At 71.4% G+C, this 111,944-nt stretch carries 102 protein-coding genes, 2 tRNA genes and 3 pseudogenes (1 of these 107 running past the window's edge); 63 read left to right on the top strand and 44 right to left on the bottom strand.

Translation table 11 applies throughout. From position 1 onward, the window contains the following. The 3 genes in view from KBX46_RS19305 to KBX46_RS19295 are tightly spaced (at most 54 nt apart) and all read right to left on the bottom strand, a layout consistent with a single transcriptional unit that may run on beyond the window. A protein-coding gene (locus tag KBX46_RS19305; protein WP_141910752.1) for a metal ABC transporter ATP-binding protein crosses the window boundary here: on the bottom strand, window positions 1-621 show its 5' portion. Its footprint begins 141 nt before the window's first position; only the first 621 of its 762 coding nucleotides appear in the window; the start codon lies at window positions 619-621; its stop codon lies beyond the left edge, outside the window. Beyond that, the gene (locus KBX46_RS19300; RefSeq protein WP_210793529.1) at window positions 618-1,562 is read right to left on the bottom strand and encodes a metal ABC transporter substrate-binding protein; all 945 of its coding nucleotides are present in this window, start codon (window positions 1,560-1,562) and stop codon (window positions 618-620) included. Before KBX46_RS19300 ends, KBX46_RS19305 begins: the two co-directional genes overlap by 4 nt. 54 nt (window positions 1,563-1,616) lie before the next feature. Continuing rightward, window positions 1,617-1,874, bottom strand: a complete 258-nt coding sequence (locus KBX46_RS19295; protein WP_088949666.1) for a hypothetical protein — start codon at window positions 1,872-1,874, stop codon at window positions 1,617-1,619. A gap of 29 nt (window positions 1,875-1,903) precedes the next feature. Here KBX46_RS19295 and KBX46_RS19290 point away from each other — a divergent pair, with 29 nt between their 5' ends. The 4 genes from KBX46_RS19290 (at window position 1,904) to dusB (ending at window position 5,480) form a co-directional block, all read left to right on the top strand. Continuing rightward, entirely contained in the window at window positions 1,904-2,245 is a 342-nt protein-coding gene (locus KBX46_RS19290) for an antibiotic biosynthesis monooxygenase (protein WP_088949665.1), read from the top strand. A 24-nt stretch (window positions 2,246-2,269) separates the two neighbouring features. Continuing rightward, window positions 2,270-2,749: a hypothetical protein gene (locus KBX46_RS19285; RefSeq protein ID WP_088949664.1), complete on the top strand. Its 480-nt coding sequence runs from the start codon at window positions 2,270-2,272 to the stop codon at window positions 2,747-2,749. Between the two features lie 114 nt (window positions 2,750-2,863). Continuing rightward, on the top strand, window positions 2,864-4,243 hold the full coding sequence (locus KBX46_RS19280) for a glycine--tRNA ligase (RefSeq protein ID WP_088949663.1): 1,380 nt from the start codon (window positions 2,864-2,866) through the stop codon (window positions 4,241-4,243). 79 nt (window positions 4,244-4,322) lie between these two features. After that, window positions 4,323-5,480 carry a tRNA dihydrouridine synthase DusB gene (gene dusB / locus KBX46_RS19275; protein WP_210793585.1) on the top strand — a complete coding sequence of 386 codons (1,158 nt, stop codon included), beginning with the start codon at window positions 4,323-4,325 and terminating at the stop codon, window positions 5,478-5,480. Between the two features lie 202 nt (window positions 5,481-5,682). Here dusB and KBX46_RS19270 read toward each other — a convergent pair whose 3' ends face one another. Both KBX46_RS19270 and KBX46_RS19265 read right to left on the bottom strand, forming a co-directional pair. Continuing rightward, window positions 5,683-6,342, bottom strand: coding sequence for a C39 family peptidase (locus tag KBX46_RS19270; protein ID WP_210793528.1), 660 nt, complete (start codon window positions 6,340-6,342; stop codon window positions 5,683-5,685). An 820-nt stretch (window positions 6,343-7,162) separates the two neighbouring features. After that, a pseudogene (locus tag KBX46_RS19265) lies at window positions 7,163-8,930 on the bottom strand (family 20 glycosylhydrolase); the annotation flags it as partial. A gap of 248 nt (window positions 8,931-9,178) precedes the next feature. On the opposite strand from KBX46_RS19265, the gene ppdK reads away from it, so the two are divergent. After that, window positions 9,179-11,887, top strand: coding sequence for a pyruvate, phosphate dikinase (ppdK, locus tag KBX46_RS19260; protein WP_210793527.1), 2,709 nt, complete (start codon window positions 9,179-9,181; stop codon window positions 11,885-11,887). Window positions 11,888-11,937: 50 nt separating this feature from the next. Here the strand turns inward: ppdK and KBX46_RS19255 are convergent, their stop codons facing one another. Next, on the bottom strand, window positions 11,938-13,365 hold the full coding sequence (locus tag KBX46_RS19255; RefSeq protein WP_210793526.1) for an MFS transporter: 1,428 nt from the start codon (window positions 13,363-13,365) through the stop codon (window positions 11,938-11,940). A 26-nt stretch (window positions 13,366-13,391) separates the two neighbouring features. Next, on the bottom strand, window positions 13,392-14,072 hold the full coding sequence (gene wrbA, locus KBX46_RS19250; protein WP_210793525.1) for an NAD(P)H:quinone oxidoreductase: 681 nt from the start codon (window positions 14,070-14,072) through the stop codon (window positions 13,392-13,394). A gap of 76 nt (window positions 14,073-14,148) precedes the next feature. Here wrbA and KBX46_RS19245 point away from each other — a divergent pair, with 76 nt between their 5' ends. Then, the gene (locus tag KBX46_RS19245) at window positions 14,149-14,607 is read left to right on the top strand and encodes a MarR family winged helix-turn-helix transcriptional regulator (protein WP_210793524.1); all 459 of its coding nucleotides are present in this window, start codon (window positions 14,149-14,151) and stop codon (window positions 14,605-14,607) included. Window positions 14,608-14,650: 43 nt separating this feature from the next. Here the strand turns inward: KBX46_RS19245 and KBX46_RS19240 are convergent, their stop codons facing one another. Then, window positions 14,651-15,151 (bottom strand): roadblock/LC7 domain-containing protein, encoded by a 501-nt coding sequence (locus KBX46_RS19240; RefSeq protein WP_088949657.1) that lies wholly within the window; start codon window positions 15,149-15,151, stop codon window positions 14,651-14,653. Window positions 15,152-15,403: 252 nt separating this feature from the next. On the opposite strand from KBX46_RS19240, the gene KBX46_RS19235 reads away from it, so the two are divergent. From KBX46_RS19235 to KBX46_RS19225, 3 genes are read left to right on the top strand one after another with little or no spacing between them, the layout of a single operon-like run. Then, window positions 15,404-15,757, top strand: coding sequence for a VOC family protein (locus KBX46_RS19235; RefSeq protein ID WP_210793523.1), 354 nt, complete (start codon window positions 15,404-15,406; stop codon window positions 15,755-15,757). A 42-nt stretch (window positions 15,758-15,799) separates the two neighbouring features. Further along, entirely contained in the window at window positions 15,800-17,065 is a 1,266-nt protein-coding gene (locus KBX46_RS19230; RefSeq protein ID WP_210793522.1) for a deoxyguanosinetriphosphate triphosphohydrolase, read from the top strand. Between the two features lie 15 nt (window positions 17,066-17,080). Beyond that, window positions 17,081-17,938, top strand: coding sequence for a siderophore-interacting protein (locus KBX46_RS19225; protein WP_210793521.1), 858 nt, complete (start codon window positions 17,081-17,083; stop codon window positions 17,936-17,938). 7 nt (window positions 17,939-17,945) lie between these two features. Here the strand turns inward: KBX46_RS19225 and KBX46_RS19220 are convergent, their stop codons facing one another. Further along, the gene (locus KBX46_RS19220; RefSeq protein ID WP_210793520.1) at window positions 17,946-19,151 is read right to left on the bottom strand and encodes a low temperature requirement protein A; all 1,206 of its coding nucleotides are present in this window, start codon (window positions 19,149-19,151) and stop codon (window positions 17,946-17,948) included. Window positions 19,152-19,264: 113 nt separating this feature from the next. On the opposite strand from KBX46_RS19220, the pseudogene dnaG reads away from it, so the two are divergent. Next, window positions 19,265-21,167: pseudogene (gene dnaG / locus KBX46_RS19215) on the top strand (DNA primase). Then, complete coding sequence (locus tag KBX46_RS19210) at window positions 21,168-21,704, top strand: hypothetical protein (protein ID WP_141910737.1); 537 nt, start codon at window positions 21,168-21,170, stop codon at window positions 21,702-21,704. Between the two features lie 9 nt (window positions 21,705-21,713). Here KBX46_RS19210 and KBX46_RS19205 read toward each other — a convergent pair whose 3' ends face one another. Together KBX46_RS19205 and KBX46_RS19200 are read right to left on the bottom strand one after the other, a co-directional pair. Continuing rightward, entirely contained in the window at window positions 21,714-22,733 is a 1,020-nt protein-coding gene (locus tag KBX46_RS19205; RefSeq protein ID WP_210793518.1) for a TAXI family TRAP transporter solute-binding subunit, read from the bottom strand. Next, a complete protein-coding gene (locus tag KBX46_RS19200) occupies window positions 22,730-25,108 on the bottom strand; it encodes a TRAP transporter fused permease subunit (RefSeq protein ID WP_210793517.1) in 2,379 nt (792 codons plus the stop codon). The genes KBX46_RS19205 and KBX46_RS19200 overlap by 4 nt, the downstream gene beginning before the upstream one ends. Before the next feature lie 132 nt (window positions 25,109-25,240). Here KBX46_RS19200 and KBX46_RS19195 point away from each other — a divergent pair, with 132 nt between their 5' ends. The 22 genes from KBX46_RS19195 (at window position 25,241) to KBX46_RS19090 (ending at window position 52,627) form a co-directional block, all read left to right on the top strand. Continuing rightward, window positions 25,241-26,173 carry an ABC transporter ATP-binding protein gene (locus KBX46_RS19195; protein WP_088949649.1) on the top strand — a complete coding sequence of 311 codons (933 nt, stop codon included), beginning with the start codon at window positions 25,241-25,243 and terminating at the stop codon, window positions 26,171-26,173. Window positions 26,174-26,377: 204 nt separating this feature from the next. Beyond that, on the top strand, window positions 26,378-26,920 hold the full coding sequence (locus KBX46_RS19190; RefSeq protein WP_088949648.1) for a hypothetical protein: 543 nt from the start codon (window positions 26,378-26,380) through the stop codon (window positions 26,918-26,920). A gap of 241 nt (window positions 26,921-27,161) precedes the next feature. Beyond that, window positions 27,162-27,959 (top strand): ABC transporter permease, encoded by a 798-nt coding sequence (locus KBX46_RS19185; protein ID WP_179783523.1) that lies wholly within the window; start codon window positions 27,162-27,164, stop codon window positions 27,957-27,959. Window positions 27,960-27,969: 10 nt separating this feature from the next. After that, window positions 27,970-28,779 carry an ABC transporter permease gene (locus tag KBX46_RS19180; protein WP_088949647.1) on the top strand — a complete coding sequence of 270 codons (810 nt, stop codon included), beginning with the start codon at window positions 27,970-27,972 and terminating at the stop codon, window positions 28,777-28,779. Window positions 28,780-28,843: 64 nt separating this feature from the next. Next, window positions 28,844-29,869, top strand: coding sequence for a YihY/virulence factor BrkB family protein (locus tag KBX46_RS19175; protein ID WP_210793516.1), 1,026 nt, complete (start codon window positions 28,844-28,846; stop codon window positions 29,867-29,869). 243 nt (window positions 29,870-30,112) lie between these two features. Then, a complete protein-coding gene (locus KBX46_RS19170; RefSeq protein ID WP_231927121.1) occupies window positions 30,113-31,309 on the top strand; it encodes an ROK family protein in 1,197 nt (398 codons plus the stop codon). Between the two features lie 193 nt (window positions 31,310-31,502). Next, window positions 31,503-33,011, top strand: a complete 1,509-nt coding sequence (locus KBX46_RS19165) for a sugar ABC transporter ATP-binding protein (protein WP_210793583.1) — start codon at window positions 31,503-31,505, stop codon at window positions 33,009-33,011. Continuing rightward, entirely contained in the window at window positions 33,008-34,135 is a 1,128-nt protein-coding gene (locus tag KBX46_RS19160; RefSeq protein ID WP_099856484.1) for an ABC transporter permease, read from the top strand. The genes KBX46_RS19165 and KBX46_RS19160 overlap by 4 nt, the downstream gene beginning before the upstream one ends. Before the next feature lie 98 nt (window positions 34,136-34,233). Beyond that, entirely contained in the window at window positions 34,234-35,286 is a 1,053-nt protein-coding gene (locus KBX46_RS19155) for a substrate-binding domain-containing protein (protein ID WP_210793515.1), read from the top strand. 54 nt (window positions 35,287-35,340) lie between these two features. Further along, window positions 35,341-36,516, top strand: a complete 1,176-nt coding sequence (locus KBX46_RS19150; protein WP_370453101.1) for a Gfo/Idh/MocA family protein — start codon at window positions 35,341-35,343, stop codon at window positions 36,514-36,516. Between the two features lie 625 nt (window positions 36,517-37,141). Beyond that, window positions 37,142-38,308, top strand: coding sequence for an inositol-3-phosphate synthase (locus KBX46_RS19145; RefSeq protein ID WP_210793514.1), 1,167 nt, complete (start codon window positions 37,142-37,144; stop codon window positions 38,306-38,308). After that, window positions 38,292-39,251, top strand: coding sequence for an SCO3242 family prenyltransferase (locus KBX46_RS19140; RefSeq protein ID WP_210793513.1), 960 nt, complete (start codon window positions 38,292-38,294; stop codon window positions 39,249-39,251). The genes KBX46_RS19145 and KBX46_RS19140 overlap by 17 nt, the downstream gene beginning before the upstream one ends. Then, window positions 39,248-40,201, top strand: coding sequence for a sugar phosphate isomerase/epimerase (locus KBX46_RS19135; protein WP_210793512.1), 954 nt, complete (start codon window positions 39,248-39,250; stop codon window positions 40,199-40,201). The genes KBX46_RS19140 and KBX46_RS19135 overlap by 4 nt, the downstream gene beginning before the upstream one ends. Window positions 40,202-40,252: 51 nt before the next feature. Continuing rightward, the gene (locus KBX46_RS19130) at window positions 40,253-40,861 is read left to right on the top strand and encodes an EboA domain-containing protein (protein ID WP_141910727.1); all 609 of its coding nucleotides are present in this window, start codon (window positions 40,253-40,255) and stop codon (window positions 40,859-40,861) included. Beyond that, complete coding sequence (locus KBX46_RS19125) at window positions 40,862-41,716, top strand: TatD family hydrolase (protein ID WP_099856474.1); 855 nt, start codon at window positions 40,862-40,864, stop codon at window positions 41,714-41,716. It abuts the gene before it with no gap. After that, window positions 41,716-42,915: a metabolite traffic protein EboE gene (gene eboE / locus KBX46_RS19120; protein WP_210793511.1), complete on the top strand. Its 1,200-nt coding sequence runs from the start codon at window positions 41,716-41,718 to the stop codon at window positions 42,913-42,915. The genes KBX46_RS19125 and eboE overlap by 1 nt, the downstream gene beginning before the upstream one ends. Then, complete coding sequence (locus KBX46_RS19115) at window positions 42,912-44,327, top strand: alkaline phosphatase family protein (RefSeq protein WP_210793510.1); 1,416 nt, start codon at window positions 42,912-42,914, stop codon at window positions 44,325-44,327. The genes eboE and KBX46_RS19115 overlap by 4 nt, the downstream gene beginning before the upstream one ends. After that, complete coding sequence (locus tag KBX46_RS19110) at window positions 44,324-45,391, top strand: polyprenyl synthetase family protein (protein WP_088949634.1); 1,068 nt, start codon at window positions 44,324-44,326, stop codon at window positions 45,389-45,391. Before KBX46_RS19115 ends, KBX46_RS19110 begins: the two co-directional genes overlap by 4 nt. A gap of 219 nt (window positions 45,392-45,610) precedes the next feature. Then, window positions 45,611-48,469 (top strand): PQQ-dependent sugar dehydrogenase, encoded by a 2,859-nt coding sequence (locus KBX46_RS19105; RefSeq protein ID WP_210793509.1) that lies wholly within the window; start codon window positions 45,611-45,613, stop codon window positions 48,467-48,469. A gap of 74 nt (window positions 48,470-48,543) precedes the next feature. Beyond that, complete coding sequence (locus KBX46_RS19100; RefSeq protein WP_210793508.1) at window positions 48,544-50,652, top strand: ThuA domain-containing protein; 2,109 nt, start codon at window positions 48,544-48,546, stop codon at window positions 50,650-50,652. Between the two features lie 252 nt (window positions 50,653-50,904). Further along, window positions 50,905-51,408, top strand: coding sequence for a sensor histidine kinase (locus tag KBX46_RS19095; RefSeq protein WP_210793507.1), 504 nt, complete (start codon window positions 50,905-50,907; stop codon window positions 51,406-51,408). A gap of 211 nt (window positions 51,409-51,619) precedes the next feature. Then, window positions 51,620-52,627 (top strand): sugar phosphate isomerase/epimerase, encoded by a 1,008-nt coding sequence (locus tag KBX46_RS19090; protein WP_210793506.1) that lies wholly within the window; start codon window positions 51,620-51,622, stop codon window positions 52,625-52,627. Between the two features lie 64 nt (window positions 52,628-52,691). On the opposite strand, the gene KBX46_RS19085 is transcribed toward KBX46_RS19090, so the two are convergent. Next, complete coding sequence (locus KBX46_RS19085; protein ID WP_088949629.1) at window positions 52,692-53,105, bottom strand: hypothetical protein; 414 nt, start codon at window positions 53,103-53,105, stop codon at window positions 52,692-52,694. 295 nt (window positions 53,106-53,400) lie between these two features. Between KBX46_RS19085 and KBX46_RS19080 the strand changes: the two genes are divergently transcribed. The 4 genes from KBX46_RS19080 (at window position 53,401) to KBX46_RS19065 (ending at window position 57,178) form a co-directional block, all read left to right on the top strand. After that, window positions 53,401-53,473, top strand: a tRNA-Asn gene (locus tag KBX46_RS19080). A gap of 161 nt (window positions 53,474-53,634) precedes the next feature. After that, a complete protein-coding gene (locus KBX46_RS19075) occupies window positions 53,635-55,752 on the top strand; it encodes an MMPL family transporter (RefSeq protein ID WP_210793505.1) in 2,118 nt (705 codons plus the stop codon). Further along, window positions 55,742-56,980: an NAD(P)/FAD-dependent oxidoreductase gene (locus KBX46_RS19070; protein ID WP_210793504.1), complete on the top strand. Its 1,239-nt coding sequence runs from the start codon at window positions 55,742-55,744 to the stop codon at window positions 56,978-56,980. Before KBX46_RS19075 ends, KBX46_RS19070 begins: the two co-directional genes overlap by 11 nt. Window positions 56,981-57,101: 121 nt before the next feature. Then, window positions 57,102-57,178 (top strand) — tRNA-Ile (locus KBX46_RS19065). A 14-nt stretch (window positions 57,179-57,192) separates the two neighbouring features. Here the strand turns inward: KBX46_RS19065 and KBX46_RS19060 are convergent. Beyond that, window positions 57,193-57,558, bottom strand: a complete 366-nt coding sequence (locus KBX46_RS19060; RefSeq protein WP_308159605.1) for a tyrosine-type recombinase/integrase — start codon at window positions 57,556-57,558, stop codon at window positions 57,193-57,195. 165 nt (window positions 57,559-57,723) lie between these two features. Here KBX46_RS19060 and KBX46_RS19055 point away from each other — a divergent pair, with 165 nt between their 5' ends. Beyond that, the gene (locus tag KBX46_RS19055; protein WP_210793503.1) at window positions 57,724-58,002 is read left to right on the top strand and encodes a hypothetical protein; all 279 of its coding nucleotides are present in this window, start codon (window positions 57,724-57,726) and stop codon (window positions 58,000-58,002) included. A gap of 325 nt (window positions 58,003-58,327) precedes the next feature. Here the strand turns inward: KBX46_RS19055 and KBX46_RS19050 are convergent, their stop codons facing one another. Further along, a complete protein-coding gene (locus tag KBX46_RS19050) occupies window positions 58,328-58,702 on the bottom strand; it encodes a type II toxin-antitoxin system VapC family toxin (RefSeq protein WP_210793502.1) in 375 nt (124 codons plus the stop codon). Further along, window positions 58,699-58,953, bottom strand: coding sequence for a type II toxin-antitoxin system Phd/YefM family antitoxin (locus tag KBX46_RS19045; RefSeq protein WP_141910716.1), 255 nt, complete (start codon window positions 58,951-58,953; stop codon window positions 58,699-58,701). The genes KBX46_RS19050 and KBX46_RS19045 overlap by 4 nt, the downstream gene beginning before the upstream one ends. 177 nt (window positions 58,954-59,130) lie before the next feature. Here KBX46_RS19045 and KBX46_RS19040 point away from each other — a divergent pair. Further along, a pseudogene (locus KBX46_RS19040) lies at window positions 59,131-60,065 on the top strand (helix-turn-helix transcriptional regulator). Next, entirely contained in the window at window positions 60,055-60,243 is a 189-nt protein-coding gene (locus KBX46_RS19035) for a DUF397 domain-containing protein (RefSeq protein ID WP_210793500.1), read from the top strand. The pseudogene KBX46_RS19040 and the gene KBX46_RS19035 overlap by 11 nt, the downstream one beginning before the upstream one ends. Window positions 60,244-60,277: 34 nt before the next feature. Here KBX46_RS19035 and KBX46_RS19030 read toward each other — a convergent pair whose 3' ends face one another. From KBX46_RS19030 to KBX46_RS19015, 4 genes are all read right to left on the bottom strand, one after another. Continuing rightward, on the bottom strand, window positions 60,278-61,105 hold the full coding sequence (locus KBX46_RS19030) for a M55 family metallopeptidase (protein WP_210793499.1): 828 nt from the start codon (window positions 61,103-61,105) through the stop codon (window positions 60,278-60,280). Window positions 61,106-61,213: 108 nt separating this feature from the next. Continuing rightward, complete coding sequence (locus KBX46_RS19025) at window positions 61,214-61,630, bottom strand: hypothetical protein (RefSeq protein WP_210793498.1); 417 nt, start codon at window positions 61,628-61,630, stop codon at window positions 61,214-61,216. A 185-nt stretch (window positions 61,631-61,815) separates the two neighbouring features. Next, window positions 61,816-62,436, bottom strand: coding sequence for a dihydrofolate reductase family protein (locus KBX46_RS19020; RefSeq protein WP_210793497.1), 621 nt, complete (start codon window positions 62,434-62,436; stop codon window positions 61,816-61,818). A 9-nt stretch (window positions 62,437-62,445) separates the two neighbouring features. Further along, window positions 62,446-63,366, bottom strand: coding sequence for a hypothetical protein (locus KBX46_RS19015; protein ID WP_210793496.1), 921 nt, complete (start codon window positions 63,364-63,366; stop codon window positions 62,446-62,448). Between the two features lie 155 nt (window positions 63,367-63,521). Here KBX46_RS19015 and KBX46_RS19010 point away from each other — a divergent pair, with 155 nt between their 5' ends. The 3 genes from KBX46_RS19010 (at window position 63,522) to KBX46_RS19000 (ending at window position 68,035) form a co-directional block, all read left to right on the top strand. Then, window positions 63,522-66,293, top strand: coding sequence for a BTAD domain-containing putative transcriptional regulator (locus KBX46_RS19010; protein WP_210793495.1), 2,772 nt, complete (start codon window positions 63,522-63,524; stop codon window positions 66,291-66,293). 91 nt (window positions 66,294-66,384) lie between these two features. Further along, window positions 66,385-67,104, top strand: coding sequence for a hypothetical protein (locus KBX46_RS19005; RefSeq protein ID WP_210793494.1), 720 nt, complete (start codon window positions 66,385-66,387; stop codon window positions 67,102-67,104). Between the two features lie 43 nt (window positions 67,105-67,147). After that, entirely contained in the window at window positions 67,148-68,035 is an 888-nt protein-coding gene (locus KBX46_RS19000; RefSeq protein ID WP_210793493.1) for a hypothetical protein, read from the top strand. 190 nt (window positions 68,036-68,225) lie between these two features. On the opposite strand, the gene KBX46_RS18995 is transcribed toward KBX46_RS19000, so the two are convergent. Beyond that, window positions 68,226-69,107 (bottom strand): AraC family transcriptional regulator, encoded by an 882-nt coding sequence (locus tag KBX46_RS18995; RefSeq protein ID WP_197699558.1) that lies wholly within the window; start codon window positions 69,105-69,107, stop codon window positions 68,226-68,228. Window positions 69,108-69,198: 91 nt separating this feature from the next. Between KBX46_RS18995 and KBX46_RS18990 the strand changes: the two genes are divergently transcribed. Continuing rightward, window positions 69,199-70,275 carry an aldo/keto reductase gene (locus KBX46_RS18990; RefSeq protein WP_210793492.1) on the top strand — a complete coding sequence of 359 codons (1,077 nt, stop codon included), beginning with the start codon at window positions 69,199-69,201 and terminating at the stop codon, window positions 70,273-70,275. 120 nt (window positions 70,276-70,395) lie between these two features. After that, window positions 70,396-71,592 carry a serine hydrolase gene (locus KBX46_RS18985; RefSeq protein WP_210793491.1) on the top strand — a complete coding sequence of 399 codons (1,197 nt, stop codon included), beginning with the start codon at window positions 70,396-70,398 and terminating at the stop codon, window positions 71,590-71,592. A 73-nt stretch (window positions 71,593-71,665) separates the two neighbouring features. Here the strand turns inward: KBX46_RS18985 and KBX46_RS18980 are convergent, their stop codons facing one another. Beyond that, window positions 71,666-72,205 (bottom strand): TetR/AcrR family transcriptional regulator, encoded by a 540-nt coding sequence (locus KBX46_RS18980; RefSeq protein ID WP_197699557.1) that lies wholly within the window; start codon window positions 72,203-72,205, stop codon window positions 71,666-71,668. 86 nt (window positions 72,206-72,291) lie between these two features. Here KBX46_RS18980 and KBX46_RS18975 point away from each other — a divergent pair, with 86 nt between their 5' ends. Then, window positions 72,292-73,182: an NmrA/HSCARG family protein gene (locus KBX46_RS18975; RefSeq protein ID WP_210793489.1), complete on the top strand. Its 891-nt coding sequence runs from the start codon at window positions 72,292-72,294 to the stop codon at window positions 73,180-73,182. 4 nt (window positions 73,183-73,186) lie between these two features. On the opposite strand, the gene KBX46_RS18970 is transcribed toward KBX46_RS18975, so the two are convergent. From KBX46_RS18970 to KBX46_RS18960, 3 genes are all read right to left on the bottom strand, one after another. Next, window positions 73,187-74,374, bottom strand: coding sequence for an NAD(P)/FAD-dependent oxidoreductase (locus KBX46_RS18970; RefSeq protein ID WP_210793488.1), 1,188 nt, complete (start codon window positions 74,372-74,374; stop codon window positions 73,187-73,189). Between the two features lie 82 nt (window positions 74,375-74,456). Beyond that, window positions 74,457-75,401: an RNA polymerase sigma-70 factor gene (locus tag KBX46_RS18965; RefSeq protein WP_210793487.1), complete on the bottom strand. Its 945-nt coding sequence runs from the start codon at window positions 75,399-75,401 to the stop codon at window positions 74,457-74,459. Between the two features lie 111 nt (window positions 75,402-75,512). Continuing rightward, window positions 75,513-76,346, bottom strand: coding sequence for an SDR family NAD(P)-dependent oxidoreductase (locus KBX46_RS18960; RefSeq protein WP_210793486.1), 834 nt, complete (start codon window positions 76,344-76,346; stop codon window positions 75,513-75,515). 63 nt (window positions 76,347-76,409) lie between these two features. Between KBX46_RS18960 and KBX46_RS18955 the strand changes: the two genes are divergently transcribed. Further along, entirely contained in the window at window positions 76,410-77,195 is a 786-nt protein-coding gene (locus KBX46_RS18955) for a helix-turn-helix domain-containing protein (RefSeq protein WP_210793485.1), read from the top strand. 42 nt (window positions 77,196-77,237) lie between these two features. Here KBX46_RS18955 and KBX46_RS18950 read toward each other — a convergent pair whose 3' ends face one another. After that, window positions 77,238-77,564 (bottom strand): hypothetical protein, encoded by a 327-nt coding sequence (locus KBX46_RS18950; RefSeq protein ID WP_210793484.1) that lies wholly within the window; start codon window positions 77,562-77,564, stop codon window positions 77,238-77,240. Between the two features lie 135 nt (window positions 77,565-77,699). On the opposite strand from KBX46_RS18950, the gene KBX46_RS18945 reads away from it, so the two are divergent. Continuing rightward, entirely contained in the window at window positions 77,700-78,851 is a 1,152-nt protein-coding gene (locus tag KBX46_RS18945) for an epoxide hydrolase family protein (protein WP_210793483.1), read from the top strand. Window positions 78,852-78,891: 40 nt separating this feature from the next. After that, the gene (locus KBX46_RS18940; RefSeq protein WP_179780439.1) at window positions 78,892-79,488 is read left to right on the top strand and encodes an HD domain-containing protein; all 597 of its coding nucleotides are present in this window, start codon (window positions 78,892-78,894) and stop codon (window positions 79,486-79,488) included. Between the two features lie 11 nt (window positions 79,489-79,499). Here the strand turns inward: KBX46_RS18940 and KBX46_RS33160 are convergent, their stop codons facing one another. From KBX46_RS33160 to KBX46_RS18925, 4 genes are all read right to left on the bottom strand, one after another. Continuing rightward, the gene (locus tag KBX46_RS33160; protein WP_308159601.1) at window positions 79,500-80,066 is read right to left on the bottom strand and encodes an MFS transporter; all 567 of its coding nucleotides are present in this window, start codon (window positions 80,064-80,066) and stop codon (window positions 79,500-79,502) included. A 5-nt stretch (window positions 80,067-80,071) separates the two neighbouring features. After that, entirely contained in the window at window positions 80,072-80,695 is a 624-nt protein-coding gene (locus KBX46_RS33155; protein WP_308159600.1) for an MFS transporter, read from the bottom strand. Between the two features lie 76 nt (window positions 80,696-80,771). Next, the gene (locus KBX46_RS18930; protein WP_210793482.1) at window positions 80,772-81,251 is read right to left on the bottom strand and encodes a hypothetical protein; all 480 of its coding nucleotides are present in this window, start codon (window positions 81,249-81,251) and stop codon (window positions 80,772-80,774) included. 9 nt (window positions 81,252-81,260) lie between these two features. After that, window positions 81,261-81,713 carry a GNAT family N-acetyltransferase gene (locus tag KBX46_RS18925; protein ID WP_210793481.1) on the bottom strand — a complete coding sequence of 151 codons (453 nt, stop codon included), beginning with the start codon at window positions 81,711-81,713 and terminating at the stop codon, window positions 81,261-81,263. Window positions 81,714-82,192: 479 nt separating this feature from the next. Between KBX46_RS18925 and KBX46_RS18920 the strand changes: the two genes are divergently transcribed. Together KBX46_RS18920 and KBX46_RS18915 are read left to right on the top strand one after the other, a co-directional pair. Further along, window positions 82,193-82,462: a hypothetical protein gene (locus KBX46_RS18920; protein WP_088949608.1), complete on the top strand. Its 270-nt coding sequence runs from the start codon at window positions 82,193-82,195 to the stop codon at window positions 82,460-82,462. Continuing rightward, window positions 82,462-83,499 carry a hypothetical protein gene (locus KBX46_RS18915; protein ID WP_088949607.1) on the top strand — a complete coding sequence of 346 codons (1,038 nt, stop codon included), beginning with the start codon at window positions 82,462-82,464 and terminating at the stop codon, window positions 83,497-83,499. The genes KBX46_RS18920 and KBX46_RS18915 overlap by 1 nt, the downstream gene beginning before the upstream one ends. A 46-nt stretch (window positions 83,500-83,545) precedes the next feature. Here KBX46_RS18915 and KBX46_RS18910 read toward each other — a convergent pair whose 3' ends face one another. After that, a complete protein-coding gene (locus KBX46_RS18910; protein ID WP_210793480.1) occupies window positions 83,546-84,076 on the bottom strand; it encodes an SRPBCC family protein in 531 nt (176 codons plus the stop codon). Continuing rightward, on the bottom strand, window positions 84,077-84,388 hold the full coding sequence (locus KBX46_RS18905) for a helix-turn-helix transcriptional regulator (protein WP_088949605.1): 312 nt from the start codon (window positions 84,386-84,388) through the stop codon (window positions 84,077-84,079). A gap of 98 nt (window positions 84,389-84,486) precedes the next feature. Between KBX46_RS18905 and KBX46_RS18900 the strand changes: the two genes are divergently transcribed. After that, window positions 84,487-85,416 (top strand): LLM class F420-dependent oxidoreductase, encoded by a 930-nt coding sequence (locus tag KBX46_RS18900; RefSeq protein ID WP_099856367.1) that lies wholly within the window; start codon window positions 84,487-84,489, stop codon window positions 85,414-85,416. Window positions 85,417-85,475: 59 nt separating this feature from the next. On the opposite strand, the gene KBX46_RS18895 is transcribed toward KBX46_RS18900, so the two are convergent. Continuing rightward, on the bottom strand, window positions 85,476-85,904 hold the full coding sequence (locus KBX46_RS18895; protein WP_210793479.1) for a hypothetical protein: 429 nt from the start codon (window positions 85,902-85,904) through the stop codon (window positions 85,476-85,478). A gap of 101 nt (window positions 85,905-86,005) precedes the next feature. On the opposite strand from KBX46_RS18895, the gene KBX46_RS18890 reads away from it, so the two are divergent. Both KBX46_RS18890 and KBX46_RS18885 read left to right on the top strand, forming a co-directional pair. Then, window positions 86,006-86,776 (top strand): hypothetical protein, encoded by a 771-nt coding sequence (locus KBX46_RS18890; protein ID WP_210793478.1) that lies wholly within the window; start codon window positions 86,006-86,008, stop codon window positions 86,774-86,776. Further along, window positions 86,773-88,050, top strand: a complete 1,278-nt coding sequence (locus tag KBX46_RS18885; RefSeq protein ID WP_210793477.1) for an FAD-binding protein — start codon at window positions 86,773-86,775, stop codon at window positions 88,048-88,050. The genes KBX46_RS18890 and KBX46_RS18885 overlap by 4 nt, the downstream gene beginning before the upstream one ends. A 99-nt stretch (window positions 88,051-88,149) precedes the next feature. Here KBX46_RS18885 and KBX46_RS18880 read toward each other — a convergent pair whose 3' ends face one another. Further along, complete coding sequence (locus tag KBX46_RS18880) at window positions 88,150-89,289, bottom strand: site-2 protease family protein (protein WP_088949600.1); 1,140 nt, start codon at window positions 89,287-89,289, stop codon at window positions 88,150-88,152. Between the two features lie 149 nt (window positions 89,290-89,438). After that, window positions 89,439-90,293 (bottom strand): alpha/beta hydrolase, encoded by an 855-nt coding sequence (locus tag KBX46_RS18875; protein WP_210793476.1) that lies wholly within the window; start codon window positions 90,291-90,293, stop codon window positions 89,439-89,441. A gap of 158 nt (window positions 90,294-90,451) precedes the next feature. Between KBX46_RS18875 and KBX46_RS18870 the strand changes: the two genes are divergently transcribed. The 4 genes from KBX46_RS18870 to KBX46_RS18855 are packed head-to-tail and all read left to right on the top strand — an operon-like array spanning window position 90,452 to window position 93,937. Further along, window positions 90,452-91,357, top strand: a complete 906-nt coding sequence (locus KBX46_RS18870) for an ABC transporter ATP-binding protein (protein WP_088949598.1) — start codon at window positions 90,452-90,454, stop codon at window positions 91,355-91,357. Next, on the top strand, window positions 91,354-92,154 hold the full coding sequence (locus tag KBX46_RS18865) for an ABC transporter permease (protein WP_088949597.1): 801 nt from the start codon (window positions 91,354-91,356) through the stop codon (window positions 92,152-92,154). Before KBX46_RS18870 ends, KBX46_RS18865 begins: the two co-directional genes overlap by 4 nt. A 26-nt stretch (window positions 92,155-92,180) precedes the next feature. Continuing rightward, on the top strand, window positions 92,181-93,311 hold the full coding sequence (locus tag KBX46_RS18860; RefSeq protein ID WP_210793475.1) for a sensor histidine kinase: 1,131 nt from the start codon (window positions 92,181-92,183) through the stop codon (window positions 93,309-93,311). After that, window positions 93,308-93,937, top strand: coding sequence for a response regulator transcription factor (locus KBX46_RS18855; RefSeq protein WP_307871528.1), 630 nt, complete (start codon window positions 93,308-93,310; stop codon window positions 93,935-93,937). Before KBX46_RS18860 ends, KBX46_RS18855 begins: the two co-directional genes overlap by 4 nt. A gap of 25 nt (window positions 93,938-93,962) precedes the next feature. On the opposite strand, the gene KBX46_RS18850 is transcribed toward KBX46_RS18855, so the two are convergent. Then, the gene (locus KBX46_RS18850; RefSeq protein ID WP_210793474.1) at window positions 93,963-94,871 is read right to left on the bottom strand and encodes a L,D-transpeptidase; all 909 of its coding nucleotides are present in this window, start codon (window positions 94,869-94,871) and stop codon (window positions 93,963-93,965) included. A gap of 86 nt (window positions 94,872-94,957) precedes the next feature. Beyond that, window positions 94,958-96,403, bottom strand: a complete 1,446-nt coding sequence (locus KBX46_RS18845; protein ID WP_210793473.1) for an alpha-amylase family protein — start codon at window positions 96,401-96,403, stop codon at window positions 94,958-94,960. 282 nt (window positions 96,404-96,685) lie between these two features. Here KBX46_RS18845 and KBX46_RS18840 point away from each other — a divergent pair, with 282 nt between their 5' ends. The 4 genes from KBX46_RS18840 to KBX46_RS18825 all read left to right on the top strand — a co-directional run bounded on the left by KBX46_RS18840 (window position 96,686) and on the right by KBX46_RS18825 (window position 101,305). Then, window positions 96,686-98,296 (top strand): ferric reductase-like transmembrane domain-containing protein, encoded by a 1,611-nt coding sequence (locus tag KBX46_RS18840; RefSeq protein ID WP_308159596.1) that lies wholly within the window; start codon window positions 96,686-96,688, stop codon window positions 98,294-98,296. Next, window positions 98,296-99,759, top strand: a complete 1,464-nt coding sequence (locus KBX46_RS18835) for an NADH-quinone oxidoreductase subunit NuoF family protein (RefSeq protein WP_172862083.1) — start codon at window positions 98,296-98,298, stop codon at window positions 99,757-99,759. Before KBX46_RS18840 ends, KBX46_RS18835 begins: the two co-directional genes overlap by 1 nt. A gap of 68 nt (window positions 99,760-99,827) precedes the next feature. Beyond that, window positions 99,828-100,445 (top strand): redoxin domain-containing protein, encoded by a 618-nt coding sequence (locus tag KBX46_RS18830; protein WP_247667799.1) that lies wholly within the window; start codon window positions 99,828-99,830, stop codon window positions 100,443-100,445. Beyond that, entirely contained in the window at window positions 100,442-101,305 is an 864-nt protein-coding gene (locus tag KBX46_RS18825) for a cytochrome c biogenesis CcdA family protein (RefSeq protein WP_210793472.1), read from the top strand. Before KBX46_RS18830 ends, KBX46_RS18825 begins: the two co-directional genes overlap by 4 nt. On the opposite strand, the gene serS is transcribed toward KBX46_RS18825, so the two are convergent. From serS to KBX46_RS18800, 5 genes are all read right to left on the bottom strand, one after another. After that, window positions 101,302-102,585 carry a serine--tRNA ligase gene (serS, locus tag KBX46_RS18820; protein ID WP_210793471.1) on the bottom strand — a complete coding sequence of 428 codons (1,284 nt, stop codon included), beginning with the start codon at window positions 102,583-102,585 and terminating at the stop codon, window positions 101,302-101,304. The two genes, KBX46_RS18825 and serS, sit on opposite strands and share 4 nt — an antisense overlap. A gap of 97 nt (window positions 102,586-102,682) precedes the next feature. Further along, the gene (locus tag KBX46_RS18815) at window positions 102,683-103,765 is read right to left on the bottom strand and encodes a MerR family transcriptional regulator (protein ID WP_210793470.1); all 1,083 of its coding nucleotides are present in this window, start codon (window positions 103,763-103,765) and stop codon (window positions 102,683-102,685) included. Window positions 103,766-103,790: 25 nt separating this feature from the next. Then, a complete protein-coding gene (locus tag KBX46_RS18810; protein ID WP_210793469.1) occupies window positions 103,791-104,987 on the bottom strand; it encodes a trans-acting enoyl reductase family protein in 1,197 nt (398 codons plus the stop codon). A gap of 50 nt (window positions 104,988-105,037) precedes the next feature. Further along, the gene (locus KBX46_RS18805) at window positions 105,038-106,171 is read right to left on the bottom strand and encodes an alcohol dehydrogenase catalytic domain-containing protein (RefSeq protein ID WP_210793468.1); all 1,134 of its coding nucleotides are present in this window, start codon (window positions 106,169-106,171) and stop codon (window positions 105,038-105,040) included. Further along, window positions 106,168-106,608, bottom strand: coding sequence for a hypothetical protein (locus KBX46_RS18800; protein ID WP_088949586.1), 441 nt, complete (start codon window positions 106,606-106,608; stop codon window positions 106,168-106,170). Before KBX46_RS18800 ends, KBX46_RS18805 begins: the two co-directional genes overlap by 4 nt. A 145-nt stretch (window positions 106,609-106,753) precedes the next feature. Here KBX46_RS18800 and KBX46_RS18795 point away from each other — a divergent pair, with 145 nt between their 5' ends. Beyond that, a complete protein-coding gene (locus KBX46_RS18795) occupies window positions 106,754-109,639 on the top strand; it encodes a LuxR C-terminal-related transcriptional regulator (RefSeq protein WP_210793467.1) in 2,886 nt (961 codons plus the stop codon). 47 nt (window positions 109,640-109,686) lie between these two features. Here the strand turns inward: KBX46_RS18795 and KBX46_RS18790 are convergent, their stop codons facing one another. The 3 genes from KBX46_RS18790 to KBX46_RS18780 form a co-directional block, all read right to left on the bottom strand. Further along, a complete protein-coding gene (locus tag KBX46_RS18790) occupies window positions 109,687-110,235 on the bottom strand; it encodes a DsbA family protein (RefSeq protein WP_088949584.1) in 549 nt (182 codons plus the stop codon). Continuing rightward, window positions 110,232-110,729 (bottom strand): redoxin domain-containing protein, encoded by a 498-nt coding sequence (locus KBX46_RS18785; RefSeq protein ID WP_210793466.1) that lies wholly within the window; start codon window positions 110,727-110,729, stop codon window positions 110,232-110,234. The genes KBX46_RS18790 and KBX46_RS18785 overlap by 4 nt, the downstream gene beginning before the upstream one ends. 97 nt (window positions 110,730-110,826) lie before the next feature. Further along, window positions 110,827-111,513: a BON domain-containing protein gene (locus KBX46_RS18780; protein ID WP_210793465.1), complete on the bottom strand. Its 687-nt coding sequence runs from the start codon at window positions 111,511-111,513 to the stop codon at window positions 110,827-110,829. Window positions 111,514-111,944: the final 431 nt, after the last annotated feature.

The following is a 111,944-nucleotide window of genomic DNA, read 5'->3' as shown; positions in this document are numbered from 1 at the left end:
GATCACCGGTCGCAGCGGGCCCAGCTCGTGGGCGACCAGCAGCACCGTCCCACCGTTGCCGACGAAGTCGCGCAGCGCGCCGGCGAACGCCTCCTGGCTGGCCGCGTCCACCCCGGCGGTGGGCTCGTCGAGGACCAGCAGCTCCGGTTCACCGGCCAGGGCACGGGCGATCAGGGTGCGCTGCTGCTGGCCGCCGGAGAGCGTGGACACCGGGTCGCCCGCCCGGTCGGCGAGCCCGACCGCGAGCAGCGCGGCGTCCACGGCGACCCGGTCGGCTCGACCCGGCGGGCGGAGCACCCCCCGGCGGGCCAGCCGGCCGGAGGCCACCACCTCGCGGACGGTGGCTGGAACGCCACCACCGGCGCCCAGGCGCTGCGGGACGTACCCGATGCGCGCCCACTGCCGGAACCGGCGCAACGGCCGGTCGAAGAGGGCGACCGAGCCGGCGCTGAGTGGCACCAGCCCGAGCACGGCGCGGATCAAGGTGGACTTGCCGGAGCCGTTCGCGCCGAGCACCGCGACCACCTCTCCGGCGGTCACGGTGAGCGAGATGTTCCGGAGCACCGGGCGGCCGTCGTATCCGACGACCCCGTGCTCGACGGTGATGACAGGTGAGGTCACGAGCAGCTCAAGGCCGTCTGCAGGGTCTGCAGGTTGGTACGCATCACCGAAAGGTAGTCCCCGTTGCTGCCGGCGGCGAGCCCTTCGATCGGGTCCAGCACCGCGGTCTTCGCGCCGACCTGACCGGCGATTGTCTCGGCGACCTTCGGGCTGACCAGCGTCTCGAAGAAGATCGTGGTGGCCTGGTGCTCCTTCGCCTCCTCGATCACGTGCGCGAGCCGCTGCGGGGAGGGCTCGACGTCCGGGCTCAGCCCGGTGATGCCGACCTGGTCGAGCTGGTAGCGGTCGGCGAGGTAGCCGAACGCGGCGTGGCTGGTGACGATCTCGCGCCGCTGGCAGGTCGCCAGGCCCTGCTTGAACTCCCCGTCCAGGGTCGTCAGGTCGGCGCGCAGCGCCGCGGCGCGGGCGGTGTAGTCGGCGGCGTGGGCCGCGTCGGCCTTGCCGAGCCGCTGGGCGAGCTGGTCGCCGATGCCGGCCAGCCGGGTCGGGTCGAGCCAGACGTGCGGGTCCTTGCCGCCACTCTCCTCGGTGTGCCCCTCCTCGCCCTCGTGGTCGTGCCCGCCGGCGGACGCGTCCAGCAGCGGCTGCACGCTGGTCACGTCGAACGCCCGGTCGCCACCGTTCTGCGCGACGGCGTCGTCCACCGCCGGCTGGAAACCCTTGAGGTAGACGATCAGCTCCGCGTCGCTGACCTGGCCGACCTGGCTCGGGTTGAGCTCCAGGTCGTGTGGCTCGGCACCCGGCTTGGCCAGGTTGGTCACCCGGACCGCGTCGCCGCCGATCCGCTCGGCAAGGAACTGGAGGGGGTAGAACGCGGCCACCACGTCGACCCGTTGGGGATCGGCGCCGGCGGCGTCGCCGCTGGAGCAGCCGGCCCCGGCACCCAGGGCAAGGAGGGCGGTCGCGGCGGCCAGGACACGGTACGTGGTGCGGTTGGTCATGTCGTCAACTGTCCGTGGCAACGATAATGATTGTCAAAAACGCATGATTGCATGTCAGAGCAGCTTGGCGAGGCCCACCGTCACCAGCAGGGTCAGCATCACCAGTCGAATCAGGCGGGTCTGCGGCGCCTGAACCGCCCAGGTCGTCGCCAACAGGGCGATCAGGCCTGCGGCGAGCGCGAGCGTCAGCAGCCCGCCGATCACCCCGGGCGTGAAGAACGCCACCAGCACCACCACCAGGGTGAGCAGGAACACCGACGTCGGGTTCGCCCCGGCCAACCGGGCGAGCAGGGGGCGCTGCGTACGCTGCATCCCACAGACTCTACGAGGAGGGACCACCGTTGCTGGTGACCAACCGGTTCGTGGTCGACGTCGATGTCGCCGACGACTTCACCGAACGGGCGCACGCCGCCCTCACCGCCCTGGCCGCCTGCCGCGGCTACCTGCGCGGTCAACTGGTCCGGGCGCTCGACGACCCCCGGCACTGGTCGCTGGTCACCGAATGGGAGTCGGTCGGCACGTACCGGCGGGCCCTGGGGGCCTTCGAAGTCAAGGTCAGCGCCGTGCCGCTGCTCGCCGAGTCGGTCGACGAACCCTCCGCGTACGAGGCGCTGGCGACCGCGGCACCCGGCGGAGCGGTGGTCGTCGCCGAGAGTGATCGGGCTGCGGGTCCTTACCGCTGAGCCGCCGGACACTACGCTGCTCCTATGACCGCACCCGCCCCGCCACCCGGTCCCGGGGTGGCTCCGCCGTTCGCCGCGCCGCCCACCGAGGGTCGCCGGACTCGGCTCTGGATCGGCCTCGGCGTCGGCGCGCTCGCCGTGGTGCTCTGCTGTGGCGGGGGCGGCACCGCCGTCGTCGGCCTGGCCGTCAGCGGCGTGCAGGCGATCCGGGAGCAGGCCCGCACCGTGACCGGTGACTACTACCAGGCGCTGGTCGAGCGGGACTACGGGCGGGCGTACGAGCAGCTCTGCGACGACGCGCAGCGGCGTGAGTCCCGGCCCGAGTTCGAGCGGCGAGCCTCCGCCGAACCTCAGGTCTCGGCGTTCCGTGTGGGTGAGGTGGACACCACCAGCCTGACCGTGCCGGTCGACGTGACACTCGCCGGTGGTGACCGGGAGCAGCAGCAGGTCAGGCTCGGGCAGGACGGGGAGACCGGCGGCGTGGAGGTCTGCGGGGTGAGCTGACCCGCCCCCGGTATTCTGCTGGGCTCAGGGCGACGGTGGTCGTACCGTTGTCCTGAACTGACCGTTCCATCCACATCTCGCCCCCGCCGACCGCCAGCCGGCGTAGGAGGAAACATGCCAGCCGACCGTATCGACGCCGTCGTCAGCCTCGCCAAGCGACGAGGCTTCGTCTTCCCCTCCAGCGAGATCTACGGAGGCACCCGATCGGCGTGGGACTACGGTCCGCTCGGCGTGGAGCTCAAGGAGAACGTCCGCCGGCAGTGGTGGAAGACCATGGTCCAGCAGCGCGACGACGTCGTGGGCCTGGACTCTGCGGTGATCCTGTCTCGCAAGGTGTGGGAGGCGTCCGGTCACATCGCCGAGTTCGTCGACCCGCTCACCGAGTGCCAGTTCTGCCACAAGCGCTTCCGGGCGGACCACCTGGAAGAGGCGTACGCGGAGAAGCACGGCAAGCCGCTGACCTCACTGGCCGAGCTGAACTGCCCCAACTGCGGCAACAAGGGCACCTTCACCGAGCCGAAGATGTTCAACGGCCTGATGAAGACCTACCTGGGCCCGGTGGAGAGCGACGAGGGGCTGCACTACCTGCGCCCGGAAACCGCGCAGGGCATCTTCGTCAACTACAAGAACGTCGAGACGGTCGCCCGCAAGAAGCCGCCCTTCGGCATCGCGCAGACCGGCAAGTCGTTCCGCAACGAGATCACCCCGGGTAACTTCATCTTCCGGACCCGCGAGTTCGAGCAGATGGAGATGGAGTTCTTCGTCGAGCCGGGCACCGACGAGCAGTGGCACGAGTACTGGCTCCAGGAGCGCTGGAACTGGTACCTCGACCTCGGCCTCTCGGCGGACAATCTGCGCCTCTTCGAGCACCCCGCCGAGAAGCTTTCGCACTACTCGAAGCGGACGGTGGACATCGAGTACCGCTTCCAGTTCGGTGGCACCGAGTTCGCCGAGCTGGAGGGGGTCGCCAACCGCACCGACTTCGACCTCTCCACGCACAGCAAGCACTCGGGCGTCGACCTGTCGTACTTCGACCAGACCAAGAGTGAGCGCTGGATGCCGTACGTCATCGAGCCGGCCGCTGGTCTGACCCGTGCGGTGCTGGCCTTCCTGCTGGAGGCGTACGACGAGGACGAGGCGCCCAACACCAAGGGCGGCGTGGACAAGCGCACCGTGATGCGGTTCGACCCGCGACTCGCCCCGGTCAAGGTGGCGGTGCTGCCGTTGTCCCGCAACGAGGCGCTGTCGCCGAAGGCCAAGGATCTCGCGACGCTGCTGCGCAAGCGCTGGGTGGTGGAGTTCGACGACTCGCAGGCGATCGGCCGCCGCTATCGCCGGCAGGACGAGATCGGCACCCCGTTCTGCGTGACCGTCGACTTCGACACGCTGGACGACAACGCCGTGACGGTGCGCAACCGGGACACGATGGCCCAGGAGCGGGTCTCCCTGGACCAGGTCGAGCGTTACCTGATCGAGCGTCTGCCCGGCTGCTGAGGCTGTGTGCACGGGGCCTCGGCCGACGCGATAAGCGCCGGTCGGGGCCCCGTACACTTGTCCGGTGACTGTCTCGACCATGCCCGCGCTGCGCCCGTTGACTCTCGGGCCGTACCAGGTGTGGCCGCCGGTGGTGCTCGCGCCGATGGCCGGGATCACCAACGTCGGGTTCCGCCGGCTCTGCCGTGAGCAGGGCGGCGGCATCTACGTCTGCGAGATGATCACCACTCGGGCTCTGGTCGAGCGCAACCCGAAGACGCTGCGCATGATCACGTTCGGCGACGACGAGAAGCCGCGCAGCCTCCAGCTATACGGCACCGACCCGGAGATCACCGCGGCCGCCGTCCGGATCGTCGTCGAGCGCAACCTGGCCGATCACATCGACCTCAACTTCGGCTGCCCGGTCCCCAAGGTCACCCGGCGTGGCGGCGGCGCGGCGTTGCCGTGGCGACGTCGGCTCTTCGCCCGACTGGTGCGGGCCGCGGTGGACGCCGCGTCACCGGCCGGAGTGCCGGTCACTGTCAAGATGCGCAAGGGCATTGACGACGACCACCTGACGTACGTCGAAGCGGGGCTCGCCGCCCAGGAAGCCGGCGTGGCCGCGGTGGCCCTGCACGGGCGCACGGCGGCGCAGCGCTACTCGGGCACCGCCGACTGGGACGCGATCGCCACCTTGAAGCAGGCCCTCGACGTGCCGGTGCTCGGCAACGGCGACATCTGGGAGGCCGACGACGCGCTGCGGATGGTCGCGCACACCGGCGTGGACGGCGTGGTCGTCGGGCGCGGCTGCCTGGGTCGGCCGTGGCTCTTCGCCGACCTGGAGGCCGCCTCCAACGGCCGGCCAGAGCGGCGACTGCCCAGCCTCGGCGAGGTGGCGGTGACCATGCGCCGGCACGCCGAGCTGCTGGTGGACCAGTTCGTGGCCGGTGCCCGCAACCCGGCCCGGGGCGAACGGGACGGCTGCACCGACTTCCGCAAGCACGTCGCCTGGTATCTCAAGGGCTTCCCAGTCGGTGGCGAGCTGCGCCGCTCGCTGGCGATGATCGAAAGCCTGGCCCAGCTCGACGACCTGCTCGGCAAGCTCGACCCGAGCGAGCCGTTCCCGGTGACCGCTCTGGGGCAGCCACGCGGGCGCACCAACTCGCCGGGCAAGGTCGCCCTGCCCGACGGGTGGCTGGCCAGCCGGGACGACGACACCGTCCCCGAGGGCGCCGAGATGGACGACTCCGGCGGCTGACCGAGCCTCCGGCCGGTTGGGCGGAGACGCCCGGCGGCCATCCCTCCTCGGTCTCGTGGCGCTCGGTCTTTCCTCGACGATCCGCTCGCAGAGGCTGGGCAGATGAGTTCGGCGTCCTATCGAGCTGATGTCGTGAACGGTCATGACGAAGGGCCGGGCCCCGTGGTGGGGTCCGGCCCTTCGCTTCGTGTCTGGTACGGGGTCAGCTGGTGGCGTAGCCGCGGGTGGCGATCCAGTCGGCGAGGTGTTCGACGGTGACGTCGTAGGAGGCGGTGTTCGGGTTGGCGGAGTCGGCGATCTTCACGGTCTGGCCGTTGTCGCGGTAGCCGACGACGCTGATGTAGTGCCCGCCCTCGAAGGAGTGGATAGCACCGTCGGTGTCGGTGGTGGTGCCGGCGATGTTGGCGACCACGGCCCGGCCGTCGTCAACGGTCTTGACGATGTCGGCGCGCAGCTTGTCGGTCTGCTTCGCGTCGGCGTCCGGGGTGCTGATCTCCACGGACCGGTAGGCGTCGTTCTTGCCGGTTTCCTTGTTCAGCACGGGGGTGATGTCGTTGATGGAGTTGGTGCCGGCCTCGGTGGTGCCCATCTCCTTGGCCATCGCGTCGACGCTGATGTCCTTGCCCTGCACACTCAGGGCGTTACGGGCGGCGGCGGGTCCGCAGTAGTAGAAGTTCGGCTGGGCCTCGTAGCGCACGCCCAGCTGACGCTCACCCGCAGGCTTGCGATCAGACTGCGTCTGCGACGCCGGCTTCGCATCGGTCGCGGCGTACGCGGCGGTGACGGGTCCGACGATCGCGCCGCCGGTGAAGGCCAGGCCAGCAGCGGTCAGAGCGGTCTTACGAATCAGATCGGTACGCATGATGGCGTGCTCCTCTGCGATTGGGGGTGCACGGCACGCCCGGGGGGTGGGCGTGCCGCACGTGCAAGGGGGGAAGTTTGGGAGGTTCTTGCCCGGTGGCCACAGGGGCCGGCGTCGGGTGAGGGTGTAACGGTGCGGGGCGGCGGGTCATTCCACCTGGCCCCGGCTTGTGGTGCTCGGGGGTGCGGGGTGTGTAACCGGGGTGCTCGGGGGGTGCGGGGTGTGTAACCGGCCGGGCTGGCGAGTCATTCCGCCGGGTTCCCCGCCACGGTGCTCCGGGGCTGTAACCGGCCGGGCGGGCGACGCATTTCCGCCCGCTGGCGGTGCGTGCTGAGGGGGTGTAACCGGGGCGGCCTGTCGGGTGTTCCCGGCGGCTGCCGCGCTCCACGACCCGAAGTCGCGGTGGCATGCCAGGTATAACGACCCCGCCCGGCCCACGATTCCGCCGCCAGGGTCGTGCCAACCACGGGACATCCATACCGAAATCGGACAGCCGCCCCAAGAGCCCATCCCGAAACGGGACACCACGCCCGCCAACCCCGGCCTGGACAATCCAAGATCCGCGCACTTTCCGGGAAAGTGCTGCCTCACGACGCCGCGAGGCAGCAGTTTCCCGGATGTTGCGCGGATCTTGACTGGGTGGGGGTCCGGACACCCACGCCGGGGACGTCAAACGCAGCGCATCACGCCAAGGTCGCGCTCGATCCAGGAAACAGGCCCATCCGGCGCCGACGAGGCCACTACAACCGGGATCGAGCACGATCAGGGGTAGACCCAGAGACCCGGATTGTGACCGGGGCCTCCCGTGAACGCGGGCCGCGTCAGTGGGTGGCGGTGTCGGTCTGGGGCGTGTTGCGCTGGGTGGGGATGGTGGCGGTGGTTGCCCAGGGGATTTCGGGCGCGCGGTGGAAGGTGATGCTGGCGGTCGCCCAGCGCGGGCCCTGACCGGCCAGCCGGTCACGGAAGTCGGCCCAGTCGTGGGTCGCCCGGGTGGACCAGCCCAACTCGGCGATGGCGGGGAGTCGGGGCAGGAGCAGGAACTCGATGTCGGCCAGTGAGGTGACCGATTCGGTCCAGAGCGGGGCCTCCACACCGAGGACGGCCTCGGGCGGTACACCTGCGACGTGCGTGGCCGGGTCCCAGTCGTACGCCTTTCGTACGTCGATCAGGCCGGCCCAGTCGTGCCCGATCGGGGTGTCCGGGCCGTACTTCATGTCCAGGTAGGCGTGGTTGCCGGGGGAGAGGATCAGCCGGGCGCCCTGACGTACGGCCTCGGCGGTGGTGGGGTCGGCGCCGGTGGTGCCCCACCACTGCAGGATCCGGCCGTCGAGGTGGGCGGCCGGTGCGAGCTGGTGCCAACCCACGACGGTCTTACCGAGGTCGCCCACGATGCGCTGGACCCGCTCGACGAAACCGGTGTAGACCTCGCCGGTGACCTTGAACGCCTCGTCGCCGCCGATGTGCAGCCACGGCCCGGGGGTGAGCGCGGCCACCTCGCCCAGCACGTCGGCGATGAAGTCGTACGTCCGCTCGTCGGCTGGGTCGACGTAGCTGAAACCGACCTCGGTGCCGGTGTACGGAGGTGGCGCGATCTTGTCCGGTGCCAGCTCCGGGTACGCGACCAGCGCCGCGTTGGTGTGGCCGGGGAGGTCGATCTCCGGGACGACAGTGATGTGGCGGTCGGCCGCGTAGGCGACGATCCGCTGGTAGTCGGCCTTCGTGTAGTGCCCGCCGGGGCCGCCGCCGACCTCGGTCGCCCCACCGACGGTGGTCAGCCTCGGCCAGGAGTCGACGGCGATCCGCCAGCCCTGGTCGTCGGTGAGGTGCAGGTGCAGGTGGTTGAGCTTGTAGCGGGCCAGGTGGTCGATCACCCGCAGCACGTCCTCGACGGCGAAGAAGTGCCGCGCGACGTCGAGCATCGCGCCCCGGTACGGGAAGCGGGGTGCGTCGGTGATCGTCCCGCCGGGCAGCGCCCAGTGCTCGGTGGCCGGGGTGGGGCTCTCGATCGCCGACGGCAACAGTTGGCGCATGGTCTGCACGCCGTAAAAGAGGCCGGTGGCGGTGACGGCGGTGAGGCGTACCCCGTCGGGGGCGACGTCGAGCCGGTAGCCCTCCGCGCCGAGGTCGGCGGCCTCGTCCAGCACCAACGCTATGCCGCCGACCGGCCCTGGCCCGGCGGCGTCGGCGACCGGCAGCGAGTGGGCGGCGGCGTCGGTGACCGGGAGCGGGTAGCCGGTGGCCGGGCGCAGCAGCTCGGCGAGGTGCTCGGCGACGGCCAGCGCGGCCGGGTCGGCGCTGACCACGATGACCGCTTCGGCCGGCAGCACCCAGTCCCCGGTCGGGTCCGGCTGGACCTGCTGCGGGGCGGGCACGACGTCGGCGAGCCGGCGCGTGGTCGCCGCGGTGAGCACCGTGACCGCGCTCTGCTCGGCCGCGCGGGCCAGAGTGGCCGCGTCCGGCTCCTCCGCCGACAGTGGCGCGGGGACGGCGGTGGGGCTGGGGGAGGGGGTGGTCGGCACGGCGGCGACTCCGGGGGGTGTATTCGCGTCGGTTATGGCAAAAGCGACGTTCACCGGCTGGCGTGCCATCCAGCGTACGGCGCGCGGCCGGGATGCGTGATGGTGCGCATGGAAGCGTTCCCAAAAACCGGTACGAACACGGATAGTCGTGATGGCTGTGCCAATTGTCACCGAACGGTCCCAGGTCGCTCGATGTTCGCTTAACCTTCGCCCACCGATCGGCGTCGACCCGGGGATTACCGGTGGTCCGCTGCGGGGTAGAAGAAAACTGAACCTTCGTTAAGTGTCAATCCGGCGCGTGTGTTGTGGAGGCTCTGGTGGCAGCGCAAGAGACCGTCGATCACAAGTACGTCTACGACTTCTCTGAAGGAAACAAGGATCTCAAGGACCTGCTCGGCGGCAAGGGGGCCAACCTCGCCGAGATGACCAACCTCGGCCTGCCCGTTCCGCCCGGCTTCACCATCACCACCGAGGCCTGCAAGGCGTACCTCGCGACGGGCCAGCAGCCGGACGGGCTCGCCGGTCAGATCGAGGCGCACCTGGAATCGTTGGAGCGCGCGATGGGCAAGCGTCTCGGCGACCCGCAGGATCCGCTGCTGGTCTCCGTCCGCTCCGGCGCCAAGTTCTCCATGCCCGGCATGATGGAGACCGTCCTCAACGTCGGCCTCAACGACCAGAGCGTGGTCGGGCTCTCCGCGCAGGCCGGCGGGAACGACAGGTTCGCCTGGGACTCCTACCGCCGCCTCATCCAGATGTTCGGCAAGACCGTCTGCGAGGTGCCGGGCGAGGAGTTCGAGCACGCGCTGGACGAGGCCAAGAGCGCCAAGGGCACCCACAACGACCTGGACCTGGACGCCGACGACCTCCGTGGGCTGGTCGACGCGTACAAGAAGATCTTTTTGAAGCACACCGGTCGGGAGTTCCCGCAGCAGCCGCGCGAACAGCTCGACCTGGCCATCCGGGCGGTCTTCGAGTCGTGGAACGCCGAGCGCGCGATCCTCTACCGTCGCCAGGAGCGGATCCCGACCGACCTCGGCACCGCGGTCAACGTGGTGACCATGGTGTTCGGCAACCTCGGCCCGGATTCCGGCACCGGTGTCGCGTTCACCCGTGACCCGGCCAGTGGCGCGCAGGGCATCTACGGCGACTACCTGGCCAACGCGCAGGGCGAGGACGTCGTCGCCGGCATCCGCAACACCGTGCCCCTTCAGGAGCTGGAACAGCTCGACAAGACCTCCTACGACCAGCTGCTCGGCATCATGGCTCGGCTGGAGGAGCACTACAAGGACCTCTGCGACATCGAGTTCACCATCGAACGCGGCAAGCTCTGGATGCTGCAGACGCGGGTCGGCAAGCGCACCGCCGCCGCCGCGTTCGTCATCGCGGGGCAACTCGTCGACGAGGGTCTGATCGACCTGGACGAGGCACTGCACCGGGTCAACGGGGCGCAGCTGGCCCAGCTGATGTTCCCCCGTTTCCAGCTCGACCACGACTTCCAGCCGGTCGCCAAGGGCATCGGCGCCTCGCCCGGCGCGGCGTCCGGCACTGTGGTCTTCACCTCCGCGCGGGCCGTCGAGATGGCCGCCGAGGGCAAGTCGGTGATCCTGGTCCGCCGGGAGACCAACCCGGACGACCTGAACGGCATGATCGCCGCCCAGGGCATCCTCACCTCGCGCGGCGGCAAGACCAGCCACGCGGCGGTGGTGGCCCGCGGCATGGGCAAGACCTGCGTCTCCGGCGCCGACGAGATCGAGGTGAACGTCCCGGCGAAACGCTTCACCGTCGCCGGGCAGACCGTCAACGAGGGCGACGTCGTGTCCATCGACGGCACCACCGGCAAGGTCTACCTGGGCGAGGTGCCGGTCATGCCGTCGGAGGTGGTGCAGTACTTCGAGGGCAGCCTCGACCCGGAGCACATCGACAACGCGTTGGTCCGGGCCGTACACCGGATCATGACGCACGCCGACGGCAAGCGGCGGCTCGCGGTCCGCACGAACGCCGACACCGGCGCGGACGCCGCCCGGGCCCGGCGCTTCGGCGCCGAGGGCATCGGGCTGTGCCGCACCGAGCACATGTTCCTCGGCGACCGGCGGGAGCTGGTCGAGCGGCTGATCCTGGCCCGCGCCCCGGGCGAGCGGGAAGCGGCGTTGGAGGCGCTGCTGCCGTTGCAGCGGGCCGACTTCGAGGAGATCTTCCGCGAGATGGACGGACTGCCGGTCACCGTCCGGCTGATCGACCCGCCGCTGCACGAGTTCCTGCCTCCGCTGGAGCAGCTCGCGGTCAACGTCGCGGTCGCCCAGGAACGGGGCGAGGACGTGGCCAAGGAGGAGGCGCTGCTCGCCGCCGTCCGGCGGATGCACGAGGAGAACCCGATGCTCGGGCTGCGGGGCGTCCGCCTCGGCCTGGTCATCCCCGGCCTGTTCGCGATGCAGGTCCGGGCCATCGCCGAGGCTGCCGTCGCCTGCGCCCGTGGTGGCGGGGTGGCCAAGCCGGAGATCATGGTGCCGCTGGTCGGGGCCGTGCAGGAGCTGGAGACCGTCCGCGCCGAGGCCGAGAAGATCATCGCGGAGGTGGTCGGGGACAGCGGGGTCGAGGTGCTGATCGGCACCATGATCGAGGTGCCCCGGGCGGCGCTGACCGCCGGGCAGATCGCCGAGGCGGCCGAGTTCTTCTCCTTCGGCACCAACGACCTGACCCAGATGGGCTGGGGCTTCTCCCGCGACGACGTCGAGGGCGCGTTCTTCTGGCGGTACCTGGAGCTGGGCATCTTCGGCATCTCGCCGTTCGAGTCGATCGACCGTGACGGGGTCGGCCGGCTGGTGCGGATCGCCGCCGAGGAGGGCCGGGCCGCCCGTCCGGGGCTGAAGCTCGGCGTCTGTGGCGAGCACGGCGGCGACCCCGACTCGGTGCACTTCTTCCACGAGGTCGGCCTGGACTACGTGTCCTGCTCGCCGTTCCGGGTGCCGGTGGCCCGGCTGGAGGCCGGCCGGGCCGTGGTGGAGACCGGCGGGTCGGACAGCCGCTGACGTGGGCCGGCGGCGGACCGGTGACCCGGTCCGCCGCCGCGCCGCCGTGGTCAGCCGCGGCGATGCTGTGGTAGCAGCAGGCTGACTATCGCGATAGCCAGGCCGATCCCGGCTGCCATGAGGAAGACCAGGTCGTAGCCGGCGGCGAGGGCGGCAGGGGTGCCTGCGTACGCGGCGTCTGTTCCGACCTTGGCGCTGGCGGCTGTGGCGAGTACGGCCAGGGCTACCGAGCCACCTATCTGGCTGGCGGTGTTGGCCAGGCCGCCGATGATGCCCGCGTCGCCTTCGGGTGCGTCGGCGGTGGCCGCAGCCATCAGGGTGGGGAAGGTCAGGCCGATGCCGACGGCGATGAGCAGCGTGGGTCCGAGCACGCTTGTGACGTAGTCGCTGTCCGTCTGGGCCTGGGCGAGCCAGCCGAAGCCGGCCACGAAGCAGACGCTGCCGGCCAGCACCAGAGGGCGTGCACCGGTTCGGGGCAGCAGGTCGGCGGACAGTCGCGCGATCACCACGAACGCCACCGCCGCGGGTGTCTGCCCGAGCCCGGCTTCAAGAGCGCTGTAGCCGAGTGCGTTCTGCATGAACAGCGACGTGAAATACCACATTGCGATGGCGATCCCGCCGAACAGCAGCAACATGGCGTTGCTGACGGCCACGGTCCGGATCCTGAACAGCCGCAGGGGCACCATCGGCCGGGTGGCGACACGCGCCTCCACCACGGCGAAGACGACGAGCAGGAGCAGGCCCGCCACGGCTGGCCCGAGAACCCGCACGGACATCCAGCCTTGGTCGGCGCTCTGCATGACCCCGTAGATCAACGCGGCCAGCCCTGCCGTGCCCGTGACCGCGCCACCGAGGTCGAGCGGTTCTCGCCGGCTGGCTCGCGTGCGGACCAGCGACATCATGGCCAACACGATCAGCACGGCGCCGATCGGTACGTTGATGAGGAAGACCCACCGCCACGACAGGCCCGTGGTGATGGCACCGCCGGCGAGCGCGCCGGCCATCCCGCCCACACCGCCCGAAGCGGACCACGCCCCGAACGCCCGGGCCCGCGCCTGCGGCTCGGTGAAGTAGGTGTTGATCACGGCCAACGTGGCCGGGGCCAGCATGGCGGCGCCCACACCCTGCGCGACGCGGGCCCCCACCAGGATCTCCGGAGCGGTTGCCAGGCCACCGACCACACTCGAGGCGGAGAACAGGAACAGCCCGGCGACCAGCATCCGGCGCAGGCCGAACAGGTCGGCGGCCCGGCCACCCAGCAGCATGAAGCCGGCGAAAGTAAGCACGTACCCATTCACCACCCAGGCCAGGCCGGTGGCGGTGAAGCCGAGATCCCGCTGGACCGAGGGCAGCGCGACGTTGACGATGGAGACGTCCAGGATCACCATGAACTGGCAGGCGCATGCCAGCGCCAGGACCATCCATGAGGATCTGGCCTGCAGCCTGGTCCGCTGAGTTGCGGTGCTGGTGCTTGTCATGACTTCTCTCCCTGCCTACCCGCCGCTCACGCGGTCCGGGAGGCTGCTCCGGCGAGGGCTCCGTGGCTGTTTCCGTCACCCACGACGGCATCGGTGACGACGTGGTCGCCCAGCAGCTGAAGTGTGATCTTGGCTAGCCGAAGTCCCTGGTACCTGGCCGCGTCCAGCGCCGCGGCATCGGGGCCGTCTCCGTTCGGGCTGGCCACATGCGACGTGCCGTAGGGGTTGCCGCCTGCGGCGGACACGACCGGATCGGTGAATCCGGGCGGCACGATCAGCGATCCCCAGTGGTAGAAGACGTTGCTCAGCGACAAGATCGTTGCCTCGCTGCCACCGTGCCGGTTGAACGCCGAGGTGAAGGCAGTCACCGGCTTGTTGGCCAGTTTCCCCTCCCGCCACAGCCCGCCGGCCTGGTCGATGAACTGCTTGAGCTGCGCGGCCGGCGCGCCGAATCGACTCGGCGTCCCGAACGCGTACGCGTCGGCCCATGCCAGGTCCTCGAGGGATGCCTGGGCAATCGACGCGGTCTCGTCGGTGTGCCGCCGCCACTGCGGGTTCTGGTCTATCGCGTTGTCGGGTGCCAGCTCGGCGACCCGCCGCAGCCGCACGACGGCCCCGGCCGAGGCGGCCCCCGCGGCGACGGCCTCTGCGAGTGTGTGCACACTGCCTGTCGCGCTGTAGTAGATGACAGCGACCTTCACGGTCATGTCGCGCTCCTCGGTGTTGCTAGAATTAGTTATGCGCATAATGTTATGCGCATAACTAACTTGTCAAGGAGAGTTCGTGGACTTCGAGTACGCCGACGCCCTCAACCAGGCCATCCGCCTGCTGAGCCTGCGCCACCGGGCCAGGGCCGCCGCGTTGCTGGCCCCCCTCGGCCTGCACCCTGGCCAAGAGGCACTCCTGCTCGAACTCGACCGGACCGGCCCGAGAATTCAGGCCCAGCTCAGCGAGGCGCTCGGCTGTGAGCCGCCCAGTGTCACGCTCATGACGCGCAAGCTCGAAGCCTCCGGCCACATCCGCCGCAGGCCCGCTCCCTCCGACAAGCGCGCCAGCATCGTCGAACTCACCGACAGCGGCAAGGCGCTTGCCGACCAGGTCAAGGAGTTGTGGCATGGTCTGGCGGAGGAAACCGTGACCGGCTTGCCCGCCCAGACCGTGGCCGAACTACCCGCCATCCTCAACGCCATGACCGGCAACGTCGACACCAGGCGCCCGGCCACCCGCACGGCCGCCGGCTAGTTCTTGCGCCGCTGTGCCGTCGAGGGGGTTTGGCGGTTTGCGGTCAGATCGGCGGGCGACGCCAGGTGGGCCGGGACGAGCGGCGCAACTGCGCCGGCAGGGTGGCCATCGGCGTACGCACGGCGAGCGGCCCGTGCGCGTCCTGAATCGAGGTGGCGCCGACTGCCCCACCGCGTCTGTCCAGCACCGAGCCCGCCCGACGGGCCACGGCACGGGCCTCCTCGTGCAGCGCTTCCAGATCCTCGGCCGCAGAAACGGTGACCAGGGTCAGCAGGGCAGTGCGCCCGGCCGGGTAGGTCACCACGCAACCGGCGGTGGTGCAGACGACCGACTCCCGGAACTCACCACGTTGGACCGTGTCGGCCACCCGGTGGCCGAGCCCGAAGCTGGCTGCGGCGAGCGCGGCGAGATGCGTGGCGTCGGTGCTGGGCAGATCACTGGAGATGAGCAGCCCGTCGGTGCCGGCCAGGACCGTGCCGGCGATCTCGGGCCGGCGGCGGCGCAGCCCGCGTAGTTCCGTTCCCACCACCGTGTCCGCGTCCACGAGATTTCCCCTTACCGGTCGGGCTCCGCATGTCGGTCGGCTGGTCACGTTCCGCGCTGGGAACGCTACCGGCCGCGACTTCCGCCCGCGAGCCCATAACCCTCAGCGATCGGTTGACAACTCCAAGCCAATCGGCGGTTGTGGGCCAATCGTCGATGCGTCGTGGGCGGGTCGACCAGCGGTGGCGGGCGTAATCTTGGCTCGCTCGCACACGGCCGATTGCGTATGCCGTCGAACGGGAAAGGTGACTGAATGACCAGCGTCTGGGAGAACCTCACCGTCGATGCCCGCGATCCGGCGCGACTGGCCCGTTGGTGGGCCGAGGCGCTCGGCTACCAGGTCGTCAGCGAGAGTCCGGACGAGGTGGAGATCCGCCAGTCCGCGGACCGCCTGCCCGGCCTGGTCTTCGTGCCCGTGACCGACGCCAAGGACCGCAAGAACCGGCTGCACATCGATCTGCGCCCCGCCGACCGGGAGGCCGAGGTCGAGCGGCTGGTCGACATGGGCGCCCGGCACGTCGACATCGGTCAGGGTGACGTGGAGTGGACGGTGCTGGCAGATCCCGAGGGCAACGAGTTCTGCGTCCTCCGTGAGCGCGAGGAGTGAGCCGGTTTTGCGAGCCCCGCAGTCGCGAACAACGGCGGCTGCGTGAGAAGTGAGCCTGTTGCGGCGGACGCCCGGCTGGTCGAGGAGCCGCCCAAGGACACCGGGCACCGCCGCTCACCGTACGAGCGTGATCGCGCCCGGGTGCTGCACTCGGCGGCGTTCCGGCGGCTGGCCACGAAGACTCAGGTGCACACCGCCGGGACCGATGACTTCCTGCGTACGCGGCTGACGCACTCGCTGGAGGTGGCCCAGATCGCCCGGGAGATGGGCGCCCGGCTGGGTTGTGACCCGGACGTGGTGGATGTGGCGGGGCTCGCCCACGACCTGGGGCACCCGCCGTTCGGGCACAACGGCGAGGCGGCTCTGGATCTGCTGGCCACACCGTGCGGCGGCTTCGAGGGCAACGCGCAGACCCTGCGGGTGTTGACCCGGCTGGAGGCGAAGGTGCTCGCCCCGGACGGGTCGTCCGCTGGGTTGAACCTGACCCGGGCGTCGCTCGACGCGATCGGCAAGTACCCCTGGCCGCGCCGCCCCGGCGAGCGCAAGTTCGGGGTGTACGCCGACGACGTGACCGTCTTCGACTGGATCCGGGAGGGTGCGCCCGGCGACCGGCGCTGCCTGGAAGCGCAGGTGATGGACTGGGCCGACGACGTCGCGTACTCGGTGCACGACGTGGAGGACGGCATCCACGGCGGGTACGTGTCGCTGCGTCCGCTGCTCGCCGACGCCAACGAGCGGGCCGCGCTCTGCGCCGACGTGGCCGGCGCCTACTCCGGGGAGTCGGCGGCCGACCTGGCCGAGGTGCTGGTCGAGTTGCTGGCCGACCCGCTGCTCGCCCCTCTGGCCGGCTACGACGGCAGTCATCGCGCGCAGGTCGCGCTGAAGGCCACCACCAGCGGGGTGACCGGGCGATTCGTGTCCGCTGCGGTGGCTGCCACGGAGGAGCGCTTCGGCCCCGGACCACATCGCCGCTACGCCGCCGACCTGGTGGTGCCTCGGCTGGTCCGGGCGCAGTGCGCCCTGCTCAAGGGCATCGCGCTGCGGTACGTGATGCGTCGGACCGGCTTCCGGGGCCGCTACGAGCGTCAGCGGACGATGTTGGCCGAGCTGGTCGCCGCGCTGGTGCGGCGGGCTCCGGAAGGGCTCGACCCGATCTTCGCTCCGCTGTGGCGGGCCGCCCCGGACGACACCGCCCGACTGCGGGTGGTGATCGACCAGGTCGCCTCGCTCACCGACCCGGCGGCGGTGACCTGGCACACCCGTCTCGTCGGCGGGGACACACCGCCGACCCACGACGGGGCAGCTTAGGCTAGCCTAACTGATATGACGGAACGCCCCAGGAACGTCACCTCGGCCCGGGTGCTGCGCACCGAGCGGCCCACCCCGCATCTGATCCGGCTCGTCCTCGGTGGGGACGAGCTGACCGGTCTGCCGGTGGGCGAGTTCACCGACCACTACATCAAGGTGGTGTTCCCGCAGCCCGGTGTCGACTATCCGCAGCCGCTGGACCTCGCCGCGATCCGTCGGGACCTGCCCCGGGAGCAGTGGCCCCGGCTGCGCGCGTACACGGTGCGACGCTGGGACCCGTTGGCCGAGGAGTTGACCGTGGACGTGGTGCACCACGGCGACGAGGGGTTGGCCGGCCCGTGGGCCGCCGCGTTGCGCCCGGGTGACCCGGTGCACTTCGTCGGCCCCGGCGGCGCGTACGCCCCGAGCCCGGACGCGGACTGGCACCTGCTGGTCGGCGACGAGAGCGCCCTGCCGGCGATCGCCGCCGCCCTGGAACGGCTGCCGCTGGGCGCACCGGCCCACGTCTTCGTGGAGATCGCCGACCCGTCGGATGAGCAGAAGTTGCTCAGCCCCGGCGCGGTCGCGGTGACCTGGCTGCGCCGCGGCGACCGCCCGGTGGGCGAGGCGCTGGTCGCGGCGGTGCGGACGTTGGAGTTCCCCGCCGGCACCGTGCACGCCTTCGTGCACGGCGAGGCTGCCTTCGTCCGGGACCTGCGCCGGCTGCTGCGCGGCGAGCGCGGGGTGCCTCTCGATCGGCTCTCCATCTCCGGCTACTGGCGGCGCGGCATGGACGACGAGGGCTGGCGTTCCACCAAGGCCGACTGGAACCGGCAGGTGACCGCCGAGGAGGAAACCCCCGCTGTGGTGACCGAGCAGGCCGCGGCCGCCTGAGGGCGGATCATCCCTCGGGTGTCTGGGTCGACTCGCCGGCCCGGGCGAGTCGGCGGCTGAGCAGCACGGCGTACCCGACGATCGCCGCGGCGAGCAGGGACAGCATCAGCCTCGGCTCGTGCACCGTCGCGGTGATCACACTGACCGAGACCACCCCGTAGGCGGCGATCGCCAACCGGGCGAGGCTCGGCCGGGTCCACAACCAGTACAGGGCCAGGCCGCACACCGTCCACACCACCATCGAGGCGGCCAGCAGCAGCCGCAGCTCCAGCGGCAGCCGGGGTGCGTCGTCGTCGACCAGCCGGACCACCTGCCCGAGCGCCCAGCCGAGCAGCAGCAGCGCACCGCCGAGCGGAATGTGCAGGTAGCTGTATGCCTGCCCGCCCCGCAGACGACTCTGGAGGAGTCGGGTGGTGACGAAGGTCGTGTAGACCCACCAGACGGCCGCCGGGATCAGGAAGGCCAACCCGGCGGTGAGGATCATGTGGGGCGGGGGATGGTCCGGCACGGCGAAGAGCAGGCTGGCCAGGGCGCTACCCAGCACGATGATCGTGAACTGCCCGATCCGTTCCGGCAGGTGCCGGTTGTCCACCGGCCAGCGGTTGAGCCAGCGCGCCCCGACCCAGGGCGTGGCCAGTTCGATGACCATCGCGACCACCCACAGCGTCGGGCGCCGGTCGGGGGGCGCGGTCAGCGACACCAGCCAGATCAGCCAGCCCGACCCGAATCCGATCAGGTAGACCGTCGTCACCATGCCTGCCATCGGGCTGGTCGGCCGGGCCCGCAGGTACAGAAGGAGCAGCACCCCGCGCACGATCAGGTACCCGACCGGCAGGAGCACGCTCTCCGGCACCTCGTCGACGCCGAGCGTCATCGCGCCCGCGCCGACCAACGCGAACAGCACCAGCACCCGGTGCAGCGCGTCATCCGGGTCGAACCGGGTGTCGTAGAAGACCTGCCCCACCCACGCCCACTGGATCACCACGAACAGCCCGATCACGGCCAGCACGGCACTCGGCGACGGGGTCGGGTCGCTGCCCAGCCGGGCGACGACCGCCGCCAGCGCGTACACGAAGATGAGGTCGAGGAAGAGCTCCAACCAGGTGGCATGGCGGTGTCCGGCCTCGTCCGCAGGCGGGGCCTGTCCGCGTAGCCCGATCCGACCGGCCAACCATCTGGGCAGGCGGGGGACGTCGGTCCGTACCCTGCGCATCTGGTCATGGTCCCCGGGCGGGCCCGGCCTGCGGGCCGGAACCGCCCAGCCGGCAGCGGTGGCCGCCACACCGGCGTCCCCCGGCCGGCGTGTCGTCGGCCCGGCAGGGCAGGATGTACGCCGAGGGGGTGGCGCATGGCTGGGCGGATCCGGGACGAGGACATCGCACTGGTCCGGGAACGCACCTCGATCGGGGATGTGATCTCCGAGACGGTCACCCTGAAGTCCGCCGGCGGCGGCAACCTCAAGGGTCTGTGCCCGTTCCACGACGAGAAGAGCCCGTCGTTCAACGTCTCCCCGGCCCGCAACGTCTGGTACTGCTTCGGCTGCGGGGCCGGCGGCGACGCCATCAAGTTCCTGATGGACGCCGATCACCTCAGCTTCGTGGAGTCCGTCGAGCGGCTCGCCGGCCGCGCCGGCATCCAGTTGCGCTACATCGAGGACGACAGGAGCGCCCCGCGTCCTCGCCCGCAGCAGGGCCAGCGCCAGCGCCTGGTCGCCGCGCACGCCGCCGCGGTCGAGTTCTACCGGGCGCAGCTCAGCACCGCGGGTGCCCGGCCGGCGCGGGAGTTCCTGGCCCAGCGAGGGTTCGACCGGGCCGCCGCCGAGCGTTACGGCTGTGGCTTCGCGCCGGACGGTTGGGACCTGCTCACCAAGCACCTGCGCCAGCAGGGCTTCACCCACCAGGAGCTGGTCACTGCCGGGCTGTCCCGGGAGGCCCGCTCCGGCAGCCTGATCGACCGGTTCCGCCGCCGGCTGCTCTGGCCGATCCGCGACCTCGCCGGCGACGTGATCGGCTTCGGCGCGCGCAAGCTCTTCGACGACGACGACGGCCCGAAATACCTGAACACCCCCGAGACGCCGATCTACAAGAAGTCGCACGTGCTCTACGGCATCGACCAGGCCAAACGGGAGATCGCCAAGCAGGGTCGGGCGGTGATCGTCGAGGGTTACACCGACGTGATGGCCTGCCACCTGGCCGGGGTGACCACTGCCGTGGCGACCTGCGGCACGGCCTTCGCCGCGGACCACATCTCGGTTCTGCGCCGTCTCCTGTTCGACAGCGACGAGGTGGCCGGCGAGATCATCTTCACCTTCGACGGTGACGCCGCCGGCCAGAAGGCCGCGCTGCGCGCCTTCGAGGACGACCAGCGCTTCGTCGGGCGCACGTTCATCGCCGTCAGCCCGGACAACATGGACCCGTGCGACCTGCGACTGGCCAAGGGCGACCTGGCGGTGCGTGACCTGGTCGCGCGCCGCGAGCCGCTTGTCGACTTCGCGTTGCGACACGTGATCGGCCGCTTCGACCTGGACACCGTCGACGGCCGGGTCGAGGCCATGCGCCACGCCGCGCCGTTGGTCGCGCGCCTCAAGGACCGGGAAAAGCGCCCGGAGTACGTCCGCAAGCTCGCCATGGACCTCGGCATGGAGATCGAGCCGGTGCAGCGGGCGGTGCTCGCCGCCGCCAACACCCCGCCGCCCGGCACCCGCGACGCCGCACCCGCCATCCGCCCCGCATCGGCCCGCCCCGAGCCGACCCCGGACAGCCCGCTGTCGATGGTCGAACGGGAGGCGCTGAAACTCGCCCTCCAGCAGCCGGTCCTGGCCGGGCCCATGTTCGACGCGGTCGAGGCCACCGAATACCGCCACCCGGTGCACGTCGGGGTGCGCGCGGCCATCGCGGCGGCCGGTGGCGCCGCGTCAGCCACCGGCGGCGCGGTCTGGATCGAGTCGGTCCGCGACGCCTGCGACGACCTGGCGGCGGCGGCGCTCGTCGGTGAGCTGGCGGTGGAGCCGCTGCGGATCGACGGGGAAGCCGACCCACGCTACGTGTCGATCACCATGGCGCGGGTGCAGTTCGGGTCGGTGACCTCCCGGATCCGGGACATCAAGTCCCGCATCCAGCGGATCAACCCGGTCAACAACAAGGACGAGTACTTCGCCGCCTTCGGTGAGCTGCTGTCCCTGGAGCAGCACGCCCGGGCGCTGCGCGAGCAGGCTGCGGGAGGCCTCTAGATGGGACTGTTCAGCCGCAAGCCGAAGCTGCCGCCGGCCGACCGGCCGCCGCTGACCGCCGACGAGCGGGTGCTGGCATGGGCGGCCGTTGGCAACGGCGAGGGCGACGGAGTGGTGGTCGCCACCAACCTCGGGCTGTGGCTGCCCGGTCGAGGCCAACGGCTCGGCTGGCACACCATCCTCAAGGCGGTCTGGTCCGGCCGGGAGCTGACCGTCACCCCCGCCGAGACCGTCGTCGAACGCGACGGCTACACGGTGGTCGCCGACGGCCCGGCCGAGACGTACTTCCTCCTCGACCCGCGTGAGCTGCCGCACCAGGTGCGGGCGCGGGTGACCCGCTCGGTCGCGTACACCGAGCACCAGCCGGTGCCCGGCGGCGCGGCGCGGGTCGCGGCCCGCCGAGTGGCCGGGGCCGACGGTCTGACCTGGACGGTCCGACTCGACCCCGGCACCCCCGCGGACGACGAGGCACTGCTCGCCGAGACCGACCGTCTGGTCGGCGCGGCCCGTGCCGCCACCGCGCCGGCCGATCTCTGACCGGTTGGGTCAGTTGGCGCCGAGATCCTTCAGCGCCTTCTCCGCGCCGCGGTGCAGCGGCACCGGCAGGGTCCTGCGGGCCTTCTCCAGCGAGATCCCCTTGGCCGCCGGGTTGGCCTGGGCCAGGGCGTCGCGCTTGTCGAACACCGTCCGGGTGATCGCGCAGGCGACATTGGCGTCCAGGTCCTTGCGGACCAACAGCACGTTGGGCACGACGATGGTCGGGGTGTCGGTCGCCGTCCCGTACGCGTCCCGCCCGATCGTGCCCTCCTGGTAGCCGGGGCTCGACGCGGTCATCTTCGGCAGCAACGGCGCGATGTCGACGAACTTCACCGAGTCGCCGGCAGTGGTGAACAGGTCGGTCAGGCCACCGGTGGGCAGACCGCCGGACCAGAAGAACCCGTCCACGCTGCCGTCCTTGACCCCCTCGACCGTCTTGGTCAGGTCAAGCCGCTGCGCCCGGATGTCCTTGGCCGGGTCGAGACCGGCGGCCTCCAGCAGCCGGTTGGCGATCACCTCCGTACCGGACTTCGGTGAACCGGTGGAGATCCGCTTGCCGCGCATGTCGGCCACCGAGGTGATCCCGGAGTCCTTGCGGACCACCACCTGCGTGTAGTTGTCGTAGATGCGGGCCAGCGCCTCCACCGGCTGCGGCGCGGTGAAGCTGCCCTTGCCCTCGACCGCGTTGACCGCCGTGTCGAACAGGGAGAACGCCACGTCGTACTGGCCGCCGACGAGCTGTTCGACGTTCTGCACCGAGGCGCCGGTCTCGGCCGCGGTGCCGGTGAGCTTGCCGCCGGTCGCCCCGGACAACTGCCCGGCCAGGGCGTTGCCGACCACGTAGTAGACGCCCGTCGCGTTGCCGGTGGCGATGCCGACACGGGTCTCCTTGGTCACCTCGCAGGTGACGTCGCTGGCCGCGTCGTCCTTGTCGGCGCCGCCCTGCTGACCTCCACAAGCCGTGGCGCCGACCGTGACGAGGGCGAGAGCGCTCAGGCCCGCCGCGAGGCGTACGTCGATTCGTCTCACAGTTGTTCCTCCACAGGATTTGCTGGTGATCCGGACGATGGCCGACCGGCGGATCCACGTCGGACGAACACACCTGCCGCCGCGACGGCGGCCAGTGCCGCGCCGACCATGACCGGGACGGGTTCGAGCCAGAGCAGGGTGACACCGGCGAGGGCACCGAGCACGCGTTCCGGGGCGCCCGCGGGCCCCACCCCGGGCAGCCAGCCACCGGCGGCGACGGCGAGCACCGCCACGCTGAGCGCGGTCACCACGGCGGCGAAGGCGATCCGCTGGACGCCACCGATGCCGAGCAGGCCGAGCCCGGCCGGGGTGATGACGAACGCGATCGGGGTCAGATAGGCCGGCAGCGCGTACCGCAGGGTCTGCCACATGGTCGGCACCAGCCGGCCGCCGGTCACCGCGGCGGCGGCCACCGCGGCGAGCGCGGTCGGCGGGGACACCTCGGACAGGACCGCGAAGTAGAAGACGAACATCGCCGCGGCGGGCGCGCTCACGCCCAGGTCGAGCAGAGCCGGACCGACGATCACCCAACCGATCACGAACGAGGCGGTGACCGGCACCGCCAGGCCCAGCAGGCTGAGGGCGACGGCCGCGAGCAGTGCGGTGAGCACCAGGACCAGGGTCGGGTCCGAGGTGGCCGCCTTCGCCCCACCGATCAGCAACGCCGCCGCCTGCGGTCCGAGGCCGGTCTTCGTGGTGGTCGCCGTGATGATGCCGGCGGCGGCACAGACCGCGGACACCGCGAGCACGCCGCGTACGCCGGTGACGAGTGCGGTCACCAGCCGGGCCGGGGTGAGCCGGTACGCGCGGTCCTTCGTGCGGTCCAGAAAGGAGAGCGCGACCGCCAGGAGGATGGCGAAGACGACAGCCCTCGTCGCGGACACGCCGACCGCGAGGAACACGATGATCGCGATCAGCGAGGCGAAGTGGTAGCCGAAGCGGGCCAGCAGACGCCAGGGCGAAGCGACGTCGATCACGACGGGGCGTACGCCGGAGCGGCGCGCGTCGATTTCCACCGAGAGCAGGATGCCGAGGTAGTAGAGCACCGTCGGCACCGTCGCCCAGCCCAGCACCTGGAGGTACGAGACGCCCAGGTATTCGGCGATGATGAACGCCGCCGCACCCAGGGTCGGTGGGGAGAGGATCGCGCCAACCCCGGCCGCGGCCAGCATGCCGCCGGCCCGCTCCGGGGGATAGCCGGCGCGGCGCAGCAGGGGCCAGGTGACCGCCCCGATGCTCACTGTCGTCGCCGCCCCGGAGCCGGAGACGGTGCCGAGCAGGAAGCCGGAGGCCACCGCCGTCCGGCCGGCGGCGGTACGCGAGCGGCGGAACGCCGCAGCCGACAGCTCGACGAAGAACCGCCCGGCCCCGGACAGCTCCAGCACAGCGCCGTAGATGGTGAACAGCACGATGTACGACGCGGCCACGTCCAGCGGAGTGCCGTAGAAGCCGCTGTCGGAGTTGTAGAACGCGTCCACCAGTTGGCTGAAGTCGAGCCCGGCATGGGCGACCGGCCACGACTGCGGGAGCAAGCCGCCGTAGTAGCCGTAGCCGAGGAACAGCAGGCAGACCGCGGGCAGGATCCAGCCGGTCGTGCGTCGGCACGCCTCCAGCAGCAGGAGCAGCAGGATGGTGCCCATCGCCAGGTCCGCCGGCACCAGCAGACCCTGCCGGTCGAGGAAGGCGTTGTAGCCGCCGCCACCCGAGCCGAGCGGGACCGGCAGGACTGGGTAGAGGCAGGCCGCCACCGCCAGCACGACCAGGACCCAGTCCGTCGCGGTGGGCGTTGTGGATGCCAGCCGTGTCAGGACAGGTGCGTCAGTGTCGTGGTTGCCGCCGCCCTTGGTGCTGCGTCGTCCGCGCCGGGCCGCCAGGCGGGCCCGCAGCCGCAGGTCGGCCGGGTAGGCGAGGAAGACCAGCGGGAGTACGCCGGCCAGGAAGATGATCAAGTAATACTTGCTGCCCTGCGACAGCGGGCGGAACACCTGCCAGAGGGAGAGGGCGCCAACGGCCAGCGCCGCCGCGGTGAGGAGCAGACCCGCCGGCCCGGACAACACGCGGCCCGGTTTCTCGTCCTCGAACTGGGCAGCCAGATCCCGGGTCGCCCGTTCGGCGACGGAGTCGCCGTCGCCGGTCGGGTTGTCCCTGCTTGGGTCGTGCCTGGTGGGGTCGTGCCTGGTGGGGTCGTCTCCGCTCGGGTCGTCGCCGGTCGCAGGGGTCTCGGCGGGCGCGGTGAGCTCGGTGGGCGCGGTGAGCTCGGCTGATGGTCGCGGTCGCGGGGCCGCGCTGCTGGGGCCCGTCGCGGGCTCACCGGCGGGAGAGTTGGCTGGTCGGACGGGTGACGAGGAACCATCGGGCGAGCTGATGGGCGGCACGAGGGGACGATACACGTCGATCAGCAAACCGGTGGGGCACCGATCGGGGTTTCGCTGCTGACGGGATGGCCGGTTGGGCACGGGCGGATATTTGCGTGGAGGGCTGTCGGACCGGGCGGTTAGGGTCGGGCGGTGACTTCGGGGCGACCATTGATTCAGGCTCGCGGGCTGGTGAAGCGGTTCGGTGGCTTCACCGCCGTGGACGGCATCGATGTCGAGGTGCGCTCGGGTGAGGCGTTCGGCTTCCTCGGGCCCAACGGCGCCGGCAAGTCCTCCACCATGCGGATGGTCGGCTGCACCTCTCCACCGAGCGGGGGCGAGCTGCGCATCCTCGGCCTGGACCCGGTGGTCGACGGGCCGGCGATCCGGGCGCGGCTCGGGGTGTGCCCGCAGCTCGACAATCTCGACCCGGAGCTGACGGTCCGGGAAAACCTCACCGTCTACGCCCGCTACTTCGGCATCTCACGGCGGGCGGCCCGCGAGCGGGCCGACGAGCTGCTCGACTTCGTCCAGCTCACCGAGCGCGCCGACAGCAAGGTCGACCCGCTCTCCGGCGGGATGAAGCGTCGGCTGACCATCGCCCGCGCGCTGGTGAACGACCCGGAGATCGTGCTGCTCGACGAACCGACCACCGGGCTCGACCCGCAGGCCCGACACCTGGTGTGGGAGCGGCTGTTCCGGCTCAAGCAGCAGGGCGTCACGCTGGTGCTCACCACGCACTACATGGACGAGGCCGAGCAGCTCTGCGACCGGCTGGTGGTGATGGACGGCGGCCGCATCGTCGCGGAGGGGTCGCCCCGGGCGCTGATCGAGCGGCACTCCACCCGCGAGGTGGTCGAGTTGCGCTTCGCCGCCGAGTCGCAGGAACCGTTCGCCAGCAAGCTCGACGGGCTGGGGGAGCGGGTCGAGGTGCTGCCCGACCGGGTCCTGCTCTACGTGCCCGACGGCGACGCGGCGGTCGCCGAGGTCACCGCGTTGGGGCTCAACCCGGCCAACGTGCTGGTGCGGCGCAGCGGCCTGGAGGACGTCTTCCTGCACCTGACCGGCCGCACCCTGGTCGACTGACCGACCTCGGCTGATCGTTGGCAGCTCAGCGACAACTTCTCCGGCGTGTCGCACCGCTCAGCTGCCAACGATCGCCGTTCGACTGCATTCGATCTTGGGCGTAACATCGCCCGACCGACGGGCCGGTGGATGCAGGTGACCTTGCGTAGCATCGCCAGCCCGGCGAGCGCATCCGCCCGTTCAGCAGCCAACCACGGGGGTTCCATGTCCAACATGCCGACCAACAGCCGGCATCAGGCCGGCCTGACCGCCCTCTACCTGGGCATCTTCGCCACGGTCTGGTTCAGCGTGCCGGCGGTGGAGCAGCCGTGGCGCGCCTTGTTGGTGGTCGGCAGCGTGGCGTCCATGATCACCGCCGTGCTGGGCGGTGTGATGTCTGGCCGTCCCCGGGGCGAGGGTGGCGGTGCGCAGGAGCGGGCGACCAACCGGCGGTACCTGCTCATCGTCGTCGCCGAGTTCGCCGCCGCCGGGCTGGGCGCCGTCCTGCTGGCTGCCGCCGACCGGTCCGAGTACATTCCGGTGCTGGTCTGCGCGGTGGTCGGGCTGCACTTCTTCCCGCTCGCTCCGCTGCTGCGAGACCCGCTGCTCAGGCCGCTCGGTGTCGCGCTGTGCGTGGTGGCGGCGGCGGGGCTCGTGGCCGCGTTCGGCTCGGCGGTCGCCGCGGGTCGGGTGGTCGGCACCGGTGCGGGGCTGCTGCTGCTCGGTTACGCCGTCCAGGCACTGGTCCGCGCGCGCCGGCCGGCCTGACCGGCACGCGAGGCAGGCGTGAATTGCGCGCGCACCCGCCCCGGGGGGGGTTGATCGACTCCGCTTTCTGGAAGTCGGGCTGTCCGGGCAACGTGGACACCGCGAGTTCCTGGAAGCCGAGTCGATCAAGCCGCTGAAACCCGGGCGACACGCTTCCGGGGGCGTCGTAGGGTGACCGGCGGCCTGTCGTACCCCGGAGGTAGACAGGTCGTGGTGGTCGGCATGGTGGGTGGGGGTGGTCGTGGTGAGCGTGGCGACAGCGACGCGCGGGCGGTTCCCGTGGGTGCCGGCGTACGCGGTCTTCGAGCACTATCTGGTGGGTCTACGACGCACCTGGCGGGCCGGGGTGTTCTCGTCGTTCCTGCTGCCGGTGCTGACCGTGCTCGGCTTCGGGTTGGGCGTCGGCGCCTACATCGACCAGGGCGTCGGCGGGGTGCGCTACCTCGACTGGCTGGTGCCCGGGCTGATCGCCTCGACCGCGCTCCAGGTGACCGTCGGTGACTCGACCTGGCCTGTGTTCAGCAACTTCCAGTGGGTCAAGACCTACTTCGCGCAGAGCGCGTCGCCGCTGCGGGTGGGCGACATCGTGGCCGGGCACCTGGCCTTCGTGCTGTTCCGGGTGCTCACCACGATCGTGGCGTTTCTGCTGGTCACCGGGCTGTTCGGGGCGCTGCGGTCGCCGTGGGCGGTGGTCACCCTGCCGGTGGTCGCGTTGCTGGGGCTGGCCGTCGCCGCGCCGACCTTCGCGTACGCCGCGTCGGTGTCCAGCGACAGTTGGCTCGCGATGCTGTTCCGGTTCGCCGTCATCCCCATGACGCTCTTCGCCGGGGTGTTCTTCCCGGTCGAGTCCCTGCCCGACGCGCTGCGGTGGCTGGCGTACGTGACGCCGCTGTGGCACGCCGTCGACCTGTGTCGCGCGGCCACGCTCGGCATCGCCCCACAGTGGTCGGTCGCCGGGCATGTGCTCTACCTGGCAGCCTGGGCCGTCGCCGGTTGGCTGCTGGCGTTGCGCACGTTCCGTCGCAAGCTCGTCGTCTAGGGAGGCCGCCGTGGTCACGCTGATCCTGCCCCGGCTGGTCGACGTCTCCGCCGCGTCCCGGCGGTCGGCGTCGGTGGTCGAGCGCAACCTCTCGGCACTGAAGTCGGTCTACTGGCTGCTGCTGCTGTCCGGCTTCGTGGAGCCGCTGCTCTATCTGCTCTCCATCGGGGTGGGCGTGGGGGCGCTCGTCGGCGACCTGCCGCTGCCCGACGGCCGACTGGTCTCGTACGCGGAGTTCGTGGCCCCGGCGATGCTCGCGTCCTCGGCGATGACCGGGGCGCTCGCGGAGACCACCTTCAACTTCTTCGGCAAGATGAAATACATGAAGCTGTACGACGGGATGATCGCCACCCCGGTACGGCCGTTCGAGATCGCCGTTGGCGAGCTGGGTTGGGCGATGCTGCGGGGCAGCGCCTACTCGGCCGCGTTCCTCGGGGTGATGGTCGCTCTGGATCTGACCAGCGTCGGCCGCGCCTTGGCCGCCCTACCGGCCGCGGTGCTGGTCGGGTTCGCGTTCGGGGCGCTCGGCATGGCGATCTCCACCTTCATGCGCAGCTGGCAGGATTTCGACCTGGTGGGCTCCGCGCAGTTCACGCTGTTCCTGTTCTCCGGCACCTTCGTGCCGGCGCAGGCCTACCCGACTCTGCTGCACTGGCTGGTCGAGGTCACCCCGCTGTACCGGTCGGTGCACCTGATCCGTGGGGTCGCGCTGGGCGGCGGTGGCTGGGTCTGGGTGCTCGACGTGCTCTACCTGCTGGCGATGCTGGCGGTCGGCCTGTTCGTGGCCTCCCGTCGGATGGGCAGGTTGCTCTACAAGTAGGGGTTATCCGCGCGCGTTCACGGGGCATGTCCGGTGGTGACACCACCGACGAAGAGGAGGGGCGATGGCCTCGGACGAGTCTTCCGCCCAGCGGGAGCGGGAGCGTGATGCCGCGAACGCGCCGGTCGGGCCCGACGCGGGGCCGGACAGCCCCACCGATCTGCCCGGCAGCGGTTGGAAGGCGGCGCTGCGCCGGACGGTCCGCGAGTTCCAGGACGACAGCCTGACCGACTGGGCGGCGGCGTTGACCTACTACGGGGTGCTGTCCATCTTCCCCGGCCTGCTGGTGCTGATCTCCCTCCTCGGCCTGCTCGGCAAGAGCGCCACCCAGGGCGTCAAGGACACCGTCAACCAGGCAGTGCCGAACGACAGCATCCAGAAGATCATCGAGGAAGCGATCGACACCGCCCAGCAGAACGGCGGTCTGGCCAGCGTCGCGGCGATCATCGGTCTGTTGGCCGCGTTCTGGTCCGCGTCCGGTTACATCGGCGCGTTCATGCGCGCCTCGAACACCATCTACGACGTGCCGGAGGGGCGGCCGATCTGGAAGACGCTCCCGATCCGGCTTGGCGTGACCGCGGTGGTCGGGGTGTTGCTGCTGGTCAGCGCGGTGATCGTGGTCTTCACCGGTCGTCTCGCCGAATCGGTGGGTGACGTGATCGGGCTGGGCTCGACGGCCGTCGCGGTGTGGGACGTCGCCAAGTGGCCGGTCCTGCTGATCCTGGTCAGCCTGATGTTCGCGATCCTCTACTGGGCCTCGCCGAACGCGCGGCACGGCGGCTTCCGCTGGGTCAGCCCGGGCGGGGTGCTGGCCGTGGTGATCTGGCTGGTGATCTCCGGGCTGTTCGCCTTCTACGTGAGCAACTTCGGCTCGTACAACAAGACGTACGGGGCGCTCGCCGGCGTGATCATCTTCTTGGTCTGGCTCTGGCTGAGCAACATCGCGATCCTGCTGGGTGCCGAGTTCGACGCCGAGTTGGAGCGGGGCCGCGCCATCGAGGCGGGTCACGACGTCGACGACGAGCCGTACGTCGAGCTGCGCGACGACCGCAAGCTTCGCAAGAAGAGGGGATCCGCCGGCCGCAGCTGACCGCCTCGCACGAATCGCCCCGCCACCGCACGTCCGGCTGGCGGGGCGATTTCGTGTCCATCGATGGAACTGCTGGCAAGCGGATGCGGGCGGCCCGTGATCCTTTTCTTGATCGACTAGTAGCTTTTGTTCTTTCGGACAAAAGTTGGTCTCGGAACGGTTGAAGCTCTGGACAGGCGGCGCGGAACGCTCCTACTGTGTCGGACACAACACATCGACATGACGTCGATGTGAACGAGGCTGATGAAGAGGTGGCCCCCGTTGCGGACCGTCGATCCCCTGCACGTACGACTGTTGCGGTTGCTCCGCGACGAGGGGGCCGTGTCCCGGGCCGAGCTGGGCGACCGGCTCCAGATGCCGCGCCCGCGCATGCTGGCCGAGCTGGAACGTCTGGTCGCGCTGGGCTACGTCGCCGAGGCGGGGCTGGCCGCTTCCCGAGGTGGGCGTCGCTCGACCCTGGTGGAGCTCAACCCGAAGCTCCGCTTCGCCGCCGTCGACCTCGGCGCCAGCTCGATAGACATCGAGGTGGTCAACGGCCGCCTCGAACCGGTGGCCCACTACGGCGAGGCCGCCGACATCCGCAACGGCCCGAAGGTGACCCTGCAACGGGTCAACGAGTTGCTGCACAAGGCCCGGGTCGACGGCGCGTACGAGCGGTTGGACGCGGTCGGCATCGGCGTACCCGGCCCGGTCAGCTTCCGCGACGGCGTTCCGGTCTCGCCGCCGATCATGCCGGGCTGGGACCGGTTCCCGGTGCGCGAGCTGCTCAGCCGAGAGCACGGCTGCCCGGCGGTGGTCGACAACGACGTCAACATCATGGCGATCGGTGAGCGGCACGGCGGGGTCGCCCACTCGGTGGACGACTTCCTCTTCGTGAAGATCGGCACCGGCATCGGGTGCGGCATCTACCTCACCGGCGAGGTCTACCGGGGCACCGACGGTTGCGCCGGCGACATCGGCCACATCCAGGTCGACTCGCACGGTCCGATGTGTTCCTGCGGCAACATCGGTTGCCTGGAGGCGCTGTTCAGCGGTGCCGCGCTCGCCAAGGAGGCCACCGCGGCCGCCCGCAGTGGCGTCTCGCCGGCGCTCGCCGAGCGGATGACGCTGCGCGGTGTGGTGACGGCCCTCGACGTCGCCGAGGGCGCCGTCGAGGGAGACGTGGCCTGCATCCAGCTGATCCGTGACGGCGGACGGCGGGTCGGCGGTGTGCTCGCCGGCCTGGTCAGCTTCACCAACCCGTCGATGATCGTGATCGGCGGCGGGTTGGCCCAGCTCGGGCACATCCTGCTCGCCGAGATCCGCAGCGTGGTCTACCGCCGGTCGCTGCCGTTGGCCACCGGCAACCTGCCCGTTGTGCTGTCCGAGCTCGGTGGCCGTGCCGGTGTCACCGGGGCGGCGGTGCTCGCGAGTGACGTCGCCTTCGCGGAGGCGTCATGAGCGCGAGCAGTGAGCCGGGCTCGCGAGCCCCGCAGTCGCGACCAGCGGCCGGTGCCGTGAAGTTGACCGAGATCCTGTCGTGAGCGAGGAGGAGACTGTGGCTCTGCCCGAGGATGACGCCGCCACCGCGTCGGCTGAGGCCGTCGCCGAGGCACCGCTGGTCGAGGCTCCCGCTGACACCGTCGCGGGCGAGGTGGTCCTGCGCCTCACCGATGTGGTCAAGACCTTCCCCGGCGTACGCGCGCTCGATGGTGTGCAGCTGGAGGTGCGTGCCGGCGAGGTGCACTGTCTGCTCGGTCAGAACGGCGCCGGCAAGTCCACCCTGATCAAGGTGCTCTCCGGGGTGCACCAACCGGATTCCGGGCAGGTGGAGTGGCGCGGCGAGCCGGCCACGTTCGCCAACCCGCAGGCCGCGATGAAGGCCGGCATCGCCACCATCTACCAGGAGCTCGACCTCGTCGAGGACCTGTCGGTGGCGGAGAACGCCTTCCTCGGCCACGAATACCGCAGCTTCGGGTTCGTCCGGCGCGGCCGGATGGCCCGGCACACCCGGCAGATCCTCAGTCGGCTCGGCCACGGCGAGATTCCGCCCGGGCGGATGGTCCGGTCGCTGCCGGCGGCGGGCAAGCAGATCGTCAGCATGGCCCGGGCGCTGTCACACGAGGCCCGACTGATCATCATGGACGAGCCGAGCGCCGTGCTGGCCCATGACGAGGTCGGCAACCTGTTCCGGATCATCCGGGAGCTGACCGCGCAGGGCATCGCCGTCATCTACATCTCCCACCGCCTGGAGGAGATCCGCGAGATCGGCGACCGGGTCACCGTACTCAAGGACGGCCGGACCACCGCGGCGAACCTGCCGGCGCGCGACACCCCGACCCGCGACCTGGTCAGCCGGATGACCGGCCGGACCATCGAGTACGTCTTCCCGGACCGGCCCAGCGACGACGCCGCGGGTGCCGACCTGCTCCAGGTGCAGGGGTTGACCCGGCCCGGCGAGTTCGCCGACGTCTCGCTGAACGTGCGTGCCGGGGAGATCGTCGGCATTGCCGGGCTGGTCGGCTCCGGCCGTTCCGAACTGCTGGAGACCATCTACGGCGCCCGTCTCGCGGAGGCCGGCTCGGTCCGGATGAACGGCAAGGTGCTGCGTCCCGGCGTGGGCGCGGCGGTGCGGGCCGGCATGGGGATGGCCCCGGAAGAACGCAAGAGCCAGGCGCTGCTGCTCGGTGAGCCGATCTACCGCAACGTCACGCTGGCCACCTTCGGCCGGTACGCGCGGCTCGGCTTCACCAACGCCGCCAAGGAACGCGCCGAGGCGGACCGGATCGCCGAGACCCTGGAGCTGCGGCCCCGGGACGTCGACCGGCCGGTACGCACGCTGTCCGGCGGCAACCAGCAGAAGGTCGTGGTCGGGCGGTGGTTGCTCGGCGGCACGAAGTTGTTGCTGCTCGACGAGCCCACCCGGGGCGTGGACGTGGGCGCCCGGGCTGAGCTCTACCAGGTCATCCGGGCGTTGGCCGCTCAGGGCGTCGGCGTGCTGCTGGTCTCCAGCGAGGTGCCCGAGGTGCTGGGTCTGTCCGACCGGGTGCTGGTGATGCGGGAAGGGCGGGTCGTCCGCGAGGCCGCGGCCGGCGAACTCGACGAGAACACTGTGCTTGACCTCGTGATGGCGGGGTCCTTGATGGAAGGCGCACCGGCATGAGCGACGCGACTCCCACTCCCACCGCGACACCGGAGCGCCCGCAGCTTCCGGCGCAGTCGCCGCCGGTGGACCCGGCGGAGACGGCGGTGGCCGGCGATAAAGCAGCATCCGCGGGTCGGCTCTCCTGGTGGCGGGGCGACGGCGGCGACGGCGCCAAGCGCAACCTCGGTCTGATCGGTGTGTTGGCCGCACTGATCGTGGTTGGCGCGGTGACCAAGCCGGATCTCTACGGTGACCCGAACTGGGTCTGGAACAACGTCCTGGCCATCCTTCAGCTCGCCTCGGTCGTCGGCGTGGTGACGGTCGGTATGACGTTCGTGATCATCGGCGGTGGCATCGACCTGTCGGTCGGGGCGATCGTCGCGCTGGCCGGCGTCTGGTGCACCACGGTGGCCACCCAGAGCTACGGCGCCGGTGGGATGATCTTCACGGCCCTCGCGGTCGGCATCTGTGTCGGTCTGGTCAACGGGGTGCTCATCTCGTACGGGCGGTTGGTGCCGTTCATCGCGACGCTCGCGATGCTGGTGGCGGCGCGGGGCCTCGCGGCGTCGATCTCCAACAAGCAGACCCAGGTGTCGAGCAGCACCTTCATCAACGACATCGCGGCGCGCAAGGTGATCGGTATTCCGATCCTCGTCTACATCCTCGGCGCGGTGGTGCTGGCCGGGTGGGTCGTGCTCAACCGGACGACCTTCGGCCGGCGGACCATCGCCGTCGGCGGTAACCCGGAGGCGGCACGGCTGGCCGGCATCAACGTCCGCCGCCACACCATGCTGCTCTACGCGCTCTCCGGTCTGTGCTGCGGCATCGCCGCCATCATGCTCACCTCGCAGGCCACCTCGGCGCAGGCGGCGATGGCCAACCTGTACGAGTTGGACGCGATCGCCGCGGCCATCATCGGTGGAACGCTGCTCAGCGGTGGTCGGGGCACGATCGTCGGCTCCCTGCTCGGCGTCATCATCTTCGCCACGATCACCAACCTCTTCGCCATCAACGGCCTCTCCATCGAGGCGCAGAACATGGTCAAGGGCGGCATCATCGTCGCCGCCGTCCTGGTCCAGCAGTTCCAGTTCAAGTCCGTCACTCGGCTCCTCGCGCGGAACAGGGTCACCACCGCTACCTGACGCACCGCACCGTTGTCCCGGGCGACGTCGAGAAATTCGACAGTGGCCGGGCCTCGCACACCCTCACCAACTCAAATCCCGCTCCCAGGAGGTCATTCATGACCCAGCACAGTCGCGACCTGTCGCGCCGCCGGTTGCTCTTCGGTGGAGCCGCAGTAGGCGCCGCCACCCTTCTCACCGCCTGCACCAGCAACGAGACGCCGGCAGCCAGCACCCAGACCAAGGCCGCCGGAGACAGCGCCGGCAACAACGCGCCGGGCAAGAAGGTCGTCATCGGCTTCTCCGCGCCGGCCGCCGACCACGGCTGGATGGGTGCGATCCACGCCAACGACAAGGCTCAGGCCGCGGCCTACTCGGACGTGGAGTTCAAGGAGGTCGACGGTGGGTCGAACTCCGAGGCCCAGCGCTCCACGCTCGGCACCCTGATCGCCCAGAAGCCGGACATCATCGTCGTGCTGCCGCACGACGGCAAGGAGGTCAACGCCGTTGCCCTCCAGGCGATGCAGGCGGGCATCCCGATCGTGAACCTCGACCGGGCGTTCCCCGACGCGCTGGCCTCGCGGCTGGTCATCAAGGGCGACAACTACGGCATGGGCGTCTCGGCCGGGCACTTCATCGGCAAGCAGCTCAAGGCCAAGGGCATCGCCAACCCGGTGATCGGTGAGATCGCCGGCCTGGAGATCCCGCTGACCGTCGAGCGCAGCGCCGGCTTCGCGGCGGCCCTGGCGACCTACGGGTTCAAGGTGAACAACCGTCGCTCCGCCGAGTTCACCTCGGACAGCGGCCAGCGTGAGGCGGCCCAGCTGCTCCAGGCGCTGCCGAAGATCGACGCGGTCTGGAACCACGACGACGACCAGGGCATCGGTGTGCTGGCCGCCATCAAGCAGGCCAACCGGTCTGAGTTCTTCATGGTCGGCGGCGCCGGCTCGAAGCTCGCGATCGACGCGATCAAGGCCGACAACACCGTGCTCAAGGCAACGGTCACGTACAACCCGTCGATGGCCTCGTCGGCAGTCTCCCTCGCGCGGCTCGTCGCGCAGGGCCGGGGCCTGGGCGACCTGACGGAACTGCAGGTTCCCAAGGAAGTAACCCTGGCCTCCGAGACGATCACCAAGGAGAACGCGAGCAGCTACGACAAGCTCGGGTTCTGACATACCGGGGGGAGACCCACCTTGTCCACGACAGACAAAGAACTGCGGGTCGGCATGGTCGGCTACGCGTTCATGGGCGCCGCGCACTCACAGGCGTGGCGCACCGTGAACCGCGTCTTCGACCTGCCGGCGCGGGCCCGGATGGCGCTGATCTGCGGTCGAGATACAACGAAGGTGGCGGATGCCGCCGACCGGCTCGGCTGGGACGCGTACACCACGGACTGGCGTGACCTGATCAACCGGGACGACATCGACGTGATTGATGTCTGCACACCGGGCGACAGTCACGCCGAGATCGCGCTCGCCGCGTTGGCCGCCGGTAAGCACGTCCTGTGCGAGAAGCCGTTGGCCAACACGGTGGCGGAGGCACGGGCGATGACCGCTGCGGCGGAACTCGCCCGGGCCTCCGGGGTGCGGTCGATGTGCGGGTTCAACTACCGCCGGGTCCCCGCGGTCACGATGATGCGCCAGTTGGTCGCCGACGGACGACTCGGGGTGATTCGACACGTCCGTGCGACGTACCTGCAGGACTGGATCGTGGACCCGCAGTTCCCGCTGGTCTGGCGGTTGCAGAAAGACAGGGCGGGCTCCGGCGCGCTCGGTGACATTGGTGCGCACATCATCGATCTGACCCAGTTCGTCACCGGCCAGAAGATCAGCGGGGTCAGCGCGGTCACCGAGACGTTCGTCAAGGAACGGCCGTTGCCGGCCGAGTCGAGTGGTCTCGCGGCCACTGTGGACGGCCACACGGCGCCCACCGGGCCGGTCACCGTCGACGACGCCGCGGTCTTCGTGGCACGGCTCGACGGTGGCGCCCTGGCCACGTACGAGGCGAGCCGGTTCGCCACCGGTCGCAAGAACGCGTTGCGTGTCGAGATCAACGGCTCGCTGGGCAGCGTGATCTTCGACCTGGAGCGGCTCAACGAGCTGGAGTTCTACGACGCCACCAGGCCGAGCGTGGAGCAGGGTTTCAGCCGCATCCTGGTGACCGAGGGCGAGCACCCGTACATGTCGGCGTGGTGGCCTCCGGGCCACATCATCGGCTACGAGCACTCGTTCACGCACGAGATGCGCGACTTCATCGAGGCGGTCGCCACCGGCGTCGACCCGACTCCGTCCTTCGCCGACGCGTTGCAGGTCCAGCTGGTGCTGGACGCGGTGACCCGCTCGGCGGAACTCGGTTCCTCCTGGACCGAGGTGGAGCCGGCGCTGATCGCGGCGGCCGTCTGACCATCGACCATCCGCGATGGGTGGTGATCGCACCACCATCGCCCTACCAGCTTCCCGAAGCCGACCGGCGAGGGACCGGCCGCGGATTGCGCCCTGCGGCCGGGACGAGGTCGGCGTCGGAGAGCGTGCGGCCGGGCACTGCGGCCCGGTGGCGCACGAGCAGGACGGTCGTCCGGTGCGACCGGACCGGGATTCCCCGGCCGCACCGGAGGACCGCCACCAATCCGGAGATCCGGAGGACCTGATGGCATCGCCCGCCGCTGCCCCCACCCGTACCGCATCCACCCGCCGACGTCCGGCGGGTCGTGCTGCGGTCGGTGACCTGGTGGGCACGGCGGCCTGAGACGCCCGGTCGGGACGCATCAGCGCCCCGGCCGGTCGGGTGCGGGGGAGACAGGGTCGAGACGCCGACCCGACCCTGTCTACCAAGCCCCGTCTGCCCGCGCCCGGACCGGAAACCGGTCCGGCGTCGTCGCCGCCGACGCCGACGTCGGAACCCGGTGCCAAACCGGTGTGGGACGGGCGGACGGGGCCCCGCAAAACCGGGGCGTATCTTTCCGAAACATATTCTGATATTCCTATATTTAGCGGTACCGCGGTTCCTCGTGAACGGGGAAGGAGCACCATGCGAACAGGTGTCTGGCTGGTAGGAGCGCGTGGTTCCGTCGCGACCACCAGCATCGTCGGGGGGCTCGCGCTGCGGGCTGGCCTGGCCGGACCCACCGGCTGCGTCACCGAGCTGCCCGAGCTGCGTGGCCCCGCCCTGCCGACCTTCGCCGACCTCGTCTTCGGCGGGCACGACCTGGCCACCACCCCGCTGTCCAAGCGCGCCGAGGCCCTCGCCGACGCCGGTGTCATCCCCTGGCGGCTGGTCGCCGCGCTCCCCGACGAGCTGAACGCGGTCGAGCAGGAGCTGCGCCCGGCACCGGTCGGTGCCACCCAGGCTGACCGGGCCGACGCCGTGGTCCGCGACCTCACCAGCTTCCGTGACCGGCACCACCTGGACCGGGTGGTGGTGGTCAACGTCTCCGCCACCGAACCGGCACCGGAGCCGCACCCCGGGCACGCCGACCCGGCCGCGTTGCGCGCCGCCCTCGCCGGGCCGGACGAGGTGCTGCCGGTCAGCTCCCTCTACGCGTACGCGGCGGTGCTGGCCGGCTGCCCGTACGTCGACTTCACCCCGTCCACCGGGCTGCGGCTTCCCGCGCTGGCCGCGCTGGCCGAGGAGGCCCGACTGCCGTACGCCGGGCATGACGGCAAGACCGGGGAGACCCTCGTCAAGTCGGTGCTCGCGCCGATGTTCGCGATGCGCAACCTGGCCGTGCGCTCCTGGTCCGGGGTCAACCTGCTGGGCGGTGGCGACGGCGCCACCCTCGCCGACCCGGCCGCCAACGCGGCGAAGGTGCAGAGCAAGCAGCGGGTGCTCGGCGAGACGCTGGGCTACGTCCCGCAGGGCGGCACCCGCATCGAGTACGTCGAGGATCTGGGCGACTTCAAGACCGCCTGGGATCTGATCACCTTCGCCGGCTTCCTCGGCACCGGCATGCGGATGGAGTTCACCTGGCACGGCTGCGACTCCGCGCTGGCCGCGCCGCTGGTGCTCGACCTGGCCCGGCTCACCGCCGCCGCGCACGCCGCCGGGCAGGTGGGGCCGCTGGCTGAGCTGGGCTTCTTCTTCAAGGACCCGCTCGGCTCGCCCACCCACTCGCTGGGCGAGCAGTGGGCCCGGCTGAGCGACTTCACCCGGCAGCTGCACGCCGGCGGGGACGGTGTCCATGACAACGTTGGCTGATCTCGCCGAGTTGGTTCGGGCACCGGCCGCGCTCTCGGTGCCCGGTGACGTGATCGCCGGTGCGGCGGCGGCCGGCGCGCTGAGCCCGCGTACGCCCGCCCTGGCCGGTGCGTCGGTGCTGCTCTACTGGGCAGGCATGGCCGCCAACGACTGGGCCGACCGGGGCCTGGACGCGGTGGAACGCCCCGAGCGCCCGATCCCCAGCGGTCGGGTCACCCCGGCCGCTGCGGTGGGCCTCGCGGCGGGTCTCACGGCCGCCGGCGTGGGCCTGGCCGCCGCCGTGGGCGGTCGCCGCGCCGTCGCGCTCGCCGTGCCGCTGGCCGCCACCATCTGGGGGTACGACCTGCTGGCCAAGAACACCGCCGCCGGTCCGGCCGTGATGGCCGCCTGCCGGGGGCTGGATGTGCTGCTCGGCGCGTCCGGTGGGCGGGTGACCCGGGCGTTGCCGGCGGCGGCGACGGTCGCCGCGCACACCTGGACGGTCACCGCACTGTCCCGCCGGGAGGTCACCGGCGCCGACGCCAAACTGCCGATGCGCACCCTCGCGGGCACCGCGTTGGTCGCCGCCAGTGCCGCCGTCGCCGTGCCGGGCGACCGACGCGCAGCCCTCCGAACGGCGAACCAGACCGCGGTCACCGACCAGACCGAGACCGTCGACGAGGCCGGTGTGCGCGCGGGTCGCAGCCGGTCGGCCACGATCGCGGCGGTGCTGCCCGCCGTGCTGGCCGGCTGGTACGCCGCCCGCTACGGCGCGGCCCAGGCCGAGGTGGTCCGGGACCCGTCGGCCGGGCGGGTCCGCGCGGCCGTCGGCGCCGGGATCACCGGTCTGCCCGCCCTCCAGGGGGCGCTCACCGCGCGCGGTGGAGCAGGTCTGCTCGGGGTGGCCGTCGCGGCGGCCGCGCCGCTGGGTCGACGGTTGGCCCGGAAGGTCTCCCCGACATGAGCATCCCCGAGCCCCGGCCCGGTGCGCCGGCCGCCGACACCACGACGCTGCGCCTCGGGTACGGCACCAACGGCTTCGCCAACCACCGGCTCGACGACGCGCTCGCCGTCATCGCCGACCTCGGCTACGACGGGGTGGCGCTCACCCTGGACCACGACCACCTGGACCCGTTCGCGCCCGGCCTCACCCGCAGGGTCGCCGCCGTCGGCAAACGGTTGGAGGCGCTCGGACTGGCCGTGGTGATCGAGACCGGGGCCCGCTACCTGCTCGACCCGTGGCACAAACACGCTCCGACGTTGCTGCACGACGACCCGACCCGGCGGATCGAGTTTCTGCGCCGCGCCGTGCGGATCGGCGCCGACCTGGGCGCCGAGGCTGTCTCGTTCTGGGCCGGTGTCCGACCCGAGGCGGTGTCGCCGCAGTGCGCCTGGGACCGGCTGGTGGCCGGCTGCGCCACAGTGGTCGACGCGGCCGACACCGCCGGCGTCACCCTCGGCTTCGAACCGGAGCCCGGCATGCTGGTGCAGGACATCGCCGACTGGCGTCGGCTGCACGCCGCTCTCGACAACCCGGCCCGCTTCGGCATCACCCTCGACATCGGACACTGCCGGTGCCTGGAGCCCTGGCCGGTGCCGCAGTGCGTCGCCGAGGTGGCCGACCACCTGGTCAACGTGCAGATCGACGACATGCGCCGGGGCGTGCACGAGCACCTGGAGTTCGGTGTCGGCGAGATCGACTTCCCGCCGGTGCTGGCCGCGCTGCGCGACGCCGGCTACCGCGGCCTGGTCGCCGTCGAGCTGCCCCGGGACTCGCACGCCGCGCCCGCCGTGGCCGCCCGGTCGATCGAGTTTCTGCGCGCCGCCGCCGCCACCGATTACCACCCTGCCCGCACCCTTTGCTCTGCACCCACCGAGGCGACACCCACCAAAGAGGCCCCGGTGCATATGTAGGTGCAGAGCAAAGGTGGCAGGCACCGCGTAGCAGTAAGGGGAGGAGACGGGATGACACCGGATTCACTACGGGCCGCGCTGCGAGGCGTACCCGATCCCGATTGGTTGGACACGGCGCTGCGCCGGGTCACCACCGAGCCCACCGCGATCACCCGGCTCTTCCCCGCCGCAGGTCGGCGTTGCGGTCGGGGCGCGTTGCCCGAAGCGCCCGGCTGGACCGCCGACGACGCGGCCCGGGTGCTGCTGCTCACGGCGCTGCCCGGCGACCACGCGGCGTACGCCGACAGCCTCTACCGGCACGGCGACGCGGCCGAGCGGCGAGCCGTGCTGCGGGCACTGCCGCTGCTGCCGATCGGCGCCGCCGGCGTGCCGCTGCTGCACGACGCGATCCGCACCAACGACACCCGGCTGGTCGCCGCAGCCCTCGGCCCGTACGCCCGACACCTCGACCCGGCCGCCTGGCGGCAGGCGGTGCTCAAGTGCGTGTTCAGCGGCGTCCCCCTCGCCGCCGTGGCCGACCTGGACACCCGGGCCGACGGGGAGCTGGCCGCGATGCTGGCCGCGCTCGCCGCCGAACGGCACGCCGCAGGCCGGGACCTGCCCGCCGACGCCACCGACCTGCTCGACCGGCTCACCGCCGCACTGCCCCGGGAGGCGTGAATGCGCATCTTCGACCCCCACATCCACATGACCTCACGCACCACCGACGACTACGAACGGATGGCCGCAGCCGGAGTGCGCGCGGTGGTGGAGCCCTCGTTCTGGCTGGGTCAGCCGCGCACCAGCGCCGCCTCGTTCACCGACTACTTCGACTCGCTGATCGGGTGGGAGCCGTTCAGGGCCGGTCAGTTCGGGGTGCGGCACTTCGCCACGGTGGCCCTGAACCCCAAGGAGGCCAACGACCCGCGCTGCCGCCCGGTCCTCGACCTGCTGCCCCGCTACCTGGACAAGGACGCGGTGGTGGCGGTCGGCGAGATCGGGTACGACTCGATGACGCCGGAGGAGGACGAGGCGTTCGCCGCGCAGCTCGCCCTGGCGGTGGCGTACGACCTGCCGGCGCTGGTGCACACCCCGCACCGGGACAAGGCGCGCGGCTGCGAACGGACTCTCGCCGTGGTCGCCGAATCCGGCATCGAGGCGGGTCGCGTGGTGGTCGACCACCTCAACGAGGTGACCGTCAAGCTGGTCCGGGACAGCGGCTGCTGGTTGGGCTTCTCCATCTACCCGGACACCAAGATGACGCCGTCACGGATGGTGGAGCTGCTGCGGGAGTACGGCACGGAGCGGATGCTGGTCAACTCGGCCGCCGACTGGGGGCGCTCCGACCCGCTGCTGACCCGGGCCACCGGCGAGGCGATGCTGCTGGCCGGGTTCAGCGACGACGACGTCGAGCAGGTGCTGTGGCGCAACCCGGTGGAGTTCTACGGGCAGTCCGGCCGGCTCGACCTCACCGACCTGGAGGTCACCGCCGTGGACCCGCAGACCGGCAACTCGATCCTGCGCGGCGGCAGCTGATGCGGCTGCGACATGCCGGCGGCGACACCGTCCACCTCGGCTACTGCACCAACGTGCACCCCGCCGAGGACCTCGCCGGCATTCTCGGTCAACTGGACACCTACGCCGTGCCGGTCCGCGAGGCGCTCGGCAGCGACCTGCTCGGGCTCGGCCTGTGGCTGGCCGCCCCGGTCGCCGCCGAGCTGGCCGCCGACCCGACGCTGCGCCGCCGGTTGCGCACCGAACTTGACGCGCGCGGGCTGGAGGTGGTCACCCTCAACGGCTTCCCGTACGCGGCCTTCCAGGCCCCCGTGGTCAAGCAGGACGTGTACCACCCGGACTGGACCACCGAGCAGCGCCTGACGTACACGCTGAATCTGGCCCGGGTGCTCGCGGACCTGCTGCCCGACGACGCCGCTCGGGGCTCGATCTCCACCCTGCCGCTGGCCTGGCGGCAACCGTGGGACACCGACCGGGCCGACGCGGCCCGACGCCGGCTCGACCAGCTGGCCGCCGGCCTGGCCGCCGTGCAGCGCGACACCGGCCGCGAGGTGCGGGTCGCCTTCGAGCCGGAGCCCGGCTGCGTCGTGGAGAGCACCGGCCAGGCCGCCGAGCTGCTGTCCGGGATGGACACCGAGCGGCTGGGCGTCTGCGTCGACCTGGCCCACCTGGCCTGCGCCTGGGAGGAGCCGGCCGAGGCACTGGAACGACTGCGGGCGGCCGGGCTGCCGGTGGTGAAGGTGCAGGTCTCCGCCGCCGTCGAGGCCACCGACCCGGATGGTGGGGCCGAGGCGTTGCGCCGCTGGGTGGAGCCACGCTTCCTGCACCAGACCCGGGGCGCCGGTTGCGCCGGTCTGGCCGACCCGGCCGACCCGGCGTACGCGGCCGACGACCTGGACGAGGCACTGGACAGGGCGCTACCCGGGCCGTGGCGGGTGCACTACCACGTGCCACTGCACGCCCCACCCGAGGAACCGCTCGGCTCGACCCTGCCGGTCCTTCGCGCGGCCCTGAGAGCGCTCTTCGACGGCCCGACCGCTGGCTGCGACCACCTCGACGTCGAGACGTACACCTGGGGGGTGCTGCCGGCCGCACGACGGCCCGGCACCGACGCGGAGCTGGCCGCGGGCATCGCCGCGGAGCTGGCCTTCGCCCGGGACGAACTGGTCGGCCTCGGCCTGACCACAGAGCGATCCGTGAGCATGGGGGTGACGCGATGAGCCGGCGACTGGTGGTCCTCGACGTGGTGGGGTTGACGCCCCGACTACTGGCGCACATGCCTCGACTGCGAGGGGTCGCCGACGGCGGCTTCCGGGCCGAGCTGGGCACCGTGCTGCCCGCCGTGACCTGCTCGGTGCAGTCCACCTTCCTCACCGGCGAGCCGCCCAGCGGGCACGGGATCGTCGGCAACGGGTGGTATTTCCGGGAGCTGGGCGAGGTGCTGCTGTGGCGGCAGCACAACGCGCTGGTCGGCGGGGAGAAGCTCTGGCAGGCGGCCCGCAAGGCCGAGCCGGGCTACACCGTCGCCAACGTCTGCTGGTGGTACGCCATGGGTGCGGACGTCGACTGGACGGTCACGCCACGCCCCGTCTACTACGCCGACGGGCGCAAGGAGCCGGACTGCTACACCGACCCGCCGGAGCTGCACGACGCGCTCACCGGGCGGCTGGGCACCTTCCCGCTGTTCACCTACTGGGGGCCGACGGCCGGGTTGCCGTCGTCGCGGTGGATCTGCCAGGCGGCCGAGCAGATCCTCGCCGACGTGTCACCCGACCTGACCCTGGTCTACGTCCCGCACCTGGACTACGACCTGCAACGCTTCGGTCCCTCGTCGGCCCAGGCCGCCGCAGCGGCAGCCGAGCTGGACGCGGTGCTCGGGCCACTGCTGGACGCCGCCCGGGCGCGCGACGCCACAGTGGTGGTGCTCTCCGAGTACGGCATCACCGACGTGTCCCGGCCGGTGGACGTCAACCGGCTGCTGCGCGCCGAAGGGCTGCTGCGGGTGCACACCCAGGCCGGCATGGAATACCTCGACCCGTGGACGTCGAAGGCGTTCGCGGTCGCCGACCACCAGATTGCCCACGTCTACGTCAAGGACCCGGCCGACGTGCCGGCGGTGGCGAAGCTCTGCGCCAACCTGCCCGGGGTGGCCGAGGTGCTCGACGCCGAGGGCAAGGCCGCGCACGGTCTGGACCACCCGCGCGCCGGTGAGCTGGTGCTGGTGGCCGAGCCGGACGCCTGGTTCACCTACTACTACTGGCTGGACGACGCCCGGGCGCCGGACTTCGCCCGCCTCGTGGAGATTCACCGGAAGCCGGGTTACGACCCGGCGGAGCTGTTCTTCGACCCGGCCAACCCCGGTGCCGCGAAGGCCCGCGCCGGAATGGCCCTGGCCCGCAAGAAGCTCGGCATGCGGTACCTGATGAGCGCTGTCGGCCTGGACGCCGGCGCGCAGGCGGTACGAGGCTCGCACGGGCGGCTGCCGGACGACCCGGCGGACGCCCCGGTGCTGCTCTGCTCCGACCCGACGGCCGCCCGGGACCGGATCGCGGCCACCGAGGTCAAGGCGCTGCTGCTGGAGTTGGCCGGGCTGGGCGCCGGCGGTACGGGCGGGCCGGGGGAGGGGGCATGACGGTCACCGTCGCGCCCACCGACGCGAGCGGGTTGCGGGCGCGCTTCGACGCGGAGCTGGCCGGGTTCCTCGAACGGCAGGGCCCGGACTGGCCCGACGGCGCGCCGCGCGGCGTGTTCACCGCCCTGCAACGGTTCGTCCTGGCCGGTGGCAAGCGGTTGCGCCCGCTCTTCTGCTACTGGGGCTGGCGCGGGGCGGGCGCGGCCGACGGCACCCCGATCGTGGTGGCGGCCGCTGCCCTGGAGCTGTTCCACGCGTTCGCGCTGATCCACGACGACATCCTGGACGGCAGCGACCGCCGCCGGGGTGAGCCGTCGGTGCACCGGCTCTTCGCCGACCTGCACGCCCGCTCGTCCTGGCGCGGTGACCCCGAGGCGTACGGCCGCAACACGGCGCTGCTCTGCGGGGACCTCTGCGCGGCCTGGTCGGATCAGATGTTCCACGAGTGCGGGCTGAGCACCGAGCAGGTGCACCGGGGGTACGGCGTGTTCGCGCTGATGCGTACCGAGGTGATCGCGGGGGAGTACCTGGACCTGGTCTCGGGCGTGGGTGACGGCTCGGTGGCCAGTGCGCTCACCGTGATACGGATGAAGGCTGCCCGGTACACGGTCACCCGGCCGCTCCAGATCGGTGCGGCCCTGGCCGGCGCCGGCCCGGAGTTGATCGCCGCGCTGGGCGAGTTCGGTGACCCGCTGGGCGACGCGTTCCAGCTCCGCGACGACGTGCTGGGTGTCTTCGGGGACCCGGCGGTCACCGGCAAGTCGGTCCTGGACGACCTGCGCGAGGGCAAGCCCACGGTGATGATGGCGCTGGCCCGCAGCGCCGCCGACCGGTCGCAGACCGCCCGGCTGCGGGAGCTGTTCGGCAATCCGGCGTTGGACGCCGACGGCGCGGCGGAGCTGCGCGCGATCATCGAGGCGACCGGTGCCCGAGAACGGATCGAGCAGATGATCCGGGTGCGGACGGAGGCGGCGCTCGTCGCCCTGCGGGCCGCGACGGTGGCCGACGAGGCTCGCTCGGCGCTGGTCGCGCTGGCCGGGCAGGCGATCGACCGCCGGGCCTGACCGGCAACTTTCGATCAGATCGACGAAAGTTGATGCTGAATCGCCGGAAGGTATGGACACATCGACAGGTCCAACTTAGTGTCGTGACCAACACGACAATGTTTCGTCGAGGTGAACCGGCGGCGCGGTAACCCATCGACCCCCACCATCACCGCTACGGCATCCGGCGCGACGGCGCGCGCCCGCCTGGCAGTCACTCGTCAGGAAGGGGCAGCACACATGTCCATGAAGGACGCTCCAAGACAACGATCCCGACGATGGTTCTCCGCCGGATCGACAGCGCTGCTGGTGGTCGCGGCCGGCACGGTAGCCCTCGGCGCCGGCCCGACCCCCGCGCAGGCGCACACGATCAACGCGACCGACTTCCAGCAGGTCGAGCTCGCCCGTGGCGTGAGCGACATGGGTGAGCCGATGTCGCTGGCGGTGCTGCCGGACCGCTCCGTCCTGCACACCGCCCGCAACGGCACCCTGCGCCGCACCGATGCGAGCGGCACCACCTCCGTGATCGGCACCCTGTCGGTCTACCAGCACGACGAGGAGGGGTTGCAGGGCGTCGGCGTCGACCCGAACTTCGCGAGCAACCGCCAGATCTTCCTGTACTACGCCCCGCCGCTGTCGACGCCGGCCGGCGACGCGCCGGCCACCGGCACCGACTTCTCGGCCTGGAACGGTGTCAACCGGCTCTCCCGGTTCACCCTCAACTCCGACTTCACGATCAACCAGGCGAGCAAGGTCGACGTGCTCGACGTCCCGGCCAGCCGAGGTGTGTGCTGCCACGTCGGCGGGGACATCGACTTCGACGCCGCCGGCAACCTCTTCCTGTCGACCGGTGACGACACCAACCCGTTCGAGTCGGCCGGCTACTCGCCGCTGGACGAGCGGACCAACCGCAACCCGGCGTACGACGCGCAGCGCAGCGCCGGCAACACCAACGACCTGCGGGGCAAGATCCTGCGGATCAAGGTGAACGCCAACGGCACCTACTCCATCCCGTCGGGCAACCTGTTCGCGCCCGGCACGGCCAGGACGCGGCCGGAGATCTACGCGATGGGGTTCCGCAACCCGTTCCGGATCAGCGTGGACAAGGCCACCGGTGTCGTCTACGTCGGTGACTACGGGCCGGACGCCGGCACCACCAGCTCCACTCGCGGGCCGTCCGGCCAGGTGGAGTTCAACCGGGTCGCCGCGCCGGGCAACTACGGCTGGCCGTACTGCACCGGCACCAACACCTCCACCGAGACGTACAACGAGTGGGACTTCGCCGCCAACACCACCGGCGCGAAGTTCAACTGCACCGGCGGGCCGACCAACAACTCGTTCCGCAACACCGGCCTGACCACCCTGCCGCCGGCCCAGCCGGCCTGGATCCGGTACGCCGGCGACGCCGGCACCCCGACCGAGTTCGGCGGCGGCTCCGAGTCGCCGATGGGCGGCCCGGTCTACCGGTACAACGCCTCGTCGACCTCCACCACCAAGTTCCCGCAGTCCTTCGACGGGCAGTTCTTCGCCACCGAGTTCGGCCGTGGCTGGATCAAGCCGATCCACGTCAACTCCGACGGCTCCCGGGGCACCATCGACACCTTTCCCTGGGTCGGCAAGCAGGTGATGGACTCGGCGTTCGGCCCGGACGGCGCGTACTACGTGCTCGACTACGGCACCGGCTACTTCAACGGTGACGCCAACTCGGCGCTCTACCGCTTCGACTACGTCGGTGGCGGCAACCGGGCACCCACAGCCGTGGCCAGCGCCAACCGCACCTCCGGTGCGGCACCGCTCGCGGTGACCTTCTCCTCGGCCGGCTCGTCCGACCCCGAGGGCGGAGCGCTGACGTACTCGTGGGCGTTCGGTGACGGGACCACCTCGACCGCGGCCAACCCGACGAAGACCTACACCGCCAACGGCAGCTACACCGCCACCCTGACGGTTCGGGACCCGCAGGGCGCCACCGGCAGCAGCAGCGTCCGGATCAGCGTCGGCAACACCGCGCCCACGGTGACCATCAACAACCCGGGCAACGGGCAGCTGTTCAGCTTCGGTGACACGGTGCCGTTCAGCATCACGGTCACCGACCCGGAGGACGGCACGATCGACTGCACGAAGGTCAAGATGACCTACGTGCTCGGGCACGACCAGCACGGGCACCAGATCACGTCGCAGACCGGCTGCTCCGGCTCGATCACCATCCCGGTCGACGGTGAGCACGACGACGCGGCGAACATCTTCGCGATCTTCGACGCCGAGTACACCGACGCCGGCGGGCTGACCACGCACACCCAGCACACCCTGCCGCCGCGGCACCGCCAGGCCGAGTTCTACGGCACCTCGTCCGGGATCAACGTGTTCAGCAAGACCACGGCCGAGGGTGGCAAGACCGTCGGCGACATCAACAACGGTGACTGGATCGCATTCCAGCCGTACCGGCTCGGCAACGTGACCTCGTTCAACGCCCGGGTCTCCTCGGCGGGTGCCGGTGGCACCCTCCAGGTCCGGGCCGGCTCCGCCACCGGCACGGTGCTCGGCTCGGCCACGGTCCCCGTGACCGGCGGCTGGGAAACCTTCGCCACGGTGACCGGGACGATCACCAGCCCGCCGACCGGCACGACCACGCTCTACCTGACCTTCGCCGGGTCGGGCACCGGGGCGCTCTACGACCTGGATGCCTTCACCTTCGTCACCGGTACGCCCCCGACCGGCGGAAGCGGCCCGATCAAGGGTCTCGGCGGCAAGTGTCTGGACGTACGCAGCGCCGCCACGGCCGACGGCACCCAGATCCAGATCTATACCTGCAACGGCAGCGCCGCGCAGACCTGGGCGGTCACGCCGAACTCCACGATCAGGTCGTTGGGCAAGTGCCTGGACATCTCGGGTGGTGGCACCGCCGACGGCACCAAGATCCAGCTCTGGACCTGCAACGGGACCGCTGCGCAGAACTGGGCGGCCCAGGCCGACGGCACGCTGCGTAACCCGTCGTCCGGCAAGTGCCTCGACGTCTCCGGCAACAACTCCGCCGACAGCACTGTGGTCCACCTGTGGACCTGCGTCAGCGGTGCCGCCAACCAAAAGTGGATCCTGCCCTGAGCTGAGCGGAGGGGCCTCTTGTCAACGCCTAGTGTGGTGCGAGGGGCCCCTCCTAACGTAATTAGGAGAGCGATATGCGCAGACTCCTGCGACCCGTCCTCGGTGCGGCAATGGCCGCACTCGCCGTCATCGCCTGCACCACCCCGGCCAGCCCCGCCAGCGCCGCCGACGCCCCGTACGACGTGCTGGTGTTCTCCAAGACCGCCGGGTTCCGCCACGACGCCATCCCGGTCGGCATCCAGACCATCCGCGACCTGGGTGGAGCGAACAACTTCACCGTCACCGCCACCGAGGACGCCGCCGCGTTCACCACCAGCAACCTCGCCCAGTACGAGGCTGTGGTCTTCCTCAACACCACCGGCGACGTGCTCAACGCCAGCCAGCAGACCGCCTTCGAGTCGTACATCGCCTCCGGCCGCGGGTACGTGGGCGTGCACGCGGCCGCCGACACCGAGTACGACTGGCCGTTCTACGGCAACCTCGTGGGCGCGTGGTTCGCCTCGCACCCGGCGATCCAGCAGGCCAACATGAAGGTGGAGGACCGGGGCCACGCGGCGACCGCGCACCTGCCGCAGACCTGGACCCGCACCGACGAGTGGTACAACTACCGGACCAACGCCCGGTCGACCGCCCACGTGCTGGCCACGCTGGACGAGTCGTCGTACTCCGGCGGCGGCATGGGCTCCGACCACCCGCTGAGCTGGTGCAAGAGCTACAACGGTGGCCGGTCGTTCTACACCGGTGCCGGGCACACCCAGGCGTCGTACGCGGAGCCGGCGTTCCGGGCGCACCTGCTCGGCGGCATCCGGTACGCCTCCGGCCGGAGCAAGGCCGACTGCCGGCCCGAGACCGGCTACACCCCGATCTTCAACGGCTCGACGGCCGGCTGGTCGCAGGCCGGTCCGGGCAACTTCACCAACTCCGACGCCACCCTGACCTCGGTCGGTGGCATGGGGTTGTACTGGTACAACACGAAGCAGTTCACCAACTACTCGCTCAAGCTGGACTGGAAGCTGGCCGGGGACGACAACTCCGGCATCTTCATCGGCTTCCCGCCGTCCAGTGACCCGTGGTCCGCGGTGGACAACGGGTACGAGATCCAGATCGACGCCACCGACGCCGCCGACCGCACGACCGGGTCGGTCTACACCTTCAAGTCGGCTGACACGGCGGCCCGCGACGCGGCACTCAACGCGCCGGGGGAGTGGAACACCTACGAGCTGCTGGTCGAGGGCGAGCGGTTGCAGATCTTCCTCAACGGAGTGAAGATCAACGACTTCACCAACACCAACCCGGTCCGCTCGTTGGCCGGTCACATCGGCATCCAGAACCACGGCACCGGTGACGACGCCTCGTTCCGCAACATCCGGGTCAAGGAGCTGGGCACGACGCCACCGCCCACCGGCACGATCCAGGCCGAGGCGTTCAGCTCGGCCAACGGTGTCTCCGCGTTCACCAAGGCGGGCGCCAACGGTGGGCAGACCGTCGGCTACATCGACCCGGGTGACTGGGCCGCGTACAACGGCGTCAACCTGGCCGGGGTCACCTCGTTCACGGCCCGGGTCGTCTCCGGCGGCGCGGGTGGCGCCATCCAGGTGCGCACCGGTTCGGCCACCGGCCCGGTGCTCGGCACTGTCGCGGTGCCGAACACCGGCAGCTGGACGACCTTCGCCAACGTCTCCACGGCGCTGTCCAACGTCCCGTCCAGCACCCAGAACCTCTACCTCACCTTCACCGGTAACGGCACGGGGCTCTTCGACCTGGACGACTTCACCCTGGTCAAGGGCAGCGGCGGCGGCACCGGGGTCGGCCCGATCAAGGGTCTGGCCGGCAAGTGCCTGGACGTGCGCAGCGGCGGCACCGCCGATGGCACCCAGATCCAGCTCTACACCTGCAACGGCAGCGCGGCACAGACCTGGACCGTGACGCCGAACTCGACGATCAAGGCCCTCGGCAAGTGCCTGGACGTCTCCGGCGGCGGCACCGCCGACGGCACCAAGATCCAGCTCTGGACCTGCAACGGCAGTGGCGCGCAGAACTGGGCGGCGGCGTCCGACGGCACCCTGCGCAACCCGTCGTCGGGCAAGTGCCTGGACGTCTCCGGCAACAACTCGGCGGACAGCACCGTCGTACACCTCTGGACCTGCCTCAACGCGGCCAACCAGAAGTGGACCCTGCCCTGACCGACTGAGCCTGGAGGGGCCGCCGCTCACGGCGTCGGCCCCTTCAGGCACCCGGCCCGAGCGCCGACGAAGCCCGGCCGGCGTGCCCCGGCGGCCGTCGCGACGGCGCGGGTCGGGAAGCGGTGTCCCTCACGGGCGTGATGCCTCTGAGTCATCTTGATGACTCAGAGGCATCACGCCCGCACTGATTCGTCCGCCGCCCCGCGGACGCCCGCGGACCGGCTCACAGCCGACTGCCGTACCTTGACCTGCATGGGGCGGTTCGCGCAGTGGCGCGGGATGGTGCTGGCGCAGGGGCACCGGCTGGGTGACGCGCTGCGCCGGCCCGACGAGCCGGACGACCCGACCGGGCCGACTCCGAGCCTGAATCGGCTCGACGCGCTGGTGGAGGGCTTCGCCGCCGGTCAGCCGGTGCGGTGGAGCCTGGCCGGGCAACCCCGGCCGCTGCCCGGGCCGGTCGACGTCGTGGCGTACCGGATCATCGAGGAGTCGCTCACCAACGCGTGCCGGCACGCCCCGGGCGCGCCGGTCGCGGTCCGCCTGCGCTACGACGCCACGGGCATCACCATCGAGGTACGCGACGAGGGCACCGGTGCCGTGCCGTCAGGCCGGCGCGGCCAGGGGGCCGGGCGGGGTCTGCTCGGCGTACGCAGGCGCGCGGAGCGGCTCGGCGGCACGTTCTCCGCAGGCCCACGCGCCGGTGGCGGTTTCGCCGTGCGGGCCGCGCTGCCCGCCCCCGAGGAAATGATCGGATGATCGGCCGACCGCAGGGCTTCCCCGATGGGGTGCTGCGGAAATAAGGTGGGGGCGGCGACCGTGCTGGTGGCCGGTGACCCGGTGGGAGGCGCAACCCGCTGGGCCCAGGTGTGTTCCGCACCCACCGGTGACCGCCCGGTGCCGCGTACGTCCGGTCACCCTCGCCCCGGTCCGCACCTGGAATCCCCCATGACAACAGGGGAGAAGAACAATGGCGCGACCCATCACGCTCTTCACCGGCCAGTGGGCCGACCTTCCGTTCGAGGAGGTTTGCCGGCTCGCCTCCGAGTGGGGCTACGACGGTCTGGAGATCGCCTGCTGGGGCGACCACTTCGAGGTCGACAAGGCGCTCGCCGACGACTCCTACGTTGAGCGCAAGCGGGAGACTCTCGCGAAGCGCAACCTTGAGGTCTTCACGATCTCCAACCACCTGGTCGGTCAGGCGGTCTGTGACCACCCGATCGACGAGCGGCACCAGGACATCCTGCCCGGTCGGATCTGGGGTGACGGAGAGCCCGAGGGGGTCCGCCAGCGGGCCGCCGAGGAGATCAAGGACACCGCGCGGGCGGCGGCGAAGCTCGGGGTGAAGACCGTCGTCGGCTTCACCGGCTCGTCGATCTGGCACACCCTGGCGATGTTCCCGCCGGTGCCGCCGTCGATGATCGAGCGCGGCTACCAGGACTTCGCCGACCGGTGGAACCCGATCCTCGACGTGTTCGACGAGGTGGGGGTGCGGTTCGCCCATGAGGTGCACCCCAGCGAGATCGCGTACGACTACTGGACGACGAAGCGGACGCTGGAGGCCATCGGCAACCGGCCCGCGTTCGGGCTGAACTGGGACCCGTCGCACTTCGTGTGGCAGGAGCTGGACCCGGTGAACTTCATCTTCGACTTCGCCGACCGGATCTACCACGTGGACTGCAAGGACGCCAAGGTCCGCACCGGGGACGGCCGGCGTGGCCGGCTCGCCTCGCACCTGCCCTGGGCCGACCTGCGCCGCGGGTGGGACTTCGTCTCCACCGGGCACGGCGACGTGCCGTGGGAAGACTGCTTCCGCGCGCTGAACGCGATCGGCTACACCGGCCCGATCTCGATCGAGTGGGAGGACGCCGGCATGGACCGGCTCGTCGGTGCCCCGGAGGCGTTGCAGTTCGTCCGCCGGCTGGCCTTCGACGCCCCGAGCGCTGCCTTCGACGCGGCGTTCAGCAGCAAGGACTGACCGCACCTCGGACAGACCACGGGCCGGTCGCCCTGCGGCGACCGGCCCGTCGACGTGCGGTTGGTCAGAGCGTGCTGGCGTTCGTGCCCGAGCCGGACGGCTTGGTGCGGGGGTTGTTGGTGGACGACGGCGACCCGGAGGTCGTGCCGACCGTGCTGGTGCCCGCCTTGGCGCCCACGGTTGCGGGCGTGCCGGCGAACGCGTCGTCGGCGGCGGTCAGCTCCTGCTTGCCGGTGCTGCCGTTACCGTTGCCGCTGCCCAGCTTCTCGCCCAGTTTGGTCTGGCCGAGCTTGTCCTTGCCCTCGCTGTAGAACTTGTTGGCCTGGGCCTGCGCGACCCCGGCCGCCTCCTGGACGGTCGGGTGGTCGAGCACCTTGCGGCCCCGAACAACGAGCTCCTCGTACTTTTCCCGGCCGGCACGGGCGCCCAGGACGAATCCCGCAGCCAGCCCGCCAAGAAACATGATCTTTCCGCGCATGGCGGCTCCTTCCGTACCTGACGCGCCTGTCGCTCCGTCGAGTTGCCCCGTCGGAAGGCGACCAATTCGCGCCTGCGTCCTCTGTCCGCAGCTAACTACCCATCCTGCTCTCCGCTCAAGCATGCTTGTGCCCGGATGGCGATTTACCCCGATTGTCGATGCCTCCCGGAGCCTGACCTGCGCGTCTTGATCATCGGGTGATGGAGCGGAACCCACTGGACCATCACCGGGGAATGTCCTGTACTCTTGTCCCGTCGCACGGCGTCGGCGAGATCCGATTCCGAGCGGTGCACGATCCCCTGTAGCTCAATTGGCAGAGCAGCCGGCTGTTAACCGGCAGGTTATTGGTTCGAGTCCAATCGGGGGAGCTTCTCCACCCAACGCCCGTCGGCAGCACGCCGACGGGCGTTTTCGTGTGCTCGGCCCCGGTTTCACCCTCCCTCGGCCTGCCTGAGCGGCAGGATGGTCGATGTCGACGCTCAGGCTCCCGCTGCGTCGATTCATGCGTCGATCCTTGGGGTGAGTGCGGATGTCCGGACGAGGCGGCAGGGCCACGCTGATCGCGGTGGCGGTCGTGCTGGCCTGGCTGGTGATCGGCGGCGTGGCCGGCCCGTACGCCGGGCGCCTCAGCGAGGTCTCCACCAACGACAACGCCGCATTCCTGCCCACCGACGCCGAGGCGACCCGTGCCCAGGACCTCGCCGGTGAGTTCGTCGACCGGCAGACCATCCCGGCTCTGGTCGTCTACGAGCGGCCCTCCGGGATCACCGACGCCGACCGGCAGCGGGTGAGCGCCGACGCGGCCCGGTTCGCCCAGGTGCCCGGCGTGGTCGCCCCGCTGCCCCCGCCCATCCCCAGCGAGGACGGCCAGGCACTCCAGATCGTCGTGCCGGTGGACGACGCCGAGGGCGAGGAGATCGGCACTGTCGTCGAACAGTTGCGTGACATCACCGGCGGGGACCGGGACGGCCTCACCGTGGACGTCTCCGGACCGGCCGGCCTGCTTGCCGACCTGATCAAGGTGTTCTCCGCCATCGACGGGCCACTGCTGCTGGTCACCCTGGTCGTGGTGCTGATCATCCTGCTGGTCGTCTACCGCAGCCCGGTGCTCTGGATCTTTCCGCTGCTGGCCGCCGGGATGTCGTACGCCCTCGCCTCGGTGTTCGTCTACCTGCTCGCCGACGCCGACGTGGTGAAGCTCAACGGGCAGGCCCAGGGCATCCTCACCGTGCTGGTCTTCGGCGCGGGCACCGACTACGCGCTGCTGCTGATCGCCCGCTACCGGGAGGAGCTGCACCGCCACGACCGCCCCTGGGCCGCCATGCGCACCGCGTGGAAGGGCGCCGCGCCGGCCATCATCGCGTCCGGTGGCACTGTCATCGTCAGCCTGCTCTGCCTGCTGCTGTCCAGCCTCAACTCCAACCGGGCGCTCGGCCCGGTCGCCGCCATCGGCATCGGCGCCACCCTGCTGGTGATGCTCACCTTCCTGCCCGCGCTGCTGGTGCTCGGCGGCCGTTGGGCGTTCTGGCCCCGACGGCCCCGCGAGGATCAGGCCGACCCACGCGCCGAGCACGGCATCTGGAGCCGCATCGCCGGCTTCGTGGCCCGACACGCCCGACCGATCTGGCTGAGCACCGCGGTCGTACTGGCCGTCCTCACGCTCGGGCTCACCCAGCTCGGTGCCACCACCCTCGGCCAGTCCGACCTGTTCACCCAGCGCACCGACTCGGTCGACGGCGAGGAGGTGATCGCGCGGCACTACCCGGCCGGCACGGGCAGCCCGGCCACCATCTTCACCACCGAACAGACCGCCCGGCAGGTCACCCAGGTGGCGCAGGGCGTGCCCGGCGTGGCCGACGTCCGTCCGCTATCCACCGGCCCGCAGACCGGCCCACCCGATCCGAGCGCCACCCCGAAGGTCGTCGACGGGCGGGTGCAGCTAGAGGCGACCCTGGCCGACCCACCCGACAGCGACGGCGCCGAGCGGACCATCCGCGAGCTGCGGGCGGCCGTACACCAGGTGCCCGGCGCGGACGCCGTGGTCGGCGGCTTCACCGCGATCAACGTGGACACCTCGGACGCCGCGAAGCGCGACCAGAACGTCATCATCCCGGTGGTGCTGGTGGTCATCGCGGTCATCCTGGCCCTGCTGCTCCGCGCGCTGCTCGCCCCGGTGCTGCTGATCGCCACCGTTCTGCTCAGCTTCGGGGCGACACTCGGCCTCTGCGCGATCCTGTTCCGCCACGTCTTCGACTTTCCCGGCGTGGACTCGTCGTTCCCGCTGTTCGCGTTCGTGTTCCTGGTCGCGCTCGGCATCGACTACAACATCTTCCTGATGAGCCGGGTCCGCGAGGAGTCGGTCAAGCGCGGCACCCGCGCCGGTGTGCTCGCCGGCCTGGCCGTCACCGGCGGGGTGATCACCTCCGCCGGCATCGTGCTCGCCGCGACCTTCTCCGCCCTCGCCGTGTTGCCCCTCGTGGTGCTCGTCGAGTTGGGTACGGCAGTCGCGATCGGGGTACTGATCGACACGATCATCGTCCGGTCGCTGCTGGTGCCCGCACTCGCGTACGACATCGGGCCGAAGATCTGGTGGCCGGGCCGGCTGTCTCGGGCGAACGGTGAGCGGGAGGCGCGCGATGCTGGCTGAGACCGACGTGGTCATCGTCGGCGGCGGCCTGGCCGGCCTCGCCGCCGCCCGCCGGCTGCACCGCGCCGGCGTGCCCTGGCGGCTGCTGGAGGCCAGCGGGCGACTCGGCGGCCGGGTTGCCACCGACGTGGTCGACGGACACCTCGTCGACCGGGGCTTCCAGGTGCTCAACACCGCCTACCCCCGGCTCGGCACGCTGCTCGACACCGACCGGCTCGACCTCGGGTACTTCACCTCCGGCGTGCTGGTGCGCAAGGGCGACGACCTGCTGCGGCTGGTCAACCCGTTGCGGGAGCCGACCGGCGCCCCCGGCACCGCGCTCGCCGGCATCGGCTCCCTGCGCGACCGGCTGCGCTTCGCCGCGCTCGCCACCGGCTGCGCCACACTGCCCACGTCCCGGCTGCTCGCCGCACCGGAGACCAGCGCCGAGACGGCGCTACGCCGGGCGGGCCTCTCCGATGCGATCATCGAGGAGCTGCTGCGGCCGTTCCTGTCCGGCGTGTTCATCGACCGGCAACTGGCCACGTCCAGCCACGTCCTCGCGATGGTGCTGCGGTCGTTCGCCCGCGGCCGCATCGGCCTGCCCGCCGAGGGAATGGCCGCGCTGCCCCGGGCCATCGCCGACCCGCTCCCCGCCGACCTGCTCGACCTGGACATGCCGGTCGCCGAGGTCGCCCCCGGTCGGGTCCGCACCCAGGCCGGCGACATCCGCTGCCGGGCCGTCGTGGTCGCCGTCGACCCACCCGCCGCGTCCGCGCTGCTGCCGACCCTGACCACGGTACGGATGCACAGCTACACCACCTACTACCACAGCGCGCCCGAGCCGCCGCTCACCGAACCGATCCTGCTCGTCGACGGCGACCGGCGCGAGATCGTGGCGAACACGGTGGTGCTCAGCAACGCCGCCCCGACCTACGCGCCCACCGGACGGCACCTCGTCGCCACGTCGGTGGTCGGCCCGAGCGCCCCACCCGAGTCGACCATACGGGCCGAGTTGACCCGGCTGTACGGCCGTTCCACCGCCGACTGGACCCACCTCACCACAGTGGCCGTCCCGAACGCGCTGCCCGCAGCGCCACCACCGCAGGGGCGGCTACGCAAGCCCGTGTCGTTGGGGGAGGGGCTGTTCGTGGCCGGTGACCACCGCGACAGCCCGTCCATCCAGGGCGCTCTCGCCAGCGGCTGGCGCGCCGCCGGAGAGGTGCTGGAGGAGCTGCGCGCCGGCTGACGGGCGTACCCGAGCACGCTGTTATATTCCTGTAGCCCATCGTGCTGGTGCAGGCGTGGGCGCCGGCCGGCTCGGTGCTGGCTGCTGATCGCCGAGCGGGATAAGATCCGGCGCGGTGTTCGGGGCGGTAGCTCAGCCGGTTAGAGCAGGGGACTCATAATCCCTCGGTCGCGGGTTCGAGTCCCGCCCGCCCCACCAGCCGTTTTCCCTGTTCAGCCATGCTGCCGACGATCCGGGCGAACCGCATCGAGGTCTGGCCCGACACCCTCAGTCCGCACCGAGTCCGCAGCCGCACGACCCGCCGCCCGATCGAGGCGGTCAGCCACCTGGTCCAGGTCGTCCTCGAAGAGGTCCGCGTACACGTCCAGCGTCATGGCCGCCGAGGCGTGCCCGAGCATCCGCTGCACCGCCTTGACGCTGGCGCCCTCGGCCACCGCCAGACTTACTGCCGTGTGCCGCAACTCGTGCGGGGTCAGGCCGGCGAGACCGATCGACTCCGCAGGCCGATCGAAGACCCGACGGCGGAAGTTGTTGAGGACATGCCTCCGGCGGGCAGTGGACGCCCGCCGTGTCCACACTTCCGAACCCGTGTGGCTGTACAGCCATCCGTACAGCCAAGACCACCGGCCGACACCGACGCCACCCGACAACGGCGGACGGGCTGACCAGGTACGCAGCCACCCGACCAGCCCTCTGCGATCTTCTTCTAATCCCGAGGCCGGTCAGGGCGGTGTGGTCCCGTGATGAATGCGAAGATCTCCTATATGAAGCCAACCAAGAACCCGTGGTGGCAGACAGCAAAGACGCCGAAGCAGGGTTTCATCAGGGCAGGCGTCTGGCTCTTCCTGGCCGTCGGGTGGGTGGTCGTGGCCGTCGGAGACCCCACGCCGTGGCGTTGGGTATTTGCCGCACTGTGGACGGCCGGCGGGGTGGGCTACCTGGTGTCAGCCGCGTTGCTGCGGCGACGGCAGCGCGCGATTCAGGATAGGGGAGGGCCAGAAGCCGCGGTCCGGGCCGATTGAGCGCGATCCGTCAGCAACGGCCACGAGGATCGGCCCGGCATGAACGTGCAGCGGGGCAGGCGGTCCGCATCTGGTCCGCAAGAGGTCGACGGACGCCGGGGAGCGGTGAGAGATGTCGAGAGCCGTTTCCGCTGCTAGTAGCCCAACCGCCCAGCTCGCCGGGTCGCTCGTCTTGATCTCATAATCCCTCGGTTGCGGGTTCGAGTCCTGCCCGCCCCACCGAAACGGATACCCAAACGGAGGGTTCAAGACCCGCGAAGTTGCAGGCCACGGCCGGTATGTCGGAGCTCCCTCGTCGACATCAGGCGTTGATGGGCCCGTCCGATCACACCTTGAGGACATCCACGTCGTACAGCGCTATCGAGGCGTCGCGGGAGGCCAGGGTCAGACTCTCGGTGATCGCCTGGGCCACCAGCATGCGATCGAACGGATCGCGGTGATGCGGTGGCAGGCGGCCGGCGGCGATGGCGTGGGCGTGGGTCACCGGGAGTTCGCGGAAGCCCATGTCTCTTACCCGCTCGGCGAGGTCAGGGGGTCCGGCGAGTTTCCCCGCACTCTGTTTGATGGTGATCTCCCACAGGGTGACCGGGGAGAGGAAGATGTCCGGCTCGTGGCGTAGCCGGTCGAGGAACTCGGTGCCGAGGGTCGCGTCGCCGGTGATGGCCCAGAGCGCGACGTGGGTGTCCAGCAGCAGGGTCATGCGCCGACGCCGAAGTCGGCGGCGATCTCGGCGTTGGTCTGTGGTGAGTCCCAGTCGCCGGAGAGGTCCAGTTGGCCGGCGAGGGAGCCGACTGCGGTGCGGTTGGCCCGTCGAACCAGCGGCACGACCTTCGCCACCGGCGTACCGGCCCGGTCGATGATGATCTCCTCGCCGTGTTCCACCCGTTCGATGATGCGCGACAGATGGGTCTTGGCATCATGCATGTTGTAGTGCACTGCCTCAGCCGACATGGCGCAACCTCCTCGGTTAGCTAGGGGCTTAGTCTACCCTGCTTGGCCCCATGCGCCAGCGGTTCGGCTGGTGGGAGCACGCAATTACGTTGGAACGGCTCATTGAGTCAGACGCAACTGCTTCGGTCATGCGATTGCGCGCTTGACGCTCCTCCGATGATGGGCGCATGAGCCTGTATGACGAGGGGTGCGTGTGGTCGTGTCACGAAGGTTTCCCGCCGGATGGGTCCGGCTTGCACGCCTAAAAGTGGGAGAGCGGTCCCAGCCCGTGCGGGTGGGCATGGCCCAGGCCATGATCGGTGCGGGCCTGCTGATCCACCAGGCGCCCGAACAGGAAGCCCGGCACCAGGCGAGGCCGCGGCGGCGATCGTTGACTGCTCACCGTCTCGGATCAGTCGGATCGAGTCGGGCGAGATCAGACCTCGGGTCGGCGACGTCATGGAGTTGCTGGTCGCGTACGGCGTCAAGATTGACGAGGAGCCAGGGACCTCGCTGCTCGATCAGGCGCGCGGTCTGCGTGAGGACGGCTGGTGGCAGCGCCTCGGTGGCAAGTACGCCACCTACATCGCGTACGAGATCGAGGCCGTGGAGCTCAAGAACTTCGAGCCGATGCTCGTGCCCGGTCTACTCCAAACCGAGAGCTATGCCCGCGAGGTCAACGTCATCGGCCGGGAGACCGACCCGGATACCGTCGACCAGCGGGTTTCTGCCCGGATGACCCGGCAGGAGGTGCTTCGCCGGAAACCGACTCCGCTGCGGATGCACGCCATCCTCTCCGAGGCGTCGGTTCGCACCGAGGTGGGCGGCCCGGACGTGCTGCGTGAGCAACTCGATCACCTGGTCGCCTTGGGTCGGCTGCCGAACGTGACGATCCAGGTGCTGCGCTTCGAGGCCGGCGCCCACCTGGCGGACAGCAGCGGCTTCGCCCTCTCAGCTTTGAGCGGGATGAGCCGCCACTGGGCTACATCGAAACCCTGGCAGGCGCACTGTTCCTTGAGTCGAGCCGTGACCTGGCGCGGCTGTCGGCGGCGTACGACAATCTGAAGACGCTGGCGCGGTCACCCGCCGAGTCGATCAAGTTCGTCAAGGAGCTGAGCGAGCATGGAACGTAACGCCTGGCGCAAGTCGAGCCGTTCCGGCAACAACGGCCAGTGCGTGGAGGTGCGCGAGCGGGCTGCGGCAGTTGACGTCCGCGACTCCAAGGCGCCCAACACCGGGATGCTCAGCTTCGAGCCCGCCGCCTGGGATGCGTTCGTCGACAGCATCAAGGCGGACACCTGCCGCCCCTGAGTGGGAACGCATTGGCGGCGGCCCGCTTCACGCCCTAGCTGGGCTTGATGCTTGCGAGTTGAACGAGCAGCGAAATCAGCCGGTAGGCATTCCCGAAGTCAGCGGCCTGGAAGGCGACTGTTCGGCCGCCTCCGAGGCGGGTCACGCCCGGCACCAGAACTGCGAGGTCGACCATGTAGGGGCCGTACAGATCGACCTCGACGTCCAGCGGCCCGGCCATCTTCAGTGGGGGAATCGATCCGCGCCGGGTGATCGCATCAGCGGCGGCGCGGCGCAGCCGCTCGCGTGCCTCCTGCGGGTGTAGGGCCACCGCGGCGGCCTGACCCAGGGACTGCTTGACGGCGACGGTGACCGCCGAGGGCACCAGCTCGCTGAACTCCGCACACGCGCTGTCGTCTCCGCTGAGCAGAACGACGGGCACGTCCAAGTGTCCCGCCACGGCGGCGTTGAGGCCGATCTCGCCCAGCGAGCGTCCGCCCACCCGTACGTCGAGGATGCTGTCACTTATCGTGTGCGCCAGCACGGCAGGCCCGGCACCGGCCCGAGCGTGATAGCCGACGAACAAGGCAGCATCGGTCTGCTCGTCCAGCCCCGCGAGCATGCCCAGCGGGCGGGGTTTGCCTCGCACGAGGTGGGCACGCCGGTCGAGGTCCTCCGGCAGCAGGTTCCGAAACGTCCCGTGTGCGTCGGCGACCCACACCACGGCGTCGGGTTCGGCGTCGAAGACACCCGCAATCGCCGCGTTCGCTTCGGCCGTCATCAAGGCCCGGCCGCGCTCGTAGTCGTAGCGATCCGGATTCGTCTCGGTGGGATGCACGATCCCCGAGATGCCTTCCAGGTCCACCGAGATCAATGCCTTCATGAAGCTGGGACCCTACGCGCTCCTGGCACAACGGTCGAGGCTCCTGGATTCAGGACTGAGAGCTACCAGTGCGGCCCTCTGGGTCAGCGGCCGGTGGGGGAGCCGCACCTATGGGTGGTCCACGGGAGGGAGGTCCACATAATCGCCGAACGGCTCGATGGACCCATCCCAACCGTTCCAACCCTGTTGGCTGATCTGCCCGTTCGCGTAGGTGTACGACCAGCGGGCGCCGTCCTCGCCCTCGATCTGGACGGTTCCGGAGCGAACGAACGGCGCAATCGCGACGTAGAAGGCCGTCGTCTGGTTCGACCACTTGGGGTCGCCCTCGTCGTCGTAACCGAACTCGATCCAGTCTCCGTCGCGGACGATTGTGGCCCTGGCCGGATCCGCCAGGTCGACCAGCGTGCCATCCGACGGAAACTCATCCGGCCTGTACCAACCACCGCGTTCAGCCAGGGCGGCCTGGACGGCGGCGACCGCAGCGGCGTCCTCCGACTCCGGGAGGTTCAGACGGCCTGAGGGCATCACCGAATATCCCACGGCACGCACCCTACAACGGTCTATGCGCACCCGGCGCCGTCGCGAGGTCGTGGAACAGGTCACGTGCCGTTCGGCCGCTATCTTTGATCAACTGCGGTAGGCGTTCGGCGATCTCTGTCCCTGGGGACCACTGTCAGTGACGCGATAGCAGACAATGCATCCTCCGTCGGTCAGGAGAGCACTCGGTAGGTCACGTGCAGGACCGTGCTCGCTGCCCGCGCCGTCACCTGTTCGAGGCTCAGCGGCGGGACGCCCTCGAACAGCCGGACGCCGGCGCCGAGGGCGACCGGCGCGATGTGCAGCCGCAGCTCGTCGACCAGACCGGCGGCGAGGTACTGGTTGATGGTGGTCGCACCGCCGTGGATCAAGATCTCACCGCCACCGGCCGCCGCGCGTGCCTGCGCGAGCGCCGACTCGATCCCGTCGGTCACGAAGTGGAAGGTGGTGTCGCCCGCCATGGGCTGCGGCTCGCGCGCGTGATGGGTGAGCACGAACACCGGCTTGTGAAACGGTGGGTCGTCACCCCACCAGCCGTCCCACTGCCGATCCCACTCGCCGCGCACCGGGCCGAACATGTTCCGGCCCATGATGACCGCTGAGGCGGCGTTGCTCAGGTCGAGCTCGGCCTGGTTCTCCTCAGCGGCGTCGAACATCCAGGCGTGCAGCCCTCGGCCCCAGCCGTCGCCACCGTCGTCACCGAACGGGCGTTCCTCGGTCTGGTTGAGCCCGGCCGAGTACCCGTCGGCGGAGATGGTCTGGTCGGCGATCACCCTGCCGCTACGTGTGGTCACTGCGCTCACCTATCGGGGGGACGGGGACGGTTGGACGTTCCGGCCATCTACCGCCGGCCACGGCACGATGGGATCGACGGCAGTCGGACGGTCGGGCTGCGCTTGAACGAACATGAAAAGCAGGGCGGCGGCCAGCACCACGGGGGCCAGGGCGCACGCGACACTCACCACCACCACCGTGACCCGAGAGCTGCTGTCGGTCTCGGTCTCCCGTTTCGCGAAGGCATACACGCCCACCAGGAGGAGAACGAGCCACAGGGGCACCAGCAGGGGAGCGAGAGCGGGCCAGACGGGCCAGACCGGCTCGACGACGATGCCCGGGCCCAGGGCCATCCAGGTGAGGGCGACGCCCGGGAGGAGGCCAGCCGTCACCAGGGTGCAGACCAGCAGGGGTACGGGTCGACGTCGCCGTGCCACCCACCCGAACAGCGCCGCGCCGGCTGCGGCGCCGGCGAGGGTGCCAGCGACCGTGCTGGGTAGGAACTTGCCTGGCGCGGCCGGTGCGATGGTCAGCTCTGTTCCGCTAGCAGAATATTCGAGCGCAACCGTCAGTCCGTCGCGCTCGGCCCGCCAGCCGTCGCACAGGTAGCCAGGGACGCGGTGGAGCCCCTGCCACCCCTGCGTCCGGGCGCTGCGCCGGAACTGCTCGGCGAGCCCACAGTCGTCACCATCGTCGTACCAGAAGAACGCCTGGCCCGAGCCCAGGTCGTCGGCAGCGAGATGGACGCCCCACCGGTAGCCATACGCGACCCGACCAGAGTGGACCGGCACCGCACCAGGAAGCAACTGCGCTGCCATAGTCCGCGTCTGGTCGTCGGTGGGCGGCGTGACACCGCGGCCGCCGTACCAGGCGCCGAGGCTCAGGCCGACCGTACCCAGCATCACCGCACCGAGCAGCATCATCGCTACCCACCGCAGCCGATGGCTCATCGGCGCACCTCCCTGCCGTAGTGCGCCAGAGGGTAGCTCCCAGGGCCCGTGCGTGCTGCCCGGCGAGTGTCGCCCGCAGGGGCGACGTGGATCGTGTCCATTACGCGACGAATAGATCGAGTTCGCTGGGCGGGGGACGTTAGTTTGATTCGGTGATGTCAATCCCCGGCACGGGCGTACGCGTCAGGCTGCTCGGGCCGGTGGAGGTGATCGTCGCCGGCAGTCCGCAGGCGGTGAACGGTGTGCGCCGCAAGGCGGTACTGGCGACGTTGGCGCTGCACGCGGGCCGGGTGGTCAGCGTCGACCGGCTCATCGACGTGGTCTGGGGCGACCAACTGCCGGCCACCGCGGCGAACACGTTGCAGCGCCACGTCTCCTACCTGCGCGGGGTGCTCGGCGAGCCCGGGTCGATCGTGGCGCGTCAGCCCGGTTACGTGCTCGACACCGGGCCGGATTCCACTGACGTCCAGGCCGCCGAGCGCCTCATCGAGCTGGCTCGGCGTGCGACGGACCACAACGAGCAGGTGAAGCACCTGACGGCCGCGGTGGCGCTGTGGCGGGGCCCACCGCTGGCCGACGTGGCAGGGTCGGCCTGGCTTGAGGAGCAGGCGGAACACCTGGCACGCCTGCGGTTGGAGGCCGAACGATCGCTCGCCGAGGCCCGGTTGTCCGTCGGTGAGCACGCGGGGTTGGTCCCCGGGTTGGAACGGCTCGTCCGACAGCATCCCTTCGACGAGCACCTGCACGCGCAGCTGATGCTCGCCCTGTACCGCGACGGCCGACAGGGCGAGGCGGTGGCGACGTACCGGCGGCTGCGCGACAACCTGCGGGAGAACCTCGGACTCGACCCGGGTCCGCGGCTACGGGACCTGGAGTGCGCGATTCTGCGCCAGGACACCGCGATCGCCGCGCCGGCCGCGGCGGCACCAACGCGGGTCGCGGCGCAACTGCCTCCCCCCGTACCGACGTTCACCGGACGCGACGCGGAGCTGGCGGTCCTCGAGGCGCTCGTCGACCGGGGTGGCGCCGTGGTGGTGTCCGGGACCGCGGGCGTCGGCAAGACCGCGCTCGCCGTGCACTGGGCGCACCGCGCGGCCGAGCGCTTCCCCGACGGGCAGCTCTACGTCAACCTGCGCGGCTTCGACCCGGCGGCCACCCCGACCGACCCGGCGCGAGCGCTGCACGGATTCCTGGAGGCGCTCGGCGTTCCGATGGCCCGGATGCCGAGCGACAGGGACCTGATGGTGAGCCTGTACCGCACGACGGTGGCCGGCAAGCGCCTGCTGGTGGTGCTGGACAACGCGCGCGACGCGGAACAGGTCCGGCCGCTGCTGCCCGGCTCACCCGACTGTCTGGCGATCGTCACCAGCCGCGACCAGCTTCTCCCACTGGTCGTCACCGAGAGCGCCCAACCGGTGCCCCTCGACCTGCTGAGCCCCGGCGAAGCGCGCGACATGCTGGCCCGCCGACTCGGGGCGCGCCAGGTCGCCGCCGAACCCGGCGCGGCCGACGACATCGCCGACCGCTGCGCGCGGCTGCCCATCGCCCTGGCCATCGTCGCGGCCCGAGCCGCCACCAACCGGCACTTCTCGTTGGCGGCGGTCGCCGGTGAGCTGGGCGATCTGGGCGCCTTCCACGGCGGTGACGAGGCCACCGACGTCCGGGCGGTCTTCTCCTGGTCGTGCCGAACGCTCAGCCCACCGGCGGTCCGGCTGTTCCGGCTGCTGAGCCTGCATCCCGGCCCGGACGTCTCCGTCCCGGCCGTGGCCAGCCTGGCCGGGATCACCCCGCAGGCGAGCGGTCCGCTGCTGACCGAGCTGACCCGGGCGAACCTTCTGACCGAGCACACGTACGGGCGTTACGCGTTCCACGACCTGCTGCGCGCGTACGCCGCCGGCCTCGCCGACGAGGCTGAGGCACCGGCCGAGCGTGATGCCGCCGTCCACCGACTGCTCGACCACTGCCTGCACACCGCCCACGCGGCGGACCTGGCACTGCACCCGCACTTCAGCGACATCAGCCTCCCGCCACCGCGAGCGGGCGTGACGCCGGAACGGCCCAAGAACAAGCTGGCCGCCACGGCGTGGTTCACCGCCGAGGTTCCCGTTCTGCTCGCGGCGGTGCCACTGGCGGCACGGGCCGGGTTCGAGGGGCACGCCTGGCGGCTCGCCTGGACCATGGCCGGCTTCCTGCACCGGCAGGGGCACTGGCAGGACTGGCTGGGCACGCAACGCATCGCTCTGGCCGCCGCGTCCCGCATCGGCGATCAGACCGGGCAGGGCCACGCGCACCGCAGCCTCGGTCTCGCCTGTTCAAGGCTTCGACGGTACGACGAGGCCGACGACCACCTGCGCCGCGCGCTCGACCTGTTCACCGACGTCGGCGACGACGCCGGGCGGGCACACACCTGCCTGAACCTTGGTCAGCTGGCGGAGCGACAGGGGCAGCACCACCAGGCACTCGACCATTCCCGACGGGCGCTGACCCTGTTCAGGCGGGCCGGAAACGAGGCCGGGCAGGGGTACACCCTCAACGCGGTCGGTTGGCAGGAAGGACTGCTCGGCAACTACCACCGTGCCCTTGAGTCGTGCGGCGAGGCGCTGAGAAAGTTGCAGGAGGTCGACGACGTGCAGGGACAGGCCGACACGTGGGACAGCCTCGGCCACGCCCATCACCAACTCGGCGACGACCGGCGGGCCATCGCCTGCTACGAGCACGCACTCGACCTCTTCACCCAGGTCAACGACCGGTACGCCGAAGCGAGCACGTACGTCAACCTCGGCGGCAGCCACCGGGCCCTCGCCGATTTCGGTGCCACCCGGGTGGCGTGGCGTCGGGCCCTGAGCATCCTCGACGAGCTCGGCGATGCCGACGCCGACACGATCCGTGCCGACCTCGACCAGCTCGACGCCACGCGGCTGCACTGACGTACTCCGCTTTCAGCGCCGTTTCCGGGCCGCTTCAGCGCGGCCCGCCACTCTTCGGACACCAGTTTCTTTCCGAGGAATGGAGCGTTCGATGAAGCGTTTGGCACACCGCCTCGCGGTGATCGGGGTGGTCAGCGGGACGCTGCTGGCCATGTCCTCCGCGGCCGTGGCCCGGCCCGACAAGCCGCCGACAAAAGGCACCGACTGCGTGGTCCAGCACGTCGACGAGCGCGGCGGAGTCGTCCGCACCGAGACCGAGCCTGAGGGCCTGGAGCACGGCCAGTTCCGCTGCGAAGGCGGGCAGTGGACGTTCGCGTGGGACCCGTTCGGGGCGGACGACATGATCAGAGCCGGCGAGATCCAGATCGATCCGGCCGGTGCCGTCTCGGCCCGGCGGTTCACCGGCCCCGCGCTCGGCAACGACCTCACGGTGGGCGAGATCGCCACCATCGCCCAAGCCGTCAGCGGCAGCCGAGAGGTGCTGATCGACCGCGCGATCGTGGCGGTCGACGACGGCAAGGAGCGGACCTCGGAGCAGGTCGCGGCGCTGCTGGCCGGCAAGGACGACACCGGGGTACGAGTGCTGGACATCATCGAGAAGCCCGAGGCCGCCATGTCGACGAAGGACGTCATCGACGAGGCCGGCGGCACACCCGAGACGACAGTCGTCTACTTCAGCATCTGGGGCGCGATCAAGTCGGTGTTCGCGTGGATCGTGGACACGATCGGCGAGATCGGTGAGTGGATCGACGACCACTGCGACGTGGGGTCCCCCAACGATTTCGGCGACATCGTCACGTGTCGTTGGTAGCCCGTCCCACTCCGCCGAAACCGATCACCGAGATGAGGACAGGATGACAACTCTGCGGGACATCACCAGGCGCGTCACCATCATCACCACGGCCCTGATCGTGGGGCTGACAGCTTCGTACGCTCCGTCGCAGGCCGCCGAGGGCGAGGCCCGGACGACGGTCACCGACCACCCCGGTGCCCCGGGGACGATGCTCCAACAGTTCGAGGACCTGACCGGCCGGCCCGTCGGCGACCTGGACAAGGTGCTGGCCGTCGACGCGGGAGGCCGCGATCTCACCAGCGACCAGCTTGCGGCGCTCGTCGCCGGTGAGAAGGTCGACGGCGTCAAGGTCGTGGGCACGATGCCGGGCGGCCGGGACATCCTTGGCACGACCATGGCCGACCTCGCCGACGGCGCGTACGACGGCAAGGGTGACACCGCGACAGGGACCACGTCGCTGATCTTCGCCTCGTCGGTGCCCGGCGGTCGGGACTGGTGCCTGACCATGTGCGTCGCGTCGGGCAAGTCCGTCTGGGAATGCCTGCTGTCGCGCCGGACGGGCGAACCGGTCATCACCCTCGACCTTGGCGGCGACACCACGATCGGCGAGACGAAGGCGGCCTTCGAGAAGGCCAACGGAGTCACAGTGGATGGCCCGTCCGCCGTGGAGACGCTGGTCGGCGAGGGCGAGCCCTCGGCGAAGGACGTCGAGATGCTCCTCGACGGCAAGGACGTCGACTCGCTGCGCCGGGTGGCGACGGTGAAGGGACCGGACCCGGGGTGGGCGTTGGCCGACATCGCCGAGAACTCCGGCGTCGCGTACGCGAAGACAAAGGCTCACATCTTCACCGTCAGCGTTCCCTTCCTCGGGACGCTCCTCGTGGTCTGCATCTCGCAGGATGGCGGGAAGACCTGGAAGTGCTCGGCCCGCCAGTGGGACGGGTTCTAGCGGCTGGGCACGCTGCTGACCCAGTGGTTCCCCTGAGTGAGTGATGCCTGTGAGTCATCTTGATGACTCACAGGCATCACGCTCGTCGGGGCGAGGCCGGCCGCGCCGCCGGCCACGGTCACCCTCGACGGGTCGAACGCCGGCACCACCCCGTTGCCACCGGACCAGCCGGCCACCCCCTGTGGCACCCTCACACGTCGGCGAGCTGCGCCGGGTCGACGCGGGACAGGCGGGCCGCGTCCTGCCCCGGCGGGAGCCCGAACAGTCGCCGGTATTCGCGGCTGAACTGCGACGCGCTCTCGTAGCCGACAGCGAACCCGACGCCCGCCACGTCACCGGGCTCGGCCAGCAGTCGGGCCCGTGCCTCCTGGAGCCGAATCAGTTTCTGGAACTGAATGGGTGTCATGGTCGTGACGGCCCGGAAGTGGCGGTGCAGCGACGTCACGCTCATCCCGGCGGCGCGCGCCACGTCCTCGACGCGGAACAGGTCGGCGTGATGCTCGCGGATCCAGCGGATCGCCCGTTCGATCTGCACGATGTTGCCGTCGCCCAACCCGATCTGCCGGACCGTGCCACCCTGCTCGCTCGTCAGCAACCGCCAGACGAGTTCGCGTTCCACCCCCGCCCACAGCACGCGCTGGTCGTCGGGGCGGTCGAGCAGTCGCAGCAGCCGCACCACCACGTCGAGCAGGTCGTCGCTGGCGGTGCTGACCGCTATGCCCGCCGCCGGCTCGCCGCGCGACGGTGGAGTTTCCAGCAGAAGCTCCGCGATCAGTGGCGGGCGCAGAGCGAGGCCCAGCACCAGGTACGGCGTGGCCGGGCTGGCCTCGCTGACGTGGGCGATCACCGGGAGCTCCGTCGACGCGACGACGAACTGCCCGGCACCGTACGAGAAGACCCGTTCGCCCAGTATCGCGTACTTCGCGCCCTGTGCGATCAGAGCGAAGACCGGCGCGGACTGCGACGGCATCGGTTCGGTGGGGGAGTCGCTGCGGTGCAGGACGAGGCCGCCCGGTGCGGGTCGGCCGGCGTGGCGCAGCACCAGGTCGCGGATCTCGGGCAGCGCGCTCATGGGACTCATCCTGCCGACTTTGGCAGGATCGGGCAACGCGCTGCCAGTTCTGATCTACCCGGTCGGAGGCCAGCAGGTGTGCACTGGGGGCATGCCACTCGACAGTTTCATCACACTGGGCCGCTCTGGCCTGCGTATCAGCCCCTACACCCTGGGTGCGATGACCTTCGGCGAGGACCATGGCTGGGGTGCCCCGGTCGACGAGTCCGAGGCGATGATCACCGAGTACCTGGAACGTGGCGGCAACTCCATCGACACCGCAAACATCTACACCAACGGGCACTCCGAGAAGATCATCGGCGACTACCTGGCCGCTCGGCCTGGACTACGCGACCGGGTCGTCCTCGGCTCCAAGTTCTTCGGCAACCTGTTCGCCGGCGATCCCAACGGTGGCGGCGCCGGGCGCAAGGCCGTGGTCGCCCAGGCCGAGGAGTCGCTGCGCCGGCTGCGCACCGACTACCTGGACATCTACTGGCTGCACAACTGGGACCGGGGCGTCCCGGTCGAGGAGACGCTGCGAGCCCTCGACGACCTCGTCACGGCCGGCAAGATCCGGTACGTAGGCCTGTCGGACCTGCCCGCGTGGAAGGCGGCCGAGGCGCAGGTCGTCGCGCACTTCCGTGGGTGGACGCCAGCGATCGGGATGCAACTCGAATACTCGTTGCTCGAACGGACTGTCGAAGGGGAACTCATCCCGATGGCGGCCGAGCACGGTCTCGGCGTACTGCCGTGGAGCCCGCTCAAGAGCGGCTGGCTCTCCGGCAAGTTCGTCCGTGGAAACAGCACCGTCGACACGACACGTGCCGGGCTGGTGGGCAGTCCCGCGGAGCGTGACTGGCAGGTGATCGACGCGCTCCACGAGGTCGCGAGGGATGCCGAGGTGACACCGGCGGCAGCGGCACTGGCCTGGGTCGGCGCCCGACCGGGAGTCAGCTCGGTGCTGATCGGGGCGCGACGCCTCGATCAACTCAAGATGAACCTGGCCGCGGTGGACGTGCGGTTGTCGCCGCAGCAGACGGCACGACTCGACGAGGTGTCGACACCGGCGCTCAACTTCCCGGCAGACAACAACCGTTACCTCGCGCCGAGTCTCGCCTTCGCTGGCGCGACGGTCGACGGCCGGCCGAGCGAGGCGTCACCCTTTGTCGGGGGCCAGGTCAGGTACTGATCACCGACCGGCCGGGGTAGCGCAGGCTGTACCGAAGGAGGGCAGCAGGAGGGATCGTCCAGGTATCGGACTTCTTGAACCATTGATGGTGTCAAGCGTTTCCGATACCGAGGAGTCATCATGCCCGTGACACCGAACGATCCCTCCCGCCGCCGTCGCACCGTGCGGATGGCCGCCGCCGCGTTGGCCGCCGTCACCGTCGGCGCCGCCCTGACCGGCCCTTCGGCATTCGCCGACACCGCCCGGCGCGACGGCCCGCGCGACGTCGTGCAGCGACAACTGGACGGCCTGGTCAGCGAGAGCGGCTTCCCCGGCGTACTCGCCTCGGTGCGGGGGGCCGGCGGGCGGGTCCGGGACTACACCGCCGGTGTCGGTGACCTCCAGACCCGCCGCCCGGTTCCCCGCGACGGCCAGGTCCGCGTCGGCAGCAACACCAAGAGCTTCACCGCGGTGGTCGTCCTGCAACTGGTGGGCGAGGGCCGCATCGACCTGGACGCCACAGTCGAGCACTACCTGCCCGGGGTCGTGCGCGGCAACGGCAACGACGGCGGCAGGATCACCGTACGACAGCTGCTGCAACAGACCAGCGGTCTGCCGGACTACGACGACGTGCTGTTCACCAGGTCGCAGGACCTGATCGACAAGAGCCACTCGTACTACGAGCCGCGCCGGCTGGTGGACGCGGCGCTCACCGGCGCACCGCACTTCGCGCCGGGGGAGAAGTGGGAGTACAGCAACACCAACTACGTCCTCGCCGGGCTCGTCGTCGAGCAGGTCACCGAACGTCCGATCGGCGAGGAGATCACCAACCGCATCATCAGGCCACTCGGTCTGCGCGACACCTACTGGCCGGGCGTCGGGGAGCAGCGGCTCCGTGGCAGCCACCCGCACGGCTACGTCGCGGTGGCGCCTGGCGCGCCGTGGGTGGACGTCACCGAGATGGACCCGTCCCTGGGCTGGTCCGCCGGCCAACTGGTGTCGACGCCGGACGAGCTGCGGACCTTCTTGGACGCGCTGGTCGGCGGCAGGTTGCTCAAGCCCGCGCAGCAGACGGCCCTGATGACGACCGTGCCCGCGCCCGGGTTCGAGCCGGCCGGGGAGTACGGGTACGGGCTTGGTGTCGCCCGGTACGAGCTGCCCTGCGGCGGCTACGCCTGGGGTCACGGCGGTGACATTCAGGGCTTCGAGACCCGCAACCTCGCCACCAGGGACGGCCGGAGCGCCGTCGTCGCCGTCACCGGCCTGCCGACCAGCGAGCAGATGCTCGGCGCGGTGAACCGGAGCGTCGAGACGGCGCTGTGCGCCACCGACCGCTGACCTGGACGCGCATGCCGGCGCGGACCGATTCAGGTGAATCAGCCGCTCCGGCGGCCACCGCCTCGGAGGCCCGTCACCGCCGGGGTGGCTGGATCCCCTCCAGGGCGAGGGTCAGCAGTTGTCCCGCCTTGGCCGCGCCCGCTGGTTGCGCCGCGAGTGAGATGCCGTTGGCGAGCATCATCAGGTCCGCCATCGTGATGTCGGGGCGTATCGAACCCTCGTCGGTGGCTCGGCGCAGCAGCGGTTCACCGGCCGCGACGAGCGTCGCGCCGCAGGCGTCGGTCTCCTCGGTGGGCTCGTTCAGGAGCGAATCCGCGAGGCCGCGGGTTGTCGTGGCGTACGCGGTGACCTCGTGCAGCCAGGTCGTCAACGCGTCGAGGGCGTCCGGCGCGGTCAGCAGGTCTCCGGCGCGGGCCGCCAGGTTGCTGACGCAGGTGCGGAAGACGGCCTGGAGCAGGGACCAGCGGGACGGGAAGTGCCGGTGCAGGGTCGCCGAGCCCACTCCGGCGGACCGGGCGATCTCCTCAAGCGAGGCGTACGCGCCGTCGCGGGCGATCGCCTCGGAGGCCGCGGAGACGATGAGGTCGTAGTTGCGCCGTGCGTCCGCTCTCATGGCCCGCCTTGCCAAAGTGGGGTGGTCCCCCATATCGTAGCCGACGAAAAGTGGGGGACCACCCCACTTGGTTCTGGGGAGGCATCATGGCTGTTCTCGTCATCGGCGCGACGGGCAAGCAGGGCGGCGCCACGGCCCGCGCGCTGCTGGCCCGGGGCGCCGCGGTCCGTGCCCTGGTCCGGGACCCGGGCAGCGACAGCGCCAAGGCTCTGCGGGAGCGGGGCGCCGAACTGGTCAAGGGCGACCTGGACGACGCGGAGTCGCTGCTCGCCGCGGCGGACGGGATGGACGGCCTCTTCTCCATCCCGTATCCCGACGTGACGAACATGTCTGGCGACGCCGAGGTGACCCGCGGTCGCAACGTCGTCGAGGCGGCGCGCCGGGCAGGCGTGTCGCACGTGGTGCACAGCAGCGTTTCCGGTGCCGGCGACTTCCACCGCAACCAGCCCGGATGGGCCGAGGGCCGGTGGGACAGGCACTACTGGGAGAGCAAGGCGGCAATCGACGAGATGGTGCGCTCCGGTGGCTTCGCACACTGGACAGTCCTCAAGCCTTCGACCTTCATGGAGAACCTCGTCGGCTGGTCCTACCTCTTCGGCGACTGGTCCAGCGGCACGATCATCACCGGCTTCGCCGCGGACACGCGACTTCCGTGGATCGCCGTCGACGACATCGGCGAGGCCGCGGCGACCGCGTTCACCAACCCGGGAAGGCTCGACGGCCTGGACGTCGAACTCGCCGGCGACCTGCTCACCATGACCGAGATCGCCGCCATCCTCAGCGAGGTCACCGGCCGGGCGGTCACCGCGCCCGTGCTCACCCCGCAGCAGGCCGTCGAGCGCGGCCTGCTGCCCGCCATGGTCAACGTGGTGGAGCAGATCAACGAGAACGGCAGCCCCGCCCGACCGGAGATGACCCGCGCCCTCGGCCTGCCCACCACCGATTTCCGTACGTGGGCGCGTCGGACGTTTTCCTGACGCCTCACGACATCGTCGGGACGGTCTCCGTCCGGGTCGCGGCGATGCGCCGGCGGCGGACCGGGTAGAGCACCGGGTGCGAGATCTGCCAGGCCGCACCCTTGCAGACGATCTCCTTGTAGCGGGCCGCCAGCTTTCCAGCGAGGAAGGACGGCTTGGCCCTGTCGTCGGCGGTCACGTACTGGATGATGCCGTCGCGGCGGCCGAGGCTGATGCACTGGTTGAAGTAACGCAGCGGGGCCTTGGGGAACGTCTCCCGACCGGCCAGCCGCGCGGCGATGGCGTCGGCGGCCTGCCAGGCCATCGGGATGCCCGAGGCGCAGGACATCCGCAATGGCTTGCCGCCAGCGCCTTCGGCGAGTCCGGCGTCGCCCACCGCGTACACCTCGGGGTGTGAGACCGAGCGCATCGAGGCGTCGACGATGATCTGGCCGGTCGCCGCGACCGTCAGGGTCGTGGCGGCGGCGATCGGGTGGACGGCGAAGCCGGTCGTCCAGACGGTCACCTGGGCCGGGATCACCCGGGCGTCGGCGGTGACCGCAGCGGTCGCCTCGACCCGCGCGATGTCCGCGTGCTCGTGCACGGTGATGCCGAGCCGGTCGCAGACCCTCCGCAGGTGCTGCTGCGCCTTCTCGTTGAGCCAGTCACCGAGGACGCCACGGGCGGCGATCGCGACGTCGAGGTCCGGCCGGGCCTCGGCGATCTCGGTGACCGCCTCGATGCCGGTGAGACCCCCGCCGACGACGAGCACGGTCCCGCCGGCCGAGAGCTGGTCGAGGCGGTCGCGCAACCGCAGCGCCGACGGCCTGCCGGCGATGTCGTACGCGTGCTCCGCGACGCCGGGAACGCCATGGTCGGCGGCGGTGCTGCCGAGGGCGTAGACGAGCGTGTCGTACGCGATCTCGTCGGTGCCGTGCTCGTCGGCGAGCGCGACGGACCTGCGGTCGGCGTCGACGGCGGTGACCCGCGCCAGTCGCAGTGTGACGCCGGTGCCGGCGTAGACCTTGCTCAGCGGGCGGCGCTCGGGGTCCTGCCCGGTGGCGACCTGGTGCATGCGGACCCGCTCGACGAAATCGGGGTCGGCGTTGACGACGGTGATCTCGGTGTCGTCGGGGTGCAGTCGCTTGGCGAGACGCCCGGCGGCGACGGCTCCCGTGTAGCCGGCTCCGAGGACGACGATGCGGTGCTTCATGGTGTCACTCCTGTCTCGGCGGTGGTCGCTTCCTGAACCGGACAGCGACGTGATTCCTGACAGGCACCGGCTATGACCTGGGTCACCACACGTGCATGAGGGGTTCGCCGTGGTCGGCGGCGGACCAGTGACGGGTGGCGCGCACGAGCTTGTCGGGGTTGACCTGGGTGTGGATGGCCGCGACCCCCTCGGGCGTCACCTCCAGGGACATGACACCGATGACGCGGTCGTCCATCACGACCACCGCCGCCGGACTGCCGTTGACGACCGCGACGTACAGGGCGGGGCTGCCGCCGATCAGGTCCCGCTTGGCGTCGGCGGGCTTGAACAGGCCGCGCAGGAACTTCGCCACCGCCAGTGCCCCGGAGAACGGCGTGGTCCGGGCCGGGATCTTGCCGCCGCCGTCCCCGGTGCTCGTCACGTCGTCGGTCAGCAACTCGACCAGCCGCTGGATCTCGCCGTGCTGGGCCGCCGTGAGGAACTCCGCGACGATCTTCCGCGCGGTGGCCTGGTCGACCTCTGCGCGGGCCCGCTCGGCGGCGACGTGCTGCTTGGCGCGCCGGTAGATCTGCTGGCAGTTCGACTCGCTGAGGCCGAGGATCTCGCCGATCTCACCGTGCGAGTAGCCGAAGGCCTCCCGCAGCACGTACACCACACGCTCGTTGGCGGACAGCCGCTCCAGGAGGGTGAGCACCGCCATCGAGACCGATTCGCGCTGTTCGGCGGTGTCGAGCGGGCCGAGCATCCGGTCCCCGGCGAGAACCGGCTCGGGCAGCCACGTGCCCACATAGGTTTCCCGCCTGGCCCGTGCCGAGGTGAGCTGGTTGAGGCACAGGTTGGTGAGCACTTTCGTCAGCCACGCCTGGGGTGTCTCGACCCGTTCCCGGTCGGCGGCCTGCCAGCGCAGGAACGTGTCCTGAACGGCGTCCTCGGCGTCGCTGGCCGAGCCCAGCAGGCGATAGGCGATCGCCTCCAGGCGGGCCCTGGAGTGCTCGAACAGCTCGACCTCGTCCGGACTCAGCCGCATGGTGCGACAGTATCCACCCGTCGCGTCGGGCACTCGCTCCCGTCGGCAACCGCACTCGACGCCGGCGCGGCAGCACGCGGGGCGGTCGTACCCGGGCCCGGCGACCGGCACTCACGCCGGGTCACTCTCCTGGCCCGGTGCCGCCTGCTCCGCCAGCCAGCGCCAGTCGTTCCAGGTGGCGAGCCGGTTCCGATACAACTTTTCGGCGAGAAGGTACGGGTACGGGCCGAGGAACAGGCGCAGCGGCGGCTCCTCGGCGTCGACAAGTTGCAGGATGACTCCGGCGGTCAGCGCGGGATCGTCCGGCGTGCGGGCGGCCGCCCCGGCCCGGCGTGCCTGCCGTACGGGCTCATAGGCCCCGATCGGCTCCGTGTGCACGGCCGAGTCGCCGGACCAGTCGGTGCCGAACGGTCCCGGCTCCACGATCGTCACCTTCGGACCGAGTGGGGCGAGCTCGGCGGACAACGCCTCGCTGAGCCCTTCCAGCGCCCACTTCGACGCGTTGTAGAGCCCGAGGGTGGGGAAGGCCCCGACCCCTCCGATGCTGGAAACCTGGAGGATGTGACCGGTGCCCTGCGCGCGCAGCACGGGCAGGGCGGCCTGGGTCACCCAGAGAGCGCCGAAGAAGTTCGTCTCCAGCTGCGCGCGGGCCTGCTCCTCGGTCGCCTCCTCGACCATGCCGAACAGCCCGTAGCCGGCGTTGTTGACGACGACGTCCAGCTGGCCGAACGTTTCCGCTGCCCGGGACACCGCGTCGAACACGGCCGAGCGGTCGGTCACGTCGAGGGTCAGTGGCAGCACCCGGTCCCCGTACGCCTCGGTCAGATCCTGAAGCGCCCTGTGGTCGCGTGCCGTCGTGGCGACCCGATCTCCGCGTGTGAGCGCGGCTTCGGCCCAGATGCGGCCGAAGCCGCGGGATGCGCCGGTGATGAACCATGTCTTCATGACTCGACCATGCGGCGGCGGACGCCAGGCTGCCAGCACCCTGACAGGGTTAGGCTGGCGGGAATGAAAGGCGAGAACGCGCTCGGCGACTTCCTCAGGGCACGTCGCGGGCGGGTCCGGCCGGACGAGGCGGGGCTGACGTCGTTCGGGCGCCGACGCGTGCCGGGACTGCGCCGTGACGAACTGGCCCACCTGGCAGGCGTGAGCCAGCACTATCTGACCCGCCTGGAGCAGGGCAAGGACCGCAACCCCTCACCGCAGGTGCTGAACGCCCTGGCGAGCGCGTTGCGGCTGAATCCCGACGAGAGGGCACATCTCACCGCGCTCGCCGACGCTCCGCCGCACGGGGTCGAGCACACGGCGGTCTCCGACGCGGTGCAGCAGCTCATCGACTCGTGGAGCCAGACACCCGCGTACGTCCGCGACCGCCGGTTCGACGTGCTGGCGGCCAACACGCTCGCCATGGCGCTCTCCCCGCTCTACACGCCCGGTCAGAACCTGATCCGCGGCATGTTCCTCGACCCCGCGGCGCGTGCGCTGTTTCCCGACTGGGCGCAGATCGCCGCCCAGAGCGCCGCCGCGCTCCGCGCCGAAGCCGACCCGCGCGATCCCGCGACCGCCGACCTCATCTCCTCGCTACTGACTGACAGCTTTTTCCGCGACAGCTGGACGCTGCACGACGTACAGCCGACACGCGACGAGGTCAAGCGCTTCAACCATCCCGTCGTCGGGCCGCTCACGCTGCGACGGGAGACGCTCGCCATCGCCGGCGCCGAGGGGCAGGTGATCATCGCCTACCAGGCGGCACCGGACACCCCCGCCGCGCAGGCCCTGGCCAGAGTGCTGTGAGGAACCGGGTTGACCCGAGCGTGTTCCGCTCAGTGTGGAGGGCTACGGCAGTGCGACCCGGCGGCGGCCCATCCCGAACTCCTCCGCCTCGTCGTCGGTGACGATCGCGAAGGCGCCGGCAGGGACCCGGTCGAGGGCCGCCACCTGGGAGGCAACCCGGAGTAGACCGCTCTCGTCGGCGCCCGTGATGAAGAAGACGTAGACGTCCCCGTCCTCTTCCCCGTCGTCGTACTCCTCGACGCCGTCCTGCTCGTCCAGGTCGGCCAGGAAGTCCTCGACATCGTCGATCCATGGGTAGGGGTACTCGTCGTCCGCCAACCCGGGGGCAGGCCGGAGGGGGACGTGGATCTCAACAACCACCGTCGGCATGAGGGGTGATTCTGCATCACCGGAGGCTGTGCGGATCACGGGAGCAGGGGCGGGGCGGTCGTACCCTTGCCGCCGTGACCGCCGACCCCTGCGCCGCGCTCTCACCGCGCTGGCCACTGGCAGCTGAGGAGCCGCATGCCTGTCGATGTTCAGCCCTACCGGGTGCACGTTCCGGATTCCGAGCTGGCTGATCTCCGCGATCGGTTGGCGCGTACGCGTTGGCCAGAGGCGGCGACAGCGCCCGGCTGGGCGCACGGCATACCCCTGCACGAGGTGCAGAGCCTCTGCGGCTACTGGGCCGAGGCGTACGACTGGCGAGCCGCCGAGGCGCGGCTCAACGCGGTCCCGCAGTATCTCGTCAACGTGAACGGGTTGACGATCCACGTGCTGCACGCCCGGTCGCCGCATCCGGGTGCGATGCCACTGGTACTCACCCACGGCTGGCCCGGCTCGGTGCTGGAACTGGTCGACCTGATCATGCCGCTCACCGACCCGCTGAGCTGTGGCGGCACCGCCGAGGACGCCTTCGACGTGGTGATCCCGTCGCTGCCCGGTTACGGCTTCAGCGCCAAACCCGTCCACCCTGGTTGGAGCATCGAACGGATAGCCGCCACGTGGGCGGAGATCATGGCGGCACTGGGCTACACCCGTTACGGAGCCGCTGGCAGCGATTGGGGCACCAGCATCTCCAGCACCATCGGTGCCCTGGACGGCGAGCACGTGGCGGGCATCCATCTGGTACCACCGCTGGTCGGCCCGGATCCGACCGCCCCCGACGACCTCACCGATGCCGAACGCGAAGCGCTGGCTCATCTGCACGAACGCGGAAGATCCAGCTCGGCGTACTCCGAAGCCCACCGCACCGCGCCGCAGACCGTCGGGTACGCCCTGGTGGATTCTCCGGCCGGCCTGTGCGCGTGGATGGGCGAGAAGTTGCTCAGCTGGACCGACCCCAACGGCCACGGCCTCAACCGTGACCAGGTCCTTGACCAGGTCACGCTGTACTGGTTGACCGGGTCTGCGGCATCGTCGGCACGCCTGTATGCCGAGAGCATCGACCGGGTGTCCGGGTGGATCAGCGGTGAGGACGCCGCGCAGGTTCGCGTACCCGTCGGTGCCTCGATCTTTCCTGCCGAGGTGCCCCGACCGTCCCGACGGTGGACGACCCGTCGCTACCCGGACCTTCGGTACTGGAAGGAGCACGACCGTGGCGGGCACTTTCCCGCGCTCGAAGTGCCGGAACTGCTGATCGCCGACCTGCGCGCCTTCTTCCGACTGGTGCGCTGAGCCCGGGGGGACCACCGGCGGGGGTCGTACCCTTGCTGCCGTGACCGCCGACCCCCTGCGCCGCGCTCTCACCGCACCCGCGGACCCGCCGCTACGGTCCCTGCCCGACCAGGTCGTCGCCCTGTTGGAGACCCTGCATGCGCCGCCGCGTCTCGCCGCGCACCTGCGGGCCGTGCACGACGTCGCCGCGCAGCTGACCGATGCGATGGCGGAAAGGTTCCCGCAGCTTCCGTTCGATCGTGATGCGGTGCTCTTCGGGGCCGCCACCCACGACATCGGCAAGGTCCGGCACCCGGAGGAGTTGTCCGGGCCCGGATCCGCCCACGAGCCCGCCGGCTACGAGCTGCTGCTGGGGCATGGTGTCTCCGAGGCGCTGGCCCGGTTCGCGCGTGACCACGCGTCCTGGCAGCAGGACGGCATCGGCGTCGACGACCTGCTGGTCAGCGTGGCCGACAAGGTGTGGAAGGGAAAGCGGGTCACCGACCTGGAAGGGTTGCTCGTGGACCGGCTGGCCGAGGCCACCGGCCGCGAGCGGTGGTCGGTGTTCCTGGACCTGGACGACATCCTCGACCACATCGCCGCCGACGCGGACCGCCGGCTGGCCTTCCAGGCAACCCATCCGGTACGCGCCCGGTGACGCCCTGCCCGTCATCGGGTCGCGGGATCCCGGTCAGCCATCCGACGGGCGCTCCGGAGGGACTGTGGGCGGGGGTGCGTGACAGCCACGGCCGTCAGACAGATCACGACGGCTGCGACGAGCGGCGGGCGGGCGCCGAGGTGGACGGCCGCGGCGCCGAGGGGGATCGCCACCACGAGTGGCCCGAACATCGCGGTGTTGGCCGTCGCGGAGACCCGGCCCAGCAGCGCCAACGGCGTGTGTGTCTGCACGGCGGTCACCGCCGCGACCAGGGTCCAGGGCAGGCCGACGCCGGCGACCAGCGCCCCGGCGATCGTGACCGGCCACCACGGCAGGCAACGCGCCAAAAGGCCGAGCGCGAACAGCACCGTCCCGGCGACGCCGACGGCGACGGGACCGCGTCGGGCGAGCAGCCGGCCGACGATCAGTCCGCCGATGATGGAACCGGCGCCCTGCGCGCTGGCCAGCACGCCCAGGAACGTCGTCGGTAGGCGCAGCTCCGTGATCACGACCGCGTAGATCGCCGCGGTCGTGAAGCCGGACATGGCGATCGACACGGCCGCGAGCGTGACCGGCACCCGCGTCACCCGCTGTCCGAACAGGACCGACAATCCGGTACGCAGGCGTTTCGCCGTGGTCCGGGCCGGTCGTGCGACGTCCTGTTCAGGCGCACCGCCGCGTACAGGGTGGCGACCAGGACCGGCATGGCCGCGCTGAGCACGACGACCGCGTGACCGCCGTGCCATGCGTAGAGGCCCGCCCCGGCCAGGGGAGCGATGAGCTTCATGCCCTCCTGCGCGCTGGAGCGCCAGCCGTTGACGTCGCCGAGTTCCGTCGGTGACAGCGCGGACGGCAGCAGCGCCGTCTCACCCGCGTCGATCAGCACGTAGCTGACGCCGTAGGCGCACGAGACGGCGAAGATGAGCCAGGTCTGTCCCGGCCCGCGCACCGCGAGGAGCGCCAGCAGCGCGGCGGCCAACAGGAGGTTGACGGCGATGACCAGGGGTCGCCGGGATGCCCGGTCGAGCAGACCGCCCAGCCACGGGCCGGCGAGGACCGGGGCGTACACGCAGAGTCCGGCGAGGGCGGCGAGGCCGGTGGAGCCGGTGAGGTCGAGGATCCAGATCCCGGCCACCAGGGTCATGGCGCTGCTGCCGAAGCCGGACAGCAGGGAGATCGCCACGAACAGTCCCGCGTTGCGCCGCATGAGCCCTCCAGGTTGAGCCGAGATGACTCACATCCTGAATATTGAGTCTGATGCGGGCAAGACTCTCGAGGCTCTGTCAATTAACTGTTGACAGTGCCGCGTCGAGCTTCGCTGCGGCGACGCGAACGGGTGCCGGCACGCGCTCGCCCGCCTCGGCGAGATCGGCGGCGAGATGCTCGGCTAACGCGTACAGCGAACCCGGGGCGGCATCCAGGGCGACCTCCACCGTGCTCCGGACTAGCCCCGCCCGATCGAACCGGGCGTCCCAGCGGCGATCGGCGGCGATCCACCGCCCGAGGTCGGCAACGGCGTTTCGCAGCGCCACGATCCGTGGTGCGAACCGGAGGTCGAGGTGCTGGCGGCGTGACCACCGCGCGGCCACCAGTCGCTGCCGGCGCTGCTCCGCGGCCTGCCGGCTGCCGAGACCCAGTGCCGTCGCGATCTGCGCCCACGTCGCGCCGTCGTGGCGCGCCCGGTCGATGAGGTCCAACTCCTGCTCGTCGAGGCGGGCGCGGGTGGCACGAACCTCGGCTAACCGGGCCAGCTCCGACGTCATGTGTCAACGTTACATTGACATGCGGTTGGGCTCGCGCACCAGGAACACGTCGATCGGGTCCTCGGTCTCCACTGTGAAGCCGTGTCGCTCGTACAACCGTCGGGCGGGGCTGCCCTGCAACACGTTCAGGCGGACGCGGGTGCCGTCGCGGTCGCACCGGTCCAGCAGCGCGCGCAGCACGGCCGTCCCGATGCCGCTGTCGTGCAGGTGTGGGGCCAGATAAAAGTGCTCCAGCCAATGGGCGTCCGCCGCGGGCCGCAGCGCCACGCAGCCGGCGAAAGCTGCGCCCACCTCGACAACCCAGGTGTACGCGGGTGTGAACCCGTCCCGCAGGCGCTGCCGCACCCGCTGCTCGTCGTAGCGCCCCAGCCGCTCCAGATCCGCCCGCAGCACCACCGCCCGTAACTCGGCCACCGCCTCGACGTCCTCTGCCGAAGCCGGTCGAAGCTCCCAGTCCGCCATGATCATTAAGCTATCGCCCGCCGGGGCGGTGATCGACTCGGTTTCGCTGAGGCCCCGTCGGCGACGGTGTAACAAACCGGACAAGACGGTAAAGCCCCTGGTAGAGCACCCTTGGGGCAGGTGGAGGTAGACGGGTGGCGGGCCACACCCAGAGCCTCCGGCCCGGCGGGGACAACATCGTCCGCACCGGTGCCGTCCCCACCCAGCCCGGCCCCGACGCCGCGGCGGTCACGGCACAGATGCCGTGCCGGCCACGCGTACCACAGGCCGTGGCTGCCACCGACACCCCTGCGGGCGCCCGCAGCGGTGCCTCCGCCCATCGGGACGAGGACGTCAGCACCGTCGGCAGTCAGGCGACGCCTGTCGCCGGCCGTGCCTGTCGTCCCCGCGCCCCGCCGGCCTTTCGCACTGTGGACCCCGCCGTCCGGTGTCGCCCAAACCGCGCGCCGGCCTGGCGACCGAGCCAGAAAGGGCCCGACATGGCCGCTCCCACCGCGACAGCAGCCTTGAACGCATCCGTCTTCGCGCCGGGTGACCAGATGCTGCTGACCGTCACCTACTCAGACGCCGACACCAAACCGCTGACTGTCACCATCGTGGTCACCGACGCGCAGGGCAACAGCAGCGCGCCGGTGAAGGTCACCGCCGTCATCGACCCACTCACCCTGACCGTCAGCGACAACTCCGGGCGTACCTGGACCCGGGTGTCCGACAACGGTTCCGTGGCCGTCTACCGGGCGGTGGCGTGATGCCCCGGGTCACCGTCCAGGTCCGCGACGCCGCCGGGAACACCGCGACGGCCACCGCCGACTACAACCTGAGCCAGCCGGTGCTGGGAGGCTACTACCTGTCCGGGGGTGCCGACCCGACCGCCGACATGGCCGGCGGCAACTTCCGGTCGCTGACCCAGTACCGCAGTTTCGCCGACGGCTACACGTTCCCCGGCTACAACCGACCCTGGCTGACCAGCCTCGGTAAGGCCGGGGTGCAGATGAACATGGTTCTGGAGTTGAAGCACTACGGCGCCCCGAACCAGGGGCCGCAGAGCTTCGCGGTGGACGGCGTCAGCTACACGGTGCCGGCACCTTCGATGACCATCCAGCAGCGTCCCGGCACCACCTGGCCGAGGGCGTACGGGTACGGCCAGGTGATCAACGGACAATGCGACGGGTTGTTCGCCCGAGCCCTGTCGCAGTACCGGACGCTCGGCTTCGGGGTGAACATCCAGCTCGCCTCGGAGTTCGACACCGACCACGAGTTCGGGACCACCGAGGACGGCAAGGCCTACACCTGGGCTGAGTCGGACGCTCGGGCGGTGCAGGCGGTGAACTACATCCTGACGTGGTTCAAGGCACGGACCCTGCCCGCCGGGACGACCTTCTCGGTCGGGCTGGGCGGCTTCGACCGGGCCTGCTTCCAGCGTATGCACCCGGAGTCGCTGATGACCCGCCTCGACTATCTCCAGTGGAACGCGTACGCCACCAACGCCAGCCACACCGCGTTGGCCCGGTTCCGCCGCCCCAAGGACTGGGCGGTGGCGGATCTCGGCCCGGTGGCCCTGTCCCGTCCCGTGATCGTCGCCGAGTGGGGGGTCCGGTCGGCGGAGATCCCGAACCAGGCCGCATGGATCGCGACCGTGCCGGCGGCGATCGCTCAGCTCAACGCCGAGCGTGGGCCCCGGATCACGCGGACCAACTACTTCAACTCGGGTTGGGGCACCCTGACGCCGAAGGCGGTCGGGTTGGCCGCGCTGCGAGAGGCGTACGCCAAGCGGCCGTACGTCTGAGCGGTCCCGGCGGCTCCGGGGCTCCGGGGCCGCCGGGACAGACCGGTCAGCCCTCACCGAGCCGTTCGGCGTACGCGTCGCGCAGCTCGGGCCAACCGAAGTCCCTGGCCTCCGCGCCCCGGATCGGGCCGACCGGGTCGCCGTCGAGCAGCCGGTCGGCCACGTCGAGGCAGAGGTGCCAGCCGGCTGCGACCATCGGCAGCATGCCCCGGTCGGCGACGGTGTGCCGCAGGGTGAGCCGGGTGCCGCTGCCCAGCGGGCTCAGCTCCCAGCGCAGCAGGTCGTCGCCCCAGGTGTACTCCAGCAGGTGTGGCGGCTCGGCCCGGCGTACCGTCGCCGGGTCCTCGTGGGTGGTCTCGCCGTCGACGAGGGTGAGCACGGCGGTGCCGACGTGGCCGAGGTCGCGGTCGGCGAGGAACGGCGCCCACTGCGCGAGCTGGGTCGGGTCGGTCAGGGCCGCCCAGACGGTGGCCGGCGGATGCCGCAGGTCGCGGACGAAGACCAGTGTCGCGCCGTCGTTGGCGGGCTCAGCGCGCACCTCGGCGGGCGGGCTCGGGCGGAACGCGTCGCGGTCCATTCACTGCTCCTGACTGTCGAGGTGCCGTTCCAGGGCGTCCAGGTGCCGGGCCCAGAGCCGGCGGTACGGGTCCAGCCAGCCGTCGACCGCCCGCAGTGGGCCGGGGTCGAGGCGGTAGATCCGCTGGCGGGCGGCCGTCCGGCAGGTGACGAAGCCGGCGTCGCGGAGCACCCGCAGGTGCTTGGAGACGGCCGGCTGGCTGACCCCGAGCCCGTCCACCAGCTCGCCGACGCTGCGTTCGGCGTCGCGGAGCTGATCGAGGATCCGGCGCCGGGTGGGCTCGGCGAGGACGGTGAAGGCATCGGTGGACACCAGCCTAATATGCCTGGTCCTTCATATGACTGTCAAAGCATATGACAGGAGTCTCCGTCCCGACGTGGCGTCGCCGATCAGCTCCCTATGCTCGGATCATGGAACTGCGGATCTTCACCGAACCTCAGCAGGGCGCCAGCTACGACCAGTTGCTCGCCGTCGCCCGCTGCGCCGAGGACGCTGGCTACGGCGCGTTCTTCCGGTCCGACCACTACCTGATGATGGGTGCGGCGAGCGGCGAGCCCGGCCCCACCGACGCGTGGACCACGCTGGCCGGGCTGGCCCGCGACACCAGCCGCATCCGGCTCGGCACGTTGATGACCGCCGCGACCTTCCGGCTGCCCGGCCCGCTGGCGATCACGGTGGCGCAGGTCGACCAGATGAGCGGCGGCCGGGTGGAGCTGGGCATCGGCACCGGCTGGTACGCCGAGGAGCACACCGCGTACGGCATCCCGTTCCCGCCGCTGGCAGAGCGGTTCGACCGCCTGGAGGAACAGCTCGCGGTGATCACCGGGCTGTGGTCCACGCCGACCGGCGAGCGGTTCGATCACGCCGGTCGGTACTACCCGGTCCAGGACTCGCCCGCGTTGCCCAAGCCCGTGCAGCAGCCGCGCCCACCGATCCTGCTCGGCGGGACGGGCCCGAAGCGCACTCCTCGGCTGGCCGCCCGCTACGCCGACGAGTTCAACCTGCCGTTCGCCTCGGTGGCGGACACGGCGGCGCAGTTCGACAGGGTCCGCGCGGCGTGCGCCGAGATCGGCCGGGACCCGGCCGGGATGGTCTGGTCCAACGCCCTGGTGCTGTGCTGTGGGCGGGACGACGCCGAGGTGGCCCGCCGGGCCGCCGCCATCGGGCGCGACCCCGACGAACTGCGGGCCAACGGTCTGGCCGGGACCCCCGCCGAGGTCCTGGACACCATCGGCCGGTACGCAAAGATCGGCAGCGAGCGGATCTACCTCCAGGTGCTGGACCTCGGCGACCTGGAGCACCTGGAGTTCGTCGCCAGCGAGGTGATGGCGAAGCTCTGAGTCGGCCGGGTGGCCGTGGGACGGCGCTCGGCCGGGTGGCCGTGGGACGGCGCTGCCGGTCAGGCCCGGTGGGCGCCCGTCGTGACCGCGTCCGGGTCGCCCAGCACGGTGTCCAGCCGCCCGTCCCCGTCACTGTCCACATAGGTGATGTCGGGGATCCCGTCGCCGTCCACGTCGATCTGGACGACGTCGGCGACACCGTCGCCGTCGAGGTCGGTGACCACCTCCACCGAGCCGTCCAGGTGTCGGGTCACGATCGACTGCGGGCCGGCACCGGGCGTGCGCGGCGGCGGCCCCGGTGCCGGCACCGGTGTCGGGGCCGGCGCGGGCGCCGGTGTGGGGCGAGGGCCAGGCGTCGGCGCCGGGTGACTCGGCAAACCGCTGGCCGCTGGCGCGCTGGCCTGCTCGACCCCGGTGCCGGTGGGGTCCAGTTCCTCCTCGGAGGGGAAGACGTCGCCTCGCGGGGCCGGATCACGGTAGCTGCTCATGGGCGTAGGGTTCCCCGACGATGACGAGAACAACCGTGCCCGATCGACCGGTGTCCCCGGTGCCGGGTTTGGCGGAAAATGCTGGGACCGACGCCACGGTCATGAACGGGGGTCCGAGCGTGGAACTGCGCCGGAATCGGGGAGCCCGTGCGCTCGCCCTGGTGTGCGTACTCGGCGGAGTGCTCTTGTTGGTCTACCCCAGCGACGGCGCCCTGCTACGGACGATCATCGCGGTGGGAGCCGTCGTGCTCGGCTGCCTGGCGCTGGTCAGCGCGCTGCGGCCGTTCCGGTTCCGGATCGACGCCGAAGGTGTCAGCATCCGGCGGCCCGGCCTGCGCCGGCAGATCCCGTGGGCCGAGGTCGACGCGCTGGTCCTCGACGACCCGCCCCGACGCGCCGGTTACTCGGCACCACCGCGACTGCTGCTGGTGCCTGTGCCGGGTGTGACGCTTGAGCCGGTGACCGCCCGCCACCCGCTCGACGGCCGCCCGGCCATCGAGTTGCTCGTCCTCGACCAGGTTCGCGAGCAGCCCGAGCAGGTGTCGGCCGCGCTCACCCGCTATGCCGGAGGTCGTTTCGTCGATCTGGCCGCGCTGCGCCGCGCCGCCTTCGCCACCCCGGACCTTCCGGTCGGCCTGCGTGGCTACCGGATGGACCGGGTCGACCAGCTGATCCGGCGCGGCCAGGATGCCCTGGTTTCCGGGGACGCGCAGACCAGGCAGGCGGCCCGGGGCGAGATCGAACGCGTGTGCGCGGCCGGCCTGCCGGTCGCCCAGCGTGGCTACAGCACGTTCCAGACGGATACGGTTCTGGACGCCCTTGTCGCCGCGTTGGCCGACCACCAGTCCACCGATCGGGAGACCGCCACATGACCGCCCAGGGAGAGCACGCCACGTCGACCACTGCGGCCGACGTCCCGCGCCGCAACTGGGCCGGCAACGTGCGGTACGCCGCTCGGGCGTTCCACCGCCCCACCTCCATCGACGAGCTGAGCCGGCTGGTCGCCGGCAGCAACCGGATCCGGGCGGTGGGCAGCGGGCACTCCTTCAACCGCTTCGGCGACACCGACGGCGACCTGGTCACCCTCGCCGGGCTGCCCCCGGTCGTCGACCTTGACAGCGAGCGCGGGCAGGTCACCGTCAGTGGCGCGATGCGCTACGGCGACCTCGCCCGGCACCTGCACACCCAGGGGTACGCGCTGGCCAACCTCGCGTCGCTGCCGCACATCTCGGTGGCCGGGGCGGTGGCCACCGCCACCCACGGCTCCGGCCAGACCCACGGCAACCTGGCCAGCGCGGTCGCCGGCCTGGAGTTGGTCACCGCCGACGGCGACCTGCTGCGGGTCGACCGCGACGCCGACACGTTCGCCGGCATGGTGGTCGGGCTCGGCGCGCTGGGCCTGGTCACCCGGGTCACCCTGGACGTGGTGCCGACCTTCGAGCTGCGCCAGTACGTGCGGCTCGACCTCGACCGGGAGGCGCTGGACGAGGCGCTCGGCTCCGCGTACAGCGTGAGTGTCTTCACCGACTTCCGTTCCCCCCGGCTGCGCGAGGTGTGGCGCAAGCAGGTGGCGGACCAGCCGCCACCCCCGGCGGACTGGCTGGGCACCACCGCGGCCGACGCGCCCCGGCACCCGGTGCTCGGGATGCCGGTGGAGAACTGCACCCCGCAACTCGGCGAGCCGGGCCCGTGGCACGAGCGGCTGCCGCACTTCAAGCTCGGCTTCACCCCGAGCAGCGGTGACGAGCTCCAGTCCGAGTACCACGTGCCACGGACGGAGGCAGCCGACGCGCTCGCCGCCCTGGACGACGTGGCGCACCTGATCGCCCCGGTGCTGCTGGTGTCCGAGCTGCGTACCGTGGCGGCGGACGAGCTGTGGCTCAGCCCGAACCACCAGCGGGACAGCTTCGTACTGCACTTCACCTGGGTCGACGACACCGCGGCGGTGCTGCCGGTGGTGGCCCAGGTGGAGGAGCGCCTGGCACCGTTCGCGCCCCGCCCGCACTGGGGCAAGGTCTTCGTCACCGACCCGGCGGAGCTGGCCGCCCGCTATCCGAGGCACGCCGACTTCGCCGCCCTGCTGCGTCATCTGGACCCGACCGGCACGTTCCGCACCGAGCTGCTGGACCGCTACTTCCCCCGCTGAAGTCCCGCTGGGCCCCTGGCCCCCCGACCCCCCGCTTTACCCCGTCGATCATGAAGTTAGCGACGTGGATGTCGGCGTGTCGCGCCGCTAACTTCATGATCAACGGGAGGGTGCGGGGGTGCGGAGGGTGCTGCTCTGGACGGCTCGGCTGATGTCGCTGGGGGACACTATGCCCGTCAGGCGGCCGTCTTCGGTCACCACCAGGGCTCGGCCGTCGGCGCACGCACTGAGGCGGGGGAGCAGGTCGTTGAGTTGCTCACCGGGCTGGGCCAGGACGAGATCCTCGGCCCGGCAGGCCACCTCGGCCAGCGTGGTCGACGCCCGCCGCTCGGGCGGTACGCCGCGCACCCGGTCGACGGTTACCAGGCCGGTTGGCCGGCCGTCCTCGGTCAGCGGCAGCGCCGAATGCCGGTACGCGAACAGGTAGTGGTCGACGAAGTCGGCGACAGTCATCTCCGCCGAGGCGGTCTGCGGCTGTGAGGTCATGACGTCGCCGACCCGGATGCCGCGCAGCGCGCTGCCGGTGCGAGCCTGCCGCTCCTCCAGGCTGGCGGCCCCGATCAGGAACCAGCCGATCAGGGCCAGCCACAGCCCACCGAAACCGACACCGGACAGGAACTGCCACAGCCCCAGGCCGATCAGCAGCACACCCAGCACCCAGCCGGCGCGGGCGGCCACCACGGATGCCCGGGTCCGGTCGCCGGTTGCCTTCCAGACCGCGGCGCGCAACAACCGGCCGCCGTCCAGGGGCGCGGCCGGCAGCACGTTGAAGATGGCCAGCAGCACGTTGATGCCCGCCAGCCAGGCCACCGACCCGAGCAGCAGCCCGCCCTGACCGGCCAGCGCGAGCAGCGCGGCGACGACACCGAAGAACGCCCCGAGCAGCAGGCTGACCAACGGGCCGACGCCAGCGATCCGCAGTTCCGCGCCAGGGTCGCGTGGCTCGCCCCGCAACTCGGCCACGCCGCCGAACAGCCACAGCGTGATGCCGTCGACCTCCAGCCCGTTGCGCTTGGCCACCACCGCGTGCGACACCTCGTGGGCGAGCAGGCCGACGAAGAACACCACCGCGGCGGCAAGCCCGGCAATCGCGTACGCGACCGGAGAGCGGTCCGGGTACGAGCGGGGGAACTGGTTGGCGGCCAACCCCCACGCGATCAGCGCGAAGATGAACAGAACGCTCCAGTTGACGCCGACCGGCACTCCCGCGACCCGGCCAAGCCGGAAACTGGCCCTCATCCCGGTGAGATACCCCGGACAGACCCGCCCATGCCGGCCCTGGCGCCCGAAGGACTGGTGATCGACTCGGGTTCACGAAAACCGGGGTATCCACGACCCTTCGACACCCCGACTTCCGGAAAGTCGAGTAGATCGTGCGCTCGCCCGGCTCAGCGGCGCGGGGACTCGCTGGCGATGGTCACCTCGCGGGGGAGCGCCGCCGCGCGCAGCGCCCAGTCCAGCGCGTAGTCGGCGATCTCCTCCCAGCCGTCCTGCCCCACTGTGAAGTGCGAGCGGCCGGGAAACTCCTCGTACGCGGTGAGCGCCCGGGACTTCTGGTAGAGCCCTGCGTTGGCGCGGACCACCGAGGCCGGCACCACGTGGTCGGAGCCTCCGGCCATCAGCAGCAGCGGCGCGCGGTCGTTGCGCCCGTTGTCGACGCGGGCGGGTGAGCGCGGGTCGACGTTGGCGAAGGCGCCCTCGAAGAAGATCCGCCCGGCACCGGGGACGGCGTAGCGCTGCCAGGCCCGGTCGGAGTCCTCCCGGCTCATCGTGTTGCCGAACGTGTAGGCGAAGTCGTCCGGGGTGAACGGGACGGCCTTGGTGCGGTTGGCGGGGCTGCGCAGGATCGGGAAGCCGGAGCGCAGCTGACTCAGCGGCACCTTGAGCACCCCCTTCACCGCCGCGGGATGCACCCCCACCACCGCCGCGCCGAGACCCCGGTCGGCGAGGACCTGGGCGAACAGACCGCCGAACGAGTGCCCCATGATGATCGGCGGTCGGGGCAGCGCCCGGATGATCTTGTCGTAGTGCGCGACGACCGTGGCCATGCTCTGCTCGGCGATCGGGCCGGGGTCGTCCCGCAACTGCTCCACGGACCGGTCCATCCCGGGCCAGGCAGGGGCGATGACGTTCATGCCGCGCGCGGTGTACCGCTGGGTCCACCCCTCCCAGCTGCGCGGAGTCATCCAGAGTCCGTGAATCAGCACGACCGTGTCGGCCCGGCCCTGCGGCGTGGCACCCATCGCGTCCCCCCGGTGTCGCGGTGTCCGGCCCCGCGGATACCCGTTGCCCTGCCGTGAATTCCTCGGCCGGTCGAGCCGTGTGCCCCTGACAAATGTCACGGCCGGGACGTGACGGTCGCTCCGGGAGTCGAGGTCCGCGCCGGCGGAGCATCTGTGCCATGACAAGTACGCATCCGGCCGTCGAGTTGGACGGCCTCACCAAGACCTTCGGCGCGGTCACCGCTGTCGACGGGTTGAGCCTGCGGGTCCAGCCCGGCGAGGTGGTGGCCTTCCTCGGCCCGAACGGCGCGGGCAAGACCACCACCATCGACATGCTGCTCGGGCTGGCCCGCCCGGACGCGGGCACCGTCCGGATCCTCGGTGGCACCCCGGACGACGCGGTGGCCCGGGGCCGGGTAGCCGCCGTACTCCAGACCGGCGGGCTGCTCAAGGACCTCACCGTCGGCGAGACGGTCGAGATGTCCGCGCACTTCTACCGGCACACCCGCCCGGCCGCCGAGGTCCTGGAGCGGGCCGGCATCGCCGACATCGCCGGTCGGGTGGTCGGGCGCTGCTCCGGCGGCCAGCAGCAGCGACTGCGTTTCGCGCTGGCCCTGTTGCCCGACCCGGACCTGATGGTGCTCGACGAGCCCACCACCGGCATGGACGTCGAGGGCCGCCGGGACTTCTGGCAGGCGCTGCGCCGCGACGCGCGGGCCGGCCGGACCGTCATCTTCGCCACCCACTACCTGGACGAGGCGGACGCGTACGCCGACCGGATCGTGCTGGTCCGGCAGGGGCGCATCGTGGCCGACGGCACCACCGCGGCAATCAAGAACCTGGCCGCGGGCCGTACCGTGCGGGCCACCCTGCCCGGCGCCGACCAGGCCGCCCTCGCCGCGCTGCCCGGGGTGGACGCCGTGGAGGTACGCGGCGACAGCGTGCTGGTGCGCACCAGCGACTCGGACGCCATCGCCCGGCACCTGCTCACCCGGACCGCCGCCCGGGACGTGGAGATCACCTCCCGCAACCTCGAAGACGCCTTCCTCGCCCTGACCACCGCGCAGACCGGAGCCTTGAGATGACAACCCTGCCGGCCACCCCCACCCGTACCGTCGAACCGGACCGTCGGTTGCCCGCCCTGGGCGGGTTCGCCCCCGGGGTGCTGCGCATCGAGCTGCGCCGGGTGCTGCGCAACCGCCGCACCCTCGCCTTCACGCTGATCATGCCCGGCGTCTTCTTCCTCATCTTCGGCCTGCCGCAGGGCGGGCAGAACCTGGACAACGGCCGTCCGGTGACGGCGTACGTCATGATCAGCCTGGCCGTGTACGCGGCCATGGTGGCGACCACCAGCGCCGGTGGCGCGGTCGCCACCGAGCGGGCGCTGGGCTGGAGCCGTCAGTTGCGGCTCACCCCACTGCGCCCGAGCGCGTACGTGGCCACCAAGCTGGTCACCGCGATGACCCTCGGCCTGCTCGCGGTGGTTGTCGAGTTCCTGGTGGGCGCGGCGGCCGGCGTCCGCATCCCGGCGTACGTCTGGCTGCTGTCCGGGCTCGCCGCCTGGCTCGGTTCGCTGGTCTTCGCGGCGTTCGGTCTGTTCATCGGCTATCTGGTGCCGGCCGAGAACGTCATGCAGTTCATCGGCCCGATCCTGGCCGTGCTGGCCATGTTCGGCGGCCTGTTCGTCCCGGTCGAGGTGCTGCCGGAGGTGCTCCAGCAGGTCGCGAAGTTCACCCCGGTGTACGGGATGGGCGTCCTGGCCCGCGCCCCGCTGACCGGCGACGGGGTGAGCGCGGCGGCGGTGGTCAACCTCGTCGGCTGGGCGCTGGTCTTCGGCGTCGGTGCGGCGCGGCTGTTCCGCCGGGACACCGCGCGGGTCTGAGCGCATCGACGGCTAGCGTGAACCCGATGGACCTCTCGACGGGACAGCCCCGGCCGGCGAACCGCCACTGGCGGGTCACCGGCTGGTTGCTGGCCGCCGTCTGGCTGTTCTTCCTCAACGTGCCGCTCGCCACCGCGCTGCACCAGCCGGAGCTGTGGCGGCGGGTGCTCGGCGTGACGGCACTGATCGCCTTCGGTATCGGTTACGTGCTGCTGTTCCAGTGGGCCCGCCGACTGCGCCAGGTGCTGGCGCCGATCCCGGCGGGCCGGGCACGGGCCGGGCTGGCGCTGCTGCTCCTGGTGGGTCTGGCCAGCATCCCGGGCACCGGCGGGGACTGGCTGGCCACCCTGGTCTACGTGGCGGCCGCGGCGGTGTTCCTGCTGCCGCCCTGGGAGGCTCTGGCGGTGGTGGTGGTCTGCGCCGTGACCCCCGCGCTGGCCTCCTGGCTGGTGCCCGGATGGCAGGCCGAGAGCGGCATCGTCTTCGCGGTGCTGCTCGCCTCGTTCGCCATGTTCGGGGTGTCCCAGTTGGCCCAGCGCAACAGTCAGCTCCAGGCCGCCCAGCAGGAGATCGGTCGGCTCGCGGTCGCCGAGGAACGGGCCCGCGCGGCCCGCGACCTGCACGACATCCTCGGGCACTCGCTGACCGTGGTGGCGATCAAGGCCGAGCTGGCCGGGCGGCTGATCGACGTCGACCGGGACCGGGCCGCCGTCGAGATCGCCGAGGTGGAAGCGTTGGCCCGGGCGGCGCTGGCCGACGTACGGCAGACGGTTGGGGCGTACCGCGAGGTCACTCTCGCCGCGGAGCTGGCTGGCGCCCGCTCCGCGCTGGCCTCGGCGGGCATCGCGGCGGATCTGCCGGCCGAGGTGCCGGACCTGCCGGAGGAGTGGGACCGGTTGTTCGGCTGGGCGGTACGGGAAGGGGTGACCAACGTGGTCCGGCACAGCGGGGCGAGGTGCTGCACGGTCCGGGTCCACCCGGACCGGGTCGAGGTGAGTGACGACGGCCGTGGTCCGTCCACTCCCGACACCACCGGCCACGGGCTCGTCGGTCTGCGGGAGCGGGCGCGACGGCTGGACGCCGTGGTGACCGTCGGTCGCCGGCCGGAGGGCAGCGGTTTCCTGCTGCGGGTGCACTCGCCGACGGAGGCCCGGTGAGCGGGGCCGCGCGGATCCGGCTGCTGCTCGCCGACGATCAGGCGTTGGTCCGGGGTGCGCTGGCCGCGCTGCTCTCGTTGGAGGAGGACCTGACAGTGGTGGCCGAGGTCGGCCGGGGCGATGAGGTGGTGCCCGAGGCCCGGCGGACCGACCCCGACGTGGCCCTGCTGGACGTGGAGATGCCCGGCCTGGACGGGATCGCCGCCACGACCGCGTTGCGGGCCGCGTTGCCGACCTGCCGGGTGCTGGTGGTGACCACCTTCGGCCGGCCCGGCTATCTGCGCCGGGCGATGGAGGCCGGCGCGAGCGGCTTCGTGGTCAAGGACACCCCGGCCCGGCAACTCGCCGACGCGGTCCGCCGGGTGCACGCCGGCCTGCGGGTCGTCGACCCGACGTTGGCCGCGGAAACCCTGGCCACCGGTGTGAGTCCGCTGACCGAGCGGGAGACCGAGGTGCTGCGTACGGCCCGTGGCGGTGGAACGGTCGCCGACCTGGCCCGGGCACTGCACCTGTCCGAGGGGACGGTGCGCAACCACCTCTCGGCGGCGATCGGCAAGACCGGTGCCCGCAACCGCGCCGACGCGATCCGGGTCGCCGAGCAGAACGGCTGGCTGCTCGGCGAGTGACACCCGGGTCCCGGCGTGCCTCCGCTCAGGCGGTCGGCGGCGGGGTGGGCAACCGGTCGACCACCAGCACGCTGCTGCCGGGGCGGACCTCGGCGAGCAGTTCCCGCTGGCCGGAGCGGGTCAGCCGGATGCAGCCGTTGGTGGTGTTCTCGCCCAGCTCGTCGTCGTTGTGCCAGGTGTGCACCCCGATGTGCGCGCCGCGCAGCCCGGCCGGCACAGACTCCGGGTCGTCGGGCACCGAACCGAGGGCGTAGATGTCCACCCCGCCGTAGACCGACTCCGGCGGTGGGGTGCGACCCAGGACGAAGGTGCGCCCGAGGGGAGTTTCCTGCCCCGACTGGCCGAGGCTGACCTCCCAGGAGCGCACCGCCTTGCCGGCCCGGTACCAGGTGAGACGGTGGACCTTGCGTTCCACCACGATCTGGTCGCGCAGTGGCACGGTGTCGAACCCACCGGGCGGCAGCCAGGCGAGCCGCCGGTTGGCCGAGGGCAGCAGCACTGCCGTCCAGCCGGCGTGCCGCTCGGCGATCGGCATGGTCAGCTCGACGCCGCGGATCGTCGGTTCGAGGAACGCTCGCGGACGACCGCCGGGAGCGTCGTACGCGGCGATCCGCGTGGTCGGGTGCGCGCCCTCGGTCAGCGGTGTGGTGTCCATGGTGGCCGGGTCGGCGGGGAACCCTCTGGGGGCGGGGTCGTAGTCGACCACCGGCAGCCCGGCCGGGGCGGGCGCGGCCGGGGGGATCGGCTCCTCGGCGTTCTGCTCGACACTGCTCGGCGTCGGGTCGGCCGCCGCGACGACCTTCTCGGGGGCCGTCGGGCTCGGGGTGAGGGCCTGGCCGATCAGCAGCGCGCTCACCAGCAGCACGGGCACGGCGATGGCGGCGGCCACCCAGACGCCACGGCGGCGGTACGGGGTCTTTCCGGCAAACTCCACCAAATGACTGTATAGGACGCAGGTTCGCCGGGAAGAGCCCCTTGTCAGACAAAATGCGATAACAGAGGGCTCTTCCCGGCGGTGCGTCAGACCCGTGCGCCGATGTGGATCGCCACGGCGTCGTGTGCCGGCACGTTGGCCGCGAACCAGCCGCTACCGTCCACCGTGATCACCGGTCCGCTGCACGTGCCGCCCGCGTACGTGCCGTGGATGACGTCGCAGTACCGACCGGCGGGCAGCCCGGTGTAGTAGGAGCGGCCGTTCACCGCCGAGTCCTCGTCGTTGACGGTGATGAAGCCCTTGCCGCTGCGGCTGAACGCGATGTGGTTGTTGCCGTTGTCGTACCAGTTGGCCACGGCGGCACCCTCGGTGGCGTTGCGGAAGCCCACCATGTTGGCGATCACCGGCCAGCGGTGCTCACACTCCCAGCCGGAGTAGCAGGTGGCGTTGAGCGTCTTGTTGGCGCCGTCCGAGGGTGGGCCGGCGTCCCGGTTGCTGAAGGTGTAGCTGGACATCACGGTCGGCGAGCCGTACGGCCAGGCCAGCATGAACGCGTTCGCCAGGGAGTAGATGCCCCGATCCTTGTAGGTCAGCACCCCACCCGAGTCGCGCTGGGTGTCGTGGTTGTCGACGAACACCGAGGCCTTTCCGGTGGGCAGGTGCCCCCAGCCCTCGCCGAAGTTGCGCAGGTACGCCAACCGCTCCGAGCGGAACACCCGGGCCAGGTCCTTGCCGTAGCGGAACTCGTGCACGTCACCGTTGCCGGTGTACTCGGTCGGCTGGACCGGCTCGCCGGCACCGTAGATGACCTCCTGCACGATGTACGCCGAGCGGGAGAGCTTGCCCCTGATCGCGGCGATGTCGGCGGCCGGCATGTGCTTGCTGGCGTCCAGTCGGAAACCGTCCACACCGAGGGAGAGCAGGTCGTTGAGGTACGAGGCGATCTTCGTGCGCACGTAGTCCGACTCGGTCTTGAGGTCCGAGAGGTTGACCAGCTCGCAGTTCTGCACCTCGTACCGGTCGTTGTAGTTGGCGATGTCGTCGCCGCCGTTGCGACCGCAGTGGTGGAAGTCCTGGGTCTGGTAGATGCCCGGGTAGTCGTAGTGCGAGAAGGACGAACCGGCCCAGCCGGTACCGCCGTTGTCCTGACCGGACATGTGGTTGATCACCGCGTCGACGAGCACCTTGACCCCGGCCGCGTGGCAGGTGTTCACCATCGACTGGAACTGGGCCCGGGTGCCCTTGCGGGACTCGATCCGGTAGCTGACCGGCTGGTACGCCAGCCACCACTGGTTGCCCCGTACGTGTTCCTGTGGGGGCGAGACCTGCACGTAGCCGTAGCCCTTCGGGCCGAGCGTGCTCTGGCACTCGCTGGCCACCGAGGGCCAGTTCCACTCGAAGAGCTGGACGATGACCTTCTTGGAGCCGGACGGGGCGGCGACGGCCGGTGATGCCGGCGCGGTGGCGGGAAGAAGCAGGCTGGCGACCAGGCCGAGGGCGAGGATCGCCGAGCCGCGTCGACGTCGGTGCATCGAGGACTCCTGACGAACGCAGGGCGGGGTGGGGGTGGTGGCGCGGCGGGGAACGCTGGGTTGTCGGAATCTTGCAACCCATGCTGAAAATTTCCGAAAGATTACAAGCCTGTTGCAGCCGCTGTCAATGCATGGACGGTCGTCACTGCAATGACCCGCGCGTGTGAGCGTGCGCAACGCACGTCGGCGGCAGTTGGTTCGATCCCGCCCCAGAAATTTTTGGCAGCAGGTGATCCGCGCGCCCCCACTGTCCGTACTGGATGGGGGAGCAGGGGTCGGCCGGTGGTACGCCGCCGCGAGACGATCGAGGAGCAGATGGCCCGGGCACAGCAGGACAAGAAGGCGGCGACCGTCCGGACCAGCGCCAGCAGTCGGGGGGTGCGGACCCGGTCGCGGTCGGCGACAGCCATGCTGATCGCGTCGGTGCTCGCCGCGCTCTGGGCTGCGGTCATGCTGACCGGCGCCGGCCAGAAGGCGTACGCGTACGGCTTCTTCTTCACCGAGTTCTTCGCCGGGGTGATCTCCCTGGTGGCGTTGAGCCTCACCGTGATGCTCGGTCTGCTCGCCACCGACCGGTTGGTGCTGCGCATCTCGCACCGGGTGCTGATGCAGTCGGCGCACCGGGCCACCGGTGTGCTGGGCGTGGCCGGCCTCGGCTTCCACGTCCTCACCAAGATCGCCACGGGCCGGGCGGCGGCGACCGACGCGGTGGTGCCGTTCGTCGGCGGCAGAGGGCTCTACGTCGGGCTCGGCACGGTGGCCGCCCTGCTCATGGTCAGCGTGATCTGGACCGGGATCATCCGGGCCCGCTTCGCGGGCGTCGGTCCGAAGTGGCTGTGGCGCACGCTGCACTCCACCGCGTACCTGGTCTGGCCGTTCGCTGTCTTTCACGGCCTCAACGCCGGTCGGGCCGCAGCGCCCTGGGTGATGTTCAGCTACCTCGGCTGCATTTTGCTGGTGGTGCTTGCCCTGCTGGTCCGGTTCTCGGTCACCATCGGTCGGCGCAGCCGCGAGCAGCACCAGGCCGCGGTGCGCAACGCGGTGATGGTAGGCCGGGCCGAGGAGGCGAAGACCGCCCGATCGCTGCTGGCCGGGTTGGGCCGGCGCAGCAAGGCCGCCGACAAGCGTCCCGCCTGGGCGGAGACCACCACCGCCACCTGGGCCGCGCCGGCCGCGCGACGTGACCCCGAACGGTTCACCGTCCCCGTGGTGCCCGAGCCCGGTTCCCTCGTCGAGCCGACCCGGCCGAGCCGACGTCGACGGGAGGAGGAGCCGGCGGCCCGCCGCGACACCGAACGCTCCCGCAGCCGGCGCGACGAGGTGGAGCCCACGACCCGCCGGTCGACCCGCCGCGGCGTCGAGGAGACCGACACCCGCCGGCGCGACGAGGAAGAGCTGGCGCCGGTGGCCCGGCGTCGCGGCTCGCGTACCCGGGACGAGGACGTTCCGACCGGCCGGCGACGCGCCGAGGACCCGGTCGTCGAACGGTCCAGCCGCCGGTCCCGCAGCGAGGACGACGGCAGCCGGTACTCGGCCCCGCCGACGGTCGAGCCCGAGGAGCCGTGGGACAGCCCGCGCCGGTGGCAGGCCGCCGAGCCGATCTCCGCCGGCCCCATCTCCAGCAGCCCGATCTCCGCGACGCCGCGCAGTGACAGCGGCTGGCACAGCGCCGACGAGGACCTGGCGGACGAGCCGGACTACTGGCGCCCGCCGGCCCGGTACGTGCCGGACGAGGTGCCGCCGCCGGTCGACGACACCCCGACCCTGGTCGACCTGGCCTCCCGGCGCGCGCGCCGGACGGCTGGCGAGGGCCGGTCCGCCAAGCGCCGCAAGGCCAGCGCCGACGCGGTGGACGGGGCGTACTGGGCCGGGCTGCGAGGTGAGGCGAAGTGATGCGTACCGCCGTTCCACCGGTCGCCTGTGTGGGCGAACCCCGGCTCACCGCCGGCTTCGCCGAGTACGGCCGACTCGACCTGCTCGCGCACGAGGAGGTGCACGGACCGATCGGCCCGATGGAGCCGGCGCAGCTGCTCCGGCTTGCCGAGGGCATGCAGCTCAAGGGCAAGGGCGGAGCGGGTTTCCCGTTCGCCCGCAAACTGCGCGCGGTGCTGGAGTCCTGCGAGCGGCAGGACCTCGCCGCCGTGGTGGTGGTCAACGCCACCGAGGGGGAGCCGGCCAGCTGGAAGGACAAGGTGCTGCTGACCCGCGCGCCGCACCTGATCCTGGACGGGGCGGCGCTGGCCGCGTACGCGCTGGACGCCGACGAGATCGTGATCGGCGTGGCGGACGACGGGGTCGGCCGGGACTCGCTGATGGATGCGCTCGAAGAGCGCCGGATGCCGGTGCAGACGACGATCGTCACAGTGCCGCACCGGTTCATCTCCGGTGAGGGCGGCGCACTGGTCAACGGGATCAACGGGCTGCCGCACATCCCGCCCGGCACCAAGAAGCGCTCCAGCGACTCCGGGGTCAGCGGCCTGCCCACCCTGCTCTCCAACGCCGAGACGTACGCCCAGCTCGCCGTCGGCGCCCGACTCGGCCCGTACGAGTACGCGGCCCTCGGCACCGACGACGAGCCGGGCACCGTGCTGCTCACCGTGACCGGCGCGGCGGGCCGGCCGGCGGTGGTCGAGTGCACCGCCGGCATGCCGCTGCGCGACGTCCTCGACCTGTGCGAGGTGCCGGAAATTCAGGGCATCCTGATGGGCGGCTACCACGGCAAGTGGATCACCCCGGAGGCGGCGGAGACGGCCGAGGTCTCCCGCAAGGGCCTGGCCGCGGTAGGCGGCACCCTAGGCGCGGGCATCATCATCCCGCTCGGCGTCGACACCTGCCCGCTCGGTGAGGCCGCCCAGGTGGTGCGCTACCTGGCCGGGGAGTCCGCCGGCCAGTGCGGGCCGTGCAAGATGGGCCTGCCGGATCTGGCCCGCGCCGTGGACCTGGCCGTGGCCGGCAGCCAACCGGCGGACGTGGTGCGAGCCGCCGCCGGCGAGGTGAAGGGCCGGGGCGCGTGCAGTCACCCGGACGGCACCGCCCGGTTCGCGCTCTCCGCGATCGAGGTATTCGCCGAGGACCTGCGGCTGCACAGCACCGGTGACGGCTGTGGGCGGCGGGTCAAGGGCGTGATGGGGCTGCCGGGCGCACCCGACGAGAACCCGCAGAAGCTCACCCTGGACTGGTCGCGCTGCGACGGGCACGGCCTCTGCGCGCACGTCGTACCGGACTTCATCCGGCTCGACGCGAACGGATACCCCGCCTTCCCGCCCACCCCCGTGCCGACCTGGCTGCGCGAGGGCGCGCTGAAGGCCGTCAAGGTGTGCCCGGAGCTGGCTCTGCGCCTCGCCAAGGCCGAGTAGGGAAGGCACCCAGTCAACGCCTGATGAGCGTCGGGAAGGGTCCCTTCCTGACCGGAACGGAGAAGCGGATGCCCAGTGGCATGGCATGGACGGCGGCCGGGCATCTACGCCGCGCCGCCACCGCCGGGGCGCTCGTCGTGGCCCTGTCCGGCGCTGCTGCCTGCACCGGCACCGCGCCGGGTGGCCCCGCCGTCGCCGGGTCGGCCCCTGCCTCGACCGGTACGGCGACCACACCGACCGCTACGCCGGCCGGCGCGCCACCCGCAGCCCCGGCGCAGGTCCCGGACATCCTGCGCTTCACCGGCACCACCCTCACCGGCGCCGCGTTCGACGCCGCGCAGCTCGCCGGCAAGCCGGTGGTCCTGTGGTTCTGGGCGCCGTGGTGCGCCACCTGCGCCAGCCAGGCCTGGACGGTCGCCGAGGTCGCGCCCCGATACCGGGACACCGTGCCGATCATCGGCGTCGCCGGGCTGGGCGAGCAACGCGCCATGAAGGAGTTCGTCACCGAGTTCGACCTCGCCGGGACGCCGCAGATCGAGGACCGCAAGGGCGCGCTCTGGAAGCGGTTCAAGGTGACCGAACAGAGCATCTTCGTGATCATCGACCGCAACGGCACAGTGGTCCACCAGGGCTTCCTCGACGGTGAGGCGCTCACCGCCCGCGTCGCCGCCCTGGCCGGGGCGTGACCGCCGCACTGCTGCTCGCGCTGACCGCCGGCATGCTCGGCGCGGTCAACCCGTGCGGCTTCGCGTTGCTGCCCGCGTACCTCTCGCTGTTGGTCGCCGGTGCGTCGGACACCCGCGGCGCGGTCGGCCGCGCGCTCACCGCGGCGGCCGGGCTGACAGTGGGGTACGTGCTGGTCTTCGGCGCGTTCGGGCTGGCGCTCGCGCCGCTGGCCGGCTGGCTGCGACCCCGGCTGCCCTGGCTGACCGTGACGCTCGGCGTGCTGCTGGCGGTGGCGGGCTGCTGGCTGCTCGCCGGACGGCGACTGCCCTCCCCGGGCTGGTCGGCCCGAGCGCCCCGGCTGACCCGTTCCTGGCCGTCGATGGTCCTGTTCGGTGCGGCGTACGCGTTGGCGTCGCTCGGCTGCGCCATCGCACCGTTCCTGGCCATCGTGGTGACCAGCCTCCAGGCCGGCTCGACCGGCCAGGGGGTGGCGCTCTTCGGCGCGTACGCCCTCGGGATGGGTCTGGTCGTTGCGGTCGCCGCGCTCGGCGTGGCGCTGGTGCGCGACGGCCTGGTGGCGCGGCTGCGGGTCGCTGGCGCGCTCGTGCCCCGGCTCAGTGGCCTGATGCTGCTGCTCGCCGGTGGTTACGTCGCCTGGTACGGCTGGTACGAGCTACGGCTGGCCGCCGGCCGCCGCGACGCCCTGCGGGACCCGGTGATTCGGGTGGCCTCGGAGGTGCAGCACGCCCTGGCCGACGCTCTCGACGCCGTCGGCCCACCAGTGCTGCTGGCCGCTCTCGTCCTGCTCGCCGCGCTGGGCGCCTGGATGCGTCGACGGGGGCGCGGGGCGGACCCGGCCCCCGTCGAACGGACCGGCTAGCGCGGGGTCAGACGGTCGGTGCCCAGGCGGTCCTGGAGGACCTTCGGGATCAGCACCGAGCCGTCGGCCTGCTGGTTCTGCTCCAGGATGGCCGGGAAGAGCCGGCTGGTGGCCAGCGCCGACCCGTTGAGGGTGTGCACGAAGCGCGTCTGCTTGCCGCCCGGCTCCCGGTAGCGGATGGCCGCCCGACGGGCCTGGTAGTCGCCGGCCCAGGAAACCGACGACACCTCCTTGTACTTGCCGGTGCTCGGCATCCACACCTCGATGTCGAGGGTCTTCTTCATCGAGGCGCTGGCGTCACCGGCGGAGAGCAGGGTGCGCTGGTAGTGCAGACCCAGCCCCTCGACCAGGCTCTCGGCGTGGGCGAGCATCTCCTCCAGAGCGGCGTCGGCCTGCTCCGGCAGCGTGAACTGGAAGATCTCCACTTTGTTGAACTGGTGCCCGCGCACCGTGCCGCGCTCGTCGGAGTGCGAGCCGGCCGACTCCCGCCGGTAGCACGGGGTGTACGCGAAGGCCTTCAGCGGCAGCTTCGGGCTCTCCAGGATCTCGTCCTGGTACGCACCGAGGATCGCCGTCTCCGACGTGGGCAGCAGGAACTGTCCGCGCGGGGCGGACGCCGAGTCCAGGTGGTAGACGTCGTCGTAGAACTTGGGGAACTGGCCGGCGGCGAAGCCGGCCGAGTCCAGCAGGAGGTGCGGCGGGAGCAGGAACTCGTAGCCGGCCTTGATGTGCTGGTCGACGAAGTAGTTGAGCAGCGCCCACTCCAGCCGGGCACCGATGCCGGTGTAGATCCAGAAACCGGACCCACCGAGCTTGACCCCGCGCTCGTAGTCGACCAGGCCCAGCGCGCGGCTCAGCTCGACGTGGTCGCGGACCTTCTCGATCACCGGCGGCTCGCCGAAGGTCTTCACGACCCGGTTGGCTTCCTTGCCGCCGGCCACGACGTCGTCGCTGGGCAGGTTGGGCAGCTCACTCATCGCGTCGCGCAGCCGGGCCTGCACCTCGTCCAGCTGGGACTCCAGCTCGGCGAGCTGCTTACGCTCGGCCTCCGGCGCGGCGGCCTGCGGCTCCTCGCCGGCGCGCTTGGCCTGCGCGTATGCCCGGGCCTCCGCCTTGCGGCGTTGCCGCTCGGCGTCGATCTCCGTGATCAGGGCGCGTCGTTCCTGGTCGAGCCGCTGAATCTCGTCCAGGGCACTGGTGACCTCGGCGGGATCCAGACGCTTCGCCAGCGCGGTCGCCACCGCCTCGCGATCCTTCCGGATCAACTCCATGTCGAGCATGCTGCTCTGTACGCCTCCGTCCGGGGTTCACAGGTGAACCACCAGATGCTACCGTCGCGGGCTTTTCCTCGCGGGACGGGGATTGCTGGCCGCCGGCTCAGAGCCGGATCGGCATGAGCACCGAGTAGGTGTCCGCGTCGTCCGGTCGGCGTAGGGCCAGCGGGGAGATCGGCCCGTCCAGCTCCAGCACCAGTTGCGGCGCGCCGGCCGCGTTCAACGCGTCCAGCAGGTAGCGACCGTCCACCCCGACTCGCAGCGCGTCGCTGTCCAGGTCGGCGGCGGGGAGCAGCCGAAGACAGCCCTGGTCGTCGACGCCGAGCACGGTGACCTCCCGGGCCGTGCCGTCGTCGTCGCGGGCGACGGTGGGGGCCGCCGGGTCGGCCAACGCGGCGCGCAGCGTGGCCACGTCGACAGTGATCCGGCGCGCGGTGGGCCGCTCGCCGACGGCCTTGCGCAGCAACCGGCGGTAGTCCGGGAAGTCGTACGGCAGGGCGGTGCCGGTCAGCGTCCGGTCGGCCACCAGCACCCGCAGGTCCGCGCCCGCCACTGTCAACGACACCGGCCAGGCGTCGGCGGCGTCGAGCAGCGGCCGGAGCTGGTCGACGAGGGCCACGGGGACGAACACCCGCACCGGCGGACCGTCGACGTCGGCCCGGGAGCGGGCCAACGCGAGCCGGTACCGGTCGGTGGCGACGAGCCGGACACCGTCGGGCTCCACGTCGAGCAGCACGCCGCAGAGCATCGGCATCTCCGGGTCCGCGCCGACGGCGAAGCGCACCGCGTCGAGCGCGGCGGCCAGGTCGGCGGGGGAGAGCAGCAGCGTGGTGGTGCTCGGCTGGGCCGGGTCGACCAGCGCCCGGAGCCGGGTCACCTCCCGACGGGCGTCGGCCAGCCCGTCGACCAACCGGCGCAGGTGGGTGTCGAGCAACCGGTGCACCGCCGCCGGCTCGGCGCGGACCGCGGCGGCGATCTCCGGCACCGGCATGCCGATCCGGCGCAGCCCGGCCACCAGCCGGGCCGGGGCGATCTGCTCATCGGTGTACCAGCGGTAGCCGGTCACCGGGTCGACCAGGGCCGGTTCCAGCACCCCCGCCGAGTCGTAGAAACGCAGGGCGCTGACGGTCAGGCCACTGGCCCTCGCCAGCTCACCGATGCTGTGCAGGTCGCTCACGCTGGGCATCCTGCCCCCTCGACCCGGTCGAGGGTCAAGCCGAGTGCTCCGCCGTGTCCTGCTTGAGCACCCGGAAGGTGAGCCCGGCCCGGACGAGCCGGTCGAGCAGCGCGTCACCCATCGCGGCGACCGGGGTGACCTGACCGGCGGTCCGCGGCAGCTCGTCGAGCGCCAGGCACAGCGCCGACTCGCCGAGCATCTTCGCCGTCTCGTCGTAACCGGGGTCGCCGCCAGCCACCTCGGTGACCACCCGCTGCCCGCCGCCGGTGCCCACGAACCGGACCCGGAACCAGGACGCCGCCCGTTGCTCGGCGGTGGGCCCCTGCCCGGACGCGAGCCGGCCGAGCAGCCACCGTCGGCTGGGCGGCAGCTTCACCAGCCCGACCACCGCTCCGAGCCCGACCGCGCCGGCCAGCACTGTGGGCAGCCGCTTCACGGCGGCGAAGTGCCGGTAACGGAAGTCCGGACCGTACTCCGGGCGGGCCGCCGCCGAGCGGCGGACCACCTGCGGGTCGATGGTCGGCAGCGGCACGGTCCAGATGCCCAGCTCCGCCGAGCGGCCCAGCCGGCCGGCCACCGCCCGCACCCGGCGGTCGGTGGGGCGCGGCTCGACCGCCCGGCGGTCCCGGGCGGCCTGGCTGGCCTGCCCCGTACGGGAGAACGCGGTGAGCGCCGAATGGTAGGTGCCGGCGGAGAACCGGCCACCGGCGCGCACGTAACCGTCCACGGTGATCGGCACGTCGGCCGGGAGTTGCTTGACGGTGAACCAGACGCCCAGGTCGTGCGGGATGGAGTCGAACCCGCAGGCGTGCACCAGCCGCGCGCCGGTGCGGGCCGCCTCGGCGTGGTGGCGCACATACATCAGGTCGACGAACTCCGGCTCACCGGTGATGTCCAGATAGTCGGTGCCGGCCCTGGCGCAGGCGGCGACCAGCGGCTCGCCGTGGTGGACGTACGGGCCGACAGTGCTGGCCACCACCCGGGCGCTCTCCGCGACGGCGCGCAGCGAGGCCGCGTCGGTCACGTCGGCGGTGAGCAGCGGCAGGTCGGTCAACGTCGGGTCGATCGCGGCCAACCGGTCCCGGACGGCGGCGAGGCGGCCCGGGTCGCGCCCGGCCAGCGCCCAGCGCAGCCCCGGCGGCGCGTGCCGGGCCAGGTATTCAGCGGTCAGGCCCCCGGTGAACCCGGTTGCCCCGAACAGCACCACGTCGTACGTTCGCTCCCCAGCCATCCCCAGAGTCTGCCATTCGCGGTGCCCGATGGCAGATCACGAAAGGGCCGTCACGGCGTGAACACGGCCCGTACGCATCCGTCGGCCCGGTCCCGGAACAGCGCGTACCCCTGCGGGCCCTGCTCCAGCGGCAGCCGGTGGGTGGCCAGCTGCTCGGTGCGCAGCTCGTCGCGGGCCATCCGGTCCAGCAGCATCGGCACGTCCCGCAGGTCCGGCCGCCGGGCCCCGCGCAGCGTGAGCCGCCGGTCGGTCACCGTGCCCAGCGGAAACGCGTCGACGAAACCGGCCGCCTCGCCGACCACCACCACCACACCGCCCTTGCGGCAGGCGTACACGGCCTCCCGCAGGGCGTCCGGGTGGTCGGCGGTGCGGCCACCGAAGCGACCGGCCGCCGACCAGCCGACCGCCACCACGCACACGTCCGCCCCGCGTCCGCCGCTGCGGTCACGCAGCTCCGCCGCGACGTCGGTGTGGCGATAGTCCAGCGGCTCCGCGCCACAGTGCCGCTCCGCCATCCGCAACCGCTCCTCGTAGCGGTCCACCACCAGCACCTGGGCGGCACCACGCCGCACCGCCGCCCAGGCGGTCAACTGGCCCACCGCTCCGGCGCCCCAGATCGCCACCACGTCGCCGGGGCGCACCGCACCCAGCTCAGCCGCCGACCAGCCGGCCGGTGCCGCATCGGCGGCGAACAACGCCCGGTCGTCGTCGACGGCGTCCGGCACCGGAAACGCGCCCACGTCGGCGTACGGCACCCGCACGTACTCGGCGTGACCGCCCGCGAAGCCGCCCGCCGCCCGGGGCCGGCCGAAACCGCCGGCGTCCCGTCCCTGGTCGGGGTCGGCGCTCGCCAGGTCGACGCTGCTGTTGTCGCAGCAGGAGTGCAGGCCCTGACGGCAGTACCAGCAGCCGCCGCAGGCGACACTCGCGCCGACGACCACCCGGTCGCCGGTGCGGTGCCGGCGGACTGCGGGCCCGACCTCGACCACCTCGCCCAGGAACTCGGCCCCGAGCACGTCACCGGCCCGCAGCAGCGGATCCCGCCCGGCCAGCAGCGGCAGGTCACCGCCGCAGGTGGTGCTGCGACGAACCCGGACGATCACGTCACGCTCGTTGCGTAGCTCCGGGTCGCTCACCTCGCGTACCGCCACCTCCTCGGCGGCGACCCAGCACAGCGCCCTCACCCGTGCACCTCGCGGCGGTCCAGCGCCGACCGGTCCGCGCGCAGCACCTCGCCGGCCTCCACCCGTTGCTTGACCTGTCGCAGGGTGCGGCGCACCAGCAGGCCCGGGTCGTCACCGACCAGGTGCGCGGCCAGCCCGGGGGGCGGGGTGCCGCCGGGCAGCGGCCGGGCCGCCAGCTCCGTGCCCCGGTCGCCGGGCGCGGGCCGCACCCGCACCTCGACCGCGCCGCCGAGGCGGCGCAGCGGTTCGGGCCAGCGACCATCGGGGAGCACCTGCTCCGGAGGCCGGTCGACAGTCACCACCTGCCACCGGGCCGGCGCTCCAGGGTCGCCGTCCGCGCCGGTCCGGCCGCGCCGCCGGGGTACGCGCAGCAACCGCGCCGCCCCGGTCAGCGCCGCGCTGCCGAGGGCGGGTCCCGCCCGCGCCAGCCGTCCCATTCGTCCCCACCCGTCCTCGCGGTCCACGTCCCCCGATCGTCGGTCCCGGCCGGGTGAAGCGTGCTCGCCCGGAAGGGGTGAACCGGCCCCCGCCGGGTAACCGCTCGCCGACCGGGGGCGGAGCGCGTGGTGGGGGTGGGGCTGGGTGCCGGAACAGCGGAATCGCGTACGGGTCGAAACCGCACGACAGGTCGATACGGCACCGGGGCGTCCGGCGGAATCTCCGCTGCTGGCGTCCCGGCTGACTCCGGCCGTGCCGCCGGAGCCGGTGGTGGCCAGGCCCCGACTGCTGCGCCGGTTGGACGAGGGCAGTGCCGGGCCGGTCACCCTGATCGCTGCTCCCGCCGGCTGGGGCAAGACCACGCTGCTCGCCTCCTGGGTACGGCTGGGCGGTGCTGAGCCCGACGTCGAGCCGGGCGCGGTCGTTCCCGACGCCGGCGACCTGTCGGTGCCGCCCGAGGCCCGCCCGGTCCCGGCGTGGCTGTCCGTGGAGGTGGGCGACGACGGCGACCGGCTCTGGGCGTACCTCGCGGCGGCGCTGCGGTCGGCGACCGGGTCGGCGGAGGACGGCCCGCTGCCGGACCGGCCGCCGCGCCCGGAGCAGCTGGAGGTGCTGGCCGCCACGCTCGCCGCCGCGGACCGGCCGGTGCTGCTGGTCCTGGACGACCTGCACCGGGTCGCCGACCCGGCGGCGCTGACCGGCCTGGAGTTCCTGCTGCGACATGCCGAGCGGCGGCTGCGCCTGGTGATCGGCGCGCGGGCCGGGTTGCACCTGCCCCTGCACCGGCTACGCCTCGCCGGAGAGCTGACCGAGATCGGCCCGGACGAGCTGGCGTTCACCGACGACGAGGTGGCCGACCTGCTCACCGCGCACGCTGCCGCCCTACCGGCAGCCGCCGTACACCAGCTGCGCGACCGGACCGGCGGCTGGCCGGCCGCGCTGCGCATCGCCGCGCTGGCGGTGCGCGGGCAGCCCGACCCGGAGCGCTGGGTGGGGCAGTTCGGGGGTGACCAGCCGGAGATCGCCGGCTACCTGCACGAGGAGGTGCTCCCGGCACTCGACCCGGCCGAGGAGGACCTTTTGCGCCGGACCGCCATCGTCGACACCGTCTGCGCCGACCTGGCCGAGGCGTTGACCGGCCGGGCCGACGCCGCACAGGTGCTGGCCGCCCTGGCCGGGACCGGTGGCCTGCTGCACCGCGAGGACACCCGCCCACCCTGGTACCGCTGCGAGCCCCTGCTCGCCGACCTGCTCCGTGCCGACCTGGCCCGGTTGCCCCCCGACGAACTGCGTGACCTGCACGCACGGGCTGCCGACTGGTACGCGGGCGACGGGCGGCCGGCCGACGGTCTGCGACACGCGCTGGCCGCCGGCCGGTGGGACCTGGCCGGTGACCTCTTCGTCGCGCACTGGCCGGAACTGACCCGGTACGACCGGGACCCGGTGCACGCCCCCGCCCCCATGACCCCGCCGGCGGAGGTGATCCGCGCCGACCCGGAGGTGGCGTTGGCCTGCGCCGCCGAGCGCGCGTACGCCGGTGATCTGCCGGCCGCCAGCAGCCACCTGCGCTCGGCCGCCGACCATGCCGCTGGCCTGCCCGTGCCGCGGCGGGACCGGTTCCTACGCCTGGTCACCGCGCTGGAAGTGAGCGTGGCACGCCTCTCCGGCGACCCGGCGGAGGTCCGGGCCGCCGCCGCCCGACTGTTGCGCACCCGCCCGGCGGGCGCCACGCCGACCCGGCTGCCGGACTCCGCGTCGACCGGAGCGGCCAGCTCCGCCCCGACGGCCGGTGGGGGAGGCGCGGCCGACGACGCGGACCTGAGAGCGTTCACCGGCACCGCCCTCGGGCTGGTCGAGTTGGCCGACGGCGCACTCCCGGCCGCCCGGTTCGTCCGGGCCCGGGCGGCGGCGCGCGAGGCCGGCCGTCCGCGTACCGAGTTGGTCGGCGCCAGCCGTGCCGCGCTGCTGCTCGCGGTGCGCGGCGAGCTGCGGGCGGCCGAGCAGGCGGCTCGGGACGCGCTGGGCATGCCACCCTGTCGGGGCTGGTCCTGTCGGCTCGACTGCGCCTACTCGTACCTGGCGTTGGCCCTGGTCGCGCAGCTCCGCGACCAGCCCGAGGAGGCTGCCGCCAACCTCGCTCTCGCCGGCCCGGCCCTCGGCATCGTCGGCGGCTGGATCGCCGGCCCCGAGACGGATGCGGGCGACGACTGGCCGGCCGCCGCTGCCGACGAACCGGTAGCGGCGACGGTGGCCACGCTGTGCCGGGCAAAGCTGCACCGCGACGCCGGCGACCCGGCAGCCGGACAACGACTGCTCGTCCGGGCCCGGGAGGCGCTGGCCGACCGGCCGTCCGCGACCGAGCTGGCCGGCCTGCTGCGGGGTGCCGAGGCCGAACTGCGTGCCGAGCGGGGTGACCTGGACGCCGCCCGCGACCTGTTGGTCGGCGCGAGCGAACCAGTCCTCGCGGTCGCGGCGGCGAAGGTGGAACTGCTGGCCGGTGACGCCGCTGCCGCAGGGCGCGCCCTGCCGGGCTGGCAGTCACCAGCGGCCACCTCCTGGCCCCTGCCGGTACGCCTCGACGCGGGGCTGCTGGACGCCCTGCTGGCCGAGCGGGCCGGCGACGGGCGGCGGGCGGGCCGGATCCTGGAGCAGGTGCTGGACCTGGCCGGGCCGCAGGGCTGTCGACGGGTCTTCACCCGCGCCGAACCACCCGTGCGGGACCTGCTGGCCGCCCACCTGGACGCCGGCACCGCGCACTTCGCGCTGGTCAGCGACCTGGTGCGAGGGGCCGGCAGGAGCACCGCCCGGCCCGCCGTCGAGCCGAGGGACACGCTCGACGAGCCGCTCACCGAGCGGGAGCTGACCATCCTGCGCTACCTGCAGAGCATCCTGTCCAACGTGGAGATCGCCAGCGAACTGTCGCTGTCGGTCAACACGGTGAAGACCCACGTCCGCAACATCTACCGCAAACTCGACGCGACCCGCCGGCGCGAGGCGGTCCGGCGGGCGCGCGAGTTGCGGCTGATCTGAGCAGGTCGACGGTTCTCAGCGGGTCGGCGGTCAGGCGTTGCCGGCGGTCAGGCGTTGCCGGCGGCGTCCACGGCCGCCAGCAGGTCGGGCAGGTCGTAACCACCGTCGTGCCGAACGCCGTTGACGAACAGGGTGGGGGTGCCGTTCACCCCGCTGCGGATGCCGCCGACGAAATCCCGGCGCACCCGGTCCGCGTGACTGCGGCCCTCCACCTCGGCGTTCAACTCGTCCGGCGGCAACCCGACCTGCTCGACACCGAGCGAGAGGTGCACCGGGTCGAGTTGGTCCTGGTGCTCGTAGAGCCAGTCGTGCATCTCCCAGAACCGGCCCCGGACCCCGGCGGCCTCGGCCGTCTCGGCGGCGCGTTCCGCGTACGGGTGCATGTTGGCGATCGGGAAGTACCGGTAGACCAACCGCACGGTGTCGGCCCGCTGCCGCAGCAACTCGTGCAGGTTCGGGTACGCGGCACCGCAGAACTGGCACTGGAAGTCGCCGTACTCGACGATGGTCACCGACGCGTCGGCCGGGCCCCGGATGTGGTCATCGGTCGTCACCGGATCCCGAAGCCGGGCGGTGACCTGAAGTGGCGTGGTCATCCGGCCATCACCTTCCGATCGGCGGCGAGTTGGTCCAGCGCGTCGAAGATGCCGTCCGCGCCCGGGTTGACGTCGGGTGGGGAGAGGTAGCTCCAGGTCACCGTCCCTGCCGGGTCCAGCACCACGAGCGCGCGGGCCGCCTCACCGTTCGACATGTACGCGCCGTAGCGGCGGGCCACCTCGCCCTTGGGCTCGAAGTCGGCCAGCAGCGGGAACTCGATGCCCCGGCTCTCGGCGAACGCCCGGTGCGACCAGATGCTGTCCACCGAGATGCCGAGCACCGCTGCCCGGTACTGGGCGAAGACAGGCGCCGCCGACTGGTAGAGGGACATCTGGTCACCGCAGACCGGGCTCCAGTCAGCGGGGTAGAAGGCGAGCACGACCGGCCGGCCACGGAATTGCTCAGGGCCGACGAGGGCCCCGTCCGGGGTGGCCGCCAGGGTGAAACCGGGCGCGGGGCGGCCCGGTTGGATCAGCCCGTTCGGATCACTCATGCCTCCAGCCTGCTCCCGGGGCGGGTGAGACGGACTCACCCACCCCGGGTGGTTCCACGCCCCGTTCAGCGCCCGCTGAGCGGGCGCCCGCGTCCGCTCAGCGCAGCCCCGGGGCAACCGCGATGTGGTTCTGCACCTCGCGGATGCCGGGCGCGGACCAGGCCAGCTGCTCCACCTCGGCCCGCTCGGGCATCGAGTGCACCAGACCGGCGAGCACCGCCGTGTCGCCGTGCACCCGAACGCTGATCCGTTCGGCCTCGGTCGCGCCGGCCCGGGCGAGGGCGTCGACGATCCGCTCGGCCAGATCCCGGCCGTCGGGTGGGGCGGCCGGACGGACGGTGATGCCGTTGCTCACCCCGCGTACGCCGGTCAGCCGGCTGACCGCCCGTTCGGAGGCCCGGCGCTGGTACTCCCACTCGACGTCGCCGTGCAGCGTCACCCAGCCGGCCGAGACGGTGACCTGGAGCTTCTCGATGGGCACGAAGGCGTCCCATTCCAGCGCGTGGCTGGCGGCGGCGGCCAGGTCGGGATCGGCGCGCTCGGAGCCGCTGTCCAGTTGCACGGCCACGTCGTTGGCGACCGCCCGGACCCGGGCGACCCGGTGCGTGGCTCGCTCGGCGGCCCACTTCTTGGCGTAGCTGTCCACGCGTCCGGTCAGCGTGACGACGCCCTCGGCGACTGTCACGCCGATCTCGTGCGGCTGCACCCGCGGTTCCCAGGTCAGCTCGTCGAGTACGGCGGACTGGATGTCCTGGTCGGTTCGGCTGATCTCCGCGATGGCCATCTGCCCCTCCTCCCGTGCTCTGTCGGCGGACCGGGCGTCGGTCGCGGCCGGGAGGTCCGCCGTCGTCCGATCCTGCCGCCGCTCCGGGTGAACCATCCTCGCCCGGAAGGGGTGATGGCCCGGCTGTGCTGTTCCGGGACGGCCGGATTTCCGCCATGGGAGCGCTTCCAAAGCGAGCCACCTTCAGTTACGGTAGTGGCGTTCCTCGATTGCGGGAGCCGTTCGCGTCGGGTGGTGGAGCCAGGGCAGCTCTTCCCGTCCCCGTCGCTGTGCCCGTCCCCCGGGCCACGGGTTCACGTGCGGTCGACCCCGTCCCCCGGGGCTCCGCCGGGAGGAACAGCACCCACCCAACAGCCCCATGCGCCCCACCACCCGAGCACCGGTCCGCCGGCGGCCTGAGGGGTCCGGCACCCGGCGGACCGGCCCCCGCC

Origin of the sequence: Micromonospora sp. C81, from assembly GCF_018070425.1 — a bacterium.
GTDB classification, from domain to species: domain Bacteria; phylum Actinomycetota; class Actinomycetes; order Mycobacteriales; family Micromonosporaceae; genus Micromonospora; species Micromonospora zamorensis.
Note: the sequence above shows the minus strand (reverse complement) of the source record. Positions and strands in the feature narration are given on the sequence as shown.

Excerpts from the sequence above, each read along its gene's own strand:
- KBX46_RS19235 (WP_210793523.1), top strand. The coding sequence starts at position 15,404 with ATGACCAGCGTCTGGGAGAACCTCACCGTCGATGCCCGCGATCCGGCG.
- KBX46_RS18830 (WP_247667799.1), top strand. The coding sequence starts at position 99,828 with ATGCCCAGTGGCATGGCATGGACGGCGGCCGGGCATCTACGCCGCGCC.
- dusB (WP_210793585.1), top strand. The coding sequence starts at position 4,323 with ATGCCCGCGCTGCGCCCGTTGACTCTCGGGCCGTACCAGGTGTGGCCG.
- KBX46_RS18810 (WP_210793469.1), bottom strand. The coding sequence starts at position 104,987 with ATGGCTGGGGAGCGAACGTACGACGTGGTGCTGTTCGGGGCAACCGGG.
- KBX46_RS19155 (WP_210793515.1), top strand. The coding sequence starts at position 34,234 with ATGACCCAGCACAGTCGCGACCTGTCGCGCCGCCGGTTGCTCTTCGGT.
- KBX46_RS19140 (WP_210793513.1), top strand. The coding sequence starts at position 38,292 with ATGACAACGTTGGCTGATCTCGCCGAGTTGGTTCGGGCACCGGCCGCG.
- KBX46_RS19145 (WP_210793514.1), top strand. The coding sequence starts at position 37,142 with ATGCGAACAGGTGTCTGGCTGGTAGGAGCGCGTGGTTCCGTCGCGACC.
- KBX46_RS18890 (WP_210793478.1), top strand. The coding sequence starts at position 86,006 with ATGAACGGGGGTCCGAGCGTGGAACTGCGCCGGAATCGGGGAGCCCGT.
- KBX46_RS18875 (WP_210793476.1), bottom strand. The coding sequence starts at position 90,293 with ATGGGTGCCACGCCGCAGGGCCGGGCCGACACGGTCGTGCTGATTCAC.
- KBX46_RS19045 (WP_141910716.1), bottom strand. The coding sequence starts at position 58,953 with ATGTCGGCTGAGGCAGTGCACTACAACATGCATGATGCCAAGACCCAT.
- KBX46_RS19100 (WP_210793508.1), top strand. The coding sequence starts at position 48,544 with ATGCGCAGACTCCTGCGACCCGTCCTCGGTGCGGCAATGGCCGCACTC.
- KBX46_RS18930 (WP_210793482.1), bottom strand. The coding sequence starts at position 81,251 with ATGACGTCGGAGCTGGCCCGGTTAGCCGAGGTTCGTGCCACCCGCGCC.
- KBX46_RS18895 (WP_210793479.1), bottom strand. The coding sequence starts at position 85,904 with ATGAGCAGCTACCGTGATCCGGCCCCGCGAGGCGACGTCTTCCCCTCC.
- KBX46_RS19130 (WP_141910727.1), top strand. The coding sequence starts at position 40,253 with ATGACACCGGATTCACTACGGGCCGCGCTGCGAGGCGTACCCGATCCC.
- KBX46_RS19270 (WP_210793528.1), bottom strand. The coding sequence starts at position 6,342 with ATGCGTACCGATCTGATTCGTAAGACCGCTCTGACCGCTGCTGGCCTG.
- KBX46_RS19110 (WP_088949634.1), top strand. The coding sequence starts at position 44,324 with ATGACGGTCACCGTCGCGCCCACCGACGCGAGCGGGTTGCGGGCGCGC.
- KBX46_RS19105 (WP_210793509.1), top strand. The coding sequence starts at position 45,611 with ATGTCCATGAAGGACGCTCCAAGACAACGATCCCGACGATGGTTCTCC.
- KBX46_RS18950 (WP_210793484.1), bottom strand. The coding sequence starts at position 77,564 with ATGCCGACGGTGGTTGTTGAGATCCACGTCCCCCTCCGGCCTGCCCCC.
- KBX46_RS18980 (WP_197699557.1), bottom strand. The coding sequence starts at position 72,205 with ATGAGAGCGGACGCACGGCGCAACTACGACCTCATCGTCTCCGCGGCC.
- KBX46_RS18885 (WP_210793477.1), top strand. The coding sequence starts at position 86,773 with ATGACCGCCCAGGGAGAGCACGCCACGTCGACCACTGCGGCCGACGTC.
- KBX46_RS19190 (WP_088949648.1), top strand. The coding sequence starts at position 26,378 with ATGTCCAACATGCCGACCAACAGCCGGCATCAGGCCGGCCTGACCGCC.
- KBX46_RS18995 (WP_197699558.1), bottom strand. The coding sequence starts at position 69,107 with ATGAGCGCGCTGCCCGAGATCCGCGACCTGGTGCTGCGCCACGCCGGC.
- KBX46_RS18860 (WP_210793475.1), top strand. The coding sequence starts at position 92,181 with ATGGACCTCTCGACGGGACAGCCCCGGCCGGCGAACCGCCACTGGCGG.
- KBX46_RS19070 (WP_210793504.1), top strand. The coding sequence starts at position 55,742 with ATGCTGGCTGAGACCGACGTGGTCATCGTCGGCGGCGGCCTGGCCGGC.
- KBX46_RS18915 (WP_088949607.1), top strand. The coding sequence starts at position 82,462 with ATGCCCCGGGTCACCGTCCAGGTCCGCGACGCCGCCGGGAACACCGCG.
- KBX46_RS18900 (WP_099856367.1), top strand. The coding sequence starts at position 84,487 with ATGGAACTGCGGATCTTCACCGAACCTCAGCAGGGCGCCAGCTACGAC.
- KBX46_RS19090 (WP_210793506.1), top strand. The coding sequence starts at position 51,620 with ATGGCGCGACCCATCACGCTCTTCACCGGCCAGTGGGCCGACCTTCCG.
- KBX46_RS18865 (WP_088949597.1), top strand. The coding sequence starts at position 91,354 with ATGACAACCCTGCCGGCCACCCCCACCCGTACCGTCGAACCGGACCGT.
- KBX46_RS18955 (WP_210793485.1), top strand. The coding sequence starts at position 76,410 with ATGAAAGGCGAGAACGCGCTCGGCGACTTCCTCAGGGCACGTCGCGGG.
- KBX46_RS19030 (WP_210793499.1), bottom strand. The coding sequence starts at position 61,105 with ATGAAGGCATTGATCTCGGTGGACCTGGAAGGCATCTCGGGGATCGTG.
- KBX46_RS18990 (WP_210793492.1), top strand. The coding sequence starts at position 69,199 with ATGCCACTCGACAGTTTCATCACACTGGGCCGCTCTGGCCTGCGTATC.
- KBX46_RS18790 (WP_088949584.1), bottom strand. The coding sequence starts at position 110,235 with ATGACCACGCCACTTCAGGTCACCGCCCGGCTTCGGGATCCGGTGACG.
- KBX46_RS19220 (WP_210793520.1), bottom strand. The coding sequence starts at position 19,151 with ATGCGCAGGGTACGGACCGACGTCCCCCGCCTGCCCAGATGGTTGGCC.
- KBX46_RS18880 (WP_088949600.1), bottom strand. The coding sequence starts at position 89,289 with ATGAGGGCCAGTTTCCGGCTTGGCCGGGTCGCGGGAGTGCCGGTCGGC.
- KBX46_RS18985 (WP_210793491.1), top strand. The coding sequence starts at position 70,396 with ATGCCCGTGACACCGAACGATCCCTCCCGCCGCCGTCGCACCGTGCGG.
- KBX46_RS19285 (WP_088949664.1), top strand. The coding sequence starts at position 2,270 with ATGACCGCACCCGCCCCGCCACCCGGTCCCGGGGTGGCTCCGCCGTTC.
- KBX46_RS19115 (WP_210793510.1), top strand. The coding sequence starts at position 42,912 with ATGAGCCGGCGACTGGTGGTCCTCGACGTGGTGGGGTTGACGCCCCGA.
- KBX46_RS18975 (WP_210793489.1), top strand. The coding sequence starts at position 72,292 with ATGGCTGTTCTCGTCATCGGCGCGACGGGCAAGCAGGGCGGCGCCACG.
- KBX46_RS19170 (WP_231927121.1), top strand. The coding sequence starts at position 30,113 with ATGAAGAGGTGGCCCCCGTTGCGGACCGTCGATCCCCTGCACGTACGA.
- KBX46_RS19025 (WP_210793498.1), bottom strand. The coding sequence starts at position 61,630 with ATGCCCTCAGGCCGTCTGAACCTCCCGGAGTCGGAGGACGCCGCTGCG.
- KBX46_RS18785 (WP_210793466.1), bottom strand. The coding sequence starts at position 110,729 with ATGAGTGATCCGAACGGGCTGATCCAACCGGGCCGCCCCGCGCCCGGT.
- KBX46_RS18800 (WP_088949586.1), bottom strand. The coding sequence starts at position 106,608 with ATGGGACGGCTGGCGCGGGCGGGACCCGCCCTCGGCAGCGCGGCGCTG.
- KBX46_RS19175 (WP_210793516.1), top strand. The coding sequence starts at position 28,844 with ATGGCCTCGGACGAGTCTTCCGCCCAGCGGGAGCGGGAGCGTGATGCC.
- KBX46_RS18920 (WP_088949608.1), top strand. The coding sequence starts at position 82,193 with ATGGCCGCTCCCACCGCGACAGCAGCCTTGAACGCATCCGTCTTCGCG.
- KBX46_RS19255 (WP_210793526.1), bottom strand. The coding sequence starts at position 13,365 with ATGACAAGCACCAGCACCGCAACTCAGCGGACCAGGCTGCAGGCCAGA.
- KBX46_RS19150 (WP_370453101.1), top strand. The coding sequence starts at position 35,341 with ATGGTCGGCTACGCGTTCATGGGCGCCGCGCACTCACAGGCGTGGCGC.
- KBX46_RS18870 (WP_088949598.1), top strand. The coding sequence starts at position 90,452 with ATGACAAGTACGCATCCGGCCGTCGAGTTGGACGGCCTCACCAAGACC.
- KBX46_RS19015 (WP_210793496.1), bottom strand. The coding sequence starts at position 63,366 with ATGAGCCATCGGCTGCGGTGGGTAGCGATGATGCTGCTCGGTGCGGTG.
- KBX46_RS19055 (WP_210793503.1), top strand. The coding sequence starts at position 57,724 with ATGAATGCGAAGATCTCCTATATGAAGCCAACCAAGAACCCGTGGTGG.
- KBX46_RS18970 (WP_210793488.1), bottom strand. The coding sequence starts at position 74,374 with ATGAAGCACCGCATCGTCGTCCTCGGAGCCGGCTACACGGGAGCCGTC.
- eboE (WP_210793511.1), top strand. The coding sequence starts at position 41,716 with ATGCGGCTGCGACATGCCGGCGGCGACACCGTCCACCTCGGCTACTGC.
- KBX46_RS19010 (WP_210793495.1), top strand. The coding sequence starts at position 63,522 with ATGTCAATCCCCGGCACGGGCGTACGCGTCAGGCTGCTCGGGCCGGTG.
- KBX46_RS19210 (WP_141910737.1), top strand. The coding sequence starts at position 21,168 with ATGGGACTGTTCAGCCGCAAGCCGAAGCTGCCGCCGGCCGACCGGCCG.
- KBX46_RS19000 (WP_210793493.1), top strand. The coding sequence starts at position 67,148 with ATGACAACTCTGCGGGACATCACCAGGCGCGTCACCATCATCACCACG.
- KBX46_RS19160 (WP_099856484.1), top strand. The coding sequence starts at position 33,008 with ATGAGCGACGCGACTCCCACTCCCACCGCGACACCGGAGCGCCCGCAG.
- KBX46_RS18910 (WP_210793480.1), bottom strand. The coding sequence starts at position 84,076 with ATGGACCGCGACGCGTTCCGCCCGAGCCCGCCCGCCGAGGTGCGCGCT.
- KBX46_RS18835 (WP_172862083.1), top strand. The coding sequence starts at position 98,296 with ATGCGTACCGCCGTTCCACCGGTCGCCTGTGTGGGCGAACCCCGGCTC.
- KBX46_RS19075 (WP_210793505.1), top strand. The coding sequence starts at position 53,635 with ATGTCCGGACGAGGCGGCAGGGCCACGCTGATCGCGGTGGCGGTCGTG.
- KBX46_RS18925 (WP_210793481.1), bottom strand. The coding sequence starts at position 81,713 with ATGGCGGACTGGGAGCTTCGACCGGCTTCGGCAGAGGACGTCGAGGCG.
- KBX46_RS18845 (WP_210793473.1), bottom strand. The coding sequence starts at position 96,403 with ATGCACCGACGTCGACGCGGCTCGGCGATCCTCGCCCTCGGCCTGGTC.
- KBX46_RS19050 (WP_210793502.1), bottom strand. The coding sequence starts at position 58,702 with ATGACCCTGCTGCTGGACACCCACGTCGCGCTCTGGGCCATCACCGGC.
- KBX46_RS19300 (WP_210793529.1), bottom strand. The coding sequence starts at position 1,562 with ATGACCAACCGCACCACGTACCGTGTCCTGGCCGCCGCGACCGCCCTC.
- KBX46_RS19135 (WP_210793512.1), top strand. The coding sequence starts at position 39,248 with ATGAGCATCCCCGAGCCCCGGCCCGGTGCGCCGGCCGCCGACACCACG.
- KBX46_RS18965 (WP_210793487.1), bottom strand. The coding sequence starts at position 75,401 with ATGCGGCTGAGTCCGGACGAGGTCGAGCTGTTCGAGCACTCCAGGGCC.
- KBX46_RS19035 (WP_210793500.1), top strand. The coding sequence starts at position 60,055 with ATGGAACGTAACGCCTGGCGCAAGTCGAGCCGTTCCGGCAACAACGGC.
- KBX46_RS33155 (WP_308159600.1), bottom strand. The coding sequence starts at position 80,695 with ATGCGGCGCAACGCGGGACTGTTCGTGGCGATCTCCCTGCTGTCCGGC.
- KBX46_RS19085 (WP_088949629.1), bottom strand. The coding sequence starts at position 53,105 with ATGCGCGGAAAGATCATGTTTCTTGGCGGGCTGGCTGCGGGATTCGTC.
- serS (WP_210793471.1), bottom strand. The coding sequence starts at position 102,585 with ATGCTCGACATGGAGTTGATCCGGAAGGATCGCGAGGCGGTGGCGACC.
- KBX46_RS19280 (WP_088949663.1), top strand. The coding sequence starts at position 2,864 with ATGCCAGCCGACCGTATCGACGCCGTCGTCAGCCTCGCCAAGCGACGA.
- KBX46_RS18960 (WP_210793486.1), bottom strand. The coding sequence starts at position 76,346 with ATGAAGACATGGTTCATCACCGGCGCATCCCGCGGCTTCGGCCGCATC.
- KBX46_RS18780 (WP_210793465.1), bottom strand. The coding sequence starts at position 111,513 with ATGGCCATCGCGGAGATCAGCCGAACCGACCAGGACATCCAGTCCGCC.
- KBX46_RS19095 (WP_210793507.1), top strand. The coding sequence starts at position 50,905 with ATGGGGCGGTTCGCGCAGTGGCGCGGGATGGTGCTGGCGCAGGGGCAC.
- KBX46_RS19225 (WP_210793521.1), top strand. The coding sequence starts at position 17,081 with ATGACGGAACGCCCCAGGAACGTCACCTCGGCCCGGGTGCTGCGCACC.
- wrbA (WP_210793525.1), bottom strand. The coding sequence starts at position 14,072 with ATGACCGTGAAGGTCGCTGTCATCTACTACAGCGCGACAGGCAGTGTG.
- KBX46_RS18945 (WP_210793483.1), top strand. The coding sequence starts at position 77,700 with ATGCCTGTCGATGTTCAGCCCTACCGGGTGCACGTTCCGGATTCCGAG.
- KBX46_RS19295 (WP_088949666.1), bottom strand. The coding sequence starts at position 1,874 with ATGCAGCGTACGCAGCGCCCCCTGCTCGCCCGGTTGGCCGGGGCGAAC.
- KBX46_RS18815 (WP_210793470.1), bottom strand. The coding sequence starts at position 103,765 with ATGCCCAGCGTGAGCGACCTGCACAGCATCGGTGAGCTGGCGAGGGCC.
- KBX46_RS19125 (WP_099856474.1), top strand. The coding sequence starts at position 40,862 with ATGCGCATCTTCGACCCCCACATCCACATGACCTCACGCACCACCGAC.
- KBX46_RS19005 (WP_210793494.1), top strand. The coding sequence starts at position 66,385 with ATGAAGCGTTTGGCACACCGCCTCGCGGTGATCGGGGTGGTCAGCGGG.